Origin of the sequence: Kitasatospora sp. NPDC059673 (assembly GCF_042734215.1) — a bacterium.
In the GTDB taxonomy this organism is placed as follows: Bacteria; Actinomycetota; Actinomycetes; order Streptomycetales; family Streptomycetaceae; genus Kitasatospora.
In genome coordinates this window covers 337,159-452,501 of record NZ_JBHWEN010000002.1, presented here as the reverse complement: position 1 = coordinate 452,501, position 115,343 = coordinate 337,159, and the positions used below count along the sequence as shown (strand labels likewise).

81 protein-coding genes and 13 pseudogenes (2 of these 94 only partly in view) are annotated in these 115,343 nt (G+C 73.1%); 45 read left to right on the top strand and 49 right to left on the bottom strand.

The genetic code is table 11. From position 1 onward, the window contains the following. The 4 genes in view from ACFV18_RS04345 to ACFV18_RS04330 are tightly spaced (at most 51 nt apart) and all read left to right on the top strand, a layout consistent with a single transcriptional unit that may run on beyond the window. Nucleotides 1–26: the 3' end of a winged helix DNA-binding domain-containing protein gene (locus ACFV18_RS04345; RefSeq protein ID WP_380479040.1), read on the top strand. It extends 1,084 nt beyond the left edge of the window; 26 of the gene's 1,110 nt are visible here — the last part of the coding sequence; its start codon lies off the left edge, out of view; it ends in the stop codon at nt 24–26. 51 nt (nt 27–77) lie between these two features. After that, nucleotides 78–1,349, top strand: coding sequence for an MFS transporter (locus tag ACFV18_RS04340; protein WP_380479039.1), 1,272 nt, complete (start codon nt 78–80; stop codon nt 1,347–1,349). A gap of 50 nt (nt 1,350–1,399) precedes the next feature. Further along, complete coding sequence (locus ACFV18_RS04335; RefSeq protein WP_380479037.1) at nt 1,400–4,951, top strand: condensation domain-containing protein; 3,552 nt, start codon at nt 1,400–1,402, stop codon at nt 4,949–4,951. Next, nucleotides 4,948–6,489: an amino acid adenylation domain-containing protein gene (locus tag ACFV18_RS04330; RefSeq protein ID WP_380479035.1), complete on the top strand. Its 1,542-nt coding sequence runs from the start codon at nt 4,948–4,950 to the stop codon at nt 6,487–6,489. The genes ACFV18_RS04335 and ACFV18_RS04330 overlap by 4 nt, the downstream gene beginning before the upstream one ends. A gap of 12 nt (nt 6,490–6,501) precedes the next feature. On the opposite strand, the gene ACFV18_RS04325 is transcribed toward ACFV18_RS04330, so the two are convergent. Further along, nucleotides 6,502–7,233, bottom strand: coding sequence for a sulfotransferase family protein (locus ACFV18_RS04325; protein WP_380479033.1), 732 nt, complete (start codon nt 7,231–7,233; stop codon nt 6,502–6,504). Further along, nucleotides 7,230–10,667 carry a condensation domain-containing protein gene (locus tag ACFV18_RS04320; RefSeq protein WP_380479031.1) on the bottom strand — a complete coding sequence of 1,146 codons (3,438 nt, stop codon included), beginning with the start codon at nt 10,665–10,667 and terminating at the stop codon, nt 7,230–7,232. The genes ACFV18_RS04325 and ACFV18_RS04320 overlap by 4 nt, the downstream gene beginning before the upstream one ends. Nucleotides 10,668–10,819: 152 nt before the next feature. On the opposite strand from ACFV18_RS04320, the gene ACFV18_RS04315 reads away from it, so the two are divergent. Then, nucleotides 10,820–11,548, top strand: coding sequence for a thioesterase II family protein (locus tag ACFV18_RS04315; protein WP_380479029.1), 729 nt, complete (start codon nt 10,820–10,822; stop codon nt 11,546–11,548). Nucleotides 11,549–11,656: 108 nt separating this feature from the next. Here ACFV18_RS04315 and ACFV18_RS04310 read toward each other — a convergent pair whose 3' ends face one another. Both ACFV18_RS04310 and ACFV18_RS04305 read right to left on the bottom strand, forming a co-directional pair. After that, the gene (locus ACFV18_RS04310) at nt 11,657–12,691 is read right to left on the bottom strand and encodes an acyl-CoA dehydrogenase family protein (protein WP_380479027.1); all 1,035 of its coding nucleotides are present in this window, start codon (nt 12,689–12,691) and stop codon (nt 11,657–11,659) included. Continuing rightward, nucleotides 12,691–13,794: an acyl-CoA dehydrogenase family protein gene (locus ACFV18_RS04305; protein ID WP_380479025.1), complete on the bottom strand. Its 1,104-nt coding sequence runs from the start codon at nt 13,792–13,794 to the stop codon at nt 12,691–12,693. The genes ACFV18_RS04310 and ACFV18_RS04305 overlap by 1 nt, the downstream gene beginning before the upstream one ends. 207 nt (nt 13,795–14,001) lie before the next feature. Here ACFV18_RS04305 and ACFV18_RS04300 point away from each other — a divergent pair, with 207 nt between their 5' ends. The 3 genes from ACFV18_RS04300 to ACFV18_RS04290 are packed head-to-tail and all read left to right on the top strand — an operon-like array spanning nt 14,002 to nt 21,883. Continuing rightward, entirely contained in the window at nt 14,002–17,304 is a 3,303-nt protein-coding gene (locus ACFV18_RS04300; protein ID WP_380479024.1) for an amino acid adenylation domain-containing protein, read from the top strand. Further along, nucleotides 17,304–18,062: a thioesterase II family protein gene (locus ACFV18_RS04295; protein WP_380479022.1), complete on the top strand. Its 759-nt coding sequence runs from the start codon at nt 17,304–17,306 to the stop codon at nt 18,060–18,062. The genes ACFV18_RS04300 and ACFV18_RS04295 overlap by 1 nt, the downstream gene beginning before the upstream one ends. A gap of 11 nt (nt 18,063–18,073) precedes the next feature. After that, nucleotides 18,074–21,883 carry an SDR family NAD(P)-dependent oxidoreductase gene (locus ACFV18_RS04290; protein ID WP_380479020.1) on the top strand — a complete coding sequence of 1,270 codons (3,810 nt, stop codon included), beginning with the start codon at nt 18,074–18,076 and terminating at the stop codon, nt 21,881–21,883. 726 nt (nt 21,884–22,609) lie between these two features. On the opposite strand, the gene ACFV18_RS04285 is transcribed toward ACFV18_RS04290, so the two are convergent. The 8 genes from ACFV18_RS04285 to ACFV18_RS04250 are packed head-to-tail and all read right to left on the bottom strand — an operon-like array spanning nt 22,610 to nt 29,405. Further along, on the bottom strand, nt 22,610–23,374 hold the full coding sequence (locus ACFV18_RS04285; protein WP_380479018.1) for a thioesterase II family protein: 765 nt from the start codon (nt 23,372–23,374) through the stop codon (nt 22,610–22,612). Beyond that, nucleotides 23,371–24,657, bottom strand: coding sequence for a cytochrome P450 (locus ACFV18_RS04280; protein WP_380479016.1), 1,287 nt, complete (start codon nt 24,655–24,657; stop codon nt 23,371–23,373). The genes ACFV18_RS04285 and ACFV18_RS04280 overlap by 4 nt, the downstream gene beginning before the upstream one ends. A gap of 1 nt (nt 24,658) precedes the next feature. Then, the gene (locus tag ACFV18_RS04275) at nt 24,659–24,907 is read right to left on the bottom strand and encodes a phosphopantetheine-binding protein (RefSeq protein WP_380479014.1); all 249 of its coding nucleotides are present in this window, start codon (nt 24,905–24,907) and stop codon (nt 24,659–24,661) included. A 59-nt stretch (nt 24,908–24,966) separates the two neighbouring features. Continuing rightward, complete coding sequence (locus tag ACFV18_RS04270) at nt 24,967–25,920, bottom strand: transketolase family protein (protein ID WP_380479012.1); 954 nt, start codon at nt 25,918–25,920, stop codon at nt 24,967–24,969. Continuing rightward, the gene (locus ACFV18_RS04265; protein WP_380479010.1) at nt 25,917–26,696 is read right to left on the bottom strand and encodes a transketolase; all 780 of its coding nucleotides are present in this window, start codon (nt 26,694–26,696) and stop codon (nt 25,917–25,919) included. Before ACFV18_RS04265 ends, ACFV18_RS04270 begins: the two co-directional genes overlap by 4 nt. Next, nucleotides 26,693–27,991, bottom strand: coding sequence for a DegT/DnrJ/EryC1/StrS family aminotransferase (locus ACFV18_RS04260; RefSeq protein WP_380479008.1), 1,299 nt, complete (start codon nt 27,989–27,991; stop codon nt 26,693–26,695). Before ACFV18_RS04260 ends, ACFV18_RS04265 begins: the two co-directional genes overlap by 4 nt. After that, nucleotides 27,988–28,998: a BtrH N-terminal domain-containing protein gene (locus ACFV18_RS04255; protein WP_380479006.1), complete on the bottom strand. Its 1,011-nt coding sequence runs from the start codon at nt 28,996–28,998 to the stop codon at nt 27,988–27,990. The genes ACFV18_RS04260 and ACFV18_RS04255 overlap by 4 nt, the downstream gene beginning before the upstream one ends. Next, a complete protein-coding gene (locus ACFV18_RS04250) occupies nt 28,995–29,405 on the bottom strand; it encodes a hypothetical protein (protein WP_380479004.1) in 411 nt (136 codons plus the stop codon). The genes ACFV18_RS04255 and ACFV18_RS04250 overlap by 4 nt, the downstream gene beginning before the upstream one ends. A gap of 399 nt (nt 29,406–29,804) precedes the next feature. On the opposite strand from ACFV18_RS04250, the gene ACFV18_RS04245 reads away from it, so the two are divergent. From ACFV18_RS04245 to ACFV18_RS04185, 13 genes are all read left to right on the top strand, one after another. Beyond that, the gene (locus ACFV18_RS04245; RefSeq protein WP_380479003.1) at nt 29,805–29,981 is read left to right on the top strand and encodes a lysine biosynthesis protein LysW; all 177 of its coding nucleotides are present in this window, start codon (nt 29,805–29,807) and stop codon (nt 29,979–29,981) included. Between the two features lie 45 nt (nt 29,982–30,026). Beyond that, nucleotides 30,027–30,875: a RimK family alpha-L-glutamate ligase gene (locus ACFV18_RS04240; protein ID WP_380479001.1), complete on the top strand. Its 849-nt coding sequence runs from the start codon at nt 30,027–30,029 to the stop codon at nt 30,873–30,875. Continuing rightward, nucleotides 30,872–31,852, top strand: a complete 981-nt coding sequence (gene argC, locus ACFV18_RS04235) for an N-acetyl-gamma-glutamyl-phosphate reductase (RefSeq protein WP_380478999.1) — start codon at nt 30,872–30,874, stop codon at nt 31,850–31,852. Before ACFV18_RS04240 ends, argC begins: the two co-directional genes overlap by 4 nt. 16 nt (nt 31,853–31,868) lie before the next feature. Then, entirely contained in the window at nt 31,869–32,699 is an 831-nt protein-coding gene (locus tag ACFV18_RS04230) for a [LysW]-aminoadipate kinase (protein WP_380478997.1), read from the top strand. Next, the gene (locus ACFV18_RS04225; RefSeq protein ID WP_380478995.1) at nt 32,696–33,799 is read left to right on the top strand and encodes a [LysW]-lysine hydrolase; all 1,104 of its coding nucleotides are present in this window, start codon (nt 32,696–32,698) and stop codon (nt 33,797–33,799) included. The genes ACFV18_RS04230 and ACFV18_RS04225 overlap by 4 nt, the downstream gene beginning before the upstream one ends. A gap of 11 nt (nt 33,800–33,810) precedes the next feature. After that, a complete protein-coding gene (locus ACFV18_RS04220) occupies nt 33,811–34,629 on the top strand; it encodes an SDR family oxidoreductase (RefSeq protein WP_380478993.1) in 819 nt (272 codons plus the stop codon). A gap of 66 nt (nt 34,630–34,695) precedes the next feature. After that, a complete protein-coding gene (locus ACFV18_RS04215) occupies nt 34,696–38,103 on the top strand; it encodes an amino acid adenylation domain-containing protein (protein ID WP_380478991.1) in 3,408 nt (1,135 codons plus the stop codon). Nucleotides 38,104–38,166: 63 nt separating this feature from the next. After that, nucleotides 38,167–39,984 (top strand): non-ribosomal peptide synthetase, encoded by a 1,818-nt coding sequence (locus ACFV18_RS04210; RefSeq protein ID WP_380478989.1) that lies wholly within the window; start codon nt 38,167–38,169, stop codon nt 39,982–39,984. A gap of 74 nt (nt 39,985–40,058) precedes the next feature. Continuing rightward, nucleotides 40,059–40,259: an MbtH family protein gene (locus tag ACFV18_RS04205; protein ID WP_380478987.1), complete on the top strand. Its 201-nt coding sequence runs from the start codon at nt 40,059–40,061 to the stop codon at nt 40,257–40,259. A 51-nt stretch (nt 40,260–40,310) separates the two neighbouring features. After that, nucleotides 40,311–45,674 (top strand): type I polyketide synthase, encoded by a 5,364-nt coding sequence (locus tag ACFV18_RS04200; protein ID WP_380478985.1) that lies wholly within the window; start codon nt 40,311–40,313, stop codon nt 45,672–45,674. Continuing rightward, nucleotides 45,674–46,909: a cytochrome P450 gene (locus tag ACFV18_RS04195; RefSeq protein WP_380478983.1), complete on the top strand. Its 1,236-nt coding sequence runs from the start codon at nt 45,674–45,676 to the stop codon at nt 46,907–46,909. Before ACFV18_RS04200 ends, ACFV18_RS04195 begins: the two co-directional genes overlap by 1 nt. Then, nucleotides 46,906–47,985 carry a methyltransferase gene (locus ACFV18_RS04190; protein WP_380478981.1) on the top strand — a complete coding sequence of 360 codons (1,080 nt, stop codon included), beginning with the start codon at nt 46,906–46,908 and terminating at the stop codon, nt 47,983–47,985. Before ACFV18_RS04195 ends, ACFV18_RS04190 begins: the two co-directional genes overlap by 4 nt. Before the next feature lie 190 nt (nt 47,986–48,175). Further along, nucleotides 48,176–48,610 (top strand): VOC family protein, encoded by a 435-nt coding sequence (locus tag ACFV18_RS04185; RefSeq protein WP_380478979.1) that lies wholly within the window; start codon nt 48,176–48,178, stop codon nt 48,608–48,610. Between the two features lie 36 nt (nt 48,611–48,646). Here the strand turns inward: ACFV18_RS04185 and ACFV18_RS04180 are convergent, their stop codons facing one another. The 9 genes from ACFV18_RS04180 to paaA are packed head-to-tail and all read right to left on the bottom strand — an operon-like array spanning nt 48,647 to nt 56,304. After that, on the bottom strand, nt 48,647–49,900 hold the full coding sequence (locus ACFV18_RS04180; protein ID WP_380478977.1) for a kynureninase: 1,254 nt from the start codon (nt 49,898–49,900) through the stop codon (nt 48,647–48,649). Next, nucleotides 49,897–50,766 (bottom strand): alpha/beta hydrolase family protein, encoded by an 870-nt coding sequence (locus ACFV18_RS04175; protein ID WP_380478975.1) that lies wholly within the window; start codon nt 50,764–50,766, stop codon nt 49,897–49,899. Before ACFV18_RS04175 ends, ACFV18_RS04180 begins: the two co-directional genes overlap by 4 nt. Further along, a complete protein-coding gene (locus tag ACFV18_RS04170) occupies nt 50,759–51,595 on the bottom strand; it encodes a tryptophan 2,3-dioxygenase (protein ID WP_380478973.1) in 837 nt (278 codons plus the stop codon). Before ACFV18_RS04170 ends, ACFV18_RS04175 begins: the two co-directional genes overlap by 8 nt. Before the next feature lie 19 nt (nt 51,596–51,614). Continuing rightward, nucleotides 51,615–52,388, bottom strand: a complete 774-nt coding sequence (locus tag ACFV18_RS04165) for an SDR family oxidoreductase (RefSeq protein WP_380478971.1) — start codon at nt 52,386–52,388, stop codon at nt 51,615–51,617. A 56-nt stretch (nt 52,389–52,444) separates the two neighbouring features. After that, complete coding sequence (locus ACFV18_RS04160; RefSeq protein WP_380478969.1) at nt 52,445–53,542, bottom strand: 2Fe-2S iron-sulfur cluster-binding protein; 1,098 nt, start codon at nt 53,540–53,542, stop codon at nt 52,445–52,447. 6 nt (nt 53,543–53,548) lie between these two features. Continuing rightward, on the bottom strand, nt 53,549–54,127 hold the full coding sequence (paaD, locus tag ACFV18_RS04155; protein ID WP_380478967.1) for a 1,2-phenylacetyl-CoA epoxidase subunit PaaD: 579 nt from the start codon (nt 54,125–54,127) through the stop codon (nt 53,549–53,551). Continuing rightward, nucleotides 54,124–54,924, bottom strand: a complete 801-nt coding sequence (paaC, locus tag ACFV18_RS04150) for a 1,2-phenylacetyl-CoA epoxidase subunit PaaC (RefSeq protein ID WP_380478965.1) — start codon at nt 54,922–54,924, stop codon at nt 54,124–54,126. The genes paaD and paaC overlap by 4 nt, the downstream gene beginning before the upstream one ends. Then, on the bottom strand, nt 54,914–55,249 hold the full coding sequence (gene paaB, locus ACFV18_RS04145; RefSeq protein ID WP_380478963.1) for a 1,2-phenylacetyl-CoA epoxidase subunit PaaB: 336 nt from the start codon (nt 55,247–55,249) through the stop codon (nt 54,914–54,916). Before paaB ends, paaC begins: the two co-directional genes overlap by 11 nt. After that, the gene (gene paaA / locus ACFV18_RS04140) at nt 55,246–56,304 is read right to left on the bottom strand and encodes a 1,2-phenylacetyl-CoA epoxidase subunit PaaA (protein ID WP_380478961.1); all 1,059 of its coding nucleotides are present in this window, start codon (nt 56,302–56,304) and stop codon (nt 55,246–55,248) included. The genes paaB and paaA overlap by 4 nt, the downstream gene beginning before the upstream one ends. Nucleotides 56,305–56,604: 300 nt before the next feature. On the opposite strand from paaA, the gene ACFV18_RS04135 reads away from it, so the two are divergent. Genes ACFV18_RS04135 through ACFV18_RS04125 form a run of 3 tightly spaced genes read left to right on the top strand, consistent with a single transcriptional unit; the run spans nt 56,605 to nt 59,191 of the window. Then, nucleotides 56,605–56,853 (top strand): acyl carrier protein, encoded by a 249-nt coding sequence (locus ACFV18_RS04135; RefSeq protein WP_380478959.1) that lies wholly within the window; start codon nt 56,605–56,607, stop codon nt 56,851–56,853. Further along, nucleotides 56,853–58,328 (top strand): class I adenylate-forming enzyme family protein, encoded by a 1,476-nt coding sequence (locus ACFV18_RS04130; protein ID WP_380478957.1) that lies wholly within the window; start codon nt 56,853–56,855, stop codon nt 58,326–58,328. The genes ACFV18_RS04135 and ACFV18_RS04130 overlap by 1 nt, the downstream gene beginning before the upstream one ends. After that, a complete protein-coding gene (locus tag ACFV18_RS04125; RefSeq protein ID WP_380478955.1) occupies nt 58,325–59,191 on the top strand; it encodes a 4'-phosphopantetheinyl transferase superfamily protein in 867 nt (288 codons plus the stop codon). Before ACFV18_RS04130 ends, ACFV18_RS04125 begins: the two co-directional genes overlap by 4 nt. A gap of 577 nt (nt 59,192–59,768) precedes the next feature. On the opposite strand, the gene ccrA is transcribed toward ACFV18_RS04125, so the two are convergent. From ccrA to ACFV18_RS04105, 4 genes are read right to left on the bottom strand one after another with little or no spacing between them, the layout of a single operon-like run. Then, nucleotides 59,769–61,022, bottom strand: a complete 1,254-nt coding sequence (gene ccrA, locus ACFV18_RS04120) for a crotonyl-CoA carboxylase/reductase (protein WP_380478953.1) — start codon at nt 61,020–61,022, stop codon at nt 59,769–59,771. Next, nucleotides 61,019–61,234, bottom strand: a complete 216-nt coding sequence (locus ACFV18_RS04115) for an MbtH family NRPS accessory protein (protein ID WP_380478951.1) — start codon at nt 61,232–61,234, stop codon at nt 61,019–61,021. The genes ccrA and ACFV18_RS04115 overlap by 4 nt, the downstream gene beginning before the upstream one ends. A 26-nt stretch (nt 61,235–61,260) precedes the next feature. Then, on the bottom strand, nt 61,261–65,040 hold the full coding sequence (locus ACFV18_RS04110) for a type I polyketide synthase (protein WP_380478949.1): 3,780 nt from the start codon (nt 65,038–65,040) through the stop codon (nt 61,261–61,263). Further along, a complete protein-coding gene (locus tag ACFV18_RS04105) occupies nt 65,033–73,828 on the bottom strand; it encodes an amino acid adenylation domain-containing protein (RefSeq protein ID WP_380478948.1) in 8,796 nt (2,931 codons plus the stop codon). The genes ACFV18_RS04110 and ACFV18_RS04105 overlap by 8 nt, the downstream gene beginning before the upstream one ends. 586 nt (nt 73,829–74,414) lie before the next feature. On the opposite strand from ACFV18_RS04105, the gene ACFV18_RS04100 reads away from it, so the two are divergent. Beyond that, complete coding sequence (locus ACFV18_RS04100) at nt 74,415–75,665, top strand: protein kinase (protein WP_380478946.1); 1,251 nt, start codon at nt 74,415–74,417, stop codon at nt 75,663–75,665. Beyond that, the gene (locus ACFV18_RS04095) at nt 75,659–76,243 is read left to right on the top strand and encodes an RNA polymerase sigma factor (RefSeq protein ID WP_380478944.1); all 585 of its coding nucleotides are present in this window, start codon (nt 75,659–75,661) and stop codon (nt 76,241–76,243) included. The genes ACFV18_RS04100 and ACFV18_RS04095 overlap by 7 nt, the downstream gene beginning before the upstream one ends. 53 nt (nt 76,244–76,296) lie before the next feature. Here ACFV18_RS04095 and ACFV18_RS04090 read toward each other — a convergent pair. After that, nucleotides 76,297–76,437, bottom strand: a pseudogene (locus ACFV18_RS04090) (exodeoxyribonuclease III); the annotation flags it as partial. On the opposite strand from ACFV18_RS04090, the gene ACFV18_RS04085 reads away from it, so the two are divergent. Continuing rightward, nucleotides 76,427–77,167, top strand: a complete 741-nt coding sequence (locus ACFV18_RS04085; RefSeq protein ID WP_380479255.1) for a recombinase family protein — start codon at nt 76,427–76,429, stop codon at nt 77,165–77,167. The pseudogene ACFV18_RS04090 and the gene ACFV18_RS04085 overlap by 11 nt on opposite strands. A gap of 53 nt (nt 77,168–77,220) precedes the next feature. On the opposite strand, the gene ACFV18_RS04080 is transcribed toward ACFV18_RS04085, so the two are convergent. Next, complete coding sequence (locus ACFV18_RS04080) at nt 77,221–77,394, bottom strand: CsbD family protein (protein WP_380478943.1); 174 nt, start codon at nt 77,392–77,394, stop codon at nt 77,221–77,223. 105 nt (nt 77,395–77,499) lie between these two features. Further along, nucleotides 77,500–77,931, bottom strand: a pseudogene (locus ACFV18_RS04075) (cyclase); the annotation flags it as partial. 156 nt (nt 77,932–78,087) lie between these two features. Here ACFV18_RS04075 and gvpO point away from each other — a divergent pair. Continuing rightward, nucleotides 78,088–78,216, top strand: a pseudogene (gene gvpO, locus ACFV18_RS04070) (gas vesicle protein GvpO); the annotation flags it as partial. A gap of 31 nt (nt 78,217–78,247) precedes the next feature. Here gvpO and ACFV18_RS04065 read toward each other — a convergent pair. Both ACFV18_RS04065 and ACFV18_RS04060 read right to left on the bottom strand, forming a co-directional pair. Next, a pseudogene (locus tag ACFV18_RS04065) lies at nt 78,248–78,472 on the bottom strand (transposase); the annotation flags it as partial. A 60-nt stretch (nt 78,473–78,532) separates the two neighbouring features. Further along, entirely contained in the window at nt 78,533–78,913 is a 381-nt protein-coding gene (locus tag ACFV18_RS04060; protein ID WP_380478941.1) for a winged helix-turn-helix transcriptional regulator, read from the bottom strand. Between the two features lie 142 nt (nt 78,914–79,055). Here ACFV18_RS04060 and ACFV18_RS04055 point away from each other — a divergent pair, with 142 nt between their 5' ends. Continuing rightward, a complete protein-coding gene (locus ACFV18_RS04055) occupies nt 79,056–79,463 on the top strand; it encodes a RidA family protein (RefSeq protein WP_266571041.1) in 408 nt (135 codons plus the stop codon). 75 nt (nt 79,464–79,538) lie between these two features. On the opposite strand, the pseudogene ACFV18_RS04050 reads toward ACFV18_RS04055, so the two are convergent. After that, a pseudogene (locus ACFV18_RS04050) lies at nt 79,539–79,757 on the bottom strand (IS701 family transposase); the annotation flags it as partial. Nucleotides 79,758–80,026: 269 nt separating this feature from the next. On the opposite strand from ACFV18_RS04050, the gene ACFV18_RS04045 reads away from it, so the two are divergent. Both ACFV18_RS04045 and ACFV18_RS04040 read left to right on the top strand, forming a co-directional pair. Continuing rightward, nucleotides 80,027–80,590, top strand: coding sequence for a CinA family protein (locus tag ACFV18_RS04045; RefSeq protein ID WP_380478938.1), 564 nt, complete (start codon nt 80,027–80,029; stop codon nt 80,588–80,590). Continuing rightward, entirely contained in the window at nt 80,538–81,596 is a 1,059-nt protein-coding gene (locus ACFV18_RS04040; RefSeq protein ID WP_380478936.1) for a DNA topoisomerase IB, read from the top strand. Before ACFV18_RS04045 ends, ACFV18_RS04040 begins: the two co-directional genes overlap by 53 nt. 79 nt (nt 81,597–81,675) lie before the next feature. Here ACFV18_RS04040 and ACFV18_RS04035 read toward each other — a convergent pair whose 3' ends face one another. The 4 genes from ACFV18_RS04035 to ACFV18_RS04020 form a co-directional block, all read right to left on the bottom strand. After that, complete coding sequence (locus ACFV18_RS04035; protein WP_380478935.1) at nt 81,676–81,894, bottom strand: CDGSH iron-sulfur domain-containing protein; 219 nt, start codon at nt 81,892–81,894, stop codon at nt 81,676–81,678. A 117-nt stretch (nt 81,895–82,011) separates the two neighbouring features. Beyond that, nucleotides 82,012–82,728: an iron-containing redox enzyme family protein gene (locus ACFV18_RS04030; protein WP_380478933.1), complete on the bottom strand. Its 717-nt coding sequence runs from the start codon at nt 82,726–82,728 to the stop codon at nt 82,012–82,014. Between the two features lie 55 nt (nt 82,729–82,783). After that, complete coding sequence (locus tag ACFV18_RS04025; RefSeq protein ID WP_380478931.1) at nt 82,784–83,098, bottom strand: DUF6296 family protein; 315 nt, start codon at nt 83,096–83,098, stop codon at nt 82,784–82,786. A gap of 146 nt (nt 83,099–83,244) precedes the next feature. Continuing rightward, the gene (locus ACFV18_RS04020) at nt 83,245–84,432 is read right to left on the bottom strand and encodes an alcohol dehydrogenase catalytic domain-containing protein (RefSeq protein WP_380478929.1); all 1,188 of its coding nucleotides are present in this window, start codon (nt 84,430–84,432) and stop codon (nt 83,245–83,247) included. A gap of 311 nt (nt 84,433–84,743) precedes the next feature. On the opposite strand from ACFV18_RS04020, the pseudogene ACFV18_RS04015 reads away from it, so the two are divergent. Then, nucleotides 84,744–85,097: pseudogene (locus ACFV18_RS04015) on the top strand (ornithine decarboxylase); the annotation flags it as partial. 27 nt (nt 85,098–85,124) lie between these two features. Here the strand turns inward: ACFV18_RS04015 and ACFV18_RS04010 are convergent. Continuing rightward, entirely contained in the window at nt 85,125–86,093 is a 969-nt protein-coding gene (locus ACFV18_RS04010; protein WP_380478927.1) for an SDR family NAD(P)-dependent oxidoreductase, read from the bottom strand. Between the two features lie 147 nt (nt 86,094–86,240). Here ACFV18_RS04010 and ACFV18_RS04005 point away from each other — a divergent pair. The 3 genes and pseudogenes from ACFV18_RS04005 to paaK form a co-directional block, all read left to right on the top strand. After that, nucleotides 86,241–86,982 (top strand): annotated as a pseudogene (locus ACFV18_RS04005) (SDR family NAD(P)-dependent oxidoreductase); the annotation flags it as partial. Nucleotides 86,983–87,349: 367 nt separating this feature from the next. Further along, nucleotides 87,350–87,781, top strand: coding sequence for a hydroxyphenylacetyl-CoA thioesterase PaaI (gene paaI / locus ACFV18_RS04000; RefSeq protein WP_380478925.1), 432 nt, complete (start codon nt 87,350–87,352; stop codon nt 87,779–87,781). Beyond that, complete coding sequence (paaK, locus tag ACFV18_RS03995) at nt 87,778–89,130, top strand: phenylacetate--CoA ligase PaaK (RefSeq protein WP_380478923.1); 1,353 nt, start codon at nt 87,778–87,780, stop codon at nt 89,128–89,130. The genes paaI and paaK overlap by 4 nt, the downstream gene beginning before the upstream one ends. Before the next feature lie 239 nt (nt 89,131–89,369). Here paaK and ACFV18_RS03990 read toward each other — a convergent pair. The 3 pseudogenes from ACFV18_RS03990 to ACFV18_RS03980 form a co-directional block, all read right to left on the bottom strand. Next, a pseudogene (locus ACFV18_RS03990) lies at nt 89,370–90,098 on the bottom strand (putative Ig domain-containing protein); the annotation flags it as partial. A 201-nt stretch (nt 90,099–90,299) separates the two neighbouring features. Next, a pseudogene (locus tag ACFV18_RS03985) lies at nt 90,300–90,737 on the bottom strand (serine protease); the annotation flags it as partial. A gap of 798 nt (nt 90,738–91,535) precedes the next feature. Continuing rightward, nucleotides 91,536–91,670, bottom strand: a pseudogene (locus tag ACFV18_RS03980) (exodeoxyribonuclease III); the annotation flags it as partial. A 67-nt stretch (nt 91,671–91,737) separates the two neighbouring features. Here ACFV18_RS03980 and ACFV18_RS03975 point away from each other — a divergent pair. Then, nucleotides 91,738–93,405: a recombinase family protein gene (locus ACFV18_RS03975; protein ID WP_380478921.1), complete on the top strand. Its 1,668-nt coding sequence runs from the start codon at nt 91,738–91,740 to the stop codon at nt 93,403–93,405. Here ACFV18_RS03975 and ACFV18_RS03970 read toward each other — a convergent pair. Then, entirely contained in the window at nt 93,379–94,860 is a 1,482-nt protein-coding gene (locus ACFV18_RS03970; RefSeq protein WP_380478919.1) for a recombinase family protein, read from the bottom strand. The two genes, ACFV18_RS03975 and ACFV18_RS03970, sit on opposite strands and share 27 nt — an antisense overlap. Nucleotides 94,861–95,447: 587 nt before the next feature. Between ACFV18_RS03970 and ACFV18_RS03965 the strand changes: the two genes are divergently transcribed. After that, complete coding sequence (locus tag ACFV18_RS03965) at nt 95,448–95,630, top strand: hypothetical protein (RefSeq protein ID WP_380478917.1); 183 nt, start codon at nt 95,448–95,450, stop codon at nt 95,628–95,630. Nucleotides 95,631–95,680: 50 nt separating this feature from the next. Here the strand turns inward: ACFV18_RS03965 and ACFV18_RS03960 are convergent, their stop codons facing one another. Next, nucleotides 95,681–97,123, bottom strand: a complete 1,443-nt coding sequence (locus ACFV18_RS03960) for a tetratricopeptide repeat protein (RefSeq protein ID WP_380478915.1) — start codon at nt 97,121–97,123, stop codon at nt 95,681–95,683. 172 nt (nt 97,124–97,295) lie between these two features. Continuing rightward, a complete protein-coding gene (locus tag ACFV18_RS03955; RefSeq protein WP_380478913.1) occupies nt 97,296–97,493 on the bottom strand; it encodes a hypothetical protein in 198 nt (65 codons plus the stop codon). A gap of 695 nt (nt 97,494–98,188) precedes the next feature. Between ACFV18_RS03955 and ACFV18_RS03950 the strand changes: the two genes are divergently transcribed. From ACFV18_RS03950 to ACFV18_RS03925, 6 genes are all read left to right on the top strand, one after another. Beyond that, complete coding sequence (locus tag ACFV18_RS03950) at nt 98,189–98,332, top strand: hypothetical protein (protein ID WP_380478911.1); 144 nt, start codon at nt 98,189–98,191, stop codon at nt 98,330–98,332. A gap of 21 nt (nt 98,333–98,353) precedes the next feature. After that, a complete protein-coding gene (locus tag ACFV18_RS03945; protein ID WP_380478909.1) occupies nt 98,354–98,530 on the top strand; it encodes a hypothetical protein in 177 nt (58 codons plus the stop codon). 226 nt (nt 98,531–98,756) lie between these two features. Further along, a complete protein-coding gene (locus ACFV18_RS03940; protein WP_380478907.1) occupies nt 98,757–98,945 on the top strand; it encodes a hypothetical protein in 189 nt (62 codons plus the stop codon). A gap of 753 nt (nt 98,946–99,698) precedes the next feature. Further along, nucleotides 99,699–100,667, top strand: coding sequence for a hypothetical protein (locus ACFV18_RS03935; protein ID WP_380478905.1), 969 nt, complete (start codon nt 99,699–99,701; stop codon nt 100,665–100,667). Further along, entirely contained in the window at nt 100,664–104,038 is a 3,375-nt protein-coding gene (locus ACFV18_RS03930) for a hypothetical protein (protein ID WP_380478903.1), read from the top strand. The genes ACFV18_RS03935 and ACFV18_RS03930 overlap by 4 nt, the downstream gene beginning before the upstream one ends. Continuing rightward, nucleotides 104,035–106,791, top strand: coding sequence for an RNaseH domain-containing protein (locus ACFV18_RS03925; protein WP_380478901.1), 2,757 nt, complete (start codon nt 104,035–104,037; stop codon nt 106,789–106,791). The genes ACFV18_RS03930 and ACFV18_RS03925 overlap by 4 nt, the downstream gene beginning before the upstream one ends. A 325-nt stretch (nt 106,792–107,116) precedes the next feature. Here the strand turns inward: ACFV18_RS03925 and ACFV18_RS03920 are convergent, their stop codons facing one another. From ACFV18_RS03920 to ACFV18_RS03890, 7 genes and pseudogenes are all read right to left on the bottom strand, one after another. Then, a complete protein-coding gene (locus ACFV18_RS03920) occupies nt 107,117–107,566 on the bottom strand; it encodes a hypothetical protein (RefSeq protein ID WP_380479270.1) in 450 nt (149 codons plus the stop codon). A gap of 189 nt (nt 107,567–107,755) precedes the next feature. Beyond that, a pseudogene (locus tag ACFV18_RS03915) lies at nt 107,756–108,103 on the bottom strand (hypothetical protein); the annotation flags it as partial. After that, nucleotides 108,093–109,316, bottom strand: a pseudogene (locus tag ACFV18_RS03910) (NUDIX domain-containing protein); the annotation flags it as partial. The pseudogenes ACFV18_RS03910 and ACFV18_RS03915, both read right to left, overlap by 11 nt. A 203-nt stretch (nt 109,317–109,519) precedes the next feature. Further along, entirely contained in the window at nt 109,520–110,188 is a 669-nt protein-coding gene (locus tag ACFV18_RS03905; RefSeq protein WP_380478899.1) for a PolC-type DNA polymerase III, read from the bottom strand. Further along, nucleotides 110,185–110,484: pseudogene (locus ACFV18_RS03900) on the bottom strand (GFA family protein); the annotation flags it as partial. The pseudogene ACFV18_RS03900 and the gene ACFV18_RS03905, both read right to left, overlap by 4 nt. Before the next feature lie 545 nt (nt 110,485–111,029). Beyond that, nucleotides 111,030–111,470 carry a GFA family protein gene (locus ACFV18_RS03895; RefSeq protein ID WP_380478897.1) on the bottom strand — a complete coding sequence of 147 codons (441 nt, stop codon included), beginning with the start codon at nt 111,468–111,470 and terminating at the stop codon, nt 111,030–111,032. A 198-nt stretch (nt 111,471–111,668) separates the two neighbouring features. After that, nucleotides 111,669–113,909 carry a hemopexin repeat-containing protein gene (locus ACFV18_RS03890; RefSeq protein ID WP_380478895.1) on the bottom strand — a complete coding sequence of 747 codons (2,241 nt, stop codon included), beginning with the start codon at nt 113,907–113,909 and terminating at the stop codon, nt 111,669–111,671. Nucleotides 113,910–114,265: 356 nt separating this feature from the next. Between ACFV18_RS03890 and ACFV18_RS03885 the strand changes: the two genes are divergently transcribed. After that, nucleotides 114,266–114,487, top strand: coding sequence for a hypothetical protein (locus ACFV18_RS03885; protein WP_380478893.1), 222 nt, complete (start codon nt 114,266–114,268; stop codon nt 114,485–114,487). A 155-nt stretch (nt 114,488–114,642) separates the two neighbouring features. After that, nucleotides 114,643–115,343: the 5' portion of a HEAT repeat domain-containing protein gene (locus ACFV18_RS03880; protein WP_380478891.1), read on the top strand. 262 nt of this gene lie beyond the right edge of the window; only the first 701 of its 963 coding nucleotides appear in the window; the start codon lies at nt 114,643–114,645; the stop codon falls past the right edge of the window.

The following is a 115,343-nucleotide window of genomic DNA, read 5'->3' as shown; positions in this document are numbered from 1 at the left end:
GCCGCCTCGACATCCACCTGTCCTGACGCCGCCCGCCTCCGGTCGGTCGGCACACTCACGAAAGGGCGCAGCACACCATGGAGACCAAGACCAAGTCCGTCCTGTTCAGGAACCGCGATTTCGCCTTAGTGTGGTCGGGCGAGACAGTGAGCCTGCTCGGCAGCGAGATCAGCGTCATCGCGCTGCCCTCGATGGCCGTCCTCGTCTTCGACGAGGGGACGCTCGGCGTGGGCCTGCTGATGGCGCTGCAGTGGATACCCTTCGTTCTGCTCGCCCCGCTGATGGGCGTGTTCACCGACCGGATGCGCCGCAAGCCACTGATGCACGTGGCGAACATCGGCCGCTTCGTCGTCCTCGGCTCGCTGCCGCTGCTCGCCGTGCTCGGCCACCTGACCCTGGCCCAGCTGTACGTCGCCGCCGTGGTCAAGGGCGTCTTCGACGTGGTGTACCAACTCGCCTACCAGGCCTACCTGCCGCAGCTGCTGCAGCGGGAGGACCTGATGGACGCGAACGCCAAGACCCAGCTCAGCCGCTCGCTGGCGATCGTGTTCGGCCGCTCCGCCGGCGGCGGCCTGGTCGGCCTGATCGGCGCGGCCAAGGCGGTCACCGCCGACGCCTTCTCCTACCTCGTCTCCAGCCTGGCGCTGCTGCTGATCCGCCACGAGGAACCGGCCCCCGCGCCGGCCCAGCGCGGGCTGGCCGCCACCCTCGCCGACCTGCGCGGCGGCGTCCAGCTGACCTTCGGCAACCGGCTGCTGCGCAACCTCACCCTGATGGCCACCTTCGGCAACACCGCGGTGTCCATGACGCTGGCCATGGTCATCGCGTACGCCTACAACGACCTGGGCTTCAGCGCCGGGCAGGTCGGTCTCGCCCTGGCCGCCGGCGGCGTCGCCGTGGTCGCCGGCGCACTCCTGTCGCGCCGGATCACCGCCAAGGTGGGGGTCGGCAAGGTACTGATCTACACCCACCTCGGGCTCGGCGTGGCGTTCCTCGTCCTGCCGCTCGCCCAGCACAGCACCAAGCCGGTCGCCTTCGCCGTGGTGGCGCTCTCGCAGTGCATCGCCGCGTTCACCACGCCGATCGGCAACGTCGGGATCATGACGCTCATCCAGAAGGCCACCCCGCCCCAGGCGATGGGCCGGGTCGGTGGCGTCGCACTGCCCTTCGTCTGGGGCGCCAACGCGCTCGGCCCGCTGGCCGGAGCCGCCATCGCCGCAGCGCTCAGCACCGTCTCCACCTTCTACGTGGCGACCGCGCTGGCCTGGACCGCCACCATCTGGATCGTGCTCGGCTCGGTCCACGAGCTCACCGACGAGGTGCCCGAAAGGCTGCGGGTAGCCGTCTGACCACCTGACACCACCGGACCACAGAAAGGGCTGCCGTGCAGGAGCCGGGATTGACCGACAGCATTGCCGAGAAGCGCCGACTGCTCGCCGCACGACTGGCCGATCCCGGCCGGAGCCCCGAACACCGCACCGGTCCGGTCTCCTTCGCCCAGCGACGGCTCTGGATCCTCGACCGGCTGGTCCCGGGCAGCAGCGCGTACAACGTCCCCATCGTGCTGCGCACCCCGACCGCGCCCGACCCGGAGGCACTGGGCCGGGCGCTGGCCGAGGTGATCCGCCGCCACGAGGTGCTGCGCACGGTCTTCAGCAGCCGGGACGGCGCGCCGGTCCAACGGGTCCGGCCGCCGTTCCGGCCCACGGTCGAGACCAGGGACGTCAGCGCGGCCGAGGATCCGGCGGCCGCCGCCGACCAGCTGGTCCGGGATTCGGTCCGGCAGCCCTTCGACCTGGCGGAGGGGCCGCTGCTGCGGGTCCTGGTCGTCACCGTCGGCCCGCAGGAACACCTGATAGCCCTGACCGTCCATCACATCGTCTGTGACGGATGGTCGATCATCACCCTCTTCCGGGAGCTGGACGCCCTCTACGAGCAGGTCCGCGGCGGCGCCGAGGCCGGGCTGCCGGAGGTCGAGCAGCAGTACATCGACTTCGCGCTCTGGCAGCGGGCCAGGCTCTCCGGCGACCGCGTGGAGGCACTCAACGCCTACTGGCGGGAGCGGCTGGAGGGCGCGCCCGGCCTGCTCCAACTGCCGCTGGACGCGGCCCGCCCGGTGCACCACCGGGCCAACGGCGGGGTCCACGAGTTCCGCTTCCGGCAGGGCCTGCGGGAGAAGATCCTCGCCCTCGCCGCACAGGAACGCAGCACCCCGTTCGCCGTGGTGCTGTCCTGCTTCTCGGCCCTGCTGCAGCGCTTCAGCGGACAGGACGACATCGTGGTCGGCGTCCCGGCCGCCGGGCAGACCCACGGCGCGCTGCAGGGAATGATCGGCTTCTTCGTCAACACCCTGGTGATGCGCACCGACCTGCGCGGCACACCGGGACTGCGCGAGGCGGTGGCCAGGACGCGGGACGTCGCGCTCGGCGCGTTCGCCCACCAGGACATGCCGTTCGAGAAGCTGGTGGTGGAACTCCAGCCCGACCGCAACCCCACCGTCACCCCGATCTTCCAGGTGCTGTTCAACTTCCAGACCGCCTCGGACGAACGGGTGCGGCTGCCGCACCTGGACGCCGACCTGGTGCCGTTCGACACCGGAATCGTCCGGTTCGACCTGGAATTCAACGTCTTCGTCGGCGAGAACGAGATGGGCGGCACCTGGCTGTACAACCGGGACCTCTTCCCGGCGGCGGCCGTGGCCCGGATGGCCGACCTGCTGGAGCGGCTGCTCGCCGCGGCGGTCGAGGCCCCCGACACCCCGCTCGCCGCACTCGACCTGTTCGGGCCGGACGACCTGGCCGAACTCGGCCGGATCGGCGGATCGGCGACCCCCGGGCAGCCGCTGCCCGCCGCCGGACAGTGGCCCGACGTCAAGGTCGGCGACCGCACCGGCCCGGCCGAGCAGCTGTGCCCCGGCTGGAACGCCACCGACCCCACCACGGCCCGCGCCGCCGACCGCCGCCGGCGCACCTTCGACCTGCCGCCCGGCGCGAACGTGCTGTTCGCCGCCCGGGCCGGCGCCGTCGCGCCCGACGAACTGCGCTGGGCACTGGACAGCGGCGCCCGGCCGGTCCTGGCCGGCCCGGAGGAGGACCTCGCGGACCGCGTCCTGCGCACCCTCGCCGAAGGGGACATCGACACGCTCTGCATCGCCCCGGCGCTGCTTGCCCGGGTGGTCCGGGCCGTGGAGCGCGGGGAGAGCTCCCCGAAGCCCCGCCGGATCATCGTCGGCGACGAACCGCTCGGCCTCGACCTGGAGCGCCGCTGCCTGCGCGCCCTCCCCGAGGCGGAGCTGTGGACCGTCCACCGCGCCACCGGAATCGGCGACCTGGCCGTCCGGCGCTGCCACGGCGACGTCCCGCCCGGCCACCAGGTGGCCGGCACCGTCCTGCCCGGGCTGGCCGTCCGGATCCGCGACGAGGCCGGACGGCTGGTCCCGGTCGGCGCGCCCGGCCGCATCCACGCGGGCGACGAGGCCGACCAGGGCGACGGGCAGCCCACCGAGGAACTCGGCAGGTTCCGCGAGGACGGCGCACTGGAGATCCTCGGCACCGCCCGCGACCAACTGCACGTCCGACAGGTCCGGGTGGTGCGCGGCGAGATCGAGGAGACCCTGGTCGCCCACCGGGCGATCGGCGACGCCCGGATCGTCGCCGCCCCCGACGCGCACGGCACCACCCTGATCACCGCCTACCTGACCCCCGCCGACGGCGCGGCCACCGGCGGCGAGTGGGCCGACCACGGGAAGCTGCGCGACGCCGTACGGGCCCACGCCCAGCGCGTCCTGCCCGGCGTCCTGGTACCGCACCGCTACGCGCTGCTCCCCGAACTGCCGCTGACCGCGCGCGGCGCGGCCGACCTGGCGGCGCTCGGCGCGATCGACCCGGGCGAGCAGCGCGGGACCGAGCGGGTCGCGCCGCGCACCGAGCTGGAACGTCTGCTGGCCGAGATCTGGTGCGCGGTGCTGGGCGTCGACGAGGTCGGCGTGCACGACAACTTCTTCCTGCTAGGCGGCCACTCGCTGCTCGCGATCCAGCTGATGACCAGGATCCGCCGGGCCACCCGGGTCGACCTGCCGGTGAGCGTGCTCTTCCGCTACCGCACGGTGGCCGACCTGGCCGCCCGGGTGGAGACCGTCTCGGCCGGCGGTGACGCGGGCGACGCCAACCTGGTGCGGATGCAGTCCGGCACCTCGCCGGTTCCCTTGGTGGCCGTGCACCCGGCCGGTGGCGGGGTGTTCTGCTACGGGCCGCTGGCCGCCGCACTGCCGAGCCGCACCGTCTACGCCTTCGAGGGCCGGCACCCCGGGGCGACCCTGACCGCGCTGGCCGAGCGCTACCTCGACCAGCTGCCCGCGGAGGTCGCCGAGGCGCCCTTCGTCCTGGCCGGCTGGTCCTTCGGCGGCGTGGTGGCGCTCGAAATGGCTCGGATCCACGCCGAACGCGGCGGCCCGCTGACCCCGGTGACGATGGTCGACTCCTTCCTCTTCGAGGTGGACGTCAACGCGCCGGACGCCGAGGAGCGCATCCTGGCCGGCTTCCTGGAGGGCCTGCGGGCCGACTTCGACCTGGACCTGCCGCCGGTGGCGACGGCGGGGCTCAGCCCGCGCCGGATCTTCGCCGACCTGCTGGAGCAGCTAGGCGCCGAGGCGCCCGAGGTACTGGACCTGGAAGAGCTGATGCGGCAGTACGCGGTGTACCGCTCGCACATCCTCAACCTCGCCGAGTACCGGCCGGCCACCCCCTACCCGGGAGCCGTCCACCTGATCAAGGCCACGCGTTCGCCCGAGACGGTGGACAGCTGGCACCGGCACCTGCCGGACCTGACGGTCGGCCGGGTCGAGGGCGACCACTACAGCGTCATGCGCAACCCCGGGCTGGCCGCAGTGGTGGCGCAGTTCGACCGGGCCCCGCAGCGGGCCGCCGAGCAGGGGAGGGGACAGCAGTGGTGAGCAAGCCGAGCGGAGCCGGCACGGTGGTCGGCCTGATGGCTGAAGCGGCGGCCGCACACCCGGCCGTCCCCGCGGTGCTGGACGGCGAACAGGTCCTGACCTACCGGGAGTTCTGGCAGGCCACCGAGCAGGTGGCGCGGCGGCTGCTGGCCCTGGGGGTGCGCACCGGGGACACGGTGGCACTCGCCGCCGAGCGCTCGGCGGGCCTGCTGGTCGGGCTGGTCGGCGTCCTGCGGGCCGGCGCGGTGGTGCTGCCGCTGGACATCACCTACCCGCGCGCCCGGCTGCTGATGATGCTCGAGGACAGCGGAGCCGAGGTGGTGGTCGGCCAGGAGCACACGGTGGGGGAGTTCACCGGTGACGGCCGCCGGGCCTGCCTGCTGAGCGAGGCGCTCGCCGCCCCGCTCGACCCGGCCGCCCCGGCGCTGCCCGAGCCCGACCCCGCCGACGGCTGCTACCTGCTCTACACCTCCGGCTCCACCGGCGGCCCCAAGGCCGTGCTGATGCCGCACTCCTCGATCGCCGGGCTGGTCCGCTGGCAGGCGGCGACCTCGCAGGTCGGCCCCGGCAGCCGCACCCTGCAGTACGGCGCGATCTCCTTCGACGTCGCGCTGCAGGAGATCTTCTCCACCTTCGCCACCGCCGGCACCCTGGTCTGCGTGGACGACGACACCCGGCGCAACCCGCTGCTCACCTGGGAGCTGCTGATCCGCACCCGGGTCGAGCGGATCTTCCTGCCGTACGTCGGCCTCCAGGCGCTGGTGATGGTCGCCGACGCGGTGGACGCCGAGTCCGCCGCCCTGCGCGAACTCATCCCCGGCGGCGAGCAGCTCCAGGTCACCCGCGCCCTGCGTGAACTGATGGCCCGGATGCCGCAGTGCCGGATCAGCAACCACTACGGGCCGGTCGAGACCCACGCCGTCACCTGGCACCCGCTGGAGCAGGACCCCGCCCGCTGGCTCGCCCTTCCGCCGATCGGCACGGCCATCCCCGGCAACCGGGTGTTCGTGCTGGACGAGAACACCCGCGAGGTGCCCGTCGGCCAGGTCGGCGAACTGTACGTGGCCGGCGACCAGGTGAGCTACGGCTACTGGGGGCGGCCCGCGCTGACCGCGGAACGCTTCCTGCCGGCGCCCGACGGCGACGGCGGCCGGATGTACCGCACCGGGGACCTGGCCCGCCGCCGCCCGGACGGCGCGCTGGACTTCCTCGGGCGGGCCGACGACCAGGTCAAGATCCGCGGCTTCCGGGTGGAACTGGCCGAGGTGGAGGCCGCGGTCAGCGACCACCCGGAGGTGGCCGCCTGCGGCGCCACGGTGGCCGGCGAGGAGGGCATCGACCGGATCCTGGTGGCCTTCGTGCTCGCCAGGACCGGGGATCTGGACCCCGACGCGGTGCGCGAGGACCTGCGCGGCCGACTGCCCGGACACCTGGTGCCCGAGACGGTCCGCGTCGTCGACACCCTGCCCCAGCTGCCGAGCGGCAAGCTCGACCGCCGGGGCCTGCAGCTGATGGCGGAGCGGCAGATCAGGGTGTGACGGTGCGGCAGATCAGGGCGTGACGGTCATCCGGTGCGCCATCAGCCGCTCGTAGTACGGCAGATGGAAGTCGAGGTAGTCGGCCAGCAGCGGGTGGTTCTCCGGCGTACTGGAGTACGCGGCGGCCACCCGCTGGAAGCCACTGGTCTCACTGGCCGAGCGGTGCCAGCGCTCGGTGCGCCGCCACTCCTCGCGCATCCCCGGCCGCCAGGACAGCGCCTGCTCCAGGAACGGGATGCCGACCCGGGCGCAGTACTCCTCGACGGTCCGCTCCGGCAGGGCCAGCAGGTCGTCGGAGTCCACCACCACCGGCTGCCGGCCGGCGGCCACGGCCGCGTCGAAGATCTCGGCGAGCAGGGCGAAACCGATCTCGTCCCGGCTCAGCTCCGGGTTGAGCGCGAAGTGCGAGGCGATCGCCTCGCGCGGGTGGCGGAGAATGAAGGAGTGCGACACCTCGGCCAGGAAGGCCTGGTCGGCGAGCAGCCCCGGGTAGCGGAAGTCCGTGGTGTCCTTGAAGAACACCGGCTGCTCCAGGGACAGTTCGCGCAGCAGAGCGATCAGCTCGGCCTCGCTGCCCACCCGCCGCCCGGCCACCTCGGCCGCGCCGAAGTCGGCCACGTGGGAGAACGGCTCGTGCACCACCAGGAAGTCGCCCCGCTCGGCCATCATCCGCATGAACGCGGTCGATCGGCAGCGCGGCGCACTCCACAGTGCGATCAGACGTGGGCCGTTGTGCTCGGTCACCGGGAACTCCCGTCGTCGGTCGGGGACGGCCGGCCGGCCAGTTCGGACAGCCGGGAATCGGGCGCGGCGGTGAGCCGTGCCAGCAGGGCGGTCAGCTCGTCGATCCACCGCAGGCCGGTCTCCGGCTTCCACAGGGCGGTGTCGATCTCGAGCATCGTCATCAGGTCGCTCTCGCGGACCATGCCGTGGAACGACAGGTCGTAGCGGGCGGTGCCGTGCGAGAGGAGCTCGTAGCGGACCTCGCAGCCCGGCAGCTCCACCGGCATCCAGCCGGCCAGCTGGAGCTCGCAGGTCACCTGGTAGACCGGGTGCCGGTCGCTCTGCCGGTCCGGCCGGACCGCCTCCAGGATCTCGGAGAACGGCAGCCGCTGGTGGTCGTAGCACTCCAGCAGGCGCGCCCCGACCCGGTCGAGCAGCTCGGCGGCGGTCGGATCGCCCGAACAGTCCACCCGGACCGGCAGCACGTTGAGGAAACAGCCCATCAGGTGCTCGCTGCCGCGCCGGGACCGGTTCTCGGTCGGCACGCCGACCACGAAGTCCGACTGGCCGCTCAACCGGTGCAGCAGCGCCACCACGGCGGTGAGGAAGACCGTGTACGCCGTCGTCCGGCGCTCCGCGGCCAGGGCGATCACCGCGTCGGCGAGCTCCCGGGGAGCGGGCCGGCCCAGGAACTCGCCCTGGTACGCGGGCCGCTCCGGGCGCGCCCGGTCGGTGGGCAGCTCCAGCCGGGGCGCGCCGGCCAGCGTGGCGGACCAGAACCGGCGCAGCCGCTCGCCCTCCCGGCCGGACAGCAACTCCTGCTCGGCCGCCGCGAGTTCGGCGAAGCCGAGGCCGAGCTCGGGCAGCCGGGCCGGCCGCGCACCGGTCCGCTCCAGGTAGTACTCGGACAGCTCGCGCATGAACAGCGTCATCGACACCTCGTCGGTGACCAGGTGGTGGAACAGCAGGTGCAGCACGTGCTCCCGCTCGCCGAACCTGACCAGCCGGGCCCGCAGCAGCGGGCCGGTGGCGATGTCGAAGCCGCCGTACGCGGTCTCCTCCTCCAGCGCCCGGCCGCGCTCGCGCCGCTCCCCGGCGGGCAGCGCCGCCAGATCGGTCAGCGGCACCTCGAACCCGGTGAACGGGACGATGCGTTGCATCGGCACGCCGTCCACCTCCACGAACACCCCGCGCAGCCCGGGCTGCCGGGCGACCACGTCGGCCACCGCGGCGCGCAGCGCCCCGCCGTCCAGCGGGCCGTCGATCCGCAGCAGCACCGGGATGGTGTGGGTCAGCCGGCCCGGGTTCAGCTGCTCGGCCAGCCACAGCTGGCGCTGCCCGGACAGCAGCGGCACCAGCTGCTCGGCCGGCTCCCGCTCGGCGGCCGGGCCGTCGGGCTGCTCCCCGGGGTCGGATTGTTCCGCGAAGTCGGACTGTTCCCCGGGGTCGAGCTCGCCGACCAGGCGCAGCAGTTCGTCCAGTTCCGGGTTGCGGCGGCGCAGCTCCTCGGTGAGCAGACCGGGGGTGGGGTTCTCGAACAGCATCCGGACGGTCATCTCCCGGCCGAGGCTGTCGCGCAGGTTCTCGACCAGGCGGGCGGCGAGCATCGAGTGCCCGCCGAGGACGAAGAAGTCGTCGTCGGGGCCCACCGCGGGGACGTCCATGGTCTCCGTCCACAGCTCGCAGACCAGGGCGAGCAGGGCGTCCCCGGCGCCGCCGGCGGCGGGGGAGGGCTGGGGCGATCCGCTGAGGAACTCCACGCCGCCGGTCAGCTCGATCTCCCCGGACGGCGCGAGGCGGCCGGTCAGTCCGGTCGGCACGGCGTGCCCGTCGCGGACCAGGTGCAGCGGTGCGGGGGTGCGCGGGGAGAGCCCCGCCGCCGGGAGCAGCCGGCCGGGGCCGGCCACCCGGAGGGTCGGCCAGCGCTCGGGCAGCCCGGTGAAGTCGGCCACCAGCAGGGCGCCGGCGCCGTCCGGGCGGATCAGTCGCAGCGCGCGCCGGCCGGGCCGCTCGCGGAGCCGGGCCAGGTCGGCGGCGGGGACCGGGCCGTCCACCACCAGGTCCCCCGGCCCGCTCTCGCGGGCGAGGCGGCCGAACTCCGCGGCGGACAGCACCGGTTCGGGATCGGCCCCGATGACGGCCGGGGGCTCGGCGGCGGCCCGGTCGGCCAGGGCGAGCCCGGTGAGCGGCCGGGCGGGGTCGGCCAACCAGTCGGTGAGCAGCTGCTCGAAGTCGGCCATCAGGTCGGCGATGCCCTGCTCGGTGTAGAGCGCGCTGTCGTACTCCACCCAGGCCGTGGCCTCCGTGTCGGTGGCGGCGAACTCGACGATGGTGTCGAAGCGTCCGCGACCGCGCTCCACCTCCCACTCGGTGACCGGCAGCCCGGCGAAGCGGGTGGTCCCGATCGCGTCGAGCCGGGGGACGAACAGGTGCTGGATCAGGGGAGTGCGGCTGGGATCGCGCTCGGGCCGGGTCAGTTCGAGGATCCGGCCGAAGGCCAGCCGGCTGTGCTCGACCGCGCCCGCCACCACCCGGCCGCAGCGTGCGGTCAGGTCGGCGAAGTCCGGCTCCCCGGTGAGGTCCAGGCGCAGCGGCACGGTGTTGGAGAACTGGCCGACCAGTCGCTCCACGCCCGGTGCGGTGCGGTTGGCGGCCAGCACACCCAGGACGAAGTCGGCGGCGCCGGTGGAGCGGTGGACCAGCGCGGTGAAGGCGGCCAGCGCCGCCGTGTAGGGCGTGGCGCGGTGCGCGCGGGCGAAGGCGAGCAGCCGCGGGCCCAGCGCGGGGTCGAACCGGAACTCCGTCCGGCGGCCCGCCAGGCCCTTGACCGGCGGCCGCGGCCGGTCCGTCCGCAGGTCCAGCGCGGCCGGCACACCGGCCAGCGCGTTCTGCCAGAACGGCCCGTCGGTGCGTTCCGCGACCGGCAGCAGCACCTCGCGCTCCCAGCGGGCGAAGTCCGGGTACTGGAGCGCCGGAGGGGCCACCGGACCGGGTTGCCCGGCCAGCTGTGCGGCGTAGTCGCGGCTCAGCTCGTCCACCATGACGCGGACGGAGGTGGCGTCGGCGACCAAATGGTGCACGGCGAGCACCAGCACGTGGTCGTCCCCGGCCAGCCGGACCGCCAGGACGCGCAGCAGCGGGCCGGTCGACGGATCGGTCTCGGCTTCCGCGAACTCCCGGGCCGCCGCCGCTGCCGCCTGCTCGGGGCCGGGCCGGCCGGTGAGCTCCAGCCACGTCACCGGGGGGTGCGCGGGGGCGTCGTGCACGTGCAGGAACGCCTCGCCGCTCTCCGTGGAAATGGTGCTGCGAAGTATTTCGTGCCGCTCGACCAGCGCCGCCACCGCGTGCTCCAGAACGGGCCGGAGGATCGGCCCGCGGATCCGCAGTGCGGCGCATTCGCTCTGCGATCCGCCGAACGCCCCGGAATTCAGGAAGTGCTGTTGAATCGGAGCCAACGGCACACTGAACTGCGCCCCCTGCATCGAACCCCCTGAGCATACGGCGGAAGGGCCAGCGGCCACTCGAAGTGCGGTGCGAAGCCGCAGCCTAGCAGCCACAACTGACGTACTGCTAGCTGATGTTGAGTCGAATCGCTACCATCGTGGGCATGCCGATTCCGAAGTGGTTCCTGCGGGCGCCCGCGCCCGACGCCGAATTCCGGCTGTTCCTCTTCCCCTATTCGGGGTGCGGTGCCTCGATGTTCCTGAAATGGCCGGAGCGGATCGGTGGGGTCGAACTCCTCCCGCTCCAGCTGCCCGGCCGGGAGAACCGGATGCGCGAGCCGCATTTCGGTACCTACGAAAACCTCGCGGTCGATCTGGTGGACGGGATCTCCGACTACCTGGACCGGCCGTACGGGGTGTTCGGGCACTGCGGCGGCGCGCTGCCCGCCTTCGAGAGCGTGCTGCGGGTGCAGGAACTGGGCCTGCGCCCACCGGCCCGGTGCTTCCTCTCCTCCCAGGTCGCCCCGCAGGACGGACCGTACGGGCGGTTCCTCGGGCTGTCCGAGGAGGAGCTGCGCGACGAACTGCGCGGGCTGTTCGGCGCGCTGGGCTCGGCGAACCCGCCGGCCGACCTGGTCGACCTCTTCATGGAGGTGATGACCGCCGACGTGGAGGCCAACCGGCGCTACCGCAAGCCGGCCGCCGGCCGGGCCCCCTGCCCGCTCACCGCGATCGGCTGGGACGCCGACGTGGAGGTGCCGTACCGGCTGATGGACGGCTGGGCGAAGTGGGCGCCGACCGAGGACGTCCTCCTGCCGGGCACCCACTACACCTTCCTCGACCCGCCGGCCGCCCTGCTGGAGCGGCTGCACGCCGACCTGACGGCCGGCTGAGCGCCCGGCCGCCAGGGTCTGTCCGGCCGGTCCTGCCGGGCGCGCGACGCCGGATCATCCCGCTGGACCGACCGGACAGACCCTGGGCGCATTCGCCGGGCCGGGTGCTCAGCCGGTCAGGCCGGGCGCGGCCCGCCCCGCCGCCAGGTGCGCCCGGCCGGCCTCCGCCCAGAGCCGGGCGGGCGGACCCATCCGGGTGGCCTCCAGCGAGGCCAGGCGGTACGCGGTCGCGGCGGTCGAGTGCGCCAGCATGCCGCGTGCGCCGTGCAGTTGGATGCACAGCCGGGTGGCCGTGAGGGCGTGTTCGGCCGCCGCGGCCAGCGCCTGCGCGGCCTCGCCGGTGCACGGCTCGCCCAGGTCGTGCCGCCAGGCGGCCTCGTGCACGAGCAGCCGCCACCCGTCCGCCAGGCCCACCAGCCGGGCCAGTCGGTGCGCCACCGTCTGCAGCTCGACCAGCGGGCGGCCGAACTGCGTCCGGCGGTTCACATGGGTGCGGGTGGCCGCCACCGCCCGGTCGGCCAGGCCGAGCAGGACGGCGGCCTGCCGGATGCGGGCCGCGTCCAGCTCGGAGCGGAGCAGTTCGTCCGGCACCTCGATCTCGGTGGCCCGGGTGCCGGCGAACCGCACCGTCCGGCCCGGAACGCCCAACAGGCTTCCGTCGCCGGCCGGTTCGTCCGCCGGGTCGGGCCGCACAACGTACCAGCGCGGGACGCCGCCGGGGGCCGTCGCGCGGACCACCGCCAGCGCCGGCTCGCCGGACGGCAGCGGCCCGCTCTCCCCCCACAGCCCGCCCGCCTGGTCGGCCCGCAGGGTGGGCCGGTCGTGCACCCCGATGGTCACCACGTGTGCGGCGCCTTTGAGCACCTGTTCCAGCAGGCCGTCGGGCAGCTGCTCGGCAGTCAGCAGGCCGAGCGCGAACAGGGTCTCCCGCCCGGCCGGGAGCGGCTGGAGGTGGTGGCCGAGCCGGAGGTTGACGACCACGTCGGCGCCCAGCCCGAGGCCGTACCCGCCGAGCCGGGCCGGCAGGCTCAGCTCGGGCACGCCGATGGCGGCCAGTTCGGCGTACGGGTCGCCGGTGCGGCTGAGCGCGGCGTCCACGGCCTCGGCCAGTCGGCGCTGGACCGGATCCGTCCGAAGATCCATCAGTTGCCCCCCGTCTCCACGTCCTCGAGCAGCCGGGCACCGGTCACGATGTCCAGCAGAACCTCCGACGCGCCGCCGGAGATGGTCATCCCCGGGGCCTCCCGGTACGCGGCCTCCAGGACACCCTCGTCCCGGCCTGGGTCCAGCAGTGGTACCCCGATCACCTCCAGCGACCACCAGGAGATCGCCTGCGCGGTCTCACTGCAGTGCCACTTCGACATTGACGCGCGGGCGATGTCCGGCCGGTCCTCCTGGAGCTGCTGCATCGCCCGGCAGGTGAGCAGCCGGCCGGCGTCCAGCCGGGCCCGGTGCCGGGCCAGGTCGGCCAGCTCGGTGGAGTCGGGCTCGCGGCCGGCGTCGGTGAGGCGCTCGGCCGTCAGGTCGAGCCAGTGCCGGGCGCGGGCGTAGTAGTCGAGCCCGCTGCGCTCGGCGGCGAACATCCGGGTGATCAGCGACCAGCCCGCGCCCGGCGCACCGAGGAGTGCCTCCGGGCCGACCCGGACCTGGTCCAGGGTGACGTCGTGGAACTGCTCACCGGCCAGGGCGGCCATCGGCCGCACCGTCACCCCCGGCGCGTCCAGCGGCACCAGGAACAGCGTGAGGCCCTCGTAGCGGTTGAGTTCGTCGTCGGTGCGCACCACGCACAGCGCCAGGTCGGCGTAGCCGGTCTTCAGGTTGTACGTCTTGCGCCCGTCCAGCACCCAGCCGCCGCCCTGGTCCGGCTCCGCCCGGGCGGTGACGGACGCCAGGTCCGATCCGTGCTCGGGCTCGGTGAACAGGATGCAGGCCGCCAGCTCGCCGGAGGCCAGCCGGGGCAGCAGCTCGCGCTTCTGCTCCTCGCTGCCGGACTGCATGATGAGCGAGCCGACGATCTGCACCGATATGTAGTAGAGGCTCTGTGGCACCCCGTGCCGCACCAGCTCCTCCAGCAGGACCATCGTCTCGGTGAAGTCGCCGCCCCGGCCGCCGTGCTCCTCGGGCCAGGACGGGGCCAGCACCCCGGCCCGGCCGAGGTGGCGGTAGACCTCGCGCACGTCTCCGTCCATGCCGTCCTCGCGCGCCCGTAGTCGCTCCAGCAAACGGGCGGTATCCGCAGAGGTCAACAGGGTTTTCAGCTCTTCGCCGAAGTCAACAGCTCTACGGGTGATGCCAAAATCCATGGCTGTGATCCTTGTCGAGACTCGATGACCGCACTACTGTGTCACACGTTGACGACCCTGGATAGCAGAGCGCGTAATTCCCGCGATTAATTCGGACGGGTGGTCTCCCGCAGAGCCGTGGATGCCGCCCGGTGGACTGGGGGGCGAAATTTGAGTCAGCAGAGCGAGTTGCTCAGAAGGCTGCGCGGCATGCCGGCGGACCGCCGGGCGGAGTTGCTTTCCCGACTGGACGGAGTCTCACCCGGCGCTCGCACCGCGCCGCTGTCGTACCGGCAGGAGCAGCTCTGGCTGTTCGACAAGGTGTCGCCCAGCAGCAGGGCGTACGGGCTGGGGTTCGCGTTCCACCTGGACGGACCGCTGGACCGGGAGGCCCTCCGGCAGGCGCTGGACGACCTGCACGAGCGGCACAGTGTGCTGCGTTCGGTCTTCCCGCACGAGCACGAGGGCGGGGTACAGGTTGTGCAACAGGCGCGACCGGCCGTACTCTCCGAAGAACCTTGCACAGAAAATGAATTGACCCATCGTCTGCACCACCTGGTGGCCACCTCGCTGGCCACCGGGTTCGACCTGAACGCCGAGCCGCCGGTGCGCTGGCGGCTGCTGCGGGTGTCGGCCGACCGGCATGTGCTGGTCCTGGTCAGTCACCACCTGGTGATGGACGCCCGCTCGGCCGGCGTGCTGCTGGACGACCTGGCCGAGGCGTACCGCGCCCGGGCGGCCGGCGAGCCGTCCCGCCACCCGGCGCCGAGCCGCCACTTCGGCGAGTACGCGAGCGCCCAGCGGGAACGGACCGGAACTCCGCAGGCCCAGCGGGACGCGGAATTCTGGCAGCGTGCGCTGGCGGCCTGGGAAAACACCGAAATATCCGCCGACCATGCCCGGCCGCGGGTACTCGACCTGACCGCGGAAGTCGTCGAGGTGGCGGCTTCCGGTGAAATTCAGGCGAACGTGAGGAAACTCGCGGAAAATCTGGACGTATCCGAACGGGATGTTCTGCTGGGTGCATTCTTCGCGCTCGTCTCCCGGCACGTTTCGGCCACCGACCTGACCATCGGCCTGCCGTACCAGGCACTCGACGGGCTGCCCTCCGGGCTGCTGGTCGGCGACTGCGGAAACCTGCTGCCGCTGCGCGTCGAGCTGGACGAGCACGCCTCCTTCGCCGACACCGTCCGCCGGGTCGCCGCCCACCGGGCCGAGGCCGAGCAGCACGGGTCCCTGCCGTTCCGGCTGATCCTCGACGGGCTGCGGCTGGAGCCCGACCCGTCCCGGCTGCCGCTGGCCCAGCTGGGCTTCCAGACCGGCGCCGAAGCGATCGGCACCGCCACCGCCGGAGCGCTGCACCTGCGCGCGGAACAGATCGAGACCGGCGCGAGCGCCTTCGAACTCGCCCTGGAGACCCGGTTCGACGACCGGGACCCGGCCGTCCTGGTGCGCTACGCCACCGCGCTGTACGAGCAGAGCACCGCGCGCCGGCTCGCCGAACGCTACCTGGCGCTGCTCGCCGAGGGCTGCGCCGTCCCGGACCGGCGGCTCGGCCGGCTCTCCGTCACCGCCGAGGAGGAACGCGAGCGGATCCTCGCGGAGTGGAACGCGCCGATCGGACACCGGCCGCCCGAACTGCTGCACCGGCGCTTCGCCGAGGTCGCCGCCGCCCACCCCGACCGGATCGCGCTGGGCGCCCGCGGCGGCGAGATCAGCTACCGGGAGCTGGACCACCGCACCAGCCGGCTGGCCCACCATCTCGTCGCACAGGGTGTCCGCCCCGGCGAATGCGTCCCGGTGCTGCTGCCGCGCGGCCCGGCCGCAGTGGAGGCGGTCCTCGCCGTCCTGAAGGCCGGCGCCGCCTATGTGCCGATCGACAGCGGCCAGCCCGCCGACCGGGTCCGCACCGTGCTCGCCGACTGCGGCGCCCGCACCGTGCTCGCCGACCCGCAGGCCGAACAGCTGAGCGGACTGCCCGGCCTCACCGTGATACCGGTGGACACCGACACCACGGGGCTGCCGGACACCCCGCCGGAGATCGACCTGGCGCCCGAGTCCCTGGCGTACGTGATCTACACCTCCGGCTCCACCGGCCGCCCCAAGGGCGTCCTGATCGAGCACCGCAACGCCACCGGCTTCATCCGCAACGTCCAGGAGATGTTCGGCCTCGGCCCCGAGGACCGGGTCCTGCAGTTCGCCTCCGTGGGCTTCGACGTGTCGGTGTTCGAGATCTTCGCCGCGCTGCTGTCCGGAGCCCGGCTGTACGTGGTGGACGACGAGGAACGGTCCTCGCTGGACACCGTCGACCGGCTGATGACCGAGCAGCGGATCACCGTGATCGACCTGCCGCCGGCCATCATGGAACTGCTCGCCCCCGAACGCTACGCCGACCTGCGGGTCGCCTTCGTCGGCGGCGAGGCGTTCTCCGGCGAGCTGACCACCCGCTGGGCCCGGCACTGCGCCTTCACCAACGGCTACGGCCCGACCGAGACCACGGTGACGGTGGTGGCCAAGCAGTGCGAGGGCCACTGGACCGGCTCGCCCCCGATGGGCCGGGCCATGACCAACCACCGCGCGTACGTCCTCGACGCCGAGCTGGGGCTGCTCCCGGCCGGAGCGGTCGGCGAACTGGCGGTGGCCGGCCTCGGCGTGGCCCGCGGCTACCTCGGCCGCCCCGACCTGACCGCCGAACGGTTCCGGCCCGACCCGTACGGGCCGCCCGGCTCCCGGATGTACCTGACCGGAGACCTGGCCGGCTGGCGCGCGGACGGCGACCTGGTCTTCCGCGGCCGGGCCGACCGGCAGGTCAAGGTCCGCGGGGTGCGGATCGAACTGGGCGACGTGGAAGCGGCGATCCAGTCGCTGCCCGAGGTGGCGAGGGCGGTCGCCGACGTCGCGGTCGACCCGCACCGAGGCACCCTGCTGGTCGCCTACGTGGTCGCCGCCGAAGGCGCCGACCTGAAGCTGGACGCCGTCCGCTCGGCGCTGGGCCACCGGCTGCCCCCGACCATGGTGCCCAGCGTGCTGGTCCCGGTCGACGAGGTGCCGCTCACCCGCAGCGGCAAGGTGGACCGGCGGGCACTGCCCGCGGTCGAGTTCGACGCACCGGACCTCCTCGGCACCGACGACCTCGCCGACGCCACCGCGACCGAACGCACCGTCGCCACCGAGGTGTTCGGCCCGCTGCTGGGCGCCCGGGTCGGCAAGCACGTCAACTTCTTCGCGCTCGGCGGCACCAGCCTCCAGGCGATCCGGATCGCCCCCCGGGTGAAGGCCGTCTTCGGCGTGGAGATCCCGATCTCCGAGTTCTTCGCCGCACCGACCGCCGCGGGGCTGGCCCGGATCATCGACGAGACACTCGCCCGGGAGGCCGAGCGCCGCGAACTGCTGGCGGCCGCCCTCGACCTGGTCGAGGGACTCGGCGACGAGGAGATCGCCGACCTGTCCCGCTCCCGGTTCGGGGACGAGTGATGGCGGGCGCCGTGTTCACCGCGGAGTCGCCGTGGATCCGGCGGGCCGCCCGGCCCGCCCCCTCGGTCCGGCTGATCTGCCTGCCCTACGCCGGCGGCGGCGCCTCGGTCTACCGGGACTGGCCCGAACTGCTGCCGCCGTCCGTCGAGGTCCTCGCTGTCCAACTGCCCGGCCGCGAGGACCGCTCCGCCGAGGACCCGCCGGCCGGCCTCAACCCGCTGGTCCGGGCCGCCGCCATCGCCCTGCGGCCGTTCTGCACCGACGAGTTCGTCCTCTACGGGCACTGCGCCGGCGGACTGCTGGCCTACGAACTGGCCCGCGAGCTCGGGCAGCGGCACGGCATCCGGCCGCGCCGGGTGATCGCCGCCGCCCAGCCCGCCCCGCAGTCCCCACCGCCCGCCCGCCCGCTGCACACCCTGCCGGACGCCGAACTCCTCGACACCGTCCGGGAACGCGGCGGACTGCCCGACGCGGTGCTGGCCAACCCGGCCATGGTGGAGTTCCTGCTGCCGCTGCTGCGCGCCGACTTCGCGCTCTGGGAGCAGTACCGGCACCGGCCCGGCGACCCGCTGCCCTGCCCCGTCACCACCCTGCGCGGCACCGAGGACACCGTGGTCGACCGCGCCGACCTGGCCGGCTGGGAGTCCTGCACCACCGCCGGACACAGCCACCACGAGGTGGACGGGGGCCACTACTTCGTCAACCGCCCGACCGAACGGACCCTCCAGGTGCTCGCCCGCACCGTGCTGACCGACTGAAAGGGCCCACCATGGCGTACCCCGCCGAGCCACCGCGGCCGACCGGCCCCGACCTGGCGGAACTCGGGCGGCTGGCCGCTGCCGTGCCCGGCGTCCGGGAAGCGGCGGCCGTCGCCGACCGCCGACTGCGCGCCGCACCCGCCGACCGGACCGCCGAATCACCGTCCCCGGTCCGGCCGCCCGCCGCCCGGCCGATCCCCGGCGACCGGCTCGCCCTCAGCACCGGCGGGCCCCTCGCGCTCCCGCCGGACGCACCCACCACCCTCACCGCGGCGCTGATCCGGGCCGCCGAGACGGCGCCGCAACGCGGCACGCTCTTCCTGCTGCCCGACGGCAGCACCGACCGGCAGAGCTACGCCGCCCTGCTGCACGAGGCCCGCTGCCTGCTGACCGGCCTGCGGCAGCGCGGACTGCAACCCGGCGAGGCCGTGCTGCTGCACTGCGCCGACAGCCGGGCCTTCCTCACCGGCTTCTGGGCCTGCGTACTCGGCGGACTGGTCCCCACCCCGGTCGGGCCCGCACCCGACTACACCGCCGAGAACGCCGTCACCCGCCGGCTGCGCTCGGCCTGGGAACTGCTGGAGCGGCCGCTGATCCTCACCGACGACGCCCTGCGCGACCCGACCGCCGGCCTCGCGGGGCTCTGGGGCACCGCCGACGGCCCCCGGGTCGCCTCGGTGCGCGAACTGACCGCCGCCGACCCCGCGGACCCGCTGCCCGACGACCCGGACCGCCCGGCCCTGCACCTGCTCACCTCGGGCTCCACCGGAGCGCCCAAGTGCGTCCGGCACGCCCACCGGTCGATCACCGCCCGCAGCCACGCCGTGATCGCCGCCAACGGCTTCACCGAGCACGAGGTGACACTCAACTTCATGCCGCTCGACCACGTCGGCGGCATCGTCATGTCCAACGTCCGGGACGTCTTCCTGCGCTGCGAACACGTCAACGCCCGCACCGAGGACTTCGTCCGGCGGCCGGTCGCCCTGCTCGACTGGATCGACCGCTACCGGATCACCAACACCTGGGCCCCCAACTTCGCGTTCGCACTGGTCAACAAGCACGCGGAGGAGATCGCCGCAGGCCACTGGGACCTCTCCACCGCCCGCCACCTGTGCAACGCCGGCGAGGCAGTGGTGGCCCGCACCGCGCGGCGCTTCCTCCAGCAGCTCGCACCGCACGGCCTGCCCACCGACGCGATGGTGCCCTGCTGGGGCATGTCCGAGACCTCCTCCGGCGTCACCTACTCGGTGCTGCACGCCGAGGACCCCGCCGTCGGCACCGTCTCGCTCGACCCCGACACCCTCGACGGGCAGCTCGGCGCCGTCCCCTACGGCACGCCCAGGTCGGTGGCGCTGACCGAGGTCGGCCCGCCGATCCCCGGAGTGGCACTGCGGATCGTCGACGAAAAGGGCGCGCTGCTCCCCGAGGGACGGATCGGCCGCCTCCACGTGGGCGGCGACACCCTGCTGCGCGAGTACTACCGCAACCCCGCCGCCAACGCGGCGAGCTTCGCTGCGGACGGCTGGTTCGACACCGGCGACCTCGGCTTCCTGCGCGACGGACGGCTCACCCTGACCGGGCGCGAGAAGGACATGGTGATCGTCAACGGGGCCAACTACCCGGTCTCCGACGCCGAGGCCGTGATCGAGCAGGTACCCGGGGTGCGGCCCGCCTGCGCCGCGGTCTGCGGAATCCACGACGAGGAGGCGGGCACCGACGCGGTGCTGGTGTTCTTCGTCCCCGCCGAGGAGGCCGCCGGCGACCTGGACGGCGCCGTCGCCGCCGTGCGCACCGCGCTCGCCCGCGAACTGGCGCTGCGCCCGGCGGCGGTGGTGCCGGTCAGCGCCGAGGAGTTCCCGCGCACCGCCAGCGGGAAGATCCAGCGCGGGCAGCTCGCCGAGCAGTACCTCGCCGGACGCTTCGCCGACCGGCAGTACGACCGGCAGCACGGCCGGGGACCGGAAACCGCCGAAGGCCCGCAGCAGGCCGGCCCCGGCCGGGTCCTGGAACGCGTCTGGGAGACGCTCGGCCCGGCCCGCGACACCGAGCCCGGCCGGGGCCCGGTCCTGCTGCTCGCCAGGCCCGGCAGCGCACTGCCCGCCGCACTCGCCGCCCTGCTGCCGGCCGGCGAGCTGCACACCATCACCCTCCCCGGCACCGAGGCCGGCTTCGAGCCGGAACTCGCCCGCCTCGCCGCCCTCGGCCCCGACCCCCGGGTGATCTGTGCCTGGGAGGCCGAGTCCGGGCCCGAGCCCGACCCCGCCGCGCGCTCCGTCCGGCTGCTGGACACCCTCGCGGCCCTCGCCCGGACCCTGCCCGCCGCCGAGGTCACCGTGCTCACCCGGGGAGCGCTCGGCGTCCACGCCGAGGACCCCGTCGACCCGGGCAGCGCCGCACTCGCCGGCCTGGTGCGCACCGCGGCGGCCGAGGGCACGGTCGGCGCGATCCGGCTGGTCGACCTGGCGCCCGCGGCCGACGCCGAGGAAGCGGCCCGGTCCGCGCTGGCCGGCCACCCGGCCGACCTGGTGGCCGTCCGGGACGCCGTCGCCCACACCCCACGGCTACGGCTGGCCGACCTCCCCGACACCCGGTCGGTGCCGCCGCAGGCGCTGCGGCCCGGCGGCCGCTGCCTGCTCGCGGGCGGGCTCGGCGGAATCGGCCGGCACGTCGCCGAGTACCTGCTCGCCGCGCTCGGCGCGCGGCTGCTGATCACCGGCCGCACCCCCGAGGACCGGCTCGCCGCAGAACCGGCCGCCGTCCTGGCCGACCTGCGGACCCTCGGCGAGGTGCGCTACGCGGCCGCCGACATCGGCGACCCGGAGGCCCTCGGCCGGGCCGTCACCGAGGCCGAGGCCGACTGGGGCCGCCCGCTGGACCTGGTGGTGCACACCGCCGGCGCGTCCGTCACCCCGCAGTGGCAGGACCTGTCCGGCCACGAGCTGCGCCGGGAGAACCCGCAGTGGCTGCGCGGGATGCTGCACGCGAAACTGGCCGGCGGCGCCGCCCTGGAACAACTGCTCGCCACCCGACCGGACACCGGTGTGGTGCTGTTCTCCTCGGTCAACGGACTGCTCGGCGGCAGCACCTACGGGGCCTACTCGGCCGCCAACGCGGCCCTGGACGGCTACGCCCACCGCTGGGCGTCCGACGGCCGGTACGTCCGCTGCCTGGCCTGGAGCATGTGGGCGGAGACCGGCATGAACGCGGGCAGCCCGCTGGTCGCCGCCGCCGAGCGGCGCGGACTGCTGACCGTCGATCCGTCCGACGGACTGGCCCTGCTGCTCGGCGCGCTCAACCAGCCGCTGCCGTACCTGGTGCTCGGGGTCGATCCGGCCAACGCGCACCTGAAGGCGCAGCTGGCGGACGACCAGTTCGCGGGCAGCAGCACGGTGGTCGCCGTGGTGCCGGAGGCCACGGCCGAGCCGGCCGAGGTCCGGCGAGCGGTGGCGGCGGCGCTGGCCGGCCACGGCCGGCTGGTGCAGGTACTGGTGACACCGCGGATCGCCCGGGACGCCGCCGGCGCACCCGACCCCGCGCAGATCCTGGCCGGGCGGGACGGCGACCGGGCCGCCGCCCGGTACAGCGAACCCGAGGGCGAGACCGAGCAGGCCGTGGCCCGGGCCTTCGCCACCCACCTCGGCCACCGCCGGGTCGGCCGGGAGGACTCGCTGTTCACGCTCGGCGGCGACTCCATCCAGGTGCTCCAGGTCGCCGGCAGCCTGAGCGACCGCTTCGGCCACGAGCTGCCGGTGCCGCTGCTGTACCGGAACCCGACGGTGCGCGAACTCGCGGCGGCGATCGACGCGGCCGCTCGCGGCTGACCGTCCCTGGGCCCGCGCCACCCTGCGCGGGCCCCGAGACGGCGGCGGGTACCGAGACGACGGCTGGCGCCGATGCGGCGGCGGGCGTCGGCAGGACGTCTGGCGCCGATATGACGGCGGGCTCCGGCAGGGCGGCGGGCCCCGGCGCGGCGGCTGGTGCCGTCGTGAGGGCGGGTGCCGAGACGACGGCTGGCGCCGAGACGACGGCTGGCTCCGGCAGGACGGCGGGCCCCGGTACGGCGGCGGGTGCCGACGTGAGGGCGGGTGCCGATATGACGGCGGGTGCCGACGATACGACGGTGGGCCTCGGCAGGACGGCTGGCGCCGACGTGAGGGCGGGTGCCGGTATGGCGGCGGGCCCCGGCATGAGGGCGGACCCCGGCACGAGGTGGGTGCCGACATGAGGGCGGGCCCCGGTATGGCGGCGGGTGCTGACATGACGGCGGGCCCGGTACGCGGCGGGTGCCGATGGGCGAGGCCTCGGTGCGGCGGCTGGCGCCGACGTGAGGGCGGGTGCCGGTATGGCGGTGGGCCCCGGCATGAGGGCGGACCACGGCACGAGGTGGGTGCCGATATGAGGGCGGGCCCCGGTATGGCGGCGGGTGCTGACATGACGGCGGGCCCCGGTACGCGGCGGGTGCCGATGGGCGGGCCCCGGTGCGGCGGCTGGCGCCAGCACGACTGCGGGCCGGGACGGTGATCCGTCCCGGCCCGCAGTCGGGTTCGTCAGCCCAGCGCCGCGACCGCGTTCAGCACCTCGGCCGCCACCTCGTTCCGGTGATCGGTCAGGAAGAAGTGCCCGCCCGGCCGGACCGACAGCTCGAAGCGGTTCTCGGTCATCGCCCCCCAGCCCCGCATGTCCGCCGGCGTGACCTCGGGATCGCGGGATCCGCACCAGGCCCGCACCGGGCAGGAGAGTGCCGGGCCCGGGCTGTATCGGTAGCCCTCGATCATCGCGAAGTCGGCCCGCATCATCGGGATCAGCACATCCAGCAGCTCCTCGTGGGCCAGCACCTCGTCCGGCGCTGCACCGTACTCCCGCAGCATCTCGACGAACTCGCCGCGGGGGAGCGTGGAGACCGGTGAGAGCGGACGCGTCAGCACGGGCGACGGCCGTCCACTGACCGTCAGGAATTCCGCCGGGCGGCCCAGCCGCTCCAACCTGCGGGCCACCTCGAAGGCGGTGATCGCCCCCATGCTGTGGCCGAGCAGCAGGATCCGGTTGCCCGAGCCGGCGATCAGCGCCGCCACCTCCTCGGCCATCGCGGTGATGCTCTCCGCGCCCGGCTCGGACATCCGCGCGCCCCGCCCGGGCGGCTGCACCGGGACGAGCTCGACCACGTCACCGGCGAAGGCGGCCGCCCACGAGGCGTAGTAGGCGGCGGTGCCGCCGGCGAACGGGAAGCAGAAGAGGCTGAACTCGGCCCGGGCCGAGCGGAAGCGGTCGTCGAACCAGGACCCGGCCCGCGCCCGGGCGGGGGAAGCCGTCACGCGCCCGCCCCCGCCAGCTTCCGGTCGGTCAGGCCGGCCCGTGGGGTCAGCCGGACCGGCATGTTCTTGTAGCCCGCCACGAAGTTCGACGCCAGGTGCCGGACCTCGCCGGCCGGCTCCACCGCCTCCACCAGCTCCAGCAGCTCGTCCAGCAGCAGCTGAAGGCCCAGGGTGGCCAGGCCTGAGCCGATGCAGTAGTGCGGCCCCACCCCGAAGGCCAGGTGCTTGTTGTTCTGGCGGGTCCCGTCGAACTCGTACGGCCGCTCGAAGACCCGCTCATCCCGGTTGGCCGAACCCAGCCAGACGCTGACCGGCTCGCCCGCGCGCACGGTCTTCCCGTGCAGTTCCACGTCCCGGACGGCGTAGCGCATGAAGTGGCTGGCCGGGGACGCCCAGCGCAGCGCCTCCTGGAGCAGCGGCCGGCGCAGCTCCGGGTCCGCGCGGGCCGCCCGGTACTGCTCCGGGTGGTGCGCCATCATCCGCACCATCGTCGCGGCCACGTGCGGGGTGGTGACGTTGGCGCCGAGCAGCAGGGCGTAGCAGTTGAGGATCAGCTGGCGCTCGGTCAGCTGTTCGCCGTCCACGTCCATCGCGCGCAGCACGCCGATCACGTCCGTCGCCTCCGTGCCGCCGGCGGCGCGGCTGCGCACCTCGGTCCGGAAGAAGTCGAACAGCTCGTGGTGGGCCAGGCGCAGCGTCGTTTTCGCGTCGCCGACCGCGTAGTCGGGATCGTCGTAGGCCACGGTCATCGTGGTCAGCTCGGACATCCGCCGCCAGTGCTCGCTGGGCAGGCCCATCAGCGTCCCGGTGAAGGCCATCGGGAACAGCAGTGCCGCCTGGGCGATGTCGAAGACCTCACCGTCCAGGGCCGGCCGCAGCAGGTCCCGGACGATGCGGCGCAGCGCGCCCTCCTGGGCCGCGATCGCCCGCGGGGTGAGCGCCCGGTTCACCGGCTCGCGCAGCTGGCGGTGCCGGGGCGGGTCGGTGTCCGGCATCATCTCGTCCGACGCGAAGTCGGGCATGCTCAGATCGACGATGCACAGCATGGTGCCGCGCCGCGAGGAGAAGGACTCGTGCTCGCGCAGCACCCGGGAGACGTCCTCGTACCGGGTCAGCACCCAGAACGGCTCGCGCCCGTCGGCGGGGTCGCAGTAGTACGCGGGGTCGCTCTCGCGCAGCTGCGCCCAGAGCGCGTGCGGGTCGGCGGTGGCGTACCAGGCCGAGTCCAGGAGGTCGGCGTCCTTGAAGTCCACCGGTGCGAACGGCGGCCGGGTGATCCGCATGTCAGGCTCCTTGGTCGGGTCGCGCGAGCAGGGCGTCCACCTCACGGGCGAGGTCGGCCACGGCGGTCGCCCGGTACAGGACCCGGGGCGGCAGCCGGATCCCGAGCTCGGCGTCGATGGCGTCGAGCAGTTCCATCGCCGTCAGCGAATTGCCGCCCAGTACGAAGAAGTCGTCGTCGCCGGACACCCGGTCGACGTCCAGCACCTGCCCGTACAGCCGGGCTATCCGTGCGCTGGTTCCCTCCGGCATTGCTCCCCCTTCAAATGTGCGGTTGTCTCGGAGTGCGGTGGTCTCGGAGTGCGGTTGTCTCAGGACGGGCGGTTGTCGAGGACCCGAAGGGCGGCCCGGCGGACCGCCTCGGCGCTGACGCCGGCCTCGGCGAGGGCGTCCCGGTGGCTGCGGACCACCCGGCCCACCGGCCCGCGCACGGCGACCCGCAGGTGCGGTGCCGGGCAGTGGGCCCCGAGCACCTCGGCGACCGCGTCGCCGAGCCCGCCGTGCGGGCGGTGCTCCTCGATGGTCACCAGCCCGCCGGTGGTGCGGGCGGCGTCCGTCACGGCGGCCTCGTCCAGCGGGTCGAGGGTGTGGATCTGCACCACCCGGCAGTCCACCCGGTCGGCTTGCAGCGCGCTCGCCGCCTCCTGCGCCAGCAGGACCGGCAGCGGGCCGGCCGCGAGCAGCGTCACGTCCGTGCCGGGCCGCAGGGTCACCGCCCGGCCCAGCTCGAAGGCGGGCGGCCCGGCGTGCACCGGCGCGGTCGCGGAGCGGCCGAGGCGGAGATAGGACGGGCCGGGCAGGTTGTGCAGCGCGCCGACGGCCGGGCCGATCTCGGCGGCGTCGGCGGGCACCACGATGGTCAGGTCCATCAGTGCCCGCGCCACCGCGAGGTCCTCCAGGCCGTAGTGGGTGGTGCCGAAGTGGGTGGCCGACAGGCCCGCATGGGTCGCCACCACCCGGACCGGCAGGCCGTTGCCGACGATGTCCAGCTTCAGCTGCTCGGCCGCGCGCAGGGTGGCGAAGCACGCCATGGTGTGCACGTAGGGCCGCAGGCCGCGGGCCGCCAGGCCGGCGGCGATGCCGAACATGTTGGCCTCGGCGATGCCGATGTTGAGGTAGCGCTCCGGGAACCGGGCGCCGAAGGAGTTCTCCAGGCCGCCGGTGTCGGAGTCCAGGCACACGATCCGCTCGTCCTCGGCGGCCAGGGAGAGCAGCGCCTCCCGGTACGCCTCCCGGGGAGCGCGGGTGTCGGCCGGGCTGCTCATGCGGGCCTCCGGGCGTCCAGCGCGGCCAGCGCGCGCTTCAGCAGCTCCGGCCGGAGCGTGACGTAGTGGCTCGACGTGCGGCCTTGGAGGAAGGGCACGCCCTTGCCCTTGACGGTCCGGGCGAGCACCATCACCGGGCGGTCGGCCGGCGTGGTCAGGGCGGTCCGCAGGGTGTCCAGGTCGTGGCCGTCCACCGGCCGCACCTCCCAGCCGAAGGCCTCGAAGCGGGCGTCCAGCGGCTCCAGCCCGACGGTGTCCTCGGTGTCGCCGGTCAGCTGGAGGCCGTTGCGGTCCACCACCGCGACCAGGCCGGGCGGGCGGCGGTGTCCGGCGTACATCGCCGCCTCCCACACCGAGCCCTCCTGGAGTTCGCCGTCGCCGAGCAGCACGTACACCCGGCCGTCGCCGCCGGTGAGCTGCTCGGCCAGGGCCAGCCCGATGCCCAGGCTCAGCCCGTGCCCGAGCGAGCCGGTCGGGAACTCCACGCCCGGCAGGCCGCGCGGCGGGTGCCCGAACAGCCGGCTGCCGGGGGTGGCGTAGTGGGCCAGCTCGGCCCGGTCGATCCGGCCGGTGGCGGCCAGCGCGGCGTACAGGGCGGGCGCGGCGTGGCCCTTGCCGAGCACGAAGGCGTCCCGCTCGCCGAGCACCTCGCCGTACAGCACGGCCAGCACGTCGGCGCAGGACAGGCTTCCGCCCAGGTGCGCCCCCTGCGGGCCGGCCGCCATTTCGACGATGTCGCGGCGCAGTTGACGGGCCAGTTCCGCCGCGGCGTTCACCGGGCCTCCCCGGCCAGCGCCCGGCGCCAGTCGTCCGAGGGCTGGGCGCGGACCATGTCACGGATCACCGGCAGGTGCTCCCAGACCTTCTCGAAGCCGCGCGCGTAGGCCTGGAGCACCGGCCCGGCGGCCGGGTTGAGCTGGCGGCGTTGCAAGCAGAGGGTGCCGTCGACGGTGGCGCCGGCCACCGGGAAGCGCTCGGCGATCTCGTCCACGCTCAGCCCGGCCGGCCGGAAGGCCGGGTGGGCCGGAAGCGGCGCGACCTGGTACTGCGACAGCGGCACGCCCTCGGCGCGCAGCGCCCGGTGCAGCACCCGCCGGACGGCGGCGGGCGCGACGCCGGGCAGGCCGAGCTTTGCCGGGACCAGACGCAGCCGCAGGATGTGCCAGGCGTGGGTCCGGTCGGCCGGCACCACCGGCACCCGCAGGCCCGGCAGTTCGGCCAGCCGGCCCAGGAACGCGCCGACCACCCGGTCGCGTTCCTTGGTCTGCTCCGGCAGCCGCTCCAGCTGGCAGCGGGTGAACGCGGCCTGCACCGGGCCGAGCCGGGCGTTGCCGCCGGGCCCGTGGGCGATATAGCTGCGGGTGCGCACCGGCGGACGCTCGCCGAAGTTCCGCAGGGCCAGTGCGGCCCGGTGCACCTCGTCCGAGTCGGTGGTGATCAGGCCGCCCTCGCCGCAGGTGGGCAGGTTCTTGCTGGGGTGCAGGCTGAAGCAGCCGGCCAGGCCGAGCGCTCCGGCCGCCCGGCCGCGGTAGCTCGCGCCGTGTGCCTGGGCGGCGTCCTCGACGACCGCCAGGCCGGGTGCGGCGGAGCGCAGCGCGTCCAGGTCGGCCGGAAGGCCGTGCAGGTGGACGGGGAGCAGGGCCGTGGTGCGTGCGGTGAGTGCCTCCGGCACCCGGGTCGGGTCGAGGGTGTAGGTGTCGGGGTCGATGTCGGCGAAGACCGGTTCGGCGCCGCACTGGCGGACGGCGTGCGCGGTGGCGTTCATGGTCAGGGCCGGCACCACCACCCGGTCGCCGGGGCGGACGCCGGCCGCGGCCAGCGCGACCTGTAGCGCCGCGGTGCCCGAGCCCACCGCGACGCAGTGCGCCACGCCCGCGTACTCGGCCCACTCGCGTTCCAGGGCCACGATCTCGGGCTCGCCCGCGGCGGTCGCGGTGAGCCGGCCGCTGCGCAGCACCCGCAGCACGGCCGCCTCCTCCGCCTCCGTGACGACCGGCCAGTCGGTGGCGGCGGGGTCGGTGGAGCCGGCGGGTACGGCGGGGGTCCCGCCCAGCATCGCGAGGCGGCTCATCGCGCCTCCTGGACGACGCTCTCCAGCCGTTGCAGGCTCTGCTCCCAGTGCACCAGCAGCTTCCTTCCCTGGTCGATGACGTGTGTGGTGCTCGGTCCGGCACCGAGCGCCGCGTGGGCGGCGCTGACGCGCAGTCCGGTCCAGCTGTGGGCGACCAGGTCCACCCAGCGGGCGGCCTCGGCCAGGTCGGGCCGCTCCAGCCGGGCGGCGGCGTCGGCCAGGAAGGTGGCGTGCAGCGCGGCCTCCGCCTGGGCGGGCCAGCCGAGCACGTAGTACTCCTGGAGCGCGGACGGCCCGAACTCCGCCGCGCGCTTGGGCAGTTCGTTCAGCATCCGGTCGAGGGCCGCCGGGCCGGAGCGGTCGCCGGGGGCCCGCATGGCGGCCAGGTTCTCCCGCAGCGTGTGCTCCACCCATGCTTCGGTGAGCTCGGGTTGGGGGCCGGTGGGGCGCACCTCCAGCCAGCGCAGCGCCGGGGAGCTGCCCGCGAAGAACGGGTCGCTCTCGTCGTCCACGGCCAGGGCCTGCCGGGCCAGTTCGAGGACCGCCCGGGGCAGCTCGCCACGGTAGGCGGGCGGCATCGGGTCGGCGATCCGGTAGACCTCGCGCCGCGGGTCGTAGCCGGTGACCACCAGCAGGTGGGCGGCGTGCACGTCGTGGTACGCGGGCCGGAACGGCAGGTGGTAGTTGTTCACCGCGACGATCGGCAGGATGCCGTCGGCCAGCGCGTCCAGCACCGCCCGGTGCGCGGACGCGGCGTCGGCGGGCCGGTGCCAGCGGAGCTCGACCGGGTGGTAGAGACAGAACTGCTCGCCGAGCCGTTCGCCGGCCGGATGGTAGTACTCGACCGACTCGACCGGCCCGGTGGGCGCGGTGAAACGCCAGCCGGAGGCCAGTGCGCGGACGGGATCCCAGCCGACCGACATCAGGACGTAGCCGATGTCCATCTGGAGGCAGCTGCACAGATCGTCGTACCAGGGGACCAGGGAACCCGGCGCGGGCGCGCTCACCGGACGGTCTCCACGGTGAGGGCGAACAGGTGCAGCGCCGGGTTGGCGGGCAGCCGCAGGGCGCGCAGCGGTGCGCGCCGGGTCACCGGGACCCGCAGTGCCCACAGCTGGCCGCCCAGGTTGCCCTGGCGGTGATGCGGATAGTGCATCGCGCCGGAGCGGGCCGCCAGCTGCTCGCCGAAGCGGGGGCGGGCGGGCCAGAAGTCGGAGACCCGGATCCACTCCGGGTCCACCGCCCCGCCGGCGTAGTGGACGTGCGCGATCTCCTCGCAGCGGCGTTCGGCGGTGGCGAGCAGGTGCAGCCAGTCCGCGGTGACCTCCGGGAGCGGCAGCAGCTGCCCCTCGCAGCGGACGTTGTCCGCTCCGGCCGGGGAGCGCCGGGGGGTGCTGAAAGGAACCCCGCCCACCGTGAATCGTTCAGCGGGGACGGTTTCCGCGGGCAAGCTGTTCCCCCAAATGTTCAGCCGGCCGTTGTGCAAAGTCTGCTCGTCGGTGAGGGCCGTATTGTTGAGAAGCGGTCCCAGGTCGACGGCCGTCATGCTGTGGGTTCGGATGGTTTCGTCCGGCAGAATTTGGCTCACTGCTTGACTCTCGTCGATTCAAGTGGAGTATCCGGCGTGCCATGGCGCTGAGCCCGGATGCTAGACGAGCCGGTCCGTGCGGCGCAAGGCTTGCCACGTGCTGGGGAGAGCCTTGACTGACTGTGGATCAGATGCTCTACTGGCGCAGTCCGTTGCACTGCACATGATCGTCAAATCACGTTTCGTTGCCGGGTGTTGGGGAACGGGACAGTTGGGGGAAGCGATATGGCCGAGTTGCTGGACAAGTGCCCGGAGTGCAGTTCCCCGGTCACTGTCGAAGACGGCGTTATGGTCGCCGAAATCATTGATTGTGCGGATTGTTCGACCGCCCTCGAGGTGGTATCCGCGAACCCCCTGATTCTTGCGCTCGCCCCGGAAATCGAAGAGGACTGGGGCGAGTAGGCAGGCCCTTCGTTCGTAAGCAGGCGTTCATTCAGGGGGGCCAGTTTGCGGTCAACGGATCCGCTCGTACTGATTGCCACGAGAATTCGCATCGAGGAACGTCAGCTGGTCGAGGCGCTGCGGCGGAGATCGATTCCGTACCTGCACGTCGACGACCGCACCCTGGTCTACCGGATCGGCGAGCCGCCGCCCGCGTGGCGGGTGGTGCTCAACCGGGCCCTGTCCGCCACCCGCAGGCTGGAGGCCAGCCGGTATTGCGAGACGGCGGGAATCCCGGTGGTCAACTCCACCGCCACCCTCGACCTGTGCGACAACAAGATCGCCTGTACCAGCGCGCTGCACCTCGCGGGCGTCGAGGTGCCGGCCACCGCGGTCGCACTCGATCCGGCGGCGGGCGCCCTCGCGGTCGAGCAGGTCGGCCTGCCCGCCGTGGTGAAGCCCGTGGTCGGCTCCTGGGGCCGGGGGATCGCCCGGGTCGACGGGCCGGACGCGGTCGATGCCGTCTTCACGCTGCGCGAGCAGCTGAGCTCGCCGGTCCAGAAGCTCGGCTACGCGCAGGAGTTCGTTCACGGCCGGGACCTGCGGGTGCTGGTCGTCGGCGGGCAGGCGGTCGCGGCGATCGAGCGCACCGGCGAGCACTGGGTGCGCAACACCGCCAGGGGCGCGCGGGCCACCGCGTGCCCGCTCGACCCCGAACTGGCCGCACTCGCCGAACGCGCCGCCAAGGCCGTGGGCGGCGGCATCCTCGGGGTGGACCTGCTGGAGACCCGGGCCGGCCGCAGGCTGGTGGTCGAGGTCAACGGCGGCGTCGAGTTCCACGGCCTGGCCGAGGCCCACCCAGGCCTCTCCATCGCCGACCTGATGATCGACTACGTGTTGGACAGGAACCCATGAAGGTGTCGGTCATCGGCGCCGCCGGCTACGTCGGCGGCGAGCTGGTACGTCTGGCCCTCGGCCACCCCGAGCTGGAGCTGGTGCAGGCGACGTCCCGTCGGCACGCCGGAAGCCCGCTCGGCGTCGTCCACCCCAACCTCCGTCACCACCGCACCCTGCGGTTCACCGAACCCGACCGGCTGGAACCCGTCGACGTGCTGTTCACCGCCCTGCCCAAGGGCGAGAGCAGCAAGCTCGCCGCCCGGCTCGCCGACCTCGCGCCCACCCTGGTCGACCTCGGCCAGGACCACCGCGAACCGGACGGCACCGAGGGCGGCGGCTACGTCACCGGGCTGCCCGAGCTGTACCGCGCCGAACTGGCCGGCGCGACCCGGATCGCCGTCCCCGGCTGCATGGCCACGGCGGCCGCCCTCGCCCTCAAGCCACTGGCGGAGGCCGGCCTGGTGGCGGGCGACGTGGTGGTGGACGCCCGGACCGGCTCCAGCGGCGCGGGCGCGACCCCCAGCGAGGCGAGCCACCACCCGGAACGCCAGCACGCCCTGCGGGTCTACAAGGCCACCGGGCACCGGCACGAGAAGGAGATCGCCCGGCTCTGCCGCACCCGGGTCCGGATGACGGTCACCGCCCTGCCTCTGGTCCGCGGCGTCCAGGTGATCCTGCACGTCCGGCCACCGCGGCCGGTCACCCGGGCGGAGATCTGGGAGACCTACCGACACCGGTACGACGAGGAGCCCTTCGTCCGGCTGATCGCCCGCCGCACCGGAGTCCACCGGCTGCCCGATCCGCAGTTCCTGACCGGCAGCAACTTCACCGACATCGGCTTCGACGTCGATCCCGACGGCCGGCGCGTGGTGGTCGTCGCGGCGCTCGACAACCTGGTGAAGGGCGCCGCGGGCGGAGCCGTGCAGAGCCTGAACGCCGCCGCCGGACTCGCCGAGACGACCGGGGTGGACTTCCCCGGCCTGCACCCGGTGTAACGGAGGGACGCGGACGATGGACGACATCCTGGTGGTGAAACTCGGCGGCGGCCTGCCCGCCGACCCGCTGCTGGACGAGATCGCCGAGCTGACCGCCGCCGCCACCCCGGTCGTCGTGGTGCACGGCGGCGGCGGCGAGGCGGACCGGCTGGCGGGCCAGCTCGGCCGGCCGGTGCGCACCCTCCTCTCGCCGGACGGCACCCGCAGCAGGCGCACCGACGAGGACGCGCTCGACGTGCTGGCCATGGCGCTGCTCGGCCGGGTCAAGCCCGCCCTGGTGCAGGGCCTGCGCTCGCGCGGGGTGCTGGCGGCCGGCCTGTCCGGCGCCGACGGCGGCCTGCTCACCGCCGAACGGCGGCCGGCGGTCCGCAGCGTCGAGAACGGCCGCACCCTGCTGGTCCGCGACGACCGCTCGGGCCGGATCACCGGCGCGCGCCCGGCCGTCCTGCGCGCCCTGCTCGGCGAGGGCATCGTGCCGGTGGTGTCCCCGCCGGCCGCCGACCCGAGCGGCCGACTGCTCAACGTGGACTCCGACCAGGCCGCCGCCGCGCTCGCGGGCGCGCTCGGCGCGGCCGCCCTGGTCCTGCTCACCGGCGTGCCCGGCGTGCTGCGCGACCCGGCCGACCCGGCCAGCGTGATCCCCGAGATCGACTGCGCGGCGCCCACCCTGGCCGAGGCCGGCGGCCGGATGCGGCACAAGGTGCGCGCCGCGGCCAGGGCCAGGCAGGCGGGCGTTCGGCGGGTGGTGATCGCCGCCGCGGCCGTACCGGGCCCGGTCGGCGCGGCCCTGCGCGGGAGCGGCACGGTCTTCACCACCCCGTCCGACCCGGAACGGAGACCGGCATGACCGCGCCCACCGACCAGCTCGTGGCGCTGCTGCGGGGCATGCTGTCGATCCCCTCGGTCTCCGGGCAGGAGGGCCGGCTCGCCGCCTTCCTCGCCGAACAGATGGCACGCCTGGGTATGGACACCCGGATCGACGCGGTGGGCAACGTGCACGGCGCGGCCGGCCCCCGCGACGCGCCCACCGTCCTGCTGCTCGGCCACATCGACACCGTCCCCGGCACCGTGCCGGTCTGCCGGGTCGGAGACCTGCTGTACGGCCGCGGCGCGGTCGACGCCAAGGGCCCGATGGCGGCCATGATCGCCGCGGCCGCCCGCGCCAGGACGGTCCGGGCCGTGGTGGTCGGCGCGGTCGGCGAGGAGGTGGCCGGCTCCCGGGGGGCCCGGCACGTGCTGCGCACCCTGCCCCGGCCCGACGCCGTGGTGATCGGCGAGCCGAGCGGCTGGGACGGGATCTGCCTGGGCTACAAGGGCCGGGTCGGCATCGAGTACCAGGTCAGCCGCCCGCCGATGCACACGAGCTGCCCCGAACCGACCGCGGTGGAGACCGCCGCCGCCTTCTGCGCCGAGGTCCGGGCCTACCTGCGCACGCAGTCCCGCGCCGCCGACCCGGTGGCCTTCGACGCCGCCACCGCCACCGTGGTCAGCCTGCACGGCGACCTCGGCACCGCCGAGGCCTTCCTGACCTGCCGGGTCCCCACCGGCTTCGACTTCGACGCCTTCGAGGAGCACCTGACGCGGCACAGCGCCGGCGGCAGGTTCCGCTTCGACGAACGGGTGCCCGCCGTCCGCAGACCGGCCAGCGACACCGTCGCCCGGGCGCTGCGGGCCGCGATCAAGGCACACGGCGGCGACCCGGCGCTGAAGCTCAAGGCCGGCACCTCGGACATGAACGTCGTCGAGCAGTGGGGCACCCCGATGGTCGCCTACGGCCCCGGCGACGCCCACCTGGACCACACCAGCGACGAGCACATCGCCATCGCCGAACTGTGCCGCTCGGCCGCCGTACTGGACACCGCGCTGGAACGGCTCGGTGCGCTGCTGAAGCGGCCCGGTACCGGCGGCGGGCGCACCCCGGTCGCGCTGGCCACCGGATCGGCCTGAGGAGGAGACAGATGCGGGTTGAAGGACAGGTCGCGGCCATCACGGGCGCGGCCCGCGGACTCGGACGCTCCCACGCGTTCCTGTTCGCCAGGGAGGGGGCCGACCTGCTGCTGGTCGACCGCTGCCGGGAGGACGGGCCCTACCCGCTGGCCGGCCGGCGGGAACTGGAGGAGACCGCCGCCGAATGCCGACGGCTCGGCGCGCGGGTCGTCACCGCCGTCGCCGACGTCCGCGACCAGGCCTCGGTGGACGCCGCGGTCGCCGCCGGACTCGCCGAGTTCGACCGGATCGACATCCTGCTGAACAACGCCGGCCTGCTCGCCCCCGGCGGCGTCCGCTCGCACGAACTCAGCGAGCAGGACTGGAGCCTGGTGGTCGACGTCAACCTGAACGGCACCTGGCGCTGCTGCCGGGCCGTGCTGCCGGTCATGGTGGAACAGGGCGGCGGGTCGATCGTCAACACCGCCTCGGTCGGCGGGCTGGTCGGCTACGAGATGTACTCCAGCTACGTCGCCTCCAAGCACGCCGTGATCGGCCTGACCAAGGCGCTGGCCCTCGAGTACGGCCGGTCGGGCATCCGGGTCAACGCGGTCTGCCCCACCACGGTCGCCGCCGAGGACCGGCTGGACACCCGCTCCACCGCCGCGGTCGCGGCCAGCATGGGCGCCTCGCTCGCCGACTACGAGCGCAGCTCCACCTCCTACCACCCGATCGGCCGGCTGGTGACGGCCGAGGAGGTGTCGGCCGCCTGCCTCTGGCTGGCCGGCCGGGAGTCGGCCGGCACCACCGGCTCCGCCCTGGTCGTCGACGGCGGATTCACCGCCCGCTGACACCGCCCGACGGCACCCCCCGACGGGCACCCTCAGGCACCCCCATCGGCACAGGAAGGAGAGGCAATGACCGGGCAAGCGGACCAGGCGCGCTCCGGAGACCCGCTGGAGCAACGGCTCGCGGCGCTCGGCCCGGCCCAGCGGGAGCTGGTCCGGAAGATCATGGAGCAGGGCGCGCCACAGGCACCCGAGGGCGTCCGGCGACGGCCCGCGAACCTCACCGAGATACCCGCCTCCTTCGAGCAGGAGCGGCTCTGGTTCATGAACGAGCTGCTCACCCACCGGGAGATCTTCCACGTCCCGATCGCCCTGCGGATCACCGGCGACCTGGACACCGAGGCACTGCGCCGGGCACTGCGCCGGCTGACCGACCGGCACGAGGCGCTGCGGACGGTCTTCACCGACACCCAGGACGGGCCCCGGCAGATCGTGCTGGACACGATGGCGATCGAGCTCCCGGTGGCCGACTGCACCGCCGCGCCCGACCCGCGGGCCGAGGCCCGCCGCCTCGCCGCGCAGGCCGTCACCGAGCCCTTCGACCTGCGGACCGGGCCACTGCTGCGCTGCGCGCTGTACCGGACCGGCCCGGCCGAGCACCTGCTGCTGATCGTTCAGCACCACATCGTCTCCGACTACTGGTCGCTGGGAATCCTGCTGGGCGACCTGGGCGCCTGCTACGCCGCCGAGACGGGCCACCCGGCCGAACTCGAAGCGATCGACCTGCACTACCCGGACTTCGCCGACTGGCAGCGCCGGACGATGAACGCCGACGCCCTCGGCGAGCTGCTCGACCACTGGCGGACCCGGCTCGCCGACCTGCCCGGCACCCTGGAACTGCCCACCGACCGGCCCCGGCCGCCGATCCGCTCCAGCCAGGGCCGCTTCCACCGGGTGGAGTTCCCGCCGGAGCTGGTCACCGCGATGCGCGCGCTCGCCAAGGAGTGCTCCACCACCCTGCACGTCACCTTCCTGGCGGCGTACTTCGCGCTGCTGGAGCGCCTGACCCGCCGTCAGGACCTGGTCGTCGGCGTGCCGGTGGCCGGCCGCACCCGGCCCGAACTGCAGCGCATGGTCGGCTACTTCCTGAACTGGCTGCCGGTCCGGGTCCGGCTGGACGGCCGGCCCTCGCTGCGCGAGCTGGTGGTCCGCACCCGGGAGGCCTTCACCGCCGCGCTGGCCCACCAGGACCTGCCCTTCGACATGCTGGTGCGCGAGCTGCAGCCGTCCCGGACCCCCGGGGTGACCCCGGTGTTCCAGACCTCCTTCAGCCTGCGCGACTCCGCCCCCACCGTGCCCGCGCTGCCCGGCCTGGAGACGGAGTTCGCGGACCTGGACGGCGGGGCGACGCACTTCGACCTGATGGCCGAGCTGTGGTGCGAGGGCGAGGCGGTGGTCGGCTACTTCCCGTACGACGACGAGCTGTTCGACGAGACCACGGTGGCCGACTTCGTCCGCTGGATGACCCGGCTGCTGGCGGAGGGCACCGCCCGGCCGGACCTGCCGATCGCCGCCGTCCCGCTGGCCGCCGTCCCCGCGCAGGCCGTCGCCGGGCCGGCCGCTGCCGCCCCCCGGGCCGCCACCACCCTGCACGGCGCGTTCCGGGCCCAGGCCGAGCGGCGGCCGGACGCGGTCGCCGTCAGCGACGACCGGGGCTCCCTGAGCTACCGCGAACTCGCCGAGCGGGCCGACCGGTTGGCGCACCGGCTGCGCGGGGAGGGGGTCGGCCCCGGTACGGTGGTCGGCCTGCTGGTGGAGCGCACCACCGACCTGGCGGCGGCCGTGCTCGCCGTGCTCCAGTGCGGCGCGGCCTACCTGCCGATCGACCCGGACAACCCGGCCGAGCGCACCGCCGTCCAGTTCGCCGACTGCGCGGTGACGGTGGCGGTGGTCGCCCCGGCGCTGACCGGCCGCCTCCCGGACCGGCCGGTGCGGGCCGTCCCGCTCGACGCGGACGCCGGGCCGCAGGACACCGGCCCCGTTGCCCCGGTGGACGTGCCGACGCCACCCGAGTCGCCGGCCTACGTGATCTACACCTCCGGATCCACCGGCGTCCCCAAGGGCGTGGTGGTCTCGCACGCCAACGTGCTGGCACTGTTCGACGGCGCCCGCCGGGACTTCGAGCTGGGCGAGGACGACGTCTGGACGATGTTCCACTCGTACGCCTTCGACTTCTCGGTCTGGGAACTGTGGGGCGCGCTGCTGCACGGCGGCCGGCTGGTGGTGGTCCCGTACTGGATCACCAGGGCGCCCGACGCCTTCCTCGACCTGCTGGAGCACGAGCGGGTCACCGTGCTGAGCCAGACCCCGTCCGCGTTCGCCCAGCTGGCCGCCCTGGCCGCCCCCGAGCGGCGCGAACTCGCCCTGCGGTACGTGGTGTTCGGCGGCGAACGGCTCGACCTGGCCACCCTGTCCGGCTGGCTGAACACCTACGGCGACCAGGCGCCGCAGCTGGTCAACATGTACGGCATCACCGAGACCACCGTCCACGTCACCTTCCGCCCGGTGACCGCCGCCGACGCCGGACAGTACGCCTCGCCGATCGGCCGGCCGCTCGCCCACCTCGCCCTGTACCTGCTGGACGAGGAACTCCAGCCGGTGCCGGACGGCATCCCGGGCGAGATCCACGTCGGCGGCGCCGGAGTGGCGTCGTACTACCAGGCCGCGCCGGCGATCACCGCCGCCCGGATGGTCCCCGACCCGTTCACCGCCGAACCCGGCGCCCGGATGTACCGCAGCGGCGACATCGCGGTGCGCCGGCGCGACGGCGAACTGGTGTACCTCGGCCGGGCCGACCAGCAGCACAAGATCCGCGGTCACCGGGTGGAGACCGGCGAGATCCGCAGCGCGCTGCTGGCCCTGGACGGCGTCGCCCAGGGCGCGGTGTTCGTCACCGACGACCGGCTCGGCGGCAAGAGCCTGCTCGCCTGCGTGGTACCGGCCACCGACCCGGACCGCGCCGCCGCCCCCACCCCGACCCAGATCCGCCGCGGACTGCTGCGCACCCTGCCGGAGTGGATGGTCCCGGCGACCGTGCTGCTGGTGGAGGAACTGCCGCTCACCCGCAACGGGAAGCTCGACGAGCGCGCCCTCGCCGCACTCCAGCGCCAGGAGACCCGCCTGCGCGAGCCCTCCGAGCCGCCGCACGGGCCGACCGCCCTGGCGCTGGCCGCGATCTGGGAGGAACTGCTCGGCGTCACCGGCATCGGCGGCGAGGACAACTTCTTCGAACTGGGCGGGCACTCGCTGATGGTGGTTCAGCTGGTGTCCAGGATCCACCGCTCGCTGGGCGTCGTCGTCCCGATGGAGACGCTCTTCCTGCGGCCGGAGCTCCAGGCGATGGCCGACGGCCTCGACGAACTGGAACAGAGCGCCGACACCGGGCTGGCCGTGGCCGGCGAGGACTGGATCGAGGGCCTCTCGGAGGCCGAACTCGACGCCATGCTGGCGGCCCTGGACGACGAGGACCGAGCCTGACCCGACCCGCACGGCCGGCGCCGACCGGCCGTCCATCCAGGCAACACCGAGGGAGCACCGTACGTGGACCGCACCGTACCTGCGGCAGTGGAACAGCACGCCAAGGCAACACCCGACGCCCTCGCGATCGAGCGCGACGGCGAACAACTCAGCTACCGGGAGCTCAACTCCCGGGCCAACCGGGTGGCCCGGGAACTGCTCGGCCGCGGCGCGCGCCGCGGCTCGGTGGTCGGCGTCCACCTCGGCCGCTCCGCGGAGTGGGTGATCGCCGTCCTCGGCGTCCTCAAGGCCGGCGCGGTGTGCATGTCGCTCGACCCGAAGGCCCCCGCCGAGCGGACCGCCCGGGCGATCGCGGCCGCCCGCCCGGTGGCCGTGCTGACCGGCCGGCGCGACGGCGGCACCCCGCCCGAGGGCGCGCCGGTGATCCTGCTCGACACCCTCGCGGCCGGCCCGGAGGACGAGGAGAACCCGGGCGTGGAGCTGCGCCCCGAGGACCTCGCCTTCGCCATGCACACCTCGGGCTCCTCCGGACGGGCCAAGATCGTTCTGGCGCAGCACAGTTGGCTCTCCGAAGGGGTCCGGCGCGGCGTCGCCGTCAACCGCACCACCGCGGCGGACCGCGGCTCCTGGCTGGCCCCCGCCGGCGCCGGGATCGCCGTCCACGAGGTCTGCATGCTGCTGTGGGCCGGCGCGAGCATCCACATCTGCGAACCGGACGTGGTCGCCTCCCCGGTGGACCTGCGGGTCTGGCTGCTCGACCACGCGATCACCCAGACCTTCGTCATCACCCCGGTCGGCGAGGCGCTGCAGGCCCTGGAGTGGCCCGCGGACGGCCCGCTGCGCCTGATGACCCTGGGCGGCGACAAGCTCAACAGCTGGGCCCCACCCGGCCTGCCGTTCGAGGTCGCGGTCTCCTACGGCTCGCTGGAGGCCTTCCAGATCGCCAACTCGCTGCACCCCTGGGAGACCCGCCGCACCCCGGCCACCGCCACCGCCGCGGACCGGGCCGCCCCGCCGCCGGTCGGCGAGCCGCTGCCCGGCGTCGGCGTGCACCTGCTGGAGGAGGACCTCACCCCGGTGGAACCGGGTGCCATCGGCGAGGTCTGGGTCGACTCCCCCTCCCTGTCCCTGGGCTACCTCGGCGACCCGGCGACGACCGCCGACCGGTTCCGGCCGAACCCGTTCGGCGAGCCCGGCAGCCGGCTCTACCGCAGCGGCGACGCGGGCCGGCTGCGCGCCGACGGGATCCTGGAGCACCACGGCCGGATCGACGACGTGGTCAAGATCCGCGGTCACCGGGTGGAGGTGGGCGAGGTCGAGTGGGCCCTGGCCGGACACTCCGCCGTCCGGCAGGTCGCGGTGGTCGGCGCGCGGGAGGAGGCCGGGCCGCTCCAGCTGGTCGCCTGCCTGGTCACCGACGGCAGCGCCGAGCCGCGTGAACTGCGCGCCTGGGCGGTCGAGCGCCTGCAGGACTTCATGGTCCCGGTCGCCTACGTGCTGCTGGACCGCCTGCCGGTCAACACCTCCAACAAGATCGACCGGCTGGCCCTGCCACCGCAGGGCTGGCAGCGCTGGCGCCCGGCGGGCCCGTACCGGGCGCCGGAGGGTGAACACGCCGTCGGGCTCGCCGAACTGTTCACCGAACTCCTCGCGGTCGAGCGGGTCGGCGCGGACGACGACTTCTTCGAGCTGGGCGGCGACTCCCTGCTCGCGGCCCAGCTGCAGACGCGGATCGGCGAGCGCTTCGGCGTCCGGCTCGGCCTGGAGGACCTGATGGGCGGGGCCACCCCGGCCGAGCTGGCCGAGCAGGTGGCGCGCGCCGCCGCGGCCGGCGCCGGGATCGAGCAGCTGGCGCCCATCACCCCGCGAACCAGCCACTGAAAAGAAATAATCGACGGATTTTCCGCCCCGCATCGAATAGTGGTGCGGTACGATTCTGCGAGCCGGGAGGCGAAATGACCGACGACGGTCGCCACTACCACGTTGTCATCAATGCGGAAGAGCAGTACTCGATCTGGCAGACCGATCGACCGATTCCCGCAGGATGGTCCGAAGCCGGCTTCAGTGGCTCCAAGGAAGCCTGCCTGGCGCACATCGCAGAGGTGTGGACGGACATGCGGCCGCTCAGCCTGCGGAATCGGCTCGGGATCGCATAGCAGCGCTCAGAACACACGACGTGAGCTCCACCGAAAGCTAGCGGAGGACATGTGAACGGGCAGCACGGGCAGGAATTCGAGGACGCCATCGCCATTGTCGGGATGAGTTGCCGGTTCGCGCCGGATCTCGACAATCCGGAGAAACTCTGGAAATACCTCGTCGATGGCAGCAGCGCGATAAGCGAAATGCCCGACAAGCGCTGGGACCCGTACGCGGCACAGAGCCCGGACGCGACCGCGATCCTCCGCCGCACCACGCGGAAGGGCATGTACCTCGACGACATCGAGGGGTTCGACGCCGAGTTCTTCAGAATCACCCCGCGGGAGGCCGAGTTCCTCGACCCGCAGCAGCGCATCCTGCTCGAACTCGCCTGGGAGGCACTGGAGAACGCCGGCGTCCCCCCGCTCGGCCTGCGCGGCAGCGGCGCCGGCGTCTACATGTCGGCCAACTCCAACGACTACGGCCGACGGCTGCTGGAGGACCTCCCCCGATCAGGGGCGTGGGCCGTCAACGGCACCACCTTCTACGGGATGGCCAACCGCATCTCGTACTTCCTCGACGTCAACGGCCCGAGCATGGCGGTCGACACCGCCTGCGCCGGCTCGCTGACCGCCCTCCACCTGGCCTGCCAGGCGCTGCGCTCCGGCGAGACCCCGGTGGCCATCGCCGGCGGCATCAACATCATCGCCACCCCGGCGCTCAACGTCGCGCTCGACGCGGCCGGAGCGACCTCCCCCGACGGCCGCAGCAAGGCCTTCGACAAGGCCGCCGACGGGTACGGCCGCGGCGAGGGCGCGGGCGTGGTGGTCCTCAAGCGGCTCGCCGACGCCCAGCGCGACGGCGACCCGATCCGCGCCCTGATCATCGGCACCGGCGTGTTCCAGGACGGCCGCTCCGACGGCATGATGGCCCCCAGCGGCAAGGCCCAGGAGCACATGCTGCGGGAGGTCTACCGGCGCTCCGGCATCGACCCCGCCACGGTCGGCTACCTGGAGGCCCACGGCACCGGCACCCAGGCCGGCGACCGCGCCGAAGTCCAGGCCCTGGCCGCCGTGTTCGGGCAGGCGCGCGACACCGAGGACCCCTGCCTGCTCGGCACCCTCAAGCCCAACATCGGCCACGTCGAGGCCGCCTCCGGCATCGCCGGCACCATCAAGGCCGTCCTGGCCATGGAACACGGCGAACTGCCGCGCAGCGTCCACAACGAGCCCAACCCCGACCTCGAACTCGACCGCTCCGGGCTCCGCCTGGTCGCCGAGACCACCCCGTGGCCGGCCGGCCCCGAGCCCCGCCGGGCCGGCGTCTCCAGCTACGGCGTCGGCGGCACCATCTCCCACCTCATCCTGCAGGAGGCGCCCGCGCCGCAGAGCGCCCCCGCCGCACCGGCCCTGCCGGTCCACCGGGCCGAGGAGGAGCCCCGGCTCTTCCCGCTCTCGGCGATGTCGGAGGCCGGCCTGAAGGCGCTGGCCGGAGCGAGCGCCGCCTGGCTGCGCGCCAACCCCACCGCGAACCTGGACTCGATCGCCCACACGCTCACCCACCGCCGCTCCCACCTCGACTCCCGGGCCGCGCTGCTGGCCGACTCCGCCGCCGAACTGGCCGGCCGCCTCGACCTGCTGGCCGCCGGCGAGCGCGCCCCCGAACTGGTCACCGGCCGGGCCCAGCCCTCCGCCGACCCCGGCGTGGTCTGGGTGTTCTCCGGGCACGGCGCGCAGTGGACCGGCATGGGCCGCGAACTGCTCGGCACCGACCGGGAGTTCGCCGCCGTCATCGACGAGCTCGGGCCGGTCTTCCAGGAGGAGCTGGGCTGGACACCGCGCGAGGTGATCCGCGAGGGCGGCCCCTGGACCGTCACCGTCGTCCAGGCCATGACCTTCGCCATGCAGGCCGCCCTCGCGGCCAGTTGGCGCGCCCGCGGGGTCACCCCGGCCGCGGTGATCGGACACTCCGTCGGCGAGATCGCCGCCTCGGTCGCGGCCGGCGCCCTCGACCTGGCCGACGCCGCCCGGTTCGCCTGCCGCCGCGCCGCCGCCCTGGAGCGGGTCGCCGGACTCGGCGGCATGGCCATGGTCGGCGAACCGCTGGCCGCCGTCGAGGAGCGGCTGAACGGCTGGAACGGCCTGACGGCGGCGATCTCGGCCAGCCCGCGCTCCACCGTGGTCTCCGGCGACGCCGCCGAGATCGACCGGCTGGTCACCGAGTGGACCGAAGCCGGACTCCAGGTCCGCCGGGTCGACACCGACGTGGCCTTCCACAGCCCGCACGTGGACGCCGTCCTGGCCGAGGTCGCCGAGGCCGCCGGCCGGCTCACCGCGCGCGAGCCGCACACCGTCCTGTACAGCAGCGCACTGCCCGACCCGCGCGCCACCGACCTGCGCGAGGGCGGCTACTGGTCGGCCAACCTGCGCGAGCCCGTCCGGTTCGCCCAGGCCGTCCAGGCCGCGATCGAGGACGGACGCCGGCTGTTCCTGGAGATCTCCTCCCACCCGGTGGTCGCCCAGTCGGTCACCGAGACCGCCGAACACCTCGGCGCGGACGACACCGTCGTGGTGAGCACCCTGCGGCGGGACCGGCCGGAGACCGCCACCCTGCTCCGCAACCTCGCCGAACTCCACTGCCACGGCGCGGAGATCGCCTGGCCGGCCGGCCCCGGCAGCCTGCTGCCGATGCCCGCCACCCAGTGGCAGCACCGCCCCTACTGGATCTTCCCGGAGACCTCCGCGGAGAGCCACGGCCGCGGCCACGACCCGGACAGCCACACCCTGCTCGGCGGCCGGATGACCGTCGCCGGCGCGCCCGCCCAGCAGGTCTGGCAGACCCACCTGGACATGGACAGCCGCCCCTACGCGCAGAGCCACAAGGTGGTCGGCGTGGAGACCGTCCCCGCCTCCGTGGTGCTCAACAGCTTCGTCGCGGCGGCCGCGCAGGGCGACACCCTGCCGGGCCTGAAGGACATCGTCTTCCGCACCCCGCTGGCCGCGCTGCCGCCCCGCGTGGTGCAGGTCGTCCTGGACCGCAACCAGATCCGGCTGGCCAGCTGCGTCCAGCGCGACCCCGCCGAGCTCGTGGCCGGCCAGGAAATGGACTGGCTGACCCACACCACCGCCACCATCGACCACGAGGTGCAGGTCGGCGCGGTACAGATGGAGGACCCGCAGGACATCCGGGAGCGCTGCACCGAGGAGTGGACCTGGCACCGGGTCGACACCATGTTCCGCAAGATGGGTGTGGACGGCTACACCTTCCCCTGGGTGGTCACCGAGCTGCGCCGCAACGCCACCGAACAGTTCGCCACGATGATCATCGACCACGAGCCCAAGCTGCACCCGAGCAGCTGGACCGCGGTGATCGACGGCGCGCTGACCGTGAGCGGCGTGCTGGTCACCCACGAGGGCACCACCACCCTGCGCACCTCCTCGCACATCGAGGCGCTCGCCTTCCGCGGCGCCCCGCCCGGACGCATCACCGTCCACACCACCCGCTCCGCGGACTCCCCGGAGACCAGCGTGGACGCGCTGATCGCGGACGAGAACGGCGACGTGGTCTGCGAGCTCAAGGGTCTGCGCTACACCATCGTCCAGGACCGCCCCGGCGGCATCATGGCCCCGCGCGAGCTGGTGCACGAGATCGACTGGCGCGCGGTGGAACCCGAGGAGAACCACCGGATCCGGCAGCTGCTGCTGCTCGGCGACGACACCGTGACCCGAGCCCTGGCCCGGGACCTGGCCGACTCCGGGGTGCGCTGCGTGCAGCTGGGGTCGCCGGCCGACCTGGCCGACGCCGCGCTGGACGAGCCCGGAGCCCTGCTGGTGGCCCCGCCCCGGCAGCAGGACGGGGAGTCGCCCGAGGAGGCCGCCGAGCGCTCCGCCTGGACCCTGATCGAGACCGTCCAGGCGCTCAGCCGCCGGCTCGCCGACCGGCCCGTCCCGGACGCCGAGTCCCCGCTCAAGCTGTGGTGTCTCACCCAGGGCGTCCGGGAGGCCGAGCAGGAGAACGCACTCGCCCATGCCCCGCTGTGGGGAGTCTCCCGGATCACCGCCGGTGAGCGCCCCGACCTCTGGGGCGGCGTGATCGACGTCTCCGGCGAGCTGGCCGCCTTCGACGGCGACACCTCGGACCGGGTGCTGCGGGTGCTCTCGGCCTTCGCCGGCGCGGAGGACGTCATCTCGGTGACCAAGGACAGCACCTCGGTCGCCCGGCTGACCCAGATCGACCGCGCGGCCGGCTCCGGAAGCGTCCAGTGCCACCCCGACGGCACCTACCTGATCACCGGCGGCGTCGGCGCACTCGGCCTGGAGGTGGCCCGCTCCCTGGTGGAACGCGGCGCCCGCCGACTCGTCCTGGTCAGCCGCCGCGGACTGCCGCCGCGCTCCCAGTGGGCCGAGGTCGAGGACGGCGCCGTCCGCGGGCAGATCGACGCCGTCCAGGCCCTGGAGGCGCTCGGCGCGACCGTCCGGGTGCTGGCACTGGACATCGCGGACGCCGACAAGGTGGCCGCGGCGCTCGACCCGTCCGCGCTCGACCTGCCGCCGATCCGCGGCGTGGTGCACGCCGCGGGCGTGGTCAACGACGCCCTGGTCGACCACGTCGACCGGGACGGCCTGCGGCACGCCATGGCCCCCAAGATGCTCGGAGCCATGGTGCTGCACCGGATGTTCCCGCCCGGGACGCTGGACTTCTTCGTGCTCTTCTCCTCCTGCGGTCAGCTGGCCCGGCTCACCGGCCAGGCCAGCTACGCGGCCGGCAACTCCTTCCTGGACGGGCTCGCCGCCCACCGCTCCACGGGCGGACACACCGAGACCACCAGCCTCGCCTGGACGTCCTGGCGCGGCGCGGGCATGGCCGAGACCACCGCCGGGACCACCACGATCGAGGCCGAGTCCCGCGGACTGGGCAGCATCTCGATCACCGAGGCGTTCCGCGCCTGGTCCTTCGCCGACCGCTTCAACAGCCCGTACTACGCGATCATGCGGGTGCTGCCGGAGCGCAAGCTGCCGGTGTTCAGCGAGCTCACCAGCGTCACCGAGGAGGAGGGCGGCGCGCTGCCCGGCGTGACCGACTGGGCGGCCCTGGAACCGGAGGAGCTGCGGGCCAAGGCCACCGAAGAGGTCAACGAGCAGGTGGCGGCCGAACTCAACCTGCCGCCCGAGCAGATCGACCCCAACCGCCCGCTGCTCGACCTCGGCGTCGACTCGGTGCTGACCGTCGGCCTGCGGGTGCGGCTCAACCGGCGCTTCGGCGTCGACCTGCCGCCCACCGTGCTGTGGAGCAACCCGACGGTCAACGCCCTGGCCGAGTCCCTGGTCCAGGAACTCACCCGGCGCACCGCCGAGGAGCAGGCGCAAGCCGCCGACGCGGCCGACGCGGCTGATTCGGCGGCGGACAACGCAACGACGGAGCTCGTGGAGGACTGATGACGCAGGCGCGACAGGATCTCATCGCCCGGCTGGTCGGCGAGTTCGACTGGCACGACCCCGAGTACACCCCCGACGTGGCGGAGGACGTCAACCGCGGCATCAGGGAACGCTCGGGCGTGACCTACACGCCGTCCCACGGCGGGCTGTGGATCCTGTCGCGCCACGCCGACGTCCGGGCGGCGCTGAAGGACCACGAGACCTTCAGCTCCGGATCCGGGGTCTTCCACCCCCGGGCGGCCGGCATGCCGATGTTCTCCCCGATCGAATTCGACCCGCCCGAACACGGCGAGCTGCGCCGCCTGATGGCGCCTCCGCTGCACAACGAGGAGGTGCGCCGGCTGGAGAAGCCGGTGCGCGCGCTCGCCGCCGACCTGATCGACCCGATCGTCCGGCGCGGCCACGGCGACTTCGTGGCCGAGCTGGCCCACCCCTTCGCCATCGGCGTGCTGGCGCTCGCCATCGGCCTGTCCGACCGGGCCCAGTCCCGCGTGCGGGAACTGACCAGCAACCTGTGGCAGCACCTGTCCAAGGACAGCGACGCCGACGACTTCTGGCCGCAGTTCCAGGCCCTGCTGACCGAGGAGGTGGAGGCCGCCCGGGCCAACCCCGGCGACCACTACCTCTCCCGGCTGGCCGCCACCGAGATCGACGGGGAACCGATCTCCGACGAGCGGCTGCACTCGATCATCGTGTCGCTGTGCATCGCCGGCCACCAGACCACCCTCAACACCCTGAGCCGGATGCTCTGGTACCTGGCCGGCCACCCCGAACTCCAGGCCAGGCTGCGCGCCGAGCCCGAGCTGCTGCCGGTCGTCGGCGACGAGACCATGCGCCGCTGGTGCCCGACCGACCGCTTCACCCGGGTCACCACCCGGGAGGTGGTGGTCGACGGCACCGTCATCCCGGCCGGCGCCCGGGTGGTGCTGCTGCTGGACGCGGCCAACCGCGACCCGGCGAAGTTCCCCGACCCGGAGGAGTTCTCGCTCGAACGCGGCACCTCCCACCAGCACCTCAGCTTCGGCTTCGGCATCCACCACTGCCTCGGCGCGAGCCTGGCCCGGCTGGAGTTCCGCACGGTGCTGGGCGAACTCGCCCGGCACCCCGTGTACCACCTCACCGAAGAACCCCACCGGCGCTTCGAGAACGGCCGGCACATCGTGTTCGACGCGGTCAAGGTCCGGTTCGAGGACCCGGCCGCGCAGGACCCGGCAGCGGAAGGAACGGACCGATGACCGCATCCGGTCACCCGACGGACGGGGCGGACGGCCCCGACGGCCTGCCGACGGACGGGGCGGGCGGCCCCGGCGGCCTGGACGGGCTGCTCGGCATCGCCAACGGCATGTGGGCGGCCCAGACACTCACCGCCGCCCTGGACCTCGGCGTGTTCAGCGCCCTCGCCGCCACCGACGGCCTCACCGCCGCCGAGGCGGCCGGGCTGCTCGGCATTCCGGCCCGGCCCGCGGAGGTCCTGCTCACCGCCTGCGCCGCGCTGGGCCTGCTGACCGGCGTGGACGGCCGGTACCGCAACACCGCGGCGGCGGGGCAGTACCTGGTCCGCGGCGGGCCGGACTACCTCGGCGACTACATCACCATGCTCCGCGACCACACCACCCCCGGCTGGCTGCGGGTCACCGAGGCACTCCGCTCGGACACCCCCAGCCGCTGGAAGCCGGAGCAGCAGGACCGGATCTTCGACGCGGAGAACCGCACCACCGCCTTCTGGGACGGCCTCTACCCGCTGTCCGTCCTCACCGGCCGGGCCCTGGCCGCGGCGGTCGACCTCGGCGGCTCGACCCGGCTGCTGGACGTCGGCGGCGGGGGCGGTGGCTTCGACATCGAGTTCTGCCGCCGCCACCCGCAGCTCCGGGCCACCGTGTACGACCTGCCGTTCGTCTGCGCGTACGCCGAGAAGCGGATCGCCGCGGCCGGGCTCGCCGAGCGGATCGGCACCCACCCCGGCGACTTCTTCGAGGAACCGGAGCTGCCCGGGGGCCACGACGCGATCCTGCTCTCGCTGATCCTGCACGACTGGGACGAGCCCCGGAACCGTGCGCTGCTCGCCAAGTGCCACCGGGCACTGCCGGCCGGCGGCCTGCTGGTGATCAGCGAACTGCTGGTGGACGACGCGAAGACCGGGCCGCTGGACGCCGCGCTGATGAGCATGAACATGGTGGTGGGCACCTGGGGCCGCAACTACACGGCCGCCGAGTACGGCGAGTGGCTGCGCGACGCCGGGTTCAGCGACATCCGGACGGTTCCGTTCACCGCGCCCGGGGCGAACGGCGCGGTGATCGCCCGGAAGGCCTGAGGCCGCACCGGAAGGCGCGAAGGGGACGCCCGGAAGGCGTGAAGCCGCACCGGGCCCCTGGCGGAATCCGGCAAGGTTCCCCCGTACGGGTCAACGGGGTCCGTGCGCCGGCCGACCGGTGGTGCAGCATGAGTGGGTCGTGGTCCGGGCGCCTGGCGCCCGGGCCGTTCCCGAGCACCCTGGACACACCATGGCCCACACCGTGCAGATGACCATCGACTGCGAAGACCCGGCGAGCCTGGCCGAGTTCTGGGCCCTCGCGCTGGACTACGTGGTGCAGCCGCCGCCGCCCGGGTTCGACAGCTGGGAGCAGCTCGCCCGGAGGATCGGGATCCCCGAGGACCGCTGGGACGCGTTGGCCGCCGTGGTCGACCCCGCCGGGGTCGGCCCGCGCGTGCTCTTCCAGAAGGTGCCCGAGCGTAAGACCCTGAAGAACCGTGCGCACCTCGACATTCAGGTGAGCGCCCCCGAGGGCCACCGGTCCGAGGCGGGCCAGGCCCGGCTGACCGACCATGTCGCCCGGCTGGTCGATGCCGGGGCCAAGGTGGTCCGCGAGGTGGACGAGCCGGCCGGCTTCTGCGTGGTCATGCAGGACCCCGAGGGCAACGAGTTCTGCGTGGCCTGAACCTGCGCCTCGCACCGGCCCGCACCGGCCCGGGCGTCAGGTCACCACCGCCCGCTGTCCGTCCAGGTAGGGCCGGTGCGCACGCCCGGCGACGATCTCCCGCAGGGTGGTCATGGCGTGCAGCACCTCGGTGTGGGACACGTAGAGGGCGTTGACGCCGAAACGGAGCAGGTCGGGGGCCCGCATGTCGGCGATCACCTCGCGGGCGGCCAGGGCCTGGACCAGGGGATAGGCCTCAGGGTGGCGCAGGGCGACCTGGCTGCCGCGCCGGTCCGCCTCGCGCGGCGTGGCGGGGGTGAACCCGTGCGCGGTGAGTAGGACGTCGGCACAGTCGAGCAGGAAGCCGGTCAGGGAGAGGCTCTTGGCGCGCAGCTGGGCCGGATCGACGCCGTCGAAGACGGTGAGGGCGGCTTCCAGCGCGAGCAGGGAGAGCATCGGCGGGGTGCCGATCCGGGCGCGGGCGATGCCCTCGGCGGGCCGGTACTCCTCGGTGGGGTCGAACGGGTCGGCGTGGCCGTTCCAGCCGGTCAGCGGGTGGTCGAAGCCGGCCTGGTGCCGGTGGGCCACGTAGAGGAAGGCCGGGGCGCCGGGGCCGCCGCACAGGTACTTGTAGCCGCAGCCCACGGCCAGGTCGGCGCCGAGCGCGTCCAGGTCGAGGGGGAGCGCTCCGGCGGCGTGGCACAGGTCCCACACCGTCAGCGCGCCCGCGTCGTGGGCGGCCCGGGTGACGGTCGCCGGGTCGGTCAGCCGGCCGGTGCGGTAGTCCACCGGAGCGCCGAGCACGGCGGCCACCCGCCCGCCCTCCCGGGACAGCAGGTCCGTCAGCGCGTCGGCCGGCACGGCACGCAGCCGCAGGCCGTGCAGCCGGGCGACGGAGGCGGCGAGGTAGCGGTCGGTGGGGAAGTGGTCCTGGTCCACGACCAGCAGCGGCCGGCCGGGGCGGAGCCGGACCGCCGCGCTCAGCGCGTTGAACAACTGCACGCTGGTGGAGTCGCCGACCACCACCTGCCCCGGGGCCGCGCCGATCAGCCGTCCGACCGCGTCGCCGACCCGCAGCGGGGCCTGCCACCAGGCGGCGTCGTTCCAGGAGCGGATCAGACCGGTGCCCCACTGCCGGTGCACCACGTCCGCCAGCACCGGCGGGACGGCCGCGGGCAGGGCGCCGAGCGAGTTCCCGTCCAGGTAGACGACGCCCGGCGGGAGCAGGAAGCGCTCGCGCAGGCCGGACAGCGGGTCGGCGGCATCCAGCGCGGCGGCCCGGGCGGCGAGGTGTTCGACGGCGCCGGTCATGCCGTGCCCCCGGCGCTCCCGGCGGCCTGCTCGGGGGCGAACTCCGCTGCCAGCCGGTGCAGTTGATCCGCGACCGCGCGGGCACCCGGCGCGCCGGGCTCGATCAGGGTGTAGTGGCCGGTGTCCGGCAGCACGACGACCTCCAGGTCCCGGTGGACGGCGGCGTAGTCGGTGAACTGGCCCAGCGGCACTTCCTCGTCCACCGCGCCGTGCAGCAGGACGGTGCGCACCCCGGTGGTGCCCGGCCCGCGCAGCAGGGTGACCGGGTCCACCAGCGCCAGCCGCTCGGGTGCGGCTTCCGGGCCGCCGAGCAGTTGCAGGGCCGCGTCCTCGCTGAGCCGGTCACGGATGGTGGCCCGGAGGTCGGTGATCGGGGCCAGCGCGAGGATCGCGGTCGGCGATGTGGTGCTGTGCCAGGGGGAGTCGGCCGGCAGCAGGGCGCGGGCCCCGGCCCACAGGGCCAGGTGCCCGCCCGAGCAGTGCCCGGCGAGGACGTACGGGCGCCCGGCCGGGAGGGTGTCCACGATCCGTGCGATGTCGTCGAAGGTCTCGGGGTATCCGCCCGCGCCGCCGGAGCGGCGGAAGCCCGGCAGCAGGGTGGTCAGCCCCTGCCGCGCCAGGTAGGCGGCGAACGGCGTCAGGTGCATCCGGTCGTAACGCCAGTAGCCGCCGTGCAGCAGGATCACCAGGGGCGCGTTCTCGTCCGTGCCCTCGGCCGGCCACAGGTCGTAGACCTGGTGCGGGTGGTCGCCGTAACGGCCGTGGACCGGGGCCAGGACCGGCCTGAGGCCGAGGACCCGCCGCTCCTCCTCGGCGGCGAAGGCGGAGATCGTCCTGCCGGTCGCGGTGGTGGTCGGGTCAGACATGGCTGCGCACCGCCCACAGCTCGGGGAAGGGCCGGCGCGCCGCGCGCCGCTCCAGCCAGTCCATCCCGGAGGTGCCGGCGCTGCCCGGCCTGGCGCCCATCGCGCGCCGCACCACCAGCAGGTGGTCGGCGCGCCAGCGCTGCACCAACTCGGCTATGTCGGTGAGCAGTTCACCCAGCAGCAGCAGCGGGTCGTGCTGCGGTCCGCGGTAGATCCGCAGCCACACCCCGACGACGTCCTCGTCCGGCTCGTAGGCCTGGGTGACGTCCCGTCGGAGCACGGCCTGCGGCACCTCGTGGCCCTGGTAGTGCAGGAAGCGCAGCACCTCGTCCCAGAGCGTGGGGGTGTGCAGGTGCTCGGCCAGCTCGGCGTGCTCCACCGGGTCGCCGCGGTGGGCGTCCAGGATCGCTCCGGACTTCTCGCCGAGCAGGAACTCCATCATCCGGTAGCGGGCGGACTGGGCGCCCGAGGCCTGGCCGAACGCGGCCCGGAAGCCGTTGAAGCGCACCGGAGTCAGCGCGGCCAGCGGAGTCCAGGAGGCGTTGAGCGACAGGTGGGCACGGCGGCTGCGCTCCAGCGCGTCCAGCGCCGCCGGCAGATCCTGCTTGGCGAACGCGTCGCAGGCCGTGCGCCACTCGTGCACGATCAGCTTGAACCACAGTTCCATCACCTGGGTGGTGATCAGGAAACCCATTTCCTCGGGCGCATCGGTGAGCGGCTGCTGGAGCGAGCCGAGCACCGACGCGTGCACGTAGTCCTCGTACGGTGAGGTCCCGGCGAAGACGGCCAGCTCGGCGGCGTCCCCGGCGACGGGCGTTTGGTCGATCATCTCTTGGGGCTCCAGGGTGTCAGAGGCCGAGGTGGACGCCGCCGGTCGCGTCGATCCACTGGCCGGTGATCCAGCGGGCGTCGTCGCCGGCCAGGAAGGCCACCACGTCGGCGATGTCGGCGGGTGTGCCGAGCCGGTTGAAGACCGAGTGCGCGGCGAGGGCGCCGCGGATCTGCGGGTCGGCGAGGGTCGGATTGATCGCCGTGTCGGTGAAGCCGGGCGCGACGGTGTTGACGGTGATGCCGCGCGGGCCCAGCTGCACGGCCAGGGCCGGGGTGAGGACGTCCAGTGCGGCCTTGGTCATCGAGTAGGCGGCGATCGCGGGGTAGGCGATCCGGGTGGCGCCCGAGGAGACGGTGACGATCCGGCCGCCGTCGCGCAGCCGGGGCAGGGCGCGCTGGAGGATGAAGAACGGCGCGCGGGTGTTGACGGCGAAGACCCGGTCGTAGTCCTCCTCGGTGACGTCCGCGATGAGCCTGGGCAGCGTGATGCCCGCGTTGTTCACCACGATGTCCACACCGGCCGGCCCGCCGAGCGCCTCCAGACCCCGGTCGAAGCCGTCCCAGACGGCCTCGGCGTCGCCCGGTGCGCCGAGCTCGGCGCACAGGGCGAAGGCCCGGCCGCCGTCCGCCGCGATCTGCTCGACGGTGTCCTTAGCGGCCTGCTCGTCGTGGCCGTAGTGCACGGCCACCAGCGCCCCCTCGGCGGCCAGCCGCAGCGAGATCGCCCGGCCGATGCCGCGGCTGCCGCCGGTCACCAGCGCGGTTCGGCCGGCGAGCCTGGTCGAGGTCATGAAGGTTCCTTCCTGCGCCGGCCCAGCCGGGGACGGCGGTCGGGACGCCCGAGGTCTCAGGCGTCGAAGTCGAGTGCGATCGCATCCGTCTGCGGACGGGCACGGCAGGTGAGCGTGTAGCCGGCCGCCACCTCGTCCCGGCCGAGCACGTGCTGGCTGTCCAGCACCGCCGAGCCGGAGACCACCCGGGCACGGCAGCTGCCGCACAGCCCGACCCGGCAGGAGTACGGTGCGTCCGGCCGGGCCCGCAGGACCGCGTCCAGCAGCGTGCGGTCGCCGGGCAGCATCGGGGCGTCGGAGGTGTGGCCGCCGAGCCGCGCGGTGACCCGGACGCTGCGGCCGACCGGCGCTGCCGCGGCCGCGGCGGGCGTTCCCTCGGGCGAGAAGAGTTCCAGGCGGATCTGTTGTTCGTCCGCGCCGGCCTCGGCGAGCGCGGTGCGGGCCGAGGTCACCAGCCCCGACGGCCCGCACAGGTAGAAGGCGGTGGCCGCGTCGAACTCGGTGCCCGGCGCGGACAGCAGACGCCGCAGCCGGGCGCCGTCGAGCCGACCGGAGAGCAGGTCCGCCTCCCGGCGCTCCCGGGAGAGGACCTGGAGCAGAGTGAACCGGCCCAGGTACGCGTCCTTCAGGTCGGCCAGTTCGTCGGCCAGCAGCAGCGAGCCGGCGCCGCGGGCGGCGTACAGCAGGGAGACGCGGCAGTGCGGGTCCTCGCGCAGCGCCGCCGCGGCCATCGCCAGCAGCGGGGCGATGCCGGTGCCGCCGGCCAGCATCACGTGGTGCGTGACCGGTGCGCCGGCCAGCCGGAAGGCGCCGGTCGGCGGGGAAACCCGCAGACGCTCTCCCACCGCCAGCCGGGTCGTCGCGTACGCCCCGAAGCCGTCCGGACCGGAGCGCTTGACGATCAGCCGCAGCCGGTCGGGGTCGAACGGCGGCGGGCAGACCGAGTAGCAGCGGCGCAGCTCGCGCCCGCCCTGCTGGTGGCGGACCACCAGGTGCTGCCCGGCCCGGTGGGACAGGACCCCGGCCAGCCGGTCCGGCACCGCGAGGGTGATCGCCACGGTGTCCTCGGCGAGGTGCTCCAGCCTGCTCACCGTCAGTGCGTGCCAACCGTGCGGCCCGGCGGGCCGGTCGGTCTCGTCGATCGTGCTCAGCATCTCGCCTCACCCCGCCCTGAACTGCGCGAACGTCTCGCGGCAGGCCGTGCACAGCAGGATCGCCTGGCAACGGGTGGCCCCGAACGGGCTCTGCGGCCGGGTGGCCGACGAGCCGCAGTGCGGGCAGGGCGGCCCGAGCGCCACCGTCACCAGCTGCTCCCCGCCGGGGCGCCCCGGCGGGGCGATCCCGTGCTCGGCGAGCCGGCGCCGTCCCCGCTCGCTGATCCGGTCGGTGCTCCAGGCCGGGACCAGCACCCGGCGCACCCGGCCCGCCGGGTGGCCGGCCTCGGCGAGCGCGCCGTGCACCGCCCGCTCGATGACCTCCATCGCCGGGCAGCCCAGGAAGGTCGGGACGAGCTCCACCTCCGCCGTGCCGTCCGCGCCGATCCGGACCTCGTGCACCATGCCCAGGTCGCCGAGGGTCACCATGGGAAGCTCCGGATCGGGCAACTCCTCGACGGCGCGGCGGAGTTCGGTCAGCGGCTGATCGGTCTGACGCTGATCGGCCGGACGCTGTTCGGCCTGACGCGGGTGCGGCGACCCGGCGGCCGGACCGCCCGCCCGGGCCGGTTCCGGGCCGTTCACCAGGTGCCTCCCGGGTACTGGCGGTGGACCGACTGGAGCTCGGCCAGCAGCAGCCCGAACTCCTCCGAGTGGCGCCCCTCCCGGCCGCCGTCGGCCGACCAGGACGGCTCGGGCACCCGCAGGCCGGCCCGGGCCACCACCTCGGCAACCTCGTGCCGCCAGCGCTCGCGCACCGTGCCCGGGGCGGGGACCAGGCCCGCCGCGTCCAGCCGCGCCACCGCCCCGTCCGCCCCGAACAGCTCGGCGGCGTAGGGCCACATCACCTCCAGGCCGTCCTGCATCCGGCGGCGGCTCTCGGCCGTTCCGAGGCCCAGCCGGACCGTCCAGCCGTCGGCGTGCGACTGGTGGTAGCCCATTTCCGTCGCCGCACGCCCGGCGAAGGCGGCCAGCTCGGGGACGGCGCAGCTCGCCAACTCGGCGTAGTACAAGCGCGCGTAGTGCGTGTAGAGCAGCTGCCGGGCCACGGTGACGGCGAAGTCGCCGTTCGGAAGCTCGGTGAGCAGCGTGTTGCGGAACTCGCGTCCGTCGCGCAGGTACGCCAGGTCGTCCTCGCTGCGGCCGGTGCCGTCCAGGCGGCCGCTCATGGTCAGCAGCACCCGGGCGTGGCCGAGCAGGTCCAGGGCGAGGTTGGACAGCGCCAGATCCTCCTCGATGCTCGGTGCCCGGGTGATCCAGGCGCACAGCCGCTGGGCCAGGATCAGCGCGTCGTCGCCGAGGCCGAGGACGCTGCGGGCCAGGTCGTGCTCCTGGGCCGCCGTCGTCGCGGCGGCGGCACCGGCCGTCGTGTCAGCGCTCATCGCCCGCTCCCTTCGTGGACTCGGACGGCTCGGACGCTCCGGGACCGCCCAGCGGCGCGTAGTCGCCGGGGTAGCGGTACGGCTTGTCCGCCGCGCCGGAGAAGTACGGGTCCTTCTCCTGCGGCGAGACCGCGTGCACCTGGTCCGAGCGGACCACCCACAGGGACTGCGGCTCGCCGCGGCGGGCGAACAGGTCGCGCGCGGTGGCCAGGGCCAGCTCGTGGTCCGCCGCGCGGACCGAGCCGACGTGCTGGTGGGCCAGTCCGCGCCGGTCGCGCAGGAACACCTCCCAGGACGCCGTCCCACTGCCGTTCCCGCCGGTCATGACGCCACCTCCGCCGTCTCGTCGCTGCCGCGCCCGGCGTACGCCTCGGCGGCCTCCCGCACCCAGGCGCCGTCCTGGTGGGCGGCCCTCCGGTGCGCGAGGCGCTGCCGCGCGCAGTGGGTGCCGTTCGCCAGCGCCTGCCGGTAGCAGGGCCAGTCGACGGGAGTGAAGTCGTAGTGGCCGCGCTCCGGGTTCCAGCGGATCGCCGGGTCCGGCAGGGTCAGGCCCAGGCTCTCGGCCTGCGGCGCGGCCAGGTCCACGAAGCGCTGGCGCAGCTCGTCGTTGGTGTGCTGCTTGATGCCCCAGGCGATCGCCCGCCGGGAAACCGCCGAACCGACCGCCGTGCCCGCGCCGCCCGCCTCGGTGTCCGGCGGGCCGAACATCAGCGCGACTGCGGGCAGCCACCAGCGGTTCACCGCGTCCTGGGCCATCCGGTGCTGCTCCGGGGTGCCCCCGCTCAGCGCCAGCAACTGGTCGTAGCCCTGCCGCACATGGAATGCCTCCTCCTGGCAGACCCGGCGCATCGCCCGGGCGTAGGGGCCGTAGGAGGTACGGGTCAGCGGCACCTGGTTGACCACCGCGGCGCCGTCCGTGAGCCAGGCGATGGCGCCGGTGTCGGCCCAGGTCAGCGCCGGGTGGTCGAAGGTCGCCGCGTAGTGCTGCTGGCCGCGGTGCAGCGCGTCCAGCAGGTCGGCGCGGTCCACACCCAGGGTCTCGACCGCCGAATACAGGTACATGCCGTGCCCGGCCTCGTCCTGCACCTTGGCCAGCAGGCCCGCCTTGCGGTACAGGGACGGCGCGCGGGTCAGCCAGGCGCCCTCCGGCTGCATGCCGATGATCTCCGAGTGCGCGTGCTGGGCGATCTGCCGGATCAGCATCCGCCGGTAGCCGTCGGGCAGCCAGTCGCGCGGCTCGACGGTCTCGCCGGCCGCCACCAGCGCCTCGAACTGCGCGAGCAACTCCTGGTCGCTCTGCGGCAGTTGACCGATCTGTGCGCCCTGCCCGGAGGCCGGCGCGGGTCGCGTCGGCGGATGCCCGCCGGTCCTGTTGGCCACTCCCTCAACTCCCCTGCCGGTCCGGGGCGCCGCGCACCGTCGCGATCGGCGCCTCCGAAACAGAAAGAGGCACCGATCGGCGCGGGCTATCCCCGGCGCCGCGGATCCACGACGTGACGAAGGTCACGCACCGGGCGGGGAGTGCCGCACGCGCGGAGTCCCTCCTTCCAGAGACGAGGGCAGTGCCGGGCGCCGCCGCTCGCCTCGGCCGCGCGAGGACCGGCGAGCGGCGCGGCGGACCGGCCCACGGCGAAGTGCACACGCCCAGGAAGCGAACGAGCGCACAGCGAAAGGAACACCATGAGCCTGATCAGGTCGATGCTGGTGGAACTGACCGGCACCTCGGAGTACACCGACGCGATCGGCGACGACGCCGACCTCGCCGCCAGCGGCATCGACAGCGGGGACCTGGTGCGCCTGGTCCTGCTCATCGAGCAGCGCACCGGCGTGGAGGTCACCGCCGAGGACATGGAGAAGCTCGCCACGATCGGCGACTACGAGCGCTTCGTCGAGGAGCGGAGCGCCGCCCTGCAGTCCGGCGGCGCGTGATGTGGCTCAGCCAGCTGACGGACCGCAACCGGCAGTGCTTCCCCGACCGGGTGGCGCTGGTGGACGAGCGCCGCTCGGTCACCTGGGCCGAGTTCCACGAGCGCACCGTCCGCCTCGCGAAAGGACTGGCGGCCCTCGGCATCGCCCCCGGCGACCGGGTCGTGGTGCTCTCGCTGGACCGCATCGAGGTACTGGAGACCTACTTCGCGCTGGCCCGGCTCGGTGCGCTTTTCGTGCCGCTCAACCACAGCCTCACGGTGCCCGAGGTCGCCGAGATCACGGAGCGGGTCGAGCCGGCCGCCCTGATCGGCGAGACGGCGCTGCTGGAACGCTTCGCGGAGCTCGCGGTGCCGAGGCGGATCGCCCTGGACGAGCCGGCCTTCGCGGAACTAGGCTCGGACGCCGAGCAGTTCGAGTTGCCGCAGGTCGCGGACACCGACCCCGCCGCGATCCTGCACACCTCGGCCACCACCGGGCGGGCCAAGGGCGTCGTGGTGGACCAGCAGTCGTTCCGGGCCATCGCGCTCGGCTGGCTGGCCGCCAGCAAGCCGGCCGACGACCTGGTGCTGGTCAACTGCTGCCCGCTCTACCACGGCAGCATGGTGGTCACGCTGACCTACCTGGCCGCCGGGGCCACCGCCGTGCTGATGCCCGGCTTCACCCCGCAGCGCGCGCTGGCCGCGATCGAGACCCACCGGGCCACGCACATCTGGCTGGTCCCGCAGATGCTGCGCTTCATGCTGCAGGCCAAGGCCCTGGAACGCACCGAGCTCGGCACCCTCCGCGAGGTGATGTACGGCGCCGCGCCGATGCCCCCCGAGGTGTACACGGCGGCAGCCGAGCGGCTGGGCTGCGGGTTCCGGCAGGTCTACGGCATGACCGAGGTCGGCGGCCCGTTCGTCACCCTCGGCCCGGAGGAACACCCGGCCCCGGACGCGGTGGGGGACATCATCCCCGCCGGCCGGGTCGTCCCCGGCATGTCCGTGCGCGCGATCGGCACGGACGGGCAGCAGGTGGCGCCGGAGGCGATCGGCGAGATCGTGGTCCGCGGGCCGGGCGTCATGCACGGCTACCTGCACAACCCGGACGCCACCGCCGAGATCACCACGGCGGACGGCTGGACCCGCACCGGCGACCTCGGCCGGATCGACCGGGCCGGCCGCATCCACCTGGTCGACCGCACCAAGGACCTCATCCTGCGGGCCGGGCAGAACGTCTACCCGTCCGAGATCGAGCGGGCCCTGCTGCAGCACCCGGCGGTGCAGGACGCGGCCGTGGTCGGCATGCCCGACGCCGACTACGGCGAGGTCCCGCTGGCCTACGTGGTGGCCGAACCCGGCACCGGCCACGCCGAGCTGCAACGCCACCTGGCCGGGCGGCTGGCGCCGTACAAGCGCCCGGCGCGGATCGAGTTCATCGAGCAGGTGCCGCGCAACCCGGCCGGAAAGATCGTCAAGAAGCTCCTCCGGGGGTGACCGCGGAACTCACGCGGCGGCGGGTCCTGGACGACCTGCCGCCGCTTCGCGCCGCCCTGGCCACCCACGGCCTGTCCCTGGGCTGGGCCGTCACCGAGGCCGACGGGGCCGACGGGGACGGCGGGGACGGCGGGGCCGACGGGGACGGCGGGGACGGCGGGGACGGCGGGGACGGCGGGGACGGCGGGGACGGCGGGGACGGCGGCACCAGGCCTGCGGACCTCACACCCGCCGGTCCGGACGAGGCCCGGGCCGCAGCCGGGATGCCGCCCACCCGGCGCCGCGAGTTCCTGGCCGGCCGGAGCGCCGCGCGGCGGGCACTGCGCGCGGCCGGGGGACCGGACGGCGAGATCGGGCGCGCCGGACGCCGCCCGCTGGCGCCGGCCGGCTGGGCGCTGTCCATCAGCCACTCGGCCGGGATCGCGGTGGCCGTCGCCGCCCCGACCGGCCGGCACGCCGCAGTCGGCTGCGACCTGGAGCTGCGCCCGCTGCCCGCCGCCGCCGCGCGCCTGGTGCTGACCGGGCCGGAACGCGCCTGGGCCGGCGAGGCCAGTGCGGCGGACGCGGAGCAGCGGCTGCTGGCCCTGTTCTCCGCGAAGGAGGCCGCCTTCAAACTGCTGTGCGGCGGGTGGCCGGAGACCTTCGGCGCGCTCACCGTGGCCCGCCTGACCGCCGACCCGCCGCCGGCCGGCGCCCGGCCGCGAGCCTTCCGGCTACGGCCGAAACTGCCGAGCCCGGCGGACACGGCCCGGGCGGAGGGTGCTCCGCCAGGTGCTCCGCCGGGCGTGGTGGTGGTGCGGGTGGGGGCAGTGGGTGGCGGGGTGTTCTGCTGGGCGGTGCTGCCTGTCGGCGACCGGTATTGACCAGCCACGCCACGGTGGTTGGCGGGGTCTGACCCGCCGCCGGCCGGTGCCCGGCCGCGAGCCTTCCGGCTACGGCCGAAACTGCCGAGCCCGGCGGACACGGCCCGGGCGCAGTGTGCTCCGCCAGGTGCTCCGCCGGCGTGGTGGTGGTGCGGGTGGCGGGGTGTTCTGCTGGGCGGTGCTGCCTGTCGGCGACCGGTATTGACCAGCCACGCCACGGTGCCCGGCCGCGAGCCTGTCGGACGCGGTCGGGCCTGCCGGACCCGGCGGCGGGGGTTCTGTTGGGTGGTGCTGGCTACTGGCGTCCGGCGTTGACCAGCGCTGCCATGTTGCCCGGCGGGATCGCCCCGCCGCCGGCCCGGCGCCCGGCCTCTTGGCTGTGGCTGAGCCTGCCGGGCCCGGCGGACCCGCCCGTCCGCCGTGCTGGTGCGGGTCGGCATCGCGGGTGTTCTGCTGGGCGGTGCTGTCTGTCGGCGTCCGGTATTGACCAGCCGCGCCACGGTGCCCGGCCGCGAGCCTGTCGGGCGCGGCCGGGCCTGTCGGACCTGGGGGCGGGGGGTCTGTTGGGTGGTGCTGGCTACTGGCGTCCGGCGTTGACCAGCACGGCCATGTTGCCCGGCGGGTGCTGGTTGTCGTGGATGAGCTGGTGGGCCAGTCCGACTTCCTCGAAGTCGAAGGTGCGTGACAGGCACGGGTCGATCAGCCCCTGTGCGATCAGCTCGGACACCTCCCGCGCCTCCCGGGCGCTGGCCACGTGCGAGCCCTGCAGGCGCTTTTGACGCATCCACAGGAACCGGAGGTCCACGTCGCCGTTGTAGCCGGTGGTGCCGCCGCAGATGACCACCATGCCGGCGTTGTCGCACATGTACATCGAGGTCGGGATGGTGTCCTGGCCGGAGTGTTCCAGCACGATCCGCGGCGCCCGCCGTTCGCCCAGTACCTCCCAGAACCGGCGGCCGAAGGCTCGGGCTCCCTTGAGCCAGTGGGCCATCGCCTCCTGGTCGGCGGCGTCCGGCAGCCGTCCCCAGTGGTCGAAGTCGCGCCGGTCGATCCAGCCGCGGGCGCCCAGGCGCACGCAGAACTCGCCGCGTTCCGCGCTGGAGACCACCGCCACCGGGATGCCCCCGGCGTGCCGGACCAGCTGGATCGCGATGCTGCCCAGGCCGCCCGCGCCGCCCCAGATCAGCACCGGGTCGCCGGGCCGGACCGTGTGCGGCTGCCAGCCGAACAGCTGGCGGTAGGCCGTGGCCGCCGTCGCGACGTAGCACGCGGCCTCGGCCCAGGACAGCCGCGCGGGCTTGGGGTGCAGCTGGTACTCGTCCACCACCGCGAACTGTGCGAAGGAGCCGTAGTTCTCCTCGTAGCCCCACACCCGCTGGCTGGTGGAGACCGCCGGGTCGGCGCCGAGCCGGATGTCCTCGGCGTGCTCGTCCCAGGTGCTGGCGAGCACCACCACGTCGTCACCGGGCCTGAACTGCCGCACCCCTTCGCCGGTGGCCCACACCACGCCGGAGAGGTCGGAGCCGCCGATGTGGAAGTCCTCGGTGGCGCCCTGCTTCTGCCGTGCCGCGATCACGTCCAGCGGGTAGCCCTGCGCCGCCCAGACGTTGTTGTAGTTGACGCCGGCCGCCATCACCTTCACCAGCACCTGGTTGCGGCCGACCGGCGGCACGTCCACCACCTCGGTGCGGAAGGCGTCCAAGGGGCGGCCGTAGCGCTCCTGGCGGATCAGTGAGGCGTACATGCGACGCGGCGTGTGCCCCAACTCGGGGGCGTCGCCCAGTTCGTAGAGGTCCTTCTCGGCGAAGGGGACCTGGCTCGCTCGGGTCACCGGGAGGCTCCTCGGGTGGTGGTACCGGGGTGGGAGGCGGCGGCCGCGTGTTCGGCGGCGGCCAGGCAGGCGCGGTGGGTGGCGGCGGGCAGCGCCTGCCGCCAGCCGGCCGGTGGTTCGGCGAAGACCGGCCAGAGCGAATGCTCTCCGGCGGCGTTCACCAGTAGCACGTGCGACGCCTCGTCTCCGCGGTCCTCGAACGGACTGCGCACGGATCTCTCCTGTCTCACGGGGCCGTTCACGACTTCAGCGCGGCGGCCAGCGCCGCGCCGATCTCGGCCATCGGTTCGGGTTCGGTCATGCCGTAGTGGCTGCAGGCGACCGGATGGTCGTGCAGGGTGCCGGTGACGTACGGGCGCCAGGCCTCGGCCTTGCCGGAGGTCAGCGACGGGTCGTCCGCGGCGGGCAGGTCTGCGCTCGCGGTGAAGAAGAGCACGTCGCCGTCGAAGACCTCGGGCGCGAAGCCGGGCGCGATCCTCAGGTTGTTGCGCATCACCTCGGCGATCAGCTCGGCCTCCGCCCCGGTCACCGGCGAAGTCCCGCCGTCGTCCCCGGACAGCCGCGCCAGCACCCCGGCCACGGTCGGCGGCGGTCCGTCGCCGGGCTCCAGGCCCGCCACCCGCAGCAGCAGCGCCGCCACCTGGGACTCGATCTGCTCCTGCGTCCAGGGCAGGCCGTACGGCTGCGGCGCGTCCAGCATCGCCAGCAACTCCACCCGCTCGCCCTGCCGTTGCAGGGCGCAGGCGACGGCGTGCGCCACGAAGCCGCCGTAGGACCAGCCGAGCAGCCGGTACGGGCCGTGCGGCTGTCGCTCGCGCAGCAGCGCCACGTACGCGTCGGTCATCGCCGCGGCGTCGGCGGCCGGCGGCCGGCGCCCGTCCAGCCCGAGGGCCTGGATGCCGAAGACCGGCTGGTCGGCACCGAGGTGGGGCAGCAGCCCGGAATACCGCCAGGACACGCCCGCCCCCGGGTGCACGCAGAACAGCGGGGTCTGCTCGCCCTCGGCGCGCAGCGGCAGCAGCGGTGCGAAGGACTCGGAGCCGCCGCCGCGCCCGGCGGCCGCGATCAGCCGGGCCACGGTCGGGGCCGACAGCAGCGCGGCGGCCGGCACGTCCAGCACCCTGGCCTCGCGGAGCCGGCCCACCAGCAGCACGCCGCGCATCGAGTCGCCGCCCAGGTCGAAGAAGTTGTCGTCCACGCCGATGCCCTCGACCCCCAGCACCGCCTCCCAGACCTCGGTGACGGCCTGTTCCAGCGGGGTGCGCGGCGGCACCTGCTCGGTGGTCAGGTAGGGGCGCGGGGAGCGCGTCGCGGAGCTCTGGGCAGGGCCGTCCGCCGCCCCGGCCGGGCGGGCCCCGGGGGCGTCGATCCAGTACCGCCGGCGGTCGAACGCGTAGCCGGGCAGCGGGACGGTACGCACCTGCCCGTCCGGGTCCGGATCGGGCAGCGCGGCCACCCCGGCGGCCCACAGCCGCCCGAGCGCGGCCGCCAGCACCTGGCCGTCCGGGCTCTGCGCCTTGGCGTGCCGCATCGTGGTCACCCCCACCGGTGCGGCCTGCTCGCCGAGCGTGGCTCGGGCCAGCTTCAGCAGGGTGTCACCGGGGCCGATCTCGACCAGCACCGGGTTGCCGCGCTCCCACAGCGTCCGGATGCCGTCGGCGAACCGCACGGTCTGCCGGGTGTGGGCTACCCAGTGCTCCACCGAGCCGGCCTGCGCGTCGGTGGCCCAGTCGCCGGTGACGTTGGTGACGTACGGGACGCGCGGTGGGCGCAGCCGGGCCGAGCGCAGGTGCCCGGCCAGCTCGCCGAGCACCGGCTCCAGCACGGCGGAGTGCGCCGCGGCCGGCATCCGCAGCCGGCGGAAGGTCACCCCCGCCTGCGCCAGGCGCCCCTCCAGCTCCGCCACCGCGGCCGCCGGGCCGGCGACCGTGCAGGCGGCCGGGCCGTTGACGGCGGCCAACGAGACCCCCTCGGTCAGCAGCGGCCGCAGCTGCCGCTCGCCCAGCGCCACCCCGACCGTGGCACCGCCGCAGGCGGAGATCAGCCGGATTCGCTCCTGGACCAGCGGCAGCATCTCCTCCAGGGTGAACACCCCGGCCAGGCAGGCGGCCGTGTACTCGCCGAGCGAGTGCCCGATCATCGCGGCCGGGCGCACCCCGTGCCCGGCGAGCTCCGCGGCCAGCGCGTACTGGGTGACCACCAGCGCCAGGAACGCCTCGGCGCCCGCCGGGTCCACCCGCTCGAACAGCGCGGTGCGCAGGTCCCCGCCGAGCCCCGGCCGCAGGATGCGGGCGCACTCGTCCACCGCGTCCCGGTACACCCCGCCGGCCCGGTACAGCTCGGCGCCCATGCCCACGTACTGGGTGCCGCCGCCGGGGAACAGGAACGCCACCGGCCGTAGCGCGCCGTCCGCCACCTCCACCGGCTCGGGCAGCGGCGCGCGCAGCGCGGCCACCGCCTCCCGGGCACTGCGCACGGCGACCGCCGAGCGCAGCCGCATGGCCGGCCGGTGCGCGGCCAGCGTGTGGGCGACATCGGCCAGCCGCAGCCCGGGGTCCTCCGCCAGCCGCCGGGCCAGTGCGTCGGCCTGGCCGCGCAGCGCCCCCGGGGTGCGGGCCGACAGCGGCAGCACCCGCCAGCGCTCCCGCTCCGGTGCCCGGGAGTCCGCCGGGACGGGCGGCGCCTCCTCCAGCACGACGTGCGCGTTGGTGCCGCCCACGCCGAAGGCGCTCACCGCGGCGCGGCGCGGATACCGGCCGGACGGCCAGTCCTCCAGCGCCGTCGGGACCCGGAACGGGGTGGCGGCGAAATCGATCAGCGGGTTGGGCCGCTCGAAGTGCAGGCTGGGCGGGACCTGCCGGTGCTCCAGGGCGAGCACGGCCTTGACGAAACCGGCGATGCCCGCCGCCGCACCCAGGTGCCCGATGTTGGTCTTCACCGAGCCCAGCGCGCAGTAGCCGCGCTCGTCGGTGGTGTGCCGGAACGCCTCGGTGAGCGCCGCGACCTCGATCGGGTCGCCCATCGCGGTCGCGGTGCCGTGCGCCTCGACCAGGCCGATGGTGTCCGCGGTGACTCCGGCCGCCAGCTGCGCGGCCAGCACCGCCTCGGTCTGACCGGCCGGGCTCGGCGCGGTGAAACCGACCTTGCGGCGGCCGTCGTTGTTCACCGCCGAGCCGCGCACCACCGCCCGGATCCGGTCGCCGTCGGCGAGCGCGTCCTCCAGGCGCTTGAGCACCACCACGCCCACCCCGTCCCCGGAGGACGTACCGGCCGCGTCCGCGGCGAAGGCCCGGCAGTACCCGTCCGGCGAGAACGGACCGCCGGGCACCCAGCGGTAGCCCAGCAGCGCCGAGGGGTTGACCGACACCGCCCCGGCCAGGGCGGTGTCGCAGCGGTAGTCGATCAGGTCCTGGCAGGCCTGGTGGACGGCCACCAGGGCCGTGGAGCAGGCGGTCTGCAGGGACAGGCTCGGCCCGGTCAGCCCCAGCTCGTAGGAGACCCGGGTGGCCAGGGTGCCCAGCGAGTTGCTGGTGGCCGCGTGCACCAGGGCGACCGAGCCGGGCCGGCCGGCGTACTGCGGGTGGAGGTGCGCCGGGTAGTAGCGGCTGTCGCCCGCCCCCGCGTACACCCCGACCTGCCGGTCACCGAAGCCGCCGGCGTACCCCGCGTCCTCCACGGCGTGGTAGGCGGTCTCCAGCAGCAGGCGCTGCTGCGGGTCCACCACGGCGGCCTCGGTCGGGCTGTAGCCGAAGAACGCGGCGTCGAACCGGTCGATGCCCTCCAGGACGGAGACCGTGCGGACCAGGTCGGGATCGTCGAGGTCCGCCGGGTCGCCGCCCGCCGCCAGGAACTCCTCCTCGCCGACCTGCCGCATGGCATCCCGGCCGGCGGCCAGGTTGGCCCAGAACTCGGCGACGTCGGCCGCGCCCGGGAACCGGGCGGCCATGCCGATCACCGCGATCAGCGGCGGGTCGTCCCCCTCGGCCGGGTTGTCGGTGGCCAGGTGCTGGTCAGTCATGCTTGTCGCCCTTCTGCTGTGCGGTGGTACGGCGGGCGGCCTGCGCGCCGCGCCGCCGCTGCGCCTGCTGACGGGCCCGCTCCAGGGCCGAGGGGGCGCTCGGGGCCGTCGGCCCGGCGGGCCGGCCGACGGCGGAATCCGGCGTGCCGGCGGCGGTCTCCGGCGGGGCGGCGTCGGCGGTGCGCACGCCGCTCGCGGCGAGGTGCCGGGCCAGGCCGCGCACCGTCGGGTGGCCGAACAGGTCCACCACCGTCAGGTCGGTGCCCAGCGCCTCGTTCACCCTGGCCTGCGCGGCCACCAGCAGCAGCGAACTGCCGCCCAGGTCGAAGAAGTTCTCCTCCCGGCCGATCCGCTCCCGGCCCAGCACCCCGGCCCAGAGCCCGGCGATGGTCTCCTCCAGCCGGGCCTCGGCGTCCGCCGCGCCGCCGTCCGCGGCCCCGGCCGCGCCGGGCTCGGCGGACCCCGCGGCCCGCAGCACCCAGTGCCCCTCGACGGCCAGCGCCCGGGCCGCCTCGCCGGCGCCCGCGCACACCGCCCCCAGGTCGGCGCCGTCGGCCAGCACCACCCGGCCGGCCAGCCGCTGCACCGGCCGGGCCGGGCCGGCCAGGTGCGCGCGCACCCAGGGCGCCGTGCGGTCCGCGCCGATCAGCAGGTGCGGCTCCGCCACCGAGGTCGCCAGGTCGTACGAGCGCAGCGCCGCCACCGGATCGAGGGCGCGGTAGCCGCGGGCCTCGGTCAGCGCCGCCAAACGGTAGCCCTCGCTCATCCCGCGTCCCTGCCAGACGCTCCACGCCTGACTGCGCACCGGGCGTTCCGCGCGCCCGTGGCGCTCGGCGAGCGCGTCCAGGAACGCGCAGCCCGCCGCGTAGGCCGCGTTGAGCGAGCCGCCGAAGAAGCCGTTGACCGAGGAGAAGGCGGTGAAGGAGGCGCCCAGTTCCGCGGCCAGCCGGTGCAGCACCCAGCCGCCCTCGACCTTGGCCGCCAGCGCGGACCGCCAGCGCTCGGGATCCAGCTCGGCGATCGGCGCCTCGTCCCGGTCACCGGCCAGGTGCAGCACGCCGGTCAGCGGCACCGACCAGGCGTCGCGGGCCCGGTCCACGGCGGCCCGCACCTGCACCGGGTCGGTCACATCGACCGCCTCGTAGCGGACCTCGCCCAGCGAGCGCAGCCGCCGGTACACCTCGGCCCGGTCGGCGGCCGGGCCGTCGGGCCCGTCGGGCAGGGCGGTGCGGCCGAGCAGCAGCAGCCGGGTGCCGGCCGTGCGCAGCAGGTGGGCGGCCAGCTCCCGGCCCACCCCGCCCAGGCCGCCACTGACCAGGACGAATCCGGGCCCGTCGGCGCCCGGCTCGGCGCCCTGCTCGGCGCCCTGCTCGGCGGTCGGCGGCTGTTCGGGCAGCGGTGCCAGCCGGCGCAGGTGGCGGACCCCCGACCGGCGGGCGACCTCCGGCTCCTCGGGCGGCAGCGCCAGCTCGGTCAGCAGCGCCCCGGCAGCCTCCTCGGCCTCGACGTCCGCCGCCAGGTCGAGATGGACGGCGCCGAGCCAGGGCAGCTCCTCGCGCAGCGTGCGCACCAGCCCGCCGGCGGCCGCGTGCAGGTAACCGCCCCGCTCGGCCGGCAGCACCGGCCGGGAACCGGCGGTGACGAACAGCAGCGGCAGCCGGGCGGTGCCGTGCGGCGCCCCGGCGGCCAGCGCCCGGGCCAGCGCGAGCAGCGACTGGGCGCCGTCGCGCTGCGCCTCGACCAGCTCCGCGACGCTGTCGGGCTCGCGGTCGGCGCCGTCCAGCGCGCCCAGGTGCAGCACGGCGTCCACCGTGCGGCCGTCCTGCGTGAGCCGGTCCAGCAGCCGGGCCAGGTCGCCCTCGTGGTCCGGCCGCACCCGGTAGCGGGCCGCGTTGGCGCGCTCGAAACCGGGGCCCGCCGTCGCCACGGTGCAGCGGCCGCCCGCCGCCCGCAGCCCGGCGGCCACCCGCTCCGCCACGGCGGCGGCCCGCTCGCCGCGACCGGCCAGCACCAGGGTGTGCCCCGGGGTGCCGCCCGGCGCGCGGTGCGGCCGGGCGGGCTGCCACACCGGCCGCAGGAACCAGTCCGGGACGGTGGCGGCGGTGCCCAGCAGCTCCTCCGCCCGCCGCAGCACCTCGTCGAACTCCCCGGCCTCGAAGCGCTTGCGCAGCTGGGTGCGCTGGATCTTGCCGATCTCGGTCTTGGGGATCGCGGCCGCCGGGACCGGCAGCAGATGGGCCGGGCTCACCCCGATCTCCCGGGTCACCTTGCCGCGGATCTCGCGCAGCGCCGCAGCGGCGTCCACCCCGTCGGCCAGGTGCACGAACAGCGCCAGCTCGTCGGTGCCCGCCGACGGATCGGGGCGCACGGCCACCGCGGCGGTGAAGCTGCGCACCACGGTGGACAGTTCCTCGACGCAGGCCTCGACCTCGTGGCTGTAGTGGTTGACGCCGTTGACGATGATGACGTCCTTGGCGCGGCCGGTGATGTACAGCTCACCGGCGCGCAGGAACGCCAGGTCGCCGGTCTCGAACCAGCCGTCCGGGGTGAACGACTCGGCGTTGGCCACCGCGTTGTCGTGGTAGCCCGAGGTCACCGAGGTGCCCCGGACCTGGAACCGGCCGACCTCGCCCTCGCGCAGCACCCGGTCCTCGCCGTCCACGATCCGCATCGCGAAGCCCGGGTACGGCAGGCCGCAGCTGACGAAGGACTCGTCCGCCCCGGTCGGCTCGCCCGGCAGGCTGACGTCGGTGACCACCGAACAGGTCTCCGACATGCCCCAGCCCGGGTGCATGACGTCCTGCGGCAGGCCGAACGGGCGCAGCACGTGCAGGAAGCTGCGGGCGGTGGCGGCCACCACGACCTCGCCCGCGTTCATCACCAGCCGCATCGGCGACAGGTCCCAGCGGCGGCCCGCCATCCGCTCGGCGTGCTCGGCCACCAGGCCGAAGGCGAAGTTGGGCGCCCAGGTGACGCTCACCCGGTGGCGGTCGGCCAGGTCGAGCCAGCGCAGCGGATCCTGGAGCAGCCAGCCGGTCGGCGCGTGGACCTGACGACAGGTCAGGTAGACGTCGCGCAGGTGGAACATCACCACGCCGGTCACGTGGTCCAGCGGAATCCAGTTGAGCGAGACGTCGGCGGCCGACAGGTCGTTGGTGAGCGCGGCGGCCGCCGAGCGGGTGAGCACGTTGCGGTGGGTCAGCCGCACCGCCTTCGGCAGGCCGGTGCTGCCCGAGGTCATCAGCATCAGCAGCAGGTCGTCCGGCCGCGCCCGGTACCAGTCCAGGTCCTCCGGGCCCTGGCGCAGCGCGTCCACCGTGGCCAGCCGCAGCTCCGGCCAGCCGCGCCGCTCCGCCAGGCCGCGCAGCCCCGGCTCGCCGGCCGTGGTGGTGACCACCGGCGGCATGCCCAGCATCCGCCAGATGCCCTCCAGCTTGGTCAGTGCCGCCGACGCGGCCTCGTAGGAGGCGGGCACGGTCAGCGGGACGGCCGTGATGCCGCCCAGGATGCAGCCCCACAGCGCGGCCAGGTAGTCCTCGGTGTCCTCGCACTGCAGGATCACCCGGTCGCCGGGGCGCAGCCCGAGGGCCCGCAGCCCGCCCAGCACCCGGGACGCCTCCGGGACCAGCGAGGCGTAGCTGCGCCGGGTCTCCGAGCCGTCCGCGCGGACGTGCACCACCTCCGCGTGCTCCCCGGCCGCGGCGGCGCGGCGCAGCGCCTCGGCCCAGCTGCCCACCGAGGGCTCCGGCAGTTCGGGGCCGGTGCTCACCGCGAGCGGCGCCTCCGTGCCGGCTGCTGCCCCGGCCGACTGCTGCGCCACCGGGCGCCGCCGGGCGGCGGCCGGTCGCCGGGTGCCCAACTCCTCGGGCGCGTCCTCCAGTTCGACGGTGGCCGCGCGGACGCCGGGCAGCGCGGCCAGCGCGCGCTGCCACTGCTCGGCGCTCACCCGGTCGAGCGGCGGAAGGCTCAGCAGCGCGGCGGTGTCCAGCGCGCCGTCGGCGTCGTACGGCAGGGTGCCGACGGCGGTCAGCCGGGCGTCGGTGCCGAGCGCCCGCGCGGCCTGCTCGGCGGCCCCCAGGCGGGCGGGCACCGCGAACAGCCGTGGCGGACCGTCCCCTTCGGCGACGGCGGCCGCCGCGTGCAGCCCGCCCGCGGCCAGTGCGGAGCGCTCCAGCGCCGCCGGGTCGGTGCCGGGCCCGGCCGGATCGGCCTCGCCGTGCGGCGGCCTGGGGGCGGGCAGCGCACCCAGTCGCTGTGCCGGGTCGGCGGCGACCGAGGCCAGCAGCCCGTGCAGTGCCTGCGTCAGGGACTGGGCCGTGGCCTCGTCGAACAGCCCGGTGGCGTATTCCAGATGGCAGTCCAGGCCGGCCGGGGCGCCCTGCTCGTCCAAGCGCTCCACCACGTCGAGGAACAGGTCGAACTTGGCGGTGCCGGTCGCGGTGGGCCGCAGCGGCGCGGTGGTCGGGCCCAGCCGCAGCACGGCCTCGCCCGCGTTCTGCAGCGCCAGCATCACCTGGAACAGCGGGTGCCGGGCCGGGTGCCGGGGCGGGTTGAGGGCCTCCACCAGCAGCGGGAACGGGAGGTCCTGGTGGTCGTAGGCGGCCAGGTCGAGGGCCCGTACCCGGGCCAGCAGGGTGCGGAAGTCCGGGTCGCCGGAGGTGTCGGTGGGCAGCACCAGGGTGTTGGTCAGCAGGCCGACCAGGTCGTCCAGCGCCGGGTCGGTGCGGCCGGCGACGGGCGTGCCGATCGCGATCACCGGGCCGGCGCCCCAGCGGGCGAGGAGCGCGCCCAGCGCGGCCTGCAGCACCATGAACAGGCTGGCCTCGCCGTCCTCGGCGAGCCGCAGCAGCGCCCGGTGCAGATCGGCGTCCACGGTCAGCGTGCGGGCCGCGCCACGGTCGCCGGGCCGCTCGCCCCGGGGCCGGTCCGCGGGCAGTCCCGCGTCCTCCGGCAGGTCGGCCAGCGTCCGGCGCCAGAACGCCAGTTGCTGCTCCAGCAGGTCCGTCCCGTCCGGCGGCGGGGCGAGCAGGCGGCGCTGCCACAGCGCCCAGTCGGCGTACTGCACCGGCAGCGGGCGCCACTCGGGGCCCCGGCCCGCGACCCGGGCCGCGTAGGCCGTGGACAGGTCGTCGGCCAGCGGGCGCAGCGACCATCCGTCACCGGCGCTGTGGTGCAGGTTCAGGACCAGCACGCGGTCCTGGCCGGTGCCCAGCAGCCAGGCGCGCAGCGGCAGTTCGCCCGCCAGGTCGAAGCGGTGGCGCAGCGTGGCGGCGAGCTGCGCGGCGACCTCCTCGGCCGGGCAGTCGACCTCGGTCAGCTGGGGGGCGCGCTCCCCGGCGGGCAGCACCAGCTGCCGGGGCCGGCCCTCCGTCTCCACCAGCAGGGTGCGCAGGCTCTCGTGCCGGTCGGCCAGGTCGGCCAGCGCCGCACGCAGCGCCTCGACCTCCGGCTCGGCGGCCAGCGGTACCACCAGGGGGATGTTGTAGGTCGCGCCGGAGGCGTCGATCCGGTGGAGGAACCACATGCTCTCCTGCCCGTGGGAGAGCGGCAGCGGCTCGGGGCGCGCGGCGGGCGCGAGCGGCGGCCGGGTGGGCGACTTGGGGCCGTCGGGCGTCAGCCGCCCGGCCACCCCGGCGGGCGTCGGGGCGTCGAACATCGCCGCCACCGGCACCTGTTGACCGGTCTCCAGGCGCAGCCGGGAGAGCAGCCGGGTGGCGCTCAGCGAGTGGCCGCCCAGGGCGAAGAAGCTGTCGTCGCGGCCGACGCTGCCCCCGGGCAGGCCCAGCACCTCCTCGAACAGCCGGCAGACCAGGGCCTGTTCGGCGGTGTCCGGGGCCCGGCCGCCGGCGGCGGCGGCGAAGTCCGGAGCGGGCAGCGCGGCCGCGTCCAGCTTGCCGTTGCCGGTCAGCGGCAGCGCCTCCAGCAGCACGCAGGCGGCCGGGACCAGGTGGTCGGGCAGCAGGGCGGAAAGGTGGGCCCGCAGCTCGGCCGGGTCGGGCCGCTCGCCGGGCGCCGGCACCGCGTACGCCACCAGCGCCCGGTCGCCGCCCAGTTCGCGGGCCACCACGGCGGCCTGGGCCACCGCGGGGTGAGTGACCAGGGCGGCCTCGATCTCGCCGGGCTCGATCCGGAAGCCCCGGATCTTGACCTGCTGGTCGGCCCGGCCCCGGTACTCCAGGGTGCCGTCCTCGGCGCGCCGGGCGAGGTCGCCGGTGCGGTACATCCGGGAGCCGGGCGCGCCGAACGGGTCGGCGACGAAGCGCTGCGCGGTCAGCTCCGGCCGGTCCAGGTAGCCGAGCGCCAGGCCGGGCCCGGCGACGTACATCTCGCCCACCGTGCCGGGCGGCACCGGCTGCAGGCAGTGGTCCAGCACGTACACCCGCAGGTCGGCGAGGGGAACGCCGATGGTGCCCCGCGAACGGGTCTCCTCGATCGACTCCCGGGTCACCCGGTGGTGGGTGACGTGCACGGTGGTCTCGGTGATGCCGTACATGTTGACGAGTTCCGGGTGCCGGTCCCCGTGCCGGTCCAGCCAGGGGCGCAGATGCGCGGCCTCCAGCGCCTCGCCGCCGAAGACGACGTAGCGCAGGGCCAGCGGCGCGGCACCGGCGGGCGCCTCCTGGTCGGCCCGCACCAGCTGGTGGAAGGCCGAGGGGGTCTGGTTGAGCACGGTGACGCGCTCGCGCCGCAGCAGCTCCAGGAAGTCCCCCGGCGCACGGGAGACCTCGTACGGGACGACCACCAGGCGGCCGCCGTGCAGCAGCGCGCCCCACAGCTCCCAGACGGAGAAGTCGAAGGCGTAGGAGTGGAAGAGCGTCCACACGTCCTCGGGGCCGAAGGTGAAGTGCTCGGCGGCGGCGGCGAACAGCCGCAGCACGTTGCTGTGCGGGATCGGCACGCCCTTGGGCCGGCCGGTCGAGCCCGAGGTGTGGATGACGTACGCGACGGTGTCCGGGGTGAGCGGCGCGGTCCGGTCGGCGTCCGTGAGGTCGGCGGGGGAGAGCGCGGCGATGTCCCGCTCGTCCTGCGGCGCGCCGAGCACCACGGGCACCGGGCCGTCCGTGGGCAGCTTCCCGGCGCTGCCGGTGTCGGTGACGGTGAGCAGCGGCGCGGCGTCCTCGGTCACCAGGCGCAGTCGCTCGGCGGGCTGGGCCGGATCCAGCGGCAGGTATCCGGCGCCGGTCTTGAGCACGGCGAGGACGGCGGTGACCAGCTCGGCGGTGCGCGGCAGGGCCAGTGCCACCAGACGGCCGGGGCCGGCGCCGCGCGACGCCAGCAGGCGGGCGAGCCGGTTGGCCCGGTCGTTGAGCCGGGCGTAGGTCAGGGTGCCGTGCTCGTCGGTGACGGCCGGCGCCTGCGGGGTGCGGGCCGCCTGCTCCTCGAACCGGGCCGCGAGGGTGCCACGGGCCGCCTCGGTGAGGCCGGCGGGCAGCGGCGGTGCCGGGGTGAGCTCGGGCAGCTGCTCGTGCTCGTGCGGCAGCAGCAGCGAGGTGCGGCCGAGCGGCAGGCCGGGCTCGGCGGTGGCCAGTTGGTCGAGCAGGTGCACGAAGCGCTGCTGGTGTGCGGTCAGTTCCCGGTCGGTGTACGCCGCGGGGTTCGCGTCGAAGGCCAGCCACAGCCCGGGACCGTCCTCGGCGGGCCGGACGTTGATCTGCAGGTCCTCGACGGCGCCGCCGGTGAGGTGGTGCGAGGTGGCCGGGTGCCCGGCGAAGCGCAGGTCCTCGCTGAACGGGATCAGGTTGACCACCGGCCCGTACAGCGCTCGCCCTCCGTCGAGCAGGCCCAGGTCACGGCGCAGGTACTCGCCTCGGTACTCCTGGTGGCGCCGCAGGGCGGCCAGCTCGGCGGCGACCTGGCGCACCAGCTCGCCCACGGTGGTGCCCGGGCTCACCGCGACCCGGAGCGGCAGGATGTCGGAGGTGGTGCCGGGCGTGCGCAGCGCGGCCGAACCCGGACGGCTCATCGTGGCCAGCCCGAGCACCAGGTCCTCCGCGCCGGTCACCCGGTGCAGGTAGGCGGCCACGGCGGCCACCAGCAGGTCGGTGCGGGAGGCGCCGAGGCGGCCGGCGGCCGCCGCCAGGCCCGCGGCGTCGGGCAGCACGGTGGCCCGGCGGCGGAACGGATAGACCGGCGGCGCGGTGCGCGCGCTCAGTCGCACCGGCGCGGGCGCGCCGGCCAGGCGCTCGGTCCAGTACGCGCGGTGCCGGGCGAAGCGCTCCGAGGAACGGTACGCGGCGTCGGCCTCCAGCAGCGGGCCGATCGGGCCGAACGGATCCGGCGGGACCTCGCTGCCCGCGGCCAGCGCGCTGTACGTCTCGGCCAGCCGGCGGGCCACCAGCTTGTAGCTGTAGCCGTCCAGCAGGATGTGGTGGGCGCGCAGGGACCACGCGTAGTGGTCGGGGCCGAGTGTGAACAGCGCGTGGGTGAACAGCGGGCCGCTCTCCAGGTCCACGGCGGTGGCCAGGTCGGCGCGTATCCAGGCCTCGGCCGCGCCCCGGGGGTCGGGCTCCGCGCTCAGGTCGATCCGGTGCAGCGGCCAGTGGGCCGGCTCGGCGGGCAGCGCGCAGCACGGTCCGTCCGGGGTGTCGCAGAAGCGCAGCGCGAAGGTCTGGGCCTCCGCCACCGTGCGCCGCAGGGCGGTCTCGAAGAGCGCCGGGTCGATCCGGCCGTGTATCTCGACGTACTCGCCGGTGTTGTAGGCGCCATTGGCGGGATCGAGCCGCTGGGCGAACCAGATTCCTTCCTGGGCGCCCGACACCGGCCGGAGTTCTTCCTCATGGACTGACATGGCACCAACCTTCAGCGCGGAGCGGAATACCGCAGGAGGGACCGGCCCGTGCGGGAGCGCGGGTCGGGGTGTGCGAGAAATGGTGTCGGCGCACCCGAGGAAATCTCGGATGAAAGCTCAGGGAAAGAGCAGGTAAATTCGGGCTCGACGGAGCCCGGAACGGAGAGGCGTCGCACCGGTGATTGCATTGGCGACGGTGATCACTCCGGGCTCATTATCAGGAGCCGTACTTGTTGGGTCAAGGTCAACTTTGGTGGGTTCGGCCGGGACAAAAGCGGACAACTGGTGCGTTCGGCCAGCTCGGAACGGGATCCGCCGGTTCCCCTGGCGGTGCGGATTTGGCCGAGAACCTGCCGGAAATCGCGATTCGGCCATGTCTGAGTGGCGAGCTTGGCGCAAACGTGCCCAGGTGAAAAGCTGGGCGCGCGGACCCATTCGGCGGGTCCGCCGCAGCAGCTGCGGGGGATGCGAATTGCGCTGCGGAAATCCGGATTCGGCCGGACCTGACCAGGTGGCCGTCCGCAGCGCCGAACAGTGCGCCGTACCACAGCTCGAAAGGCTCATCATGCAGCGCTTGCTTTGCCCCGTGGAAACGCTTTACGTCGGCCAGCGGAGTCGGGCCGTCATTTCCTGCGCGGTGTCGGGCGGGGTCGACCCGCAGGTGCTCACCGCGGCCTTCGCGGACCTGACCGCCAAGCACCCACCGCTGCGCTGCCGCATCGCGCGGGAGGACGCCGGATTCGTCCTCCAGGAGCTCGACACCCCGCCGCGTCTGGTGGTGCGGGAGGGCGCCGAGGACGGCTACGCCGCCGAACTCAACGCCCCGCTGCCGGTGGGCGGCCCGCTGGTCCGCGCCACCCTCCTGCGCGGCACCGGCACCGACACCGTGGTGCTGGCCATCGACCACGCCATCGTCGACGGCCACAGTGCCATCGCCCTGCACCACGCACTCTGGGAGCGCTACGGACAGCTGCTCGCCGCACCCGGCACGGCCCCGGAGCCCTGGTGCACCGACTGGCCCGCGCCGCTGACCGAGCTGCTGCCGCCCTGCCCCGAGGAGGACGTCGCCCAGTACTTCGAGCGCCGCGTCGCCGCTGTCCGGACCCACCCGGTCGAACTGGTGTCCTATGACGCCGCGGGCGGGGCCGAGGACGGCCGGATCGAGGTCGCCCGACTGCGGCTGAGTACCGAACAGACCGCCCAACTGCGCCACGCGGCAGCCGCGTTCGGCGTCTCGGTGCAGGGGCTGGTGGCCGGCGCCCTGCTGGCCGCCGCCCGGCGGCGGCTGCCCGGCGAGGGCCCGCGGACGCTCGGCTGCCTGTCGCCCGTGGACCTGCGCTCCCGGGTGACGCCCCCGGTGCCACGCGAGCTGATGATCGCCGCCGTCACCTCCCACGTCCAGGCGCTCGACGTCGCCCCCGACAGCGATCCGGTGGAGCTCGCCCGCACGGTGACCGGCGGACTGCGCCGATCCCTGGAGGCCGGCGAGCCGCTGCTCGAGGTACGCATCATGCCCCGGGTGCCGGAGTTCCCGCCGCTGATGGCCGGCACGGTGATCGTCACCAACATGGGAGCCGTCGCGGCCCCACCGATGCCCGAGGGGCTGGAACTGCTCGACGTGCGGTTGGTGCCGGCGCGGGAGCAGTACTTCCCGCAGGCCGGACGCAGCCCGCTGATGGCCTGCGTGACCACCTTCGACGGGCGCCTCGCGATGGAATTCCCGTACTGGACCGAGTGCTTCGGCGAACCCTTCATGACGGCCCTCCGCGACGAGGCGCAGTCCGCGCTCCTGGACCTCGCCGCGCTCGGCGGACCGACAGGGAGCGCCGCGTGCTGACGGCCCTCGACGCGAGCCCGGCCCTGGACACCAGCCCGGCCCTCGACGCGAGCCCGGCCCTCGACGCGAGCCCGGCCGCGACCGCGGCGCGGCTGCTCGCACGGGCGCAGGCCGGCGACCGCCGGGCGCTCAACGACCTGCTGGCCCACATCGCGCCCTACGTCTCCCGGGTGTGCACGCCGATCGCCAGGCGGTACGGCCCGGACGCCACCCAGGAGGCCCTGCTCGCCGTCTACCGCGGTGTGCACGGCCTGCGGGACGCCGGGGCGTTCTACGGCTGGGTGCGGGCCATCGCCGTCCGGGAGGCCGTCCGCGCCGCCCGGCTCTCGGCGACCTCCGCCACGGACGCGCTCCCCGAGGTCACCCAGACCGCCGACCCACTGGACGTGGTGCACATCGACGACATCCTGGAGCGTCTCTCCCATCAGCACCAACAGGTCCTCTCGCTCAGGGTGTTGGGCCTGAGCGAGGAGGAGATCGCGCGCACCCTGCAGCTCCCGGTCGGCACCGTCCGCTCCCGCCTGCACCGGGCCCGCTGCCGCTTCCGCCAGCACTGGAACGCCACGCCGGTCTGCTGACCCGCCCGCCTGTCGGGCCGCCGGATCAGAACCCGTGGTCGTAGCGCGCCGGATCAGAACCCGTGGCCGTAGTGCGCGGTCACCGGCGCGTGGTCGGACCAGCGCTCCTCATGGGTGGCGGCACGCTCGACGAAGGCGCCGGTGCAGCGGGCGGCCAGGCCCGGGGAAGCCATCTGGTAGTCGATCCTCCAGCGGAACGACGCGTTTTCTGAAAGGGTCCACCCGTTCGAGTGTGGGTGGTTCGGATGCGTCTGCTGGCCTGGGCGGGAGGGGGCTACCCGTGGGCAGTACGACGACTTTGGCGCCGGTTCGGGCGGTGGTTGGTTCGCGTGTCTCGGACACGCACGGGCAGGACGGGAGATCGTCGGGTCGTTCGAGGATCTGGACCTGTCGGCGGAGGTCACGCCGTGGAAGCGCCCGGACTTGGGGCCGTGGCTGACCGATCGGCAGGGCGAGTGGGACGCGTTGGACCGGGCGTTCCGGTCGGCGAAGGACTGTGCGGACGTGGCGCACTGGGCGGAGGAGAACCACAAGGTCCTCGTCTTCACCGACGACGGGATCACCCTGGACTACCGCAAGGGGAGGGAGTCGTCGTTCGGGAACGAGCTGGCCAAGGTTTTCCTGATGCTGGCCTCGATCTTCGCGGAGATGGAACTCAAGCGGATCAAGGCCCGCGTCGCCGGCGCGCACCAGGCATCTGCGAAAGACGGACCGGTGGGCGGGCGGTCAGCCGCCGTACGGCTACCGGATCGTCGACCGGCCCGGCGGCGGACGCACGCTGGAACCGGACCCGATCACCTCCGAAGCCGTCCGCTACATGGGCACGCTCCTCCCGCAGGGGCAGAGCCAGTGGATGATCGCCACGGCCCTGGAGACCGCCCGCTTCGACACCCCCGCCACCCGGGTCGGTGTACCAGCCGATGACCAGGTGGCACAGGGTGCACTCAGCGGCGGCCGGCAAGCTTCGGTGAATCCGGTTAGTGCTTGAAAGCGTCCTTGATCTTCTGGCCTGCCTGCGCCGTATCTCCCTTGACCTGCTCGGCCTTTCCCTTGGCCACGAGGCTCTCGTTTCCGACGGCCTTGCCGGTTCCTTCCTTGACCTTTCCTTCAGCCGTTTTAGCGGCGTGCTTGATCTTCTTCTTGGCGCTCATGAGATTCCTCCACTACCCATTCTGCAAGCCGCTTTCGTGTCCCCATGCACGATGTGGCAACGGGCCGGAATGGATCGGAAAAGCTCTCGTCCCCGAACGCGATCCTTATCTGCGGCCCTCCTCGAAGGGCTCCTCCTCGAATTCAAGGTCCCCACCCGCGTAACCCCTCTCCTCTTCATCGTCCTCAGGGTTTCCTCTTCGTACTCGTCTTCCCCTTCCTCTCCGTCGTACTCCTCCTCGGGCTGGTCGTCCAGGTCCGCTTCCTCGTCTTCCATGGCTTCCTCATGACTGCGGACGACCTCGCCGTCGCGGATCTCACCGCGCCATCCCGCCGCCTCGTCGTTGCTGAGGGAGACCTGCCGCTGAAAGTTCTTGAAGTCAAGCCGCAGCCGGCGTCCCTGTGCGCGCCAGATGTTCCCGGCCTTCTCGAAGAACCCCGAGGGGGTAGTACTCGACAACCAGGACGACGCGGGTCAGTGTCGGTGTGAGCTCGTGGAAGCTTACGACCCCGCGGGTGCTGCCCTTGGCGCCCTCCGAGTCCGGAGAGGAACATGGCTGGCCGCAGGCAAGGACGAGGACCCCCGACTGAGCAGACCTGCTTCCCGACGCGCGTCCGCAACCCGCACCGGCGAGAGCAGCCATCAGTCCACCGAGGCGCGGCACCGGCACCGCCGGGTCCCGGCGCCCAGGGCCATGCGCTACGCGGCCGAGCAACTGGCGGAGCTCTTGGGCCGCGAGCCCGAGTCCGTCTCCGCGCTCAAGCCCACCGAGGACGGGTGGCAGGCCGACGTGGAGGTGGTCGAACTGGAACGCATCCCGGAAACGACCAGTGTGATGGCCAGCTACCGGGTGACGTTCGACGAGGAAGGCGAGTCGGCCCGGACGGACCGAAGCAGGGCGGCAGTTGAGCCCACGTGCATCCGGAGGTCGCCACGAAGACGATCGCCGCCAGCACCTCACGGTCCCCGTAACGGCGCCGACCACCGCCCTGCGGCCGGGTCGGCGCCGCCGGCACCACCAACTGGAACAGCTCCCACAACTCGTCCGGCACCAGACGCTCCACGATCAGTACGCCCAGAGTCCAGCTAGCCAAATGAGATGACTTCTTAGTACTCCAGCTGTAGATCGTGATCAGCGGTCAGGCGTCGAAGCGGTGGCGGGCGGCCTCGATGTGCCCGAAGTAGCGGTGGGTCCAGTCGCACATTCCGTCGACGGTTTCGCGTAGGCCCTGGCCCGGCTCGGTGAGGGTGTATTCGACACGCGGCGGGACGGTGGGGTGCACGTCTCTCTCGACCAGGCCGTTGCGCTCCAGCATGCGCAGGTTCTGGGTGAGCATCTTGTGGCTGATGCCCTCGATCTCGTTCCGCAGTTCGCTGAAGCGCAGGGTGCGTTCACCGAGAGTCTCGATGATCAGGAATGCCCACTTGTTGGCAACGTCGGAGAAGATCTCTCGCGCCAATGAGTCCGCGCGCCTGAGGTCTGCTCCCTCGGATGGGCCCTTGATCTGTTTGGTCACCATCGGGTTCCCCAGTCACTGGAAAGTGCGTTCTTCCATGTCAGCGTCCACTCTCCTACGGTTCCTGAGTAACCGCAAGAGACCGAAGGTGCCCTCGTTGGGCGGACACGAGCCCACAGGCGCTCAGGACAAGGAGGCAGGCAGCATGGCCGTCAACCTGGTAAACCCGAGTGGATTGCCCAAGATCGATGTCTACCGGCAGGTGTCGATCGCAACTGGGTCGAAGCTGGTCTTCATCGCCGGGCAAGTCGCCTGGGATGCCGAGGGGATCACGGTCGGCGAAGGCGACCTCGCCGCGCAGGTCGAGCAGTGCTACCTCAACATCGGCACCGCTTTGGCCGAGGCTGGCGGCTCCTTCGACGACGTGGCGAAACTGACCTTCTACGTCGTCGACTGGACCCCCGACAAGATGCCGCCGCTGCTCGAGGGGATCTCCCGGGCGGCCGCAAAGCTGGGCACCACCCCGGTCCCGCCGGCCACGCTGCTGGGCGTTGCGGCACTGGACGTTCCCGACCATCTGGTCGAGATCGAAGCCACCGCGGTCCTCGACTGAACAGATGCCCTTTGCCCGCTGAGCACCGAAGTGGCCAGCTGCGGTGCTCAGTTGCCAACCAGCGTGCTCGGCACATCATGTCTGGTTCGCGGCTTGCCGGTGGTAGTGGCCGGCTCGGGACCGAGCCTGGTGACGTCGCCGCCAGTCGGACCAGCCGATCCGGTGGGCGGCGTCGTGCACGGGGCGCACGACCGGGGCGACGAACAGGCGCTGGATCTCATGGCAGGTGAGCGGTATCAGCTCCTCCGGAGCGGGGTGCCGGGCGTGCTCGTCGGCACGGACGACAGCGAGGAACCCTTCCCGCCATCGAGCGGGATCCATGCTGTGACCTGCGGCCACCGTCTCATCGTCAGTCCACACGACTCACGATGATCAACGGTGGCCGTATCCGTCCCCGCGCCGGCCCTAACCAGCAAGATCACGATCTACAGCTGGAGTATTAGGACGGGATTTCAACGCGGGTGAGCGCACGGTGGTCGCGGCGTGCAGCACTTCAAGCGGTGCCGGCGGGTGCCTGCCGGCCGTTTTGGACGGCTGGACCGGGGCAGCCGCGGAGCGTGCACGTGGCATCGACCGAATCCTTCGCGACCCGCAGTGGGCAGTTGGCGCGGCAGGTGATGGCGGCGCTCTCCGCCGCAGGGCACACCGTGTCGGCCGCCGAGTCGCTGACCGGTGGGCTGCTGTCCGTGGCGCTGGCGGACGCGCCCGGGGCGGGGAAGGCGTTCCGGGGCGGCGTCGTCGCCTACACCACCGGGATGAAGCGCGAGCTGCTCGGCGTGGACCCGGACCTGCTGCGGGCGGAAGGCCCGGTGGACCCGCAGGTTGCCGCTGCGATGGCGCGTGGTGTTCGACGGGTCTGCGGCACCACGTACGGCCTGGCGACGACCGGCGCTGCCGGGCCGGCCCCGCACGGCGGCGCCGAGCCGGGCACTGTCTTCGTGGCACTGGCCACGCCCACGCTCACCCTGGTCGATCGGCCTGCGGCGGTCTCCGGCGACCGCCACGCCGTCCAGGCGAACACGGTTCGTGCGGTGCTCGAACTGTTCCACCGCACTCTGCGCCCACCCGCCGACGATGGGGGCCGTATCTGCGGGGGCGGCGATGACGATGAGGCTGCGGACCAGTGACCCGCATCGACCCGGCTGGCGGAGGGTCCGGCACGGGCGGGGATTCGGGTACCGCGACGTCGACGGTGCGGTGATCCGCGATCCCGAGGTGCGGCGGCGACTTGCCGCGCTAGCCATCCCGCCTGCCTGGAACGATGTGTGGATCTGCCCCGACCCGCGCGGACACCTGCAGGCGGTCGGCACCGATGCGGCCGGACATCGGCAGTACCTCTACCACCCGCAGTTCCGGGAACAGCAGGAGGCAGCGAAGCACGCCCACGTGCTGGCGGTCGCGGAGTGCCTGCCGAAGGTACGGGTCAGGGTGGCGGACGATCTCGGGCGGCGCGGCCTGTCCCGGACCAGGGTGCTGGCGGCGGCCGCGCGCCTGCTCGATCTGGGAATGTTCCGGGCCGGGTCGGCGAGCTACGCGGCGGAGAACGACAGCTACGGGCTGACCACGCTGCTGCGCGCGCAGGTGGCGGTGCGTGGGGAGCGGATCAGGTTCGCCTACCCGGCCAAGTCCGGACGGCGGCGTGAACTGACCGTCATCGACCGGGAGTGCGCGGCCGTGGTCCGCGCCCTGCTGCGGCGGAACGAGCCCGAGCCGGCCCTGTGGGCTTCCTGGACCGGTGGCCGGTGGCAGCAGGTGGATGCGGACGCACTCAACGCGTATCTGCGGGAGGCTTCGGGGACGGACCTGACGGCCAAGGACCATCGCACCTGGCACGCGACTGTGCTCGCCGCCGTCGGCCTGGCGGTGTCCTGGCCGCAGGCCGCGTGTTCGTCGGCGGCACGTCGGCGGGCCGCTGCGCGGGTGGTGCGGGAGGTGGCCGGGTATCTGGGCAACACCCCGGCGGTCTGCCGGGCCTCGTACCTGAACCCGAAGCTGTTCGAGTGCTTCGAGCGCGGTGTCACGGTGGCCGACGCCCTGCCCGAGCTGGCGGCCGGCGGTCCGCCGCCGGGGCCCGGACTGCCTGGGATCGGGAAGGACGTCGAGCGGGCCATCGCCCGGATGCTCACCGAGTGAGTGAGACGCCACGCTCCGGGTGAACTCACAGGTGTGCGCGCTGTTCGCGACCGCGCCAAGGATCTTCCCGACGGCGGGCCTACCGGGAAGCCGGCGGTACCGGAGTGGAAGAAGACGGAGGCTCGGAGCGGGAGCGACCGTGCCAGCGGTGGCTGGTGTCGCACAGCGGGTAGTGGCGGCTGCGACGGCAGGTGCAGACGGCCACCACCGGGCGGTCGCAGTACAGCGTGCTGCCGTCGGGCAGCAGCAGCTCCACCGGTCCGTCGATCAGCAGGGGGCCGCGCTCAGTCAGGCGCACTCGTGAGGCAGGTGGGTCGTCGTCAGGGGCGGACACTGCGTATCACCGCCAACCCCTCGGTGCGAACGCCTGGTTCGACCAGCCCGTTCGCCTCGAACCACTGCGCCCGGGAGGTCATCACCGGGCCGAAGTCCTGCGACTTCCGCGCTGTGATGTCGGGTCCTGCGACTTCCGCGCTGTGATGTCGGTGTGCAGGCCGGCGGAGCGCAAGCGTCGGACGGTGGCGTCGGGATCGGCCAGTGAGGACCGAACGAGGAGCAGCACTCCGCCGGGATCGAACAGCTGGGCGTGCGCCCGCTCCGGCCGGCCCGCGCCGTACTCGTCGTACTGCACGGCGACCAGCGCGGCTTTCGCCGGGTTCGGCAGCCGCGGTACCGCCCACATCTGGGGGTCTGCCTCTTTCAGGTGGTACAGCGATCGGTGGGCCAGGTACTCGCCGGCCTGCGTCCTGGTCCCGCGCGCCAGCAGGTGGTGCGAGGGCCCGTCGCCGTCCGGCGGGTCGACCAGCAGGCCCGCCAGCACCTCGGCGAGCGGCGCCGGCCGCCCGACCTCGCGGCGCAGCGCGGCGAGGAAGACCGCCTCCAGCTCGGCGCGCAGGGCAAGCAGTTCCGGTGACCACTCCCAGCCGTCATCGACGCCCGCGAAGCCCCGGTAGTGCAGCTCATAGCAGACGTACAGGGCGAGTTGGAGGCCGTCCCCCCAGGGATCGCCGACCGGTGCCGACGAAGGCAACGCGTACCGGCCGGAGCCGCCCAGGGCAGCCAGAACGGCTGCGGAGAGGGGGCCGCGCGGGGCCGGCAGCGGCGGTGCGGTCGGCGGGGGAGGGGCAGTCACGGCGGGTCTCCCTCCGAACGCAGTTCCAGGACATGGCCTTTGGGGCCGCCGCCGGCTACCTGGCCGCCGCCCGCGCCTCCGACCGGCTCGAACAGGACCTCGGCCGACTGCCCGACACTGCCGAACTCGGCGAGATGCCTACGGCAGGGGCACGGCGTGCAGGCAGGGGTCGGACGTCCCGTCCGGGAGCGGGCAGCACGATCGCCACATCGCCGTCGATCTCCACCCGCAGGTCGCCGGCGGAACTTTCCCAGACGAGTCGCCCGTCAGGCCCGACCGCATCGGTGGAGTGAACGATGACCACGGTTGGTGGTGCATGGCGGCCGACGGCGCCGGGCAGAGTCACCGCGTACCGGCGAGTGGGGTCCATGGTGGTCGACCTCCATGGGATTCCCCCGCATGGGTGCGGCAGGCGTCTCTCGCCCGTCGCGGCTCTCGTCGTTCGAGCGGGCGCGGGCGTACGACGGCCTGCGGTCCACCCTCCTCTTGCGCGGATCACGGCGACAGGCAAGCGGCTCAGGGACGGAACACCACCTTCACCGCGCCGTCCCGCTTCTGCTGGAACATCTCGTACCCCGCCGGTGCCTCGTCCAACGGCAGGTGGTGGGTGGCGAACGTGTCGACGCCCAGCGGGTCCGCGTCGGTGAGCAACGGCAGCAGGTCGTCCGTCCAGCGGCGGACGTTGGCCTGGCCCATCCGCAGCTGGATCTGTTTGTCGAACATGGTGAGCAGCGGGAGGGGGTCGGTCATGCCGCCGTAGACGCCGACCACCGAGATGGTGCCGCCGCGGCGGACCAGTTCGATGGCCAGGTGCAGGGCCTGCAGGCGGTCCACGCCGGCCCGCTGCATCAGCGCCCGGGCGAGCGCGTCCGGCAGCAGGCCGGTGGCGCGCTGCGCGGCGGCTGCGCCGGGGGAGCCGTGCGCCTCCATGCCGACCGCGTCGATCACGCTGTCCGGGCCGAGGCCGTCGGTCAGGTCGAGAACGGTCTCGGGCAGTGCGTCGGGCAGGTCGTTCAGGTCGAGGACGACGGCGCCGCGGTCCCGGGCGCGCTCCAGCCGCTCGGGCACCAGGTCCACGCCGATCACCTGCCTGACGCCGTGGCGCAGCAAGGCGATGCGCACGCACATGTCGCCGATCGGGCCGAGCCCGAGCACCAGCAGCGTGCCGCCGTCCGGGACGTCCGCGTACTCGACGGCCTGCCAGGCCGTCGGCAGCACGTCCGACAGGAACACGAACCGGTCGTCAGGCGGCCCGTCCGGCACCTTCACCGGCAGCGTGTCGCCGAACGGAACGCGCAGCAACTCGGCCTGACCGCCCGGTACTTGACCGTAGAGCTTGGTGTAGCCGAACAGTGCCGCGCCGCTGCCGTACTCGCGCACCTGGGTGGTCTCGCACTGCGAGTGCAGGCCGTCCGCGCACATCCGGCAGGTGCCGCAGCTGACATTGAACGGCACCACCACTCGGTCGCCCGGACTCAGCGTGCGGACCGCCAAGCCCGTCTCCCGGACGGTGCCCATCGCCTCGTGCCCGAGGATGTCGCCCGGGTCCAGGAACGGCCCGAGAACCTCGTACAGATGCAGGTCGGAGCCGCACAGGCCGGTCGACGTCACCTCCACCAGCACATCCGACGGATCCTCGATCTGCGGGTCGGGCACCTCCTCGACCCGCACGTCCCGCCTGCCCTGCCAGGTCACCGCGCGCATCGCGCACTCCTTCCGCCGGTCGTCTCCGCCCGGGGTCCGCCGGGCCCGACCCCGCGTCTGCCCGGGACGACCGCACCCCAAGCGGGCCATGGGCGGTTTCCGGAAGCGGGCGACGGGCAGGCGCGCCGCATTGACCAGTCGCAGGCTCCCGTGGTGGAAGCGCTTTCCGCACTGCACGCCAACCCGCTCGTCGCGTTCACCCCACCCGGCCACAAGCAGGGCCGCGGCGCCGACCCCAGGGTGCTGGACGTCCTCGGCGCGGACGTGTTCCGCTCCGACGTGCCCGCGACGGGAGGCCTCGACGACCGCACGACGGCCTGCACGTCCACGGCCGCGACGACTTCTGCGGACCCGGACTCGCCGCCGACCTCGACCCCCTGCAGGTCATCATCGACATCAGCGCCCTCGGCACCACTGGCTACCGGGCCGGCGACTGGCTGCGCTCCCACCGCCAGATCACCGCCCACGTGTGCGACCACCGCCGGATCAGCGCCCAACTCACCCACGCCGACGACGCCACCACCACCGGCGCCCTGCTCGGCGCCCTCGAAGAACTCGTCGAACACGCAGATGAGTTGACCCCGGCCCGGCAGGTGGAGGTGCCGTCGCCCGCAGAACTGCGCCTGGAACAGGCCCGGTTGCCGCGCGACGCGTTCTTCGGTCCGCTGTTCCCAGGTCGGCCCGGAGCGCCGTCAAGAGCCTTGCGCCCCGGGCTCGTTGGTATGCCTCGCGGCCCGGTCCGCCAGGGCGGTCAGGGCCGGGACGAGGCGGCCGGTGCGGCGGGCGGCGTCTTGGCCCGGGCAGTTGTGATCCGGATCCGGGCCGGGGCCCGGAAGGAGGCGGGCGGTGAAGGCCAGGGCGCGGCCGGCGGTGGCCGGGGCGAGGGCCTGGATGCGGGTGGCGAGCTTGGCCGCGGGGGTGAGGGTGAGCTCGGCCCGGCCGGACTCGGTGGCGCGGACGATCCGCCGCGCCGCGCGGCCCGCGTCCATCGAGAGCAGCGGTGCGCCGGACGCGGTGGCGAACCAGGAGTACTCGTGCCGGGCCCGGCCCGAGAACTGCGCGGCCAAGTGGGAGCCTGTCCGCATCAACCCCGGTGTCACAGTGGTGACTTGGATGCCGCTTCCGGAGAGTTCCACCCGCAGACCGCGGGACAGCGCGGCGAGTGCGGCCTTGGCCGTGTTGTACGGCAGCAGGTGCGGGGCCGGGACGGGGCCGCCGATCGAGGCGATCGTCACCAGCGAGCCGGCGCCGCGGTCCCGCATGCCCGGCAGGACGGCCAGGATCAGCTCCAGCGGGGCGCGGACCATGGTGTCCCAGGCGCGGCGGAAGTCCGCCGCGTCCATGGCCGCCAGCGGGCCGACCTGGATCACCCCGGCATTGTTGACCAGCACGTCCACCGGGCCGAGCCGGGCGGTCACCCGCTCGACCAGTTCGTCCGGTGCGCCGGGCGCGGTCAGGTCGCACTCGACTGCCGCGTACCGGGTGGTCAGCCGCGCCAACCGCTGCTCGGCGACCAACAGCTGCTGCCCGTCCCGGGCGCACACCGCCACCTGGCAGCCGCGCCGGACCAGTTCTTCGGCGACCAGCAGGCCGAGCCCGCGCGAGCCGCCCGTCACCAGTGCCGTCTTCCCCTCCAGCTCCACCCGTGCCACGGCTGCCACCTCTCCTTCGCAGAGTTCTGCCGTTTCGCTGTGCGGCGCGCCTGCCCGGGCCGGGCCGGACAAAAACAGATCCGACCAGCCGACGAGGGAACAGCTGTACAACGGGGCCAAGCACCGCAACGTTCACGGCCACTCGATGACGAACAAGTGTCCGCCAAGTGTCCGCTCGTCCTTGGATCGGTCACCGGCGGCAACGCGGGCATCGGGTACTTCGTCGCCGAGCAGCTCGCGGGCGCCGGGGCCACGGTCGTTCTCGGTAGCCGCGACGCGGCGAAGGCCGAAGCCGCGATCGCCTCCATCGGCTCGCGCGTGCCCGGCGCCAAGGTGAGGTACGTGCCGATGGACCTGGCCGATCTCGCTTTCAGTGGAGGCCTCCGTCGACGCGCTCGGGCTGGACCGCCTGGACGCGGTCGTCCACAACGCGGGCGTGGCGCTCGACCACCCGCCACGTCGCGAGACCAGGGCCGGCCACGAGCTGATGTTCGCGACCAACCACCTGGGCCACTTCGCCCTGACCCACTACCTGACGCCCCTGCTCGCGGCGACCCCGGGGAGCCGGATCGTCACGACCGGCAGCTTCGCCGCCAAGTCCGAATCCCTGGACCCCGACGACCTGAGGAGCAGCTACGACTACTGGCCCAAGCGTGCCTACGCACGCTCCAAGCTGGCCCAGATGCTCTTCGCCGTCGAACTCGACCGCCGCCTGCGTGCCGCCGGCAGCACGACGACGAGCGTGCTCGTCCACCCCGGCGGCGCACTCGACGCCCTCACCCCCGCGCGCCCGCCGCTCCATGCCAGGACCATCGGCGAGCGGCTGCGCCACCTGCCGCTCGGCCTTGTCGCGAGGCGGCCCGTTCGACGTAGGCCGCGGTGCAGGTGGCCGCGAGTCTCTGACTGGCCATCAAGTAATTGATCCTCCAGCGGACAGAACAGCTCGTCGGATCGTTCGAGGACCTGGACGCGTCGGCGGAGATCACGCCATGGAAGCGTCCGGACCCGGGGCCGTGGCTGACCGATCGGCAGGGCGAGTGGGACGCGATGGTGTGGGCGAAGGTCGACCGGGCGTTCAGGTGGGCGAAGGAGTTCGCGGACGTCGCGCATTGGACGGAGGAGAACCGGCGAAGAAATCGGGTCGGTCCTGGGCGTTCGGCGACATGCGCTCACCTCTTGACAGGCACTGCCGATGCTGGATTACTTGGCCGAAATCGAGACTGTAACCGAATGTTCGGTCGGGCGACAAGAGTGGTGAAATGCATATGAATCGACCACCCGACGGCACGGTCGCGGCAGGACCCGCCCAGCTGATGTTCGCCGCGGACACGGCGTCCCGGAGCCTGGGAATTCAACTCCTGGCCGCCGGCGACGGAACGGCCTCGGCGACCATGACGGTGACCCCGCAGATGGTCAACGGCCACGGCATCGCGCACGGCGGATACCTGTTCCTGCTGGCCGACACCACCTTCGCCTGCGCCTGCAACAGCCACGGTCCGGTCACCGTCGCGGCGGGCGCCGACATCACCTTCGTCGCCCCGGCACGCGAAGGCGACCTGCTCGTGGCGACGGCACACGAGCGCACCAGATTCGGCCGCAGCGGCATCTACGACATCACCGTCCTGCGCGGCGACGAGGTGATCGCGGAGTTCCGCGGCCGCAGCCGCAGCCTCAAGGATGTGAAGGAGACACGATGAGCACGACCACCGGCACGACGCGTTCCGTCGGCGGGCCCCGGCGGCTGGGCGACGCACTCCCGAGCGGTCTGCGGGACGAGGGCGAGCGCCTGGACCCCGAGGAGCTGAAGGCACTCCAGCTCACCCGGCTCCGGAGCACCCTGGAACACGCCTACCGGAACGTCGATTTCTACCGCCGTAAGTTCGACGAGGCCGGCGTCCGGCCCGAGGACTGCCGCACACTCGCCGACCTCGTCCGCTTCCCGTTCACCACCAAGGCCGACCTGCGCGACAACTACCCCTTCGGCATGTTCGCCGTCCCGAGGGAGGAGGTCCGCCGGATCCACGCCTCCAGCGGCACCACCGGCCGCCCCACCGTGGTCGGCTACACCGCGAACGACCTGTCGATGTGGGCGGACATGGTGGCCCGGTGCATCCGCGGGGCCGGCGGCCGCCCCGGCGACATCCTGCACAACTCCTACGGCTACGGACTGTTCACCGGTGGCCTCGGCGCCCACTACGGCGCCGAACGCGCGGGCTGCACCGTCATACCGGCTTCGGGCGGCATGACCGCCCGCCAGGTCCAGATCATCCAGGACTTCCGGCCCAGGATCATCATGGTCACCCCCTCCTACATGCTGACGCTCCTCGACGAGTTCGAGCGCCAGGGCATCGACCCGCGCACCAGCTCCCTGGAGATCGGCATCTTCGGCGCCGAGCCGTGGACCGAGGAGATGCGCCGTGAGATCGAGGAGCGCCTGGACATCCACGCCGTCGACATCTACGGCCTGTCCGAGGTGATCGGCCCGGGGGTGGCCGGCGAGTGCGTCGAGACCAAGGACGGCCTCCACATCTGGGAGGACCACTTCTACCCCGAGGTGGTCGACCCCCTCTCCGACGAGGCGCTGCCCGAAGGCGACAGCGGCGAGCTGGTCTTCACCTCCCTCACCAAGGAGGCCCTGCCGATCATCCGCTACCGCACCCGCGACCTCACCCGGCTGCTGCCCGGCACCGCGCGGCCCGCCTTCCGCCGCATGGAGAAGGTTACCGGCCGCTGCGACGACATGATCATCTTGCGCGGCGTCAACGTCTTCCCCACCCAGATCGAGGAGATCGTCCTGCGCATCCCCGCCCTCGCCCCGCACTTCCAGCTGGAACTGACCCGGCGCGGACGCATGGACCACATGACCGTGCGTGTCGAAGCACGGCCGGACGCGACCGCCGACGAGCGCGGGGCCGCCGCCGCAGCCCTCGCCAAGGGCGTCAAGGACGGCGTCGGCATGACCGTCGGCGTTGATGTCGTCGACCAGGACACCCTGGAACGCTCGCTCGGCAAGCTGCGCCGGGTCGTCGATTCGCGGAAGTCGTGATCACACGTCTGGGACCCTGATGGCATGACCCGTCCTCCGTCCGACGGCGTCCCCCGGCCCGGCGCCCCCGTCCCCGACCGGACCCCCGCCGAGGCCCGGCGACGGGGCCCGCCGAGTCGCTCGGCGGGGCGCGGGCCGCACCCTGTGCTGGGCGCCTTGACACCCGACCCCGCCGAGCTGAGGACTCAGCCCGGCGGAGCCACCGGAAGCGTTCGGGTGGCTCCGCCGGGCCGTGGGGCTCAGCTGGTCTGGATCGCGGTGTCGTCGATCACGAAGCTGGTCTGCAGCGAGGCGTCCTCGACGGCGTTGAACTTCACCGTCACCGACTGGCCGGCGTAGGCCGACAGGTCGATGGTCTTCTGGGTGTAGCCGGTGTTCTTGTCGAGGTTGGAGTACGTGGCGACCGAGGTGCCGTTCGCCGTGACGGTGAGCTTGTCGTACGCGCTCGACGTGGTGGTCTCGGCGGTGTCGATGTGGAGCCAGAAGCTCAGCGACGCCTTGCAGCCGGTCGGGATGGTGACGGTCTGCTGGATGCTGTCGGTGTGGGCGGAGCCGTAGCCGTCCATCCAGGCCTTCCAGGAACCGCCGTGCGCGGCCTGCGAGGTGGAGTTGTCGACCACACCGGAGGTGGTGGTCCACGGGGCGGCGGTGCCGGTCTCGAAGCCGGGGTTGCCGAGCAGCTGCGCCGGGGTGCAGGTGCCCTGGTTCGTGGTGACCGTCCAGGAGAACGTGGTGGAGGCGGTCTTGTTGGCCGCGTCCTTGACGGTGACGGTCACCGAGGAGCCGCCCGCAGTGGTGGGGGTCCCGCTGATCAGACCGGTGGAGGCGTTGATCGACAGGCCGGCGGGCAGGCCGGTGGCCGAGTAGCTCAGCGGGGCGGTGCCGCCGGACGCCTGGATCTGCAGGCTGACCGAACCGTTGACCACGGTGGACTGGTTGCCCGGGTTGGTCACCGACACGGCCGCGCCGGCCGGCTTGGTCAGCAGGCAGCCGCCGACGTTCAGGTCGATCACCCGGCCGGTGCCCAGGCAGGTGGTGAACCAGTAGGTCTCCTCACCGTAGCTCTGGCCCTTGGTGACGGTCGTGGTGCCGTCCGCGGCCACCTCGCACGGGTTGTTCAGGGTGCACATCGCGCCGTCGTCGTTGCCGGTGTTGTTGATGCCGACGACCTTCCTGCTGGCGGCGTCGACGATGGGCGAACCGGACGTGCCGTGCGTGGTGTTGCAGCCCGTGCTGTAGCGCAGCGAGTCGTGCCAGGTCCACTGGTCCTCGCGCAGGGTTCCGACGAACCCGTTGATCGAGCAGTTCCACACCTGCTTCCAGTACGAGGACGGTATGTACATCGCCGACCCGTCGACCGGATGGGTGTCGCTGATCGTCAGCGCCGTCGCCCCGTACTTGGAGGTGATGGCGGCGAAGGTGTCGGTGAGCTGGTACAGCGCGACGTCGGTGCCGGTCATCGTCGCGTACAGCACCTTGTCCGCCTGGACGGTGCCGAGCGAGGTGCCGGCGGAGTCGAGCAGCGTGCCGCTGCGGCTGGCGCTCGCGTTCTGGATGACCTGGCCGGCCGACGGCATGGTCGGCAGGCAGTGGCCGTTGGTCAGCATCATCGCCCGGTCGGTGTCCACCGAGCTCGGGTAGCGGACCAGCGAGGCGGAGCAGTTGCTCAGCGCGATCGTGGAGGTCAGGTCGCCCGCCTGAACGGCCTGCGCGGGAGCGGCACCGAAGGTCAGGGCACCCGCGACGACCGCGACCGCGCCGAGCGCGGCGGCGAATCTCTTGAACATGGCTCTCCTTGTGGGGGATTGCGGACGTGCGACCGGGGTGGTGCACGTCCGCGCCGCACGAAAATGCCATGGTCACTTCAATGCGGTCAACCATGTCGACGGAAATCGCAATCGAAGCCCTCCGCAGAAGCCCCCGTCGGGGCGCGCTTCTGACGCACCGTCAAATCGCATATGACCGAAACCCGTTCGTCGCCGATGGGCTGCGCACCTTGGCCCTCGCTCCGGGGATAGGAGTTGCCCGGTGGCGATCAGGGCGAGGCGTGAGAAGAGAGTGCCGGAGAATCCGAAGAAGTCGACGGAGCGTCCGACCACCACTGCCACCCTGAAGGCCGACGCGCCCGTCGGCGGTGGAGACGAGCCGGTCGGCTACGGAGACCGCGCCCGTCGGTGGTGAGGATCAGGGCGCGGCCGCCGTCGGCTCCGTCTCGACGTTGACAACTCGATTCGCCCCGCCCGATCGACGGCTGGTCCCTCCCACCTCCGAACGGGGGCGACCTGCGAACCGTGCTTTGCGGTCCAAGGAGGGGCCAGAACACTCTGGGGCTCCGCGCCGAGCAGGTGCGGCAGTGACCTGGGAGGATTCAGCGGATGCTTCATCTTCCGCTGGTGGTACGGGAGTCAGGCGATGTCGAAGACGGCCGTGACGGGCGCGTGGTCCGACCAGCGCTCCGCGTGGGTGGCGGCGCGTTCGACGCGGGCCTCGACGGAGCGGGCGGCGAGGTCGGGGGTGGCCATCAAGTAGTCGATCCTCCAGCGGAACGACGCGTTTTCCAAAAGGTCCACCCGTTCGAGTGGGGGTGGTTCGTGTGCGTTCGCTGGCATGGGTGGAGGGGGCTACCCCGTGGGCAGCACGACGCTGGCGCCGGTTCGGGCAGTGGTCGGTTCGCGCGTATCGGACACGCACGGGAACGAGGGCAAGGTGTCTCACCTGGTCCAGGCCGAGTCGGCTACCAGGCATGCGGTCTCGAAGGAGTGGGAGATTGTCGGGTCGTTCGAGGATCTGGACGTCTCCGCGGAGATCACGCCATGGAAGCGTCCGGACCTGGGCCCCTGGCTGACCGATCGGCAGGGCGAGTGGGACGCGATGGTGTGGGCCAAGGTTGACCGGGCGTTCCGGTCGGCCAAGGACTGCGCGGACGTGGCGCACTGGGCGGAGGAGAACCACAAGGTCCTGGTCTTCACCGACGACGGCATCACCCTGGACTACCGCAAGGGGAGGGAGAGCTCGTTCGGGAACGAGCTGGCCAAGGTGTTCCTGATGCTGGCCTCGATCTTCGCGGAGACGGAGCTCAAGCGCATCAAGGCGCGCGTCACCGCCGCCCACAAGCACCTCCGGAAGACGGACCGCTGGGCCGGCGGGCAGCCGCCGTACGGTTACCGGATCGTGGACCGGCCCGGCGGCGGGCGGACGCTGGAGCCGGACCCGGTCACCTCCGAGGCGGTCCGGTACATGGGCAAGCTGCTGCTGGAGGGTCAGAGCCAGTGGATGATCGCCACGGCCCTGGAAGCCGCCGGCTTCGACACCCCCGCCACCCACGTGTTCAAGAACCAGGGCGAGACGTACTCGAGCAAGCGCAAGACACCGCCGTCGAACCACTGGAACGCCTCCAGCATCGGCAAGATCCTCCGCTCACCGGCCACGATGGGCCTCAAGCTGATCGGCCGCTCCGTCAAGGCCCGCAAGCTCGCCCGCGACGCGAAGGGCCTGCCGATCCGGATCGCGAAGCCCCTCTTCACGGACGAGGAGTGGGCGGCGATCCAGGCCGCGATGGACGAGCGGTCAGTGACCAGGGAACGCGCGAACGGGGCCGCGCCGTGGCTGGGTGTGGTGCACTGCGACCGGTGCGGGGACCGGCTCTACCGGCAGGAGAACCATGCCCGCAACGGCCGGATCTACGAGTACTACCGGTGTGTGAGGAAGACAGGCAAGCCCGCCTGCCGCGGCCAGTCCGTCAAGGGGGAGCGGGTCACCACCGCGGTCGCCGCACTGGTCGACCGCCTGGCCGGCGTGGCGATGACGGTCCGCAAGTTCATCCCCGGTGAGGACCACACTGAACAGCTGAACCACGTTGCCCAGGCCATGCAGGACCTCCGCTCGGAGAAGCGGCGCGGTCTGTACGACTACCCCGGTGGCGACGACGAGTACTCCGAAGCCCTCGAAGTCCTCGTCGACGAACGCCGACGCCTCGCCGCCCTCCCACAGCGACCCGCCGCCTGGGTCGACGTCGAAACCGGCGAAACCTTCGTCGATGTCTGGACCCGAGCCGACCAGGAGCACCGCCGCCAGCTGCTGATTGGCCTCAAGGCTCGCCTCTACATGGCACCGGCGGTCGAAGGCTGGTACCTCCCCTCTGAGCTCGCGGCAAGAGTGCGGCCCGTTGTCGGAGGTGGGGGAGGCGTGGCTCTTCCGGAGCAGGTGCGGCCCAGCGGCCCCGATCTACGCGGTGCGCGGGGGAAGAGCTCAAGCGGCGATCAGCTCCTTCCGTAGGTCTTCGGGGAAGAGAAAGCTGAGGGAGTTCCGGCAGATGTAGGCCCTCACCTTGGACTTCAGGAGGAGTTGGCGCTGACCAGCGATATCGCTACTGGCCCACTCCGAAGCGAAGGTAGACCCGGTGGGGAGCAATGTCCGTGGGCTCACGCGTGCTGCTTGCGCAGCGGCCTTGCGGCGTTCTGCCAGCCCGTTGATACGGCGAAGGTACTCCTCCCTTCCGCCCTCGTACTCGTAGAGGCCCATGTCCTTCTCGGCCCGGATATCCCTCATCGCCCTGGATATGGATTCGACCGTCTGGCCGTTATTCAGAGGAGCATCGGATGGTACCGGCTCGACGACCTGTACGGTCGAGAACAAATGTGTCACGATGGCGTTGAACTGCTCTTCGACGAAGTCCATGGGGGCGGCAGTGCTGCACCGCTTCACGGAACTGCCGGCGGTGACGCCACATCGGTAATACCCGTACTCGGTTCCTCCCACCCGGGTTATCCAGCGGTAAGCCATATGTCCACATTTGGCGCAGAAGGCCGAGCCGAGATACGGATAGGACTCGTTCACCCGCTTCTTTCGATTGGGACGCGCTGCCCCGAGAACCGCTTGAAGGAGTTGCCATTCATCCGGAGTGAGGATCGCGTCAGCGGCCCGAACGGGCTCTCCTTGTGCGTCGTAGACAATCCTATGGAAGCCGGTGGACCCGCCGGTCATCTTCAGGCCGAGGCACGCAGGTGAGGTGAGAATCTTCCCGATCGACGCAGGATTCCATCGGGCCGGGGTGACGGCCCGGCCGTTCTGCAGCCGGATCCAGTTCCGCGGTGTCGGCACTTCTCGCTGGCTCAGCCTGCGGGCTATCTCGCTCTGTGACACCCCGGTGATGGCCCAGCAGTACATCTCCCGGACGATGGCGGACGTCACCGGGTCTATCTCAAGAACCTTCCCGCCACTGTCCAGCGGGACGACCCGGTACCCGTAGGGCGGTCGGCCGCCAGCCCAGCGACGTGTCCCCTTGAGGAAGCGGTGGGCGTCCGTGACGCGGGCGGAGATCTTCCTTGCCTCCATACGGGCGAATACGGAAGCCATATAGGCCATCGCCTCTCCGAGATCGCTGGAGAGGTCGAATGTGTCATCGACAAAAATGAGGTTCTTGCGATGCTTATCGCACCAGCGGATCATGTCGGAAAGGTCGGCCGGACTTCGGACGATTCGATCCAGTTTCCAGAAGATCATGACGTCGAACTCGTGGTGGCGATTCTTCATCCAATCGCCTAGTTGCGGCCGATCGATTGGCCGGAACTTCGTGGCGGAGACGTCCAGGTCCTCGGCGTAGCCGACGATTTCGTAGTCTTTCATCTGGGCCATAAGGCGGCCCTTTTCGCGCTGGCGTGCCGGCGACGTACTTTCATCGGTGGCTACCGAGAGCCGAACTCCGATCAGGGCGCGCTTGCGCGGTTCCATGCTGCATTCCACCAATGCGAACGACTGAGATGCACACCGATCGGTGGCAAATGCTGAGTGTTCGCGGCGGATGGCTCGACGTGTCGAGCCGATCTTGTGCTATGGGAGTCGTCGCTGCCTGGCCTGAATTTGTGAACACTCGGCGCAGCGAGGTGTTTCAATTCTCGGAGCCGGAGGGTCCGCCAACCCGGCGGCCGACGTGCTGGTCGGTGTCCCCAACTCTCGGATCGCCGGAAGGAGGGCGGCCGAGCACAGGCCGATCGACTCCCAGTTGGCGCGTTGGTGTTCGGTGAGTGGGGTGGTGACGAGGAGCCGACCGGGGGCGAGGCGGGGGCGTCCGGGTGCCGGTCCTGGGCGGTGGCGACGGCGACCTGGGAGAAGTCGACGTCTGTGGTGGTGAAGCCCAGGTCGAGCGCCCGGCCAGCGGAACCCGGACCGAGCTGTTTGGCGAGCAGCGCGATCTCCTTCTCGGCGACGGGCCGGAAGCCCGTGCCCTGCTGGTAGTGGTCGCTGGCCGGCGGCGGACACGGCCGCTCCTCTCGGTCAGGGCGTTCGGTGGGCGGGTCAGCCCGCGGGTGGGAAGCCGGGTGGGTGCAGCGGTCTGGGCCGCCATGGCCTGGCTCGTCGCCGGAGGCAACCGCAGAGCCCCCTACCGAGGCGTCCTGAAGAACAACACCTGGCTCCACAACCGCGCCGCCACCCTCAACCTCCGCCGCCTCATCAACCTCGGCCTCACCCACACCTGGACCCTCGCCCCCGCCACCACATAGCGCAGGACAGGGCTATCCCGGCCGGGACAGCCCCGTCCAGAGCGAGATCTTCAGGAGCCTTCTAGAGCGGGGGCTCCAGGCTGGCCCCGCTCGTAGCGGCCCAGGGATCGTCCTGCTCCCGCCGCCGTCTCCCGCTCCCGCTGTTCGACGGCCGTGCGCTTCTCTGCGATCGTGGGGACGGAGACGAGGGCCTCAGCCGGGCGGTCGTGTCGGATCAGCATGTCGGCCAGCTCGTAGTGGGCCAAGTAGTGAGTGGACGTACGCAGGAGCGCGAAGGCCTCCGCCAGCTGTCCGTCCTGCTCCAGCAGTCGAGCCAGCGCGATGTCCCACTCGCCGGGCTCCCGCTCGTTGAGGGCGACGGCCTCCGAGATGCCCTCCGCCTGGCGGCCCGCTTCGCCCAGCAGCCAGAGACGCAACTCCCGCACCTGTTCCGGGTGTTCCTCGACGTACGCGTCGGTGAGCCCGTCCAGGAGTTCGAGCGCCCGGTCGGGGCGGCCGTCGTCGACCAGCAGTTCCAGCGCCCAGTGGAGGAAGTTCCAGCAGTCGGCGTACTCGTAGGTGGGCCGACCGGTCTCGACGGCTTCGTCGACCCTCCCCTGGTGAACCAGCAGGCGCATCAGCGCCGCCCGGTCCTTCGGGTGGTCATGGGCCTCGATCCCCGCACGCAGCACAGCCTCCGCCTCGGACGCCCGCCCGGCGTCCTCCAGCGCCTTCGCGTACACGTCGAGAGCGGAGCGGTGGTCTTCGGCGGCGAGGACTCCCAACTCCTCGATCAGGCCCTGCCGGGCAAGGAGTTCCGCGTAGTACTCCGGGAAGTTGACGGGGTGCCGCCGGCCCGAGGCCCGCTCCGCCCGCAGCACCTCGACGGCCTCGTCCGGGCGCCCGGCCCGCTCCAGCACCCGGGAGATCGACAGCAGCACGTCCCAGCGGTCTGTCCGGCCCGCGAAGGATCCGCCGCACCGCTCGCACGCCGCGTTCTCCGCACGCTCCATGCGCTCCGCTTCCCGTGTGAGCACCTCCAGGACCAGCTCGTCGCACCCCTTCCCCTCGGTCACCTCGACCAGGCGGGAGCGGGGCCAGTGCTTCCCGAGGTGCGGAGTGAGCACGCCGACGGCCTCCGCGACCCGCCCGGCCTTCGACAGCAGTTCGGCGTAGCGGGCGCACACGTGGCTGTCGTCCAACTCGGCCTCGTCCGGGCGCACCATCGCGAGCGCCTCGTCGCCCCGGCCGCGGTGGATCATGATCTCGGCGGTGGCCCACCCGGCGTCCCGCCAACCGATCTCCGCGAACGGGCCCACCACCGCCAGCGCCCGATCGAACTCCCCGGCCGCACACAACTCCCGGGCCGCCGCCTCCGCGCAGTTCCAGTCCTCGCGCTCCGACGCCGCCCGAATCAGCAGCTCCAACTGCCCCAGGTCGAGGAGGGTCTGCACCATCCGCGGATACACGCCACCGTGGTGGCGCGCCTGCCAAGAGAGATCATCGATGTTCACGCGGGCACCCTACGAACTGCCGCCGACAGGCGTTCCGGGTGCTGCGGCACAATCCCAGGATGATCGGCAATCGGATCACCCATCGCGTCGCGGACGGCGTCCGCATACCCGGCACCTGGCGGCACGCGTTCATCCGCAACGGCGGGCGGTACTTCCTGACCGACCTGTTCATCTACGCCGACGGGCTCATCGACTGCTGGGGTCTGGTCACCGTCGAGGAGTTCGAGGAGAAGCTGCGCACCGGGTGGGTGGCCACCGGCTTTCCGGAGGGGGCCGAGGCGTCCGCGCACGAGCTTGCGGACTGGAGGTTCGGGGAGCCGGAGAGCTGGATCACCCCCGAGCTGCTGGTCGCCGAAGTCCTGGACGCCATCGACCAGTTGAACGGGCGGCCGGACTCGACCGGCCGCTGCCTGGCCGCCGTCGAGGTGTTCCTCGCCGACCGGACCGAGGAGAACCGGGCCGCGGCCCGCGCCGCGCTACTGGCCGTCCCGGAATCGCAACGCCGCTACGCGCTGGGCGACATGGACCACAAGGACTGGCCGCTGCGGATCCTGGTGGCGGGGCCCGGCGGGCGGACGTACCTGCCGGTCGACGGGACGGTCAGCCAGGAGAGTTACGAGAAGGCCCTCGGGTACTTCGAGGAGCGGGCGCAGTGGATGGCCGAGCGCGCCGCCCGGGTCCCGGCGGACGGGCCGGAGGCGTCCTTCGCCCCGGCCGTCAAGCTGCCCCACTCGTACCCGAGGGAGCCGGTGGACGACCCCGGCAAGGTCGGCCTGCGCCACGACTACCCCGCCCCGATCACGGTGGACGGCGTCACCCACCCCTCCGTCGCCCACGCCTACTGGGCCCTGTCGGTCGCCGAACCCGGCACCCGGCACGCGATCACGACGGCGGAGACCGGCGGCGCGGCCCGCCGGCTCGCGGCCGGCGCCCCACGCCGCGAAGGCTGGGACCACGCCAGGACCGCCGTCCTGACCCGCCTGCTGCGCGCCAAGTACCGGCAGCACCCCGAGCTGGCCGCCGTCCTGCTGGCGACGGACGACGCCACCTTAGATCTACGACGACATGGACTCGGCCTACTGGGGCGACAACGCGGGCCGGGGTCGCAACTGGTCCGGGCGGCTCCTCGAACTCGTCCGCTCCGAGCTGCGGGCAGAGCAGGCGGGGATCTTCGAGCCGCGCCCCGGCGCCGACGCCGGGCTGTCGTAGCGCGTTGGCATACTCGCCGCCGTGACGATGAGCGAAGCGATCAACGCGGTACTGGAGAGCGAGCAGGGCGAGTTCGTGCTCGTCGGGCAGCTGACCGCCGGGGGGAACGTCTTGGTGCGCGGGCTGGACGCGAGCGGGGGCTACACGTTCTCCGAGCTGGGCGACGGGCGGCACGACGTCCACCTCACGTACGAGTGAAGCGAGGAGCGTGGGGCGACCGTGGCCGCCGTCGCGCTGCTCGCCGCCGGGGCCACCCCGCAGGCGGTGGCGGAGGCCGCGTGGGAGGAAGTGTCGGACGACGTCAACGAGTTGAGCGAGCACGCCTCGGCGATCTCCTCCAGCACCCCGGGCAACCTGAGCATCGACCGCGCCCTGCACCGCACCCCCGGCTTCGCCGGGGCCGAGGACCCGGTGGGCCCACGCGATGGCCGCGTTCAAGGCGCAGCAGGACGCCGGCTCCCGGACGCCGGTGCTGGACGTGGTCGTCGACGAGGAGCGGGGCGCGAACGCGCTGGTGTTCCCGAGCTGGGCGTTCACCTCGAACAGCATCCTGATCGGGCGGAGCGCCGACGGCGCGGGCGCGGGGATCGTCTGGTCGCAGTTCGGCGAGTGATCCCCGACGGCCCGGCCCGCACCCCGGTCCGCCGCCACCTAGGATGCGCGGACCGTCTCCGGGATGCTCGCGACAGGGGGTGGCGGGGCATCCCGGAGACCGGGCGGCGGCCGGGCGCTGCTCCACCGGCCGCACCGCCTCCGGGTGAATGTGGGTCATCCCGGAGACGAGGATCAAGGTCAGAACGTTGAGGTCCGCGTTTCACCGCCGTGCCTGACCGCGTTGGTGGACCGTGTGCAGACCATAGACCTCGCCGCCGAGACCGCCATCCGGTTTGACCAGAAATGACATGTTCGGGTCTATTGGCGGGACGGCGGTCGCGCGCTCCTGGGACCGCTGCGGGATCAAGCGCGGGCACCGCGTCGATAGGCGCCTCGGGTATGGCCGTCGGGAATGCCTTTCACTGCGCACGCCGGACCGGGGTCACCGGATCGGGTGAATTCCTCCGAACTCCCGTGCCCTCCCGTGGTGCGGAGGGGTTGGGTTGTGGCGTGTGCTCGATGGGGTGCGGGGAGGACCAGGGTGTCGGCGGTGGCCGGAACGGCAGCGGCTGTTCAAGAACTCGACGAGGATCAGCGTGCGGCGCTCGACGCCTGCGTGGTCGCGGCGCTGGCCTTGAGCAGCAATGAAGGCGAATCACAGGGGCGAATGAGGCTGCTGATGGAGTGCCATGGCCGCTACGTTCGTTCTTTCGGCGTCCTTGAGTCGGCGCCGTCGTACGAGGTGTTCACCGGCCGACTCCGAGGCAACCGTGTGGCCGACCTCCTGCCGGGGCGGCCTCAGAAGTCGGTGCTCGGCAAGCTGCGTCTGCTCGACGAGGACGGCATGCCCAGTTCGGCGCTGCACCGGTTGGCGGTGGAAGCCGCCGAGCACGGCCACCAGGCCCCGGGGATCGGCGCCGACATCCGCCATCTGCACAGCCTGCTGCGGGCGGTGGGGATGCTGCCAGCGAGTACCGGGCTGTCGCGGATCTCCGGTGAGACTGTCCAGCACGCGGTCTTCCGCGCGCTGAGGGCCGCCGGCTTCGAGGCGTACACCCGGGGCCGGGAGGCGATGGTCCGCACGCCCGTCCTGACACGGCGCGAGCTGTCCCGGAACACCGTGCTGGTCGAGCTGGGCGCGTACACCGGGATCTCCCCGACGCGGCAGTTCGGCGGCCTGTGGGCAGCGTGCCCGATGTGCAAGTGGACGATGCGGGCTACCTTCCGCCCCAACGGCGCGGTGGACCTCGAGTGCGAGGACGAGCGCCACAGCCTGCTGGGTGCCCGCTACCGGGCCGAGCCGGCTACGGAGGGCTGGCGCCTGGCCCCGCGCGGCGAACTGCACACCGTGCCGGAACTACTGCCCGCGGAGGGCTGCGTGGCGCTGCCCTACGCCCTGTGGCTGTGGGTGACGCTCCCGGGCCTGCTGGAGGTCGAGCTGCGCGACCGGCTGATCACCTCGGGTGCGCAGGTGCGGCTGTGGCCGTTCGGCGACGCCTACGACCTGCACGTCACCCGTCCCGGCCGGTCCCGGACATGGCGCGTGGACGTCAAGACCTGGGCCGACCCGTACGGACTGGCCCAGAAGCTGCGCGAGGACCCCGAGGAGTCCGGCGAGCTGTGCTTCGTGGTGCCCGAGCACTTGCGCGGGTACCTGCCGCTGCTGCGCCGGGTGGTGCGGGGCAGCGGCGCCCGTGTGCTGACCGACACCGACCTGGTGGCGGAGGTGGAGGGAGCGTGAGCAGGACCCTGGCCGCGGCGTTGGCCTTGGCCGAGCACCTCCTGCCCGCCCGGTTTCGCGACGGGCAGCAGGTGGTGCGCGTCGCGGACGCCCACGTCCTGCTCAGCGGGCACGCGCCGCGCGTCGTGGCGGGCTGGGAGCAGTGGCCGGAGGCGGACAAGCAGCGCCTGGGCGCGCTGTTGGGCATCCGCCACCGGGGGGAGGCGCTGCTGCACCATGTCGAACTGGCCGTCCACGACGTCTTGGACACCCCGGACGCGGACGACCCGCTGCCCTCCCTCTACACGCTCGGGCACAGCGAGCGGGGGCGGGCGCTCGAAGTGCTGCCCGTCCACGGGCAGGATCCTGCGGACGTCGCCGACCGCCTGCTCGCGGCGACCGGGCGCCGGCGGGCTCTGCGGGTCGCCAGCGGATCGGGCTGGTCGGCGCCGACCTCACGCGGGCGGGTCCAGCTCGCCTTCCCCGACGAGCAGGGGGTGTACAGGCCGCCTCAGGTCGTGACCGCGCCGTCGGTGGACCTAGTGGTGGACGCCGACGAGCTCAGCTGGCAGAGCCGGGACACCGACCAGGACATGGAGGGCCCGGCCTTCCGCGAGAAGCAGATCGCGCTGCTGCTGCGCGGGACCATCGGGCGCGGACAGCGACCCCTGGAGCCCGTCGTCCTGCCGCCGGGACGCATGCACCTGCTGAGCGCGCCGCCGGGCGTGGGCAAGAACGTCTTCGGCCGGGGGCTGGCGATCCAGCAGGCAGGCCTGGATCGCACCACCGTGCTGGTGGTCAGCGACAACGGCGACGTGTACGGCGAGGCCGCCACCTTGCAGCAGGAGCTGCGGGCGGCGGGCGTCAAGGCGACGGCCACGCCGTTCATCGCCCCCAACAGCCGCTACGGCTTCGCGCTGCGCTCCGCCGCGAAACTGGAGGGCACCGGCGTGCCACTGGCGCACGCCTCTGCAAGCATCGCCTTCCTCATCGACAACTCCGCCTACGGGTGCGCCGCGCAGGCGCAGCTGGAGGGCCGCGACGTCTTCGAGGGCGGCAGAGAACCATGCACGGTTACCGCGTCGGACGCCTTCGACCGGCCGGAGCGGGCGTTGTGCCCGTATGTGTCGTCCTGCGGGAAGTTCTCCCACGTCGAGGCCGCGACGACGGCCAGGATCATCGTGACCACGCATGCGTGCTTCCAGTCCGGGATGATCAAGGTTCCGGTGGAGGTCGACGGGGAGGTCCGCAACAGCATCAGCGTGCGGGAGTTCCTTCTGCGCCTGGCCTCCTACGTGGTCGTCGACGAGGTCGACGCCTACCAGTCACGGGGGTTCGACGAGTGCGGCGAGCTGGAGCTCGCCTCCCGCTCCCGCCCGAACACGGTGCTGCGGCAGATCCGCGACAGCCTGCACCAGGCACCGCCGCGGCTGGCGGTGGCGGTGCGCCGACCGCTGACCCGGGCGGTGTTCCTGGCCGAGCAGTTGCTCGACCTGGTGGCCGGCGAGGAGGTGTGCACCGAGGTCGCCCAGGCGCGGGCTCTGGCCCGCGGGCAGGACCCGCGCCGGGCCCGGCAGGTGGTGCAGGACCGCAAGCGCTGGTACCAGCCCCACCAATGGGACCGGCACCTGCTGGAGAACCTGATCGGAGTGGATCCCGAGGCCGCGGCCACCGCCGAGCAGGCCGACTGTCTGCAGGCCCTGCTCCCGCACGTGGCCACCCGGCCGGGCGATAGGCCCTCCCGTGCCGTGCTGCCGGATCGGCTGCAGCCCGTCCCGGACGTGCTGCAGCGGATGCTCACCATCGACGAGGGCGGCGAGTGGCAACTGGCCCCTCTCAAGGACGAGTTGCGGGAGATCGTCTCCGCCGCGCTGCCCGCCTACACCACCACCGAAGGCGTAGGCGGAGGCGAGGAGGTACCCGTCGAATCGGCGGTTCCGGCGCAGCGCGGGCCCGGCGGGCCGGGGCCGGTGGGGGTGGTCACGCACGCCGAGGCCACCGCGGGCGTCCTGCACGCGCTGATGATGAAGGCGTGGCTGACAGCCATCGTCCACACGATGTTCGACCTGACGGACCGAGCGGGCGAGCTCGCCGGGCACGGCATCGACGCGGCCTCCACCCTCGCCGATGCGATCGGCCACCAGGGCGCCGGCACCGTCGTCCCGTTCGGCCCGCTGGGCCGCCAGCTGGGCGGGTTCCGCTTCGAGGGGCTGGACGACCCGGGCGGACATGCGAGTTTGAAGATGGAGGTGCTGCGCGCCGACCCCCACACCGAGACGCAGTTCCTCGGCAGCATCGTCTCCCTCGCCCTGAGCGGCCGCCAGCGCACCGTGGTAGGCATGTCCGCCACCGGTTACATGCCGGGCGCGGCTCGCACCCACCTGCTCGCCCGCCCCGACTGGGCGATGCCCGACACCCTCCAAGGCGGCCTGAGCATCTTCAACAGCACCCCTGTCGCCGACGGGAAGCTCCTGGCCGTCGGCAGCACGCCCTACCGCGAACGCGACCAGCGGGTCATCTCGCTGGCCGCCGGCTACGCGCCGGGACTGGTGCGCGACCTGGCCCGGCTGGCTGCGGATCCGCATACCCGGTACCGCGCCCGGGCCCTGATCACCGTCAACTCCTACCGTCAGGCCCGCCTGTTCGCCCAGGCCCTGTACGACACCGCGCTCGCCCTCGGACGGCGGCTACGGATCTACGTCGCCGTCGCGGACACCCCCGACCCCTCCCTGCCGCCGGTGTGCGACGCGATCGGCCAGCTCACCCGCGACCGTTTCTCGGAACTGGCCGACCTCGACGGCGAAGTGCTCATCTCGCCGCTGCCGCGCACCGAACGGGGCCTGAACGTACTGACCGTGTTCGAGGGCGTCGCCGTCTCCGCCATCACCCTGATCGCCATGGCCGTGCGGCCGGTCATGCCGGCCGACGAGGCACCGGTGCTGGCAGCCAGCGTCGCCGCCCGAGCCTGGCGCGACACCATCCCCGGCGACAACCCCGCCGCCACCCTGGCCCGGGCCCGCGCGGCCGCCGAGGCGCACCTGCGCCTCAACCTGAATGCGCCCAAGCGCTTCTCCGCCCTGCCAGACGAGCTGAAGCACGAACTCGTCGCCACCCTCCTGGGCCAGAGCGTCCAGCTGGCCGGCCGCGGACGCCGCGGACAGACCCACGTCGAGCTCCACTTCATCGACGGCGCCTTCCACGACCCCACCTGGGGATCCGACCTGCCCACCCTGGTGCGGAGCCTGCTCGAACAGACCCCGCAGGACGACCTCGCCCAGCTCGGCACCTGCTACGGCCACACCATCGAGGAAATCGCCGAGTACGCCCACGCCCCGCACCTGCTCCCCGCGCTGCGCGCGGGCTTCCACTCCTACCTGGGAGAGTACGCATGAGCCGCCCGCTCGACAGCGTCGCCCGCAAGCAGGCCCGCCTGCTGCAGTTCCGCACCGCCCCCACCGACCTGGGGCAGGTGATCGCCTACCGGCCCGACGCCCCTGTCCTGGACCTGGCCGGAGAGCTTGCGCAGGAGTACAAGCGCAACGTCGGCTCCGGGCTGGAGGTGCAGCCGCCCTACCGGGCGCTGGAGTCCGTTCTGCGCGCGGCCGCGGGCACCTGGGCGCGTTGGCAGTGGAACAACGACGGCTACGAACTGCTGTGCGCGGCGCCGATCAGTGCCGAGGACCGGCGCGACGTGTTCAGCTACTGGGCCGAGGCCGTGGTCCCAGGCCCCGACGGCCTGCGCATCGGCGAGCAGCTGGCCGAACTCCTCGCCCGGGCCGAACCCCGCCCCGCTGTCCTGCCCGAGCCGCCCCGCGCCGGCAGGCGCTCGCGCGGCTGGTGGCCGGGCGAGCTCGCCCGCTGGCGCCTGGCCGAGGAACTCGCCGCCCTCGAGTGGCCCCGCAACAACGGCACGCCCGTCCGCTTCGCCCTGTGCACCGACGGCCGTCTGGCCGCGATCGGCCACGAGCTGCCCGCCGAACCCGACCGCAAGGGCATCGTGCGCCACCTGCTGCCCCGTATCACCATCGGGACAGCTGCCAGCGGGCACTCCGGGCGCCATGCACTGACCGTCAACGCCGTCACCACCCTCCTCGCCACCTCCTGGAAGGGCGTCGCCACCGTCCTGCTGGCCAACCCCGGTCAGCCGCTCGTCGTTGCCGCGGCCACCGACGGCCCGCCGTGGAAGCGCCGCCTGAACGTCCCCGCGGTCGCCGCCAGCCGCCGCCTGGCCGCCCTGCCCCGCCTGAGCGCGAACGTGCCGCCCTTCCCCGAACACCTCACCGACGACGCTCTCGCCGATGCCGCCCCGGGGCCGGTATGGGCCGTCGCCCCGGCCAGCGTCCGCACGCCCGGGCTGGGCCGCGGACACGGCATGGAACTCTTCCGCCGCATCGAGGAGGCCATCGACACCCGGTGCGAGAAGTACAGCCACCGCAACCCCGTGTTCATCGAGGTCCCCGGCATCAAGGTGCCGCCCACCGAGAGCGGCTCGCGCGTCAGCGGCCCCATCCCGCCGGAGCGGATCCCCACGGCCCTGGACGCCGCCGGCGTGGGCACCCTCCTCGTCCCCGTGCTGTGGAGCACCGACGAGGTCCGCGCCCGGGTGAAGGCCGCGATCGCCGCCCAGTGGGGCCCTGGTGAGGACTGGAAGGCCGTCGAAGGCATCGCCGAACCCGCGGCTGGCGGGCGCATCGAGACTGTCTTCTTCCACGACAAGGCCGGCGCGCTGGGCCACGGGCCGCGCAGCAGCGCGGAGCGCGAGCGGGACCTGGCCCAAATGCTCGCCCCCTACACCCGCGAGGACACCCTCGTCGCGGCGATCTGCGAGACCGACTGGGACCCCGAGCGCTGGTACCCGAGCGTCGAAGAGCGTGAGAAGGCCGAGGCCGAGGACGGCAAGTGGCCCTCCAAGCAGGCCCTGGCGCGCCTGGCGGCGACCTCCCAGTACATCAAGCAGGCCCCGCCGCCCATCCCCACCCACACCCGGGATGGCAAGCCCTACAACGAGAACTACCGGGCCAAGAAGGTCGCCTCCCGCCAGAGCGGCCTGGACAGCTCGACCGCGAACGTGCTGCGCGAGATCCTCACCGGCGTCGGCGCCACCGACCATCGCCTGGGCGCCGGGTTCGGGAAACTGCCGCTGGAGAACTGGTGGCATATCGGCGTCCACGTCCGCCGCCATGCCCAGCGCCGCACACCCGGCAGGCCCCGCAGCACCGAACCGTCGCCGATCACCGCAAGCCTCACCGCCATGCGCCCCACCGGCGGGAAGGACGACCCCTGGCAGATCTGGGCCTACAGCCCCCAGGCAGGGCAGTGGCTGCCCCACAGCCCGGCCGTCACCGCGCTGCACGCCGCCGACCTCGCCTGGGATGTCAAGGGCTACTCCGCCGCCGCGGACGAGACGCTCCAGGCCCGCGCCGCCGCGGACATCGTCGAGCAGGCCCTCATCGCCACCCGCACGCAACTGCCCGTGTCGGCCCCCGCGGTGCTCTACGTCGATGGCGACAGCGCCGAGTACATCTGGTCGGGCCTCACCGACGAAGCCCTGGGCCAGGACCCGCCCTCAGGCCTGCCCCGGCTCTCGTCCTGGCTGCCCGGCCACAGCCTCCCCCGCGCCCAACGCCCCCTGGCCACCGTCCGCGTCATCGGCGACCTGGAACGCATCGGCCGCCCCACCGGCGCCCACATGCGCACCAGCGACGGCACCTGGCGTGCCACCGACACCACCACCAGCCTCTTCCAACTCGCCACCGACGACGCCGCCCACACCTACCCCGACTTCCTGCTCGTCAACGTCCCCCGCGTCTGGGCCGCAGGCCCCGCCGGCCGCTTCGGCAAGGACGAGACACGCTTCGACAGCCGCAGCCAGAGCAAGAACGGCTACGCCCACACCGCCACCCGGTTCACCGTCATCGCCCAGCACCCCGACGCCGACTGCGACCTCATCGGCGCCGTCGCCGCCGTACTGACCAACCAGGGCATCACCTCCGACGTCCGCCAGAGCACCCCCACACCCCTCCACCTCGCCCGCAGGATGGACTCCACCCACCCCTACTACCGCCGCACCGCCGAGAACCCCGAAGACGCCCCCGATGCGGCCGAAGACGAGAACACCGCACAGGACGAGACGGCCGGCCCGTAATCCGGCCGAGTCCCAGCGCACCGCAGAAAGAGATCGCGGCGTCGGCTTCCGCGCGCCAGCGCGCGTCGCGGTCGGAGAAGCTCTCCCGGTGCGCGGTTCTTCGTTGGCGACAATCTCCTGGAGGCACAGTACGTCCGGGCGGATCTCGTTGATCGTGGCGACCAGGGCGCGCCAGCGGTCCGTGCCCACCAGGCGTGGGCCCAGTTTGTAGGCGGTGAGGTTCGCCAGCCGTATCACGGTGCTTCGTTCCTTTCGGTCAGTGGCGGTGTCCAGCAGACAGGCACGCTCCGGCCGGTGTCCGGCCTCGCGGGGTACTGGGTGCCGCTCATCGGTTGGCCTGCCGGGCCTGATCGGCTGGTGCCGTGTCAGGACCGACAGTCTGGAATGCCAGCCGCCCGCCCGGCTTGTCGATGACGGGGCCGGCCGGAAGCTCCGTGTCCGGGGCTGTGGCGGGGTGGACGGTCAGGCAGGGGTAGCCGCAGGCGCGCAAGTGCCGGTTCCAGTGGCGGACGGCGGCGACCAGCCGCTCGGCCAGGGCGGGGCCGCGCTCGCCGACGGCGTGGACGGTGAACTCGGCCCCGTCTCCGGCGGGTTCGGGGACGAGATAGGCGAGCGAGCCGTCGGCGGTGAGCGCCGGGGCGGTGCGGCCGCCGGGCAGCCGGGTCAGGCCGGAGGGCTCCTGGTCCTGGAACAGGGTGCACCCGCCGTGCCCGTGCAGGGTCGTCAGCAGGTGCAGGTGCAGCGAGTCATACGGCTCGCCGGCCTCGACTCGCACGCCGGTGCGCTGCTCGTGGTCGGCGCCGCGCAGGGCCTGCGCCAGGCCGTCGGTGGTGGGGACGGGGCCGTCGGCGTGCCACAGCAGGACGTCGTCGGCGAGGCGGGTGTGCGGGGTGGGCCCGGCGGTGGTGTCGGGGACGAAACCGCAGGAGACCCAGCGGCCGGTGCTGACCAGGGTGTCGCCGCAGCGCTGCAGGGCGACGGACCACGTGAAGGTGTGGAGGTCGAGCGGCAGGACCAGGCGGCCGCCGTCGGCGAGTTGCTCGGACCAGGCGGGGGAGAGGCCGCGGGCGGCGTGGGTGACGATGATCGCGTCGAACCCGCCGCGCGGCACCAGGTGGGCGGGCGCCCCGTGGTTGCCGTCGCCCAGCAGGGCGGTGATGCCGGTGCTGCCGGTCTCGGCGAGGGCGCGGCGGGTGCGGCGGACGACCTGCGGGTCGAGGTCGACGGTGACGACGTGGGCCGGACGGTCCGGCGAGGTGGGCGAGGTAGGCGGCGTTGCAGCCGCCGCTGCCGATCTCCAGCACCCGCGCACCGGGGGCGACGGCGGCCTGGGCGAGCATCAGGGCCTGCATGTCGACCGCCGAGACGGAGCTGGTCGCCTGCCCGTGCGCGCCGCGGCGGGTGACGTACGCGCGATCGGGGGCGTAGGCGGCGTCGAGGCCGGCCTCGGGCAGGAAGCGGTGTCGCTCGACGGTGCGCAGGGCGGTGAGGACGGCGGCGGGCAGGTGCGGCTGGGCGGCGGCGACCTGTTCGGTCATCGCGGTGCGGCGCCGAGCGGCCTCGGGGCTGTCGCCCGGCACGGCCGGGGCCGGGGCGTCGTGCGGGTAGGACGAGACTTCCGGAAGGTGGTTCACGATGCCGGGCCAGATCGCGTTCAGGGCCTGCGCGGCGGGCGTGAACACCGGTCCGAGGCAGTCCAGGGCGTCAAGGTCGAACCACTCCCACCTGGTGAACTTCTCCGGCTCCTGCACCGCTGGCGTGCCGGTGACGTCGAAGGTGCGCACCACCGCGGTGATCCGCGGTACCCGCTGGGCGTGGTCGACCAGGACGGCGACGACCACGGAGCCGTCGGCCCGCAGACCGGTCTCCTCGGTGAGTTCGCGTACCGCGGCCTGCCCCAGGCTCTCGGCCCGCGCCCCGCCGTCTGCTGCGGGCCGCACGTCGATCTTGCCGCCGGGTAGCTCCCACATGCCCCTGGCCGACCAGCCGAGCAGGACCCGTCCGCGGTCGTCGGTGGTGACGGCCAGCGCACCGGCGACCGCGACGTTGCCGGTGGCCGGCGCGCTGCGCTCAGTTGCGACCGTATCGCGGCAGGGACTGCGCAGCACCAGCATGCCGAGGTCGCCGGCGTCGAGACGCCGCACGTCCTCCCAGCCGGAGGCCAGGGCGGCGATCTCGTCCTCGTCGAGGGCGATGCGCCGGCGCTTGGCGGGGGTGGTGGCGGCCAGCGGGGTGGTGATCAGCAGGGTGCCGCCGGGGGCCAACAGCCGGCCGAGCCGGTGCAGGGTGTTGCTCCGGTTGGCCAGGAACGCCACGGACAGGCGCATCGTGATCACCAGGTACGGATCGTCGCCAAGGAGTTGCTGCAGGTCGGCACCCTCGACGTCCGCCTCCAACCACCGCACCGCGGCCTCCGGGTGGGTGGCGCGGGCGCGCTCCAGCGCGGCTGCGGACAGGTCGAGGGCATCCACCGCGTATCCGGTCAGTGCGAGGTGTGCGGCCAGGTCACCCAGACCGCAGCCCACGTCCAGAGCCCGGCCGCCGTCCTCGGGAGCGGGCGCGTGCTCGGCAAGCGCGGCGACCTCTTGCGGACGCAGCGCGCTGAAGGCGATGCCGTCGGTGTAGCTCTGGTTCCAGTGTTCGGCGGTGAGAGCGGGTGCGGTCACGTTGGTCCTCGGGTCGGGTGTGTGCTGGGCGGCGGGGTCCAGGCAGTGCCGGACGCTGACGGTCAGAACAGGGCATGCTGCTGCGGCTCGGTGCCGCGGGGAGCGGGGTGCTTGGGCGGCAGTCCGGCGGCAGCGTCCAGGTCCAGCAGGATGCGCCACCGCCCGGCGGCGCACCCGTCGGTGAGCAGGCGCTCCAGGAGTTGGGCGGTGACGGTGACGTCGGGCATCGCCCGGTGCCGGTCGGCTGGCCGGGCGATGCCGTAGTGGGCCAGGAGGTGGTCCAGACGGTAGGAGCCGAGGCCGGGCAGGAGCGCCCTGGCGAGGCGGATCGTGTCGAGCAGGGGCGTGGCGGCCAGGCGGGGGCAGTGCGCGGCCTGACGGGCGATCATCCCGGCTTCGGTGGGGGCGTGGTGGGCGACCAGCCGGTACGGCGGTGCAGTCAGGTGCGCGTCCAGGTGGGCCATGATGGCGGCGGCCGGGTCGGCGCCGGCGAGCATCGCTGCGGTGATGCCGGTCTGTGCGACGTCGCGGGCGGTGACCGGGACGTCGGCGGGCGGCCGGATCAGGGACTCGAACCGGCCGACCTCCACCAGGCGCCCGCGCTCGGGGCGCAGCGCGAGCGCGGCGACCTCGGTCGGCTCCGCCGGGCGCCCGGTGGGGGTGAGCCCTTCGAAGTCGATCACGACCACGGTCAGGCGGGTGAAGGACGGGTCGCGGAGCACTCCCGTCACGCCGCGCCCTCCGATCCGGTCGCCGCCCGGGGTGTCGTCGGGCCCTTGGCCGCGGTGCGGAGGCGGGCGATGGTCCGCAGGCCGAGGGCGGTGACGAGGATGCCGACCTCGGCCGGGTCGCCGTGGTCGAGGGCGGCGACGTGGCTGCCGCAGCGGGAGCAGAAGCCGCGCCGGGTCTTGCTGGGGTGGGTGTCGTACCAGGTGGGCTCGCCATGCTCACCGGTCCAGGACAGGCCCGTCAGCGGGAACGACGTCCACCACTGGAATGGGCTGCCGGAACGGCGCACGCAGTGGGCGCAGCCGCAGACTTCCCTGTCAAGTCCTTGTGTTCACGTCTTGTGCCTCCTCTTCGTGGCGGCGCGCGGCGGTGGCTGTGGAAGGGATGGGACGGCCACCCAACGGTCTGGACGAAGATTCCTGTCAGGTCGACTGTGCCTTGTTCGCCGGCGTGATGTAGGCCGCTTCGATGAAATTGATGAACCTGTTCGCGCTCCTGGTGCCGAGCATGCTCCCTATGCGGCGGAACATGTGGCGGGCGGCTCTCAATTCATCGCTGATGGACCCGATGCTCCACTCACCCAGATTCTTCGTACCCGCCCGGAATTCTCAACGTCCTGGGATGTGGTCTCACGCTTTCGTCTCGGCAGGCGTCGATGGCCAGAGTTCGCCTAGGAAGTAGCCCAGCGCCTTTCTGGACCGGCTCCGGTTGAGCGCAGTTCTCCGTCATCCGCGCTGAGCATCACCGCGACGGGCCCCCGGGCCGGGGGTTCGCGGGCGGGAACGGGATGCCGGCCGGGGCCATCGAGGAGGCAGGTGACGTTGCCGACCAGTGGACGGGCGGTCAACCGGCTGTGCTGTGCTCGGTATCCGGCGTCGACGGCAGCCAGTGCACGGCATTGTCGCGGAAGGACGCGTGGATCGGCACGAGGTCTGGACCGCTGGTGCCGTCGAGGGCGGTGACGTTGATGCCAATCTCCGGGATGTCGCTGTCGATCGCCGCGAGGCGGCTGCCGCAGGTCGGGCAGAAGCCGCGCTTCGCTTCGCCTTCGAAGGTCTCGTACCAGGTTGGCTCGCCGCCCTCACCAGTCCAGGTGACCGTCTCGAATCCCACCCACCACATCACTGGTGTGCCACCGAGCTTTTGACAGTGGCGGCAGACGCAGGTGTGCGGGAAGACTGCCGGACCTCGGGTGGTGAAGCGGATACGGCCGCACAGGCAGCCGCCGGTACGTTCACCGGCTGTTTCGGTTCCCTCGGCGTCGGTGGCGGGGGTGGCGTTCATCAGGTGATCTCCCGGTCACGGTGGGTGAGTTGAGCCCCAGTGTGTCATCCCTTCCTCGTCAGGGCGCCGCTCGGCGGCCTGCGGTGACGGCAGCGGAACACGCAGGTGCCCGGGGGCGGGTCCGAAGCGCTCCCCGCCCGGGCGCCATCGACGGTCTCATCGCCAAGACTGGGCTCGACTTCTAGCCGTTAAAGATCTCTAGCGGACTCGGCCGGGCAGGCCGGGCCAGTTCGATCCGATGGGCAGCGGGTAGCCGGCGTCCACCTTGTCCGCGGCGATGTCGTAGCGCATGTACTCCTGGTCGCGGAAGAAGTAGGCTTTGCCGTTGTTCCACATTATTCCGGCGTCGATCCGGTCGCCCCACAGGCCCGGCCAGTAGGGGTTGATGGGCAGTGGGTAGCCGGCGTCCACCCTGTCCGTGGCGATGTCGTAGCGCATGTACTGCGAATCTCGGAAGAAGTACGCCTTACCGTTGGGCCAGAGGACAGCCGCGTCGATCCGGTCGCCCCAGAGGCCCGGCCAGTTGCCGGCGATCGGCTTCGGATAGCCGGGATCCACCCGGTTGCTCGCGACGTCCCAACGCATGTACTCCGCACCGCGGAAGAAGTACACCTTGCCGTTGGGCCAGGGAATGCCCGAGTCGACCCTGTCCCACAGGCCCGGCCAGTTACCGGCGACAGGCAGCGGATAGTCGGGGTACTCGACCCGATCTTGCAGGATGTCATAACCCCTGTAGTACGTGCCGCGGAAGAAGTAGGCATTTCCGTTGTTGTACATGATCGCAGCGTCGAGACGGCCGTCGCTCCAGAGCCCGGGCCAGTTTTCCCCGATTGCTCGCGGATATGCCGGGTCGGCCCTGTCCGCGGCGACGTCGTAGCCCACGTACTGCCACCCACGGAGGAAGTACGCCTTGCCGTTGTTCCGCATCACTGCGCCTTGGATTCCATCCCCCCACAGTCCCGGCCAGTTGCCGGCGATCGGCTTCGGATAGCCGGCATCGACCTTGTCCGCGGCGATGTCGTAGCGCATGTACTCCTGGTCGCGGAAGAAGTAGGCTTTGCCGTTGTTCCATACGATTCCGGCGTCGATCCGGTCGCCCCACAGGCCCGGCCAGTACTGGCCGGTGGGCAGCGGGTAGCCGGGATCTACCTTGTCCGCGGCGATGTCGTAGCGCATGTACTCCTGGTCGCGGAAGAAGTAGGCTTTGCCGTTGTTCCATACGACGCCGGCGTCGATCCGGTCGCCCCACAGGCCCGGCCAGTTGCCGGCGATTGGCTTCGGGTAGCCGGGGTCGACCCGTTGCGTAGCGGGATCGTAGCGGTAGTACTGGCCGGCCGTGAACATGTACGCCTTGGCGTTGGGCCAGAAGACGGGGGCCGTCACCATGCGTCTGCTCAGCGTTTCGACGAAGTATTCGTAGTTGTCAGCGTTGTTCAATGCTGCGTCCGGCCGGGTGGCCGCAAGTTCATGCGCTTTGGTCTGCCCATAGACGATGTCATCGGTACGGACGGCCGCATGGCTCCACTCGTGCACAAAGGTGCCGAACTGCGAGTCGAAGCCGGTCGCCGGTGCGTTGAAGAACCCTGGGCAGACGTAGACCGTGTCGGATCCGAAGTAGGTGTAGGCGAAATCGTCAGTCGCACAGTCTGACGGACTCAGATCATAGTGGTGGGGCCTGCCCATCCAGGCGCGTATCGCGAAGACGCGGTCGCGCAGGGTCTGGTAGCGGGTGGCGTCGTCCACCCCGAACCACTCGGTGTAGAGGCTGTTGTCCGTTCGGCCACTCCAACTCGCCAGCTCGGCGTTGGCTGCGTCCAGCCAGGCGATCGCGTTGTCGTCCGCGGCAAAGACCTCGGCGAACCCCGGGGGGAGGGGCAGATCCGCCGGCTCGGTTTCCCGCTGGAGCGCACTTCGATCCACAGTGAGCCGCCGTGGTCCTTCCTGCCACTCCTCGCGACGCGCCCGTTCGCCGACGGTGGGACGTGAGTCGCCTTCCGGAAGGAGCTCGAATCCTGCGGTCACCGGATCCAGGGTGAATCCCCGGTGTTCCTGACGGGAACGCGCAGAGAGTGGTTTCCCGACGTCCGGGATCGCGTCGGCAAACCTCACTCGCAGAATGACGTCGTAATAGCCGGGCTCGTCCAGCGAGTAGGACTCCGAAATGTCGAGCTCTTCCACGATGGTTTCACCGGCCGCGATCCTGCGGTAGGAGTTCGGCGTGGGCTCTCCCCGTTTCACGAGACGTCCATCGTAGGGAACCATGCGGTCCCCACACCGCACCTCCAGGAAGTTGAACACTTCACCTTCGAGAGGGGTGTTCCAGACCAGCAGCCTGTAATCGGTGTCGCTCACGTTCTCGATCTCGAAGGTCAGAGAGACCGGCTCGCCTCGGCGATAGACGGGTTCTCCCCGGATGGCCAGACGGAAGTTGTCACGCATTGATTCAGCTCCTCAGCATGGAAAGGCGGTCCCGAGGCCGGGGAGTGCTGTACGGAGCGGGGTGGCCTGGCCCAGGCCATGCTGGGAAGTCGACAGCTGGGCGCCCCCGCAGCCCCGAATGCAGATCACGGAAGGACTACCGCACTCCCACTCTCCAGCATCGGTCACCCTCCGTGGGTTCGCATTCCCAGCCCACCGGCACGCTGCATTGAACACTCTGGACGGCTCGATGCACCCGGCCCGCTCCGAGGTCATGACTCCACAAGGGACACGGCCTGACCACCACCGCCACCACCGCTCTCGACACCATCGAACGGATCGCCCGCGCTGCCGCCTACCCGCCCACCCAACGGATCATGAACCGCGGACTGCTCGACACCCCCGGCTCGTACGCCGCCCTGGCTACCGCGGTCCACCGCGACGACCTCCGCCCGACCGCACTCGCCGCCGTCCGCTCCCTCATCGAACAGGACATCGACGCGGGCCGACCCTGGCCCTCCGAAGCCGCTCGCTGGCTCAGCCGCGCCAACGCGGACTGGCAGACCAGCGCGGCGCTGGCCAACCGCTACGGTCTCTAGCTGAACAACTGTTGTTGGTGTTCGGGGCCTAGCTACTTCGAACGAATATGCTTTTCCCGGCTAGCGTTGAGACGGCAACGCTCCAACACTGACTCTGGTATGCGCAATGAAAGAGGTTCTTGATGAGTTGGCGGGGTGGGCCGGATGCTCCTTCGGTGTGGAGCGAGGAAGGGATGGAATTCCATGCCGGCACAGTAGAAGATGTGCGTTTTGTCGTTGCTCACATGCCGGTGGAAGTAAAAAATGGGTTCGTCTACGGCGCCGTTCCATGGAGTAATTTCAGCCATGCATACGGGCCCGGTAGTGATGTGCCCGATCTTCTGGAGCAGGCTCGCACCGGCGATGAACGTAGCTCTAATGAAGCGCTCAGCAAACTTTCGGGGAGACTGCTTCAGCAGGGTACCAGTTCGGCGGCTGGTGCTTTGGCGATTCCCTTCTTGGTCCGCATTGTCGTTGCCCTCCCCTTTCATCGTGCCGGTATCCTGCGGGTCATTGCGGGCTTGGCTCGACGCCAGTATTTCGGGGACGGTAGCCGCACCGGTCTACTGCGAGCCGCTCGTGCCGATGACCAGATAGTATTTGAACCCTCCGGCTACCTTGCAAACTGGTCGGTACAGGCCGCTCGCGAGGCCTTGGCGGCCGACGCTGGCTTGCTGCTGCCATTGCTTGGCGATCCTGATCCGGAAGTGCGCCAGGCTTCTGCCTACGCCTTGGCCGCCGTTCCGAACCGGCCCGCGTCAGTCGCAGACTGCCTGAGCGCTCGGTTTCAGGATGAAGAGGATCCCGCGGTACGTGCCTGCCTGGTGCTGGCAATCGGCCAGCTTGCGTGGGAAGAACGGCACCCGGATACCATCGA

What these genes read in the sequence shown, in the direction of transcription:
- ACFV18_RS04230 (WP_380478997.1), top strand. Translation starts at nt 31,869, where the DNA reads ATGGACGACATCCTGGTGGTGAAACTCGGCGGCGGCCTGCCCGCCGAC.
- ACFV18_RS04315 (WP_380479029.1), top strand. Translation starts at nt 10,820, where the DNA reads ATGCCGATTCCGAAGTGGTTCCTGCGGGCGCCCGCGCCCGACGCCGAA.
- ACFV18_RS04165 (WP_380478971.1), bottom strand. Translation starts at nt 52,388, where the DNA reads ATGACCTCGACCAGGCTCGCCGGCCGAACCGCGCTGGTGACCGGCGGC.
- ACFV18_RS04130 (WP_380478957.1), top strand. Translation starts at nt 56,853, where the DNA reads ATGTGGCTCAGCCAGCTGACGGACCGCAACCGGCAGTGCTTCCCCGAC.
- ACFV18_RS03885 (WP_380478893.1), top strand. Translation starts at nt 114,266, where the DNA reads ATGAACCGCGGACTGCTCGACACCCCCGGCTCGTACGCCGCCCTGGCT.
- ACFV18_RS04110 (WP_380478949.1), bottom strand. Translation starts at nt 65,040, where the DNA reads ATGACTGACCAGCACCTGGCCACCGACAACCCGGCCGAGGGGGACGAC.
- ACFV18_RS04195 (WP_380478983.1), top strand. Translation starts at nt 45,674, where the DNA reads ATGACGCAGGCGCGACAGGATCTCATCGCCCGGCTGGTCGGCGAGTTC.
- ACFV18_RS03970 (WP_380478919.1), bottom strand. Translation starts at nt 94,860, where the DNA reads ATGGAACCGCGCAAGCGCGCCCTGATCGGAGTTCGGCTCTCGGTAGCC.
- ACFV18_RS03925 (WP_380478901.1), top strand. Translation starts at nt 104,035, where the DNA reads ATGAGCCGCCCGCTCGACAGCGTCGCCCGCAAGCAGGCCCGCCTGCTG.
- ACFV18_RS04295 (WP_380479022.1), top strand. Translation starts at nt 17,304, where the DNA reads ATGGCGGGCGCCGTGTTCACCGCGGAGTCGCCGTGGATCCGGCGGGCC.
- ACFV18_RS03950 (WP_380478911.1), top strand. Translation starts at nt 98,189, where the DNA reads ATGGACTCGGCCTACTGGGGCGACAACGCGGGCCGGGGTCGCAACTGG.
- ACFV18_RS04310 (WP_380479027.1), bottom strand. Translation starts at nt 12,691, where the DNA reads ATGGATCTTCGGACGGATCCGGTCCAGCGCCGACTGGCCGAGGCCGTG.
- ACFV18_RS04340 (WP_380479039.1), top strand. Translation starts at nt 78, where the DNA reads ATGGAGACCAAGACCAAGTCCGTCCTGTTCAGGAACCGCGATTTCGCC.
- ACFV18_RS04105 (WP_380478948.1), bottom strand. Translation starts at nt 73,828, where the DNA reads ATGTCAGTCCATGAGGAAGAACTCCGGCCGGTGTCGGGCGCCCAGGAA.
- ACFV18_RS04080 (WP_380478943.1), bottom strand. Translation starts at nt 77,394, where the DNA reads ATGAGCGCCAAGAAGAAGATCAAGCACGCCGCTAAAACGGCTGAAGGA.
- ACFV18_RS03955 (WP_380478913.1), bottom strand. Translation starts at nt 97,493, where the DNA reads ATGGCGTCCAGGACTTCGGCGACCAGCAGCTCGGGGGTGATCCAGCTC.
- ACFV18_RS04060 (WP_380478941.1), bottom strand. Translation starts at nt 78,913, where the DNA reads ATGGTGACCAAACAGATCAAGGGCCCATCCGAGGGAGCAGACCTCAGG.
- ACFV18_RS04280 (WP_380479016.1), bottom strand. Translation starts at nt 24,657, where the DNA reads ATGCGGATCACCCGGCCGCCGTTCGCACCGGTGGACTTCAAGGACGCC.
- ACFV18_RS04185 (WP_380478979.1), top strand. Translation starts at nt 48,176, where the DNA reads ATGGCCCACACCGTGCAGATGACCATCGACTGCGAAGACCCGGCGAGC.
- ACFV18_RS04215 (WP_380478991.1), top strand. Translation starts at nt 34,696, where the DNA reads ATGACCGGGCAAGCGGACCAGGCGCGCTCCGGAGACCCGCTGGAGCAA.
- ACFV18_RS04275 (WP_380479014.1), bottom strand. Translation starts at nt 24,907, where the DNA reads ATGCCGGAGGGAACCAGCGCACGGATAGCCCGGCTGTACGGGCAGGTG.
- ACFV18_RS04205 (WP_380478987.1), top strand. Translation starts at nt 40,059, where the DNA reads ATGACCGACGACGGTCGCCACTACCACGTTGTCATCAATGCGGAAGAG.
- argC (WP_380478999.1), top strand. Translation starts at nt 30,872, where the DNA reads ATGAAGGTGTCGGTCATCGGCGCCGCCGGCTACGTCGGCGGCGAGCTG.
- ACFV18_RS04175 (WP_380478975.1), bottom strand. Translation starts at nt 50,766, where the DNA reads ATGTCTGACCCGACCACCACCGCGACCGGCAGGACGATCTCCGCCTTC.
- paaB (WP_380478963.1), bottom strand. Translation starts at nt 55,249, where the DNA reads ATGACCGGCGGGAACGGCAGTGGGACGGCGTCCTGGGAGGTGTTCCTG.
- ACFV18_RS04170 (WP_380478973.1), bottom strand. Translation starts at nt 51,595, where the DNA reads ATGATCGACCAAACGCCCGTCGCCGGGGACGCCGCCGAGCTGGCCGTC.
- ACFV18_RS04040 (WP_380478936.1), top strand. Translation starts at nt 80,538, where the DNA reads ATGGGGGCCGTATCTGCGGGGGCGGCGATGACGATGAGGCTGCGGACC.
- ACFV18_RS04270 (WP_380479012.1), bottom strand. Translation starts at nt 25,920, where the DNA reads ATGAGCAGCCCGGCCGACACCCGCGCTCCCCGGGAGGCGTACCGGGAG.
- ACFV18_RS04290 (WP_380479020.1), top strand. Translation starts at nt 18,074, where the DNA reads ATGGCGTACCCCGCCGAGCCACCGCGGCCGACCGGCCCCGACCTGGCG.
- ACFV18_RS04220 (WP_380478993.1), top strand. Translation starts at nt 33,811, where the DNA reads ATGCGGGTTGAAGGACAGGTCGCGGCCATCACGGGCGCGGCCCGCGGA.
- ACFV18_RS04025 (WP_380478931.1), bottom strand. Translation starts at nt 83,098, where the DNA reads ATGGACCCCACTCGCCGGTACGCGGTGACTCTGCCCGGCGCCGTCGGC.
- ACFV18_RS03940 (WP_380478907.1), top strand. Translation starts at nt 98,757, where the DNA reads ATGGCCGCGTTCAAGGCGCAGCAGGACGCCGGCTCCCGGACGCCGGTG.
- ACFV18_RS04135 (WP_380478959.1), top strand. Translation starts at nt 56,605, where the DNA reads ATGAGCCTGATCAGGTCGATGCTGGTGGAACTGACCGGCACCTCGGAG.
- ACFV18_RS04055 (WP_266571041.1), top strand. Translation starts at nt 79,056, where the DNA reads ATGGCCGTCAACCTGGTAAACCCGAGTGGATTGCCCAAGATCGATGTC.
- paaK (WP_380478923.1), top strand. Translation starts at nt 87,778, where the DNA reads ATGAGCACGACCACCGGCACGACGCGTTCCGTCGGCGGGCCCCGGCGG.
- ACFV18_RS04160 (WP_380478969.1), bottom strand. Translation starts at nt 53,542, where the DNA reads ATGCTGAGCACGATCGACGAGACCGACCGGCCCGCCGGGCCGCACGGT.
- ACFV18_RS04225 (WP_380478995.1), top strand. Translation starts at nt 32,696, where the DNA reads ATGACCGCGCCCACCGACCAGCTCGTGGCGCTGCTGCGGGGCATGCTG.
- ACFV18_RS03975 (WP_380478921.1), top strand. Translation starts at nt 91,738, where the DNA reads ATGGGTGGAGGGGGCTACCCCGTGGGCAGCACGACGCTGGCGCCGGTT.
- ACFV18_RS04245 (WP_380479003.1), top strand. Translation starts at nt 29,805, where the DNA reads ATGGCCGAGTTGCTGGACAAGTGCCCGGAGTGCAGTTCCCCGGTCACT.
- ACFV18_RS04260 (WP_380479008.1), bottom strand. Translation starts at nt 27,991, where the DNA reads ATGAGCCGCCTCGCGATGCTGGGCGGGACCCCCGCCGTACCCGCCGGC.
- ACFV18_RS03890 (WP_380478895.1), bottom strand. Translation starts at nt 113,909, where the DNA reads ATGCGTGACAACTTCCGTCTGGCCATCCGGGGAGAACCCGTCTATCGC.
- paaC (WP_380478965.1), bottom strand. Translation starts at nt 54,924, where the DNA reads ATGAGCGCTGACACGACGGCCGGTGCCGCCGCCGCGACGACGGCGGCC.
- paaI (WP_380478925.1), top strand. Translation starts at nt 87,350, where the DNA reads ATGAATCGACCACCCGACGGCACGGTCGCGGCAGGACCCGCCCAGCTG.
- ACFV18_RS03895 (WP_380478897.1), bottom strand. Translation starts at nt 111,470, where the DNA reads ATGAACGCCACCCCCGCCACCGACGCCGAGGGAACCGAAACAGCCGGT.
- ACFV18_RS04020 (WP_380478929.1), bottom strand. Translation starts at nt 84,432, where the DNA reads ATGCGCGCGGTGACCTGGCAGGGCAGGCGGGACGTGCGGGTCGAGGAG.
- ACFV18_RS04180 (WP_380478977.1), bottom strand. Translation starts at nt 49,900, where the DNA reads ATGACCGGCGCCGTCGAACACCTCGCCGCCCGGGCCGCCGCGCTGGAT.
- ACFV18_RS04190 (WP_380478981.1), top strand. Translation starts at nt 46,906, where the DNA reads ATGACCGCATCCGGTCACCCGACGGACGGGGCGGACGGCCCCGACGGC.